The sequence below is a fragment of the Brucella tritici genome (assembly GCF_008932295.1).
Taxonomy (GTDB): domain Bacteria; phylum Pseudomonadota; class Alphaproteobacteria; order Rhizobiales; family Rhizobiaceae; genus Brucella; species Brucella tritici.
On the sequence record NZ_WBWA01000004.1, the window covers coordinates 1 to 113699 of the forward strand.

Consider the following 113699-nt stretch of genomic DNA (forward strand, 5'->3'; position numbering starts at 1 on the left):
TCGATCGCTGTAGTTCTGCTCGAATGGCGTGCGTGGTCTTGGCGCTGCCGTGGAGAATTTGGCCCATAGCTCCCTCCGCTGTGTCGGTGACAATTCTACACCATCACATGCTGGGACCAAACACCTAATCAAAGACCGGTCAGCGCGAGTTGCTGTTCGTTATAACGCTTGCCTGCGATCAGGTCGGGTGCGGATACCTCATCCAGACGCTGGAGATCTTGTTCTGTCAGCACGATGTCCACGGCTTTCACGTTGTCTTCCAGATGATGGATCTTGCGGACGCCGGGGATCGGCACGATGAAATCGCCCCGGCTCAGCACCCATGCCAGCGCCAGTTGCGCGGGCGTGACCTGCTTTTCCTGTGCGATCTCGACGATGCGATCCACCTGCCGGTTGTTGGCTTCCAGATTGCCCGGCTGGAAACGCGGCAGGGTCTTGCGGAAATCGTCTTCGGCAAGGTCTGACTGTGAGCGCAATGTGCCGGTCAGCATACCGCGCCCAAGCGGGCTATAGGGAACGAAACCGATGCCGAGTTCACGGCAGACCGGCAGCACATTGTCTTCCGGATCGCGTGCCCATAGCGAATACTCGCTTTGCAGCGCGGCGATGGGGTGGACCGCATGCGCGCGGCGCAAGGTGGCGCTACCCGCTTCCGAAAGACCGATGGCGCGTATCTTTCCCTCATCAACCAGGTCTTTCAAGGTGCCAACCACATCTTCGATCGGCACGGATGGATCGACGCGGTGCTGGTAGAACAGATCGATCACATCAATGCCGAGCCGTTTCAGGGAGGCCTCGGCTACGTCGCGAATATGTTCAGGGCGGCTATCGACACCCTTCATCTGGCCGTCTTCGATCTTGAAGCCGAACTTCGTTGCAATCGTCACCCGGTCACGGAAAGACTTGAGTGCCTTGCCGACGAGTTTCTCGTTCTCGAACGGACCATAGACTTCTGCCGTATCGAAAAATGTCACGCCAAGATCGACGGCGCGATGCAGCGTGCGGATCGCATCCTGTTCATCCTGTCCACCATAAGCATAGGTCATTCCCATGCAGCCGAAACCAAGGGCAGAAACGCTCAGTTGCTGGCCGAGTTTGCGCTGTTGCATTGTAGTTCCTTTCGAATGATTGATTGAAAGTACTGAAAATTGTGCGGGAAAATCGGGAGGAGATTCCGGCTGGATGCGCCTTGGCAGTGGCTGCGTTCCGACCGAGGACCATGTCGCAAATAATAAAACGGGGCGGTAAGTTCGATAATACCGATTTATTTTCACGGCTTGTTCTGTAATTTGTAACAATGAATCGAAGCCAACTGTCACAGCTTGCCGTTCTTGCCGCCGTTGCAGCGCATGGAAGTTTCCGTGGCGCAGCACGCGAACTGGCGATTGCGCCCTCGGCCGTCAGCCACGCAGTGGCAACACTGGAGGACAGTCTGGGCGTGCGTCTTCTTGCACGCACAACACGCAGCGTCGCCCCGACGGAGGCCGGGCGGCAATTGCTGGAGAGGCTGGCACCGGCGCTTGAGGAGATCAATGCGGCTTTGGGTGCCGCCGTCGATTCGCGGGATCGACCGTCGGGGGTGCTGCGCATCACAGCGCCCTATGTGGCGGCGCAACTTGTCATCGCTCCGCGTCTGGGCGAATTCGCCAGAGCTTATCCCGACATTACACTTGATCTGCGGGTGGAAAATGGCTTCACCGATATCGTGGCGGCTGGCTTCGACGCAGGCGTGCGTCTCGGTGAGAGCCTCGAAGCGGATATGATTGCAACGCGGTTGACCGGCAATGTGCGTGCAGCAATCGTTGCAGCACCTGTTTATCTTGAGAACCGTTTGGTCCCCGTCGAACCGCGCGATCTTTTGCAGCACGCATGTATTCGCCATCGCTTTCCGAGCGGACAAACCTATCGCTGGGAATTCGAAAAGGCAGGCGAGGTGCAGGAAATTGCAATTGAAGGGCCTTTGATCGTCAACGATGACAGAGTTATTCTGGAAGCAGCTCTGAACGGCACCGGACTTGCTTATCTGTTCGAGGCCTATGTTCACGACGCTTTGGCGGAAAGGCATCTTGTTCGGGTTCTGGACGACTGGTGCCAGCCTTTCGCGGGGCTTTATCTCTATTATCCGAGCCGCCGCCAGATGCGCCCGGCGTTGCGGGCATTCATCGACTTTTATCGCCATGGAAGCGGTCAATGAAATCAGTGTCGAACCATTTGCGTCATGCCGGTCTGCCGCTCGCACAGCAGCGGGATATCTTTTCACAGATGATTCTGGAAAGCCCGCTGTTGACGGATGCGCTGCATCGGTTGCATGAACTGGCCGGGGAAGCGTCTGATTTCTGGCTCGTCTCAGGCGCGCTCTATAACACCATCTGGAACCGGCTGACCGGGAGGCCGGTCCTGCACGGGATCAAGGATCTCGATATTATCTATTTCGACGGCAGCGATCTTTCCTGGGAGGCAGAGGACGCGGTTATCACCCGCGGGGCTGGCGTCTTCCTCGACTTCCCGCTTCCGGTGCAGGTTCGCAATCAGGCGCGGGTGCATCTGTGGTTCGAAAAACGCTTCGGACAGCCCTATGCGCCGCTTCGCTCTGCGACCGAATCGATAGAACGTTATTCGACGATTGCCCATTGCGTGGGCGCGCGGCTGGCAAAAGACGGCGAAGCGACGGAGGATGGGCTGCTCATTCACGCTCCTTTCGGCTTCGATGATATTTTTTCATTTCGCATTCGTCCCAATCGTGCCATCGATAACCGCGAAACGCACGAGATCAAGGCAGCCCGCGCGCTCAAATTCTGGCCGGAACTGCGAGTTCAGGACTGGGAAACGCCGCAATGAGCCTGGATTTTTGCTTTGAATAAAAGAGGGAACAACATGTTTCGTTGGGGTATCCTTTCAACAGCCAAGATTGGCGTCACGCAGGTGATTCCAGCGCTTTGCGCATCCGAAAATGGCGTTGTTCATGCCATTGCAAGCCGCGACCTGTCGCGTGCGCGCTCCGTCGCCGACCGTTTCGGCGCGCCGCTGGCATTCGGTTCCTATGAAGAGCTTCTGGCAAGCGATGCCATTGATGGCGTCTATATACCGCTGCCGACCTCACAGCACATAGAATGGAGCCTTAAGGCGGCTGAAGCGGGCAAGCATGTCCTGTGCGAAAAGCCGATTGCACTCAAGGCCGACGATATCGACCAGCTCATCGCCGCACGTGACAAGCACAATGTCACTATCGCTGAAGCCTTCATGGTCTATTACCATCCGCAGTGGATCAAGCTGCAGGAACTTCTGGCCGAAGGCGCTATTGGCAGGCTCCGCCATGTGCAGGGTGCTTTTTCCTATTTCAATGTCGATCCGGGCAATATGCGCAACCAGCCGGAACTGGGCGGTGGCGCCCTGCCGGATATTGGCGTCTACCCGACCGTGGTGACACGCATGGTCACCGGTCTGGAGCCGGTATCGGTTCAGGCATCGGTGGAATACGATCCGGCTTTCGCTACCGACCGTTATGCCAATGTTTCGGCCCGATTCGACGGATTTGACCTGACCTTTTATGTCGCGACTCAGCTTGGCGCTCGGCAGACGATGGTTTTCCATGGCGACAAGGGGTTCATTGAAGTCTACGCGCCATTCAATACCGGCAAATATGGTCATGGCAGCATCGCACTTTTCGATGCTGGCCATACCAAGGCAACGGAATGGTCGTTCGGTGACGCCAATCATTATCAGCTTCAGGCGGAAAGCTTTGTGCGTGCCGCGCGCGGCGACAGGGATGCACGGCTTTTCTCGCTTGAAAACTCGAAGGCGAACCAGAAATTCATCGATGCGATCTACCGTGCGGCAAAAGACGGCGGGTCGGCTATGGTATGATGGCCCGCGCGCACTATCTTGTGCAGCTGCGGCCCCTATTTCGTACGTCGATAGGTCCCTGTCAGTGTTTCCGGGTGCTGAATCTGCCCCAGCTTGGCTGTTGTGACTTGCAGTAAAAAACCGCGTTTCTTATATACGCCTCGCACAGGGCATTGATGTGTGTCTGGAAACCGGTCTGGTTTTCGGACAAGCATCGTGAAAAGCGCATTGTGAAACCGATAGGAACCGCCCATGGAACGCTCGGTAGAGGTCTTGGCGGTTTGCTGAATGGAGAGAAATATGGCTAAAGTTATTGGTATCGATCTGGGAACGACCAACTCCTGCGTATCCGTCATGGACGGCAAAAGCGCGAAGGTCATCGAAAATGCCGAAGGTGCGCGTACGACCCCTTCGATCGTTGCATTCACCGATAGTGACGAACGTCTCATCGGCCAGCCTGCAAAGCGTCAGGCCGTCACCAATCCGGAAGGTACCATTTTTGCGGTCAAGCGCCTGATCGGCCGCCGCTTTGACGACCCGATGGTTACCAAGGACAAGGACCTGGTTCCGTACCAGATCGTCAAGGGCGACAATGGCGACGCCTGGGTTGAAGTCCACGGCAAGAAATATTCCCCGTCGCAGGTTTCTGCGATGATCCTTCAGAAGATGAAGGAAACCGCTGAGTCTTATCTCGGCGAAACGGTCACGCAGGCGGTTATCACCGTTCCGGCCTACTTCAACGACGCTCAGCGCCAGGCAACCAAGGATGCCGGCAAGATCGCCGGTCTCGAAGTGCTGCGTATCATCAACGAGCCGACTGCTGCTGCGCTCGCTTACGGTCTGGACAAGAACGATGGCAAGACCATCGCTGTTTATGACCTTGGCGGCGGCACTTTCGACGTCTCGGTTCTTGAAATCGGTGACGGCGTCTTTGAAGTGAAGTCGACCAACGGCGACACCTTCCTCGGCGGTGAAGACTTTGACATGCGTCTGGTCGAATACCTCGTCTCCGAGTTCAAGAAGGAAAGCGGCATCGACCTCAAGAACGACAAGCTCGCTCTGCAGCGCCTCAAGGAAGCTGCCGAAAAGGCCAAGATCGAACTGTCGTCCTCGCAGCAGACCGAAGTCAACCTGCCGTTCATCACGGCTGACCAGACCGGTCCGAAGCACCTTGCCATCAAGCTGTCGCGCGCCAAGTTCGAAAGCCTGGTCGACGATCTCGTCCAGCGCACCATCGAACCTTGCAAGGCAGCGCTGAAGGATGCCGGCCTCAAGGCTGGCGAAATCGACGAAGTTATTCTGGTCGGCGGCATGACCCGCATGCCGAAGATTCAGGAAGTCGTGAAGGCCTTCTTCGGCAAGGAGCCGCACAAGGGCGTCAATCCGGATGAAGTCGTCGCCATGGGCGCGGCGATTCAGGCAGGCGTTCTGCAGGGCGACGTCAAGGACGTTCTGCTGCTCGACGTAACCCCGCTTTCGCTGGGTATCGAAACGCTGGGCGGCGTGTTCACGCGTCTGATCGAACGCAACACCACGATCCCGACCAAGAAGTCGCAGACTTTCTCCACCGCCGAAGACAATCAGTCGGCCGTGACGATCCGCGTCTTCCAGGGCGAGCGTGAAATGGCTGCCGACAACAAGATGCTCGGCCAGTTCGACCTCGTCGGCATTCCGCCCGCACCGCGTGGCGTGCCGCAGATCGAAGTGACTTTCGACATCGACGCCAACGGTATCGTCAACGTGACGGCCAAGGACAAGGGCACCGGCAAGGAACACCAGATCCGCATTCAGGCATCCGGTGGTCTGAGCGATGCCGACATCGAAAAGATGGTCAAGGACGCCGAGGCGAATGCCGAAGCCGACAAGAAGCGTCGTGATGCGGTTGAAGCCAAGAACCAGGGCGAAAGCCTCGTTCATTCGACCGAAAAGTCGCTGAGCGAATATGGCGACAAGGTTTCGGCTGACGACAAGAAGGCCATTGAGGACGCTCTTGCAAGCCTCAAGACCTCGCTTGAAGGCGACGATGCCGAGGACATCAAGGCCAAGACGCAGACGCTCGCCGAAGCTTCCATGAAGCTTGGTCAGGCCATGTACGAAGCTGCTCAGGCCGCTGAAACCGGTTCTGCCGGTGGTAGCGAAGAAGCTGCTTCGAACGACGATGTTGTCGACGCCGATTACGAAGAAGTCGACGACGACAAGAAGAAGTCGTAATTTTAGGCTCAATACGCTCAAGCCCGGGGTTCTGCCCCGGGCTTTTGCCAATTTTTGAGATGTTCATATTCGCAGGTTTTGTATAAGCCTGCATATTGGCCGGTGTCGGTGAAAAAAGCCGATGGAAGTATCGGGCATATCCGCCTCCATTTGAAAAATCGCTCTGGCCTGCATACATCTTGAAAAGCATGAGACGGTTTCGGGCAAAGTGGGTATTGATGCTGAAACCCGGAGTGCCGCTCTGACGCATGGGTCGGAAGGCGCTTCGATAGATGAACAATTGGAAACGCTGGCCCCTGACAAGTTTGAACGCTTTGGGGCGTGTCGCACGAATCTGGGGACCGGTTTCGGGATACGATGTCCGTGAAAGCAAAAGGCGCGTTCCTGTCGCCGGGATAACGAACTGATGAAGATCGACTACTACGAAGCTCTGGGTGTTGAAAGAACAGCAGACGACAAGACGCTGAAAACAGCCTTTCGCAAACTCGCCATGGAATATCATCCGGATCGCAATCCGGATAATCCGGAAGCTGAGCGCAAGTTCAAGGAAATCGGCGAGGCTTACGAAACGCTGAAGGACCCGCAGAAGCGTGCCGCCTATGACCGGTTCGGCCACGCAGCCTTTGAAAATGGCGGCATGGGTGGTGGTTTCGGTAACGGCTTTGGCGGTGCCGGTGGTTTTGCCGATATCTTCGAAGACATTTTTGGCGAGATGATGGGTGGCGGTCGCCGCCGCTCCAGTGGCGGACGCGAACGCGGCGCTGATCTTCGCTACAATATGGAAGTGACGCTGGAAGAAGCCTATGCGGGCAAGACCGCGCAGATCCGCGTTCCGACGTCCATCACCTGCGACGAATGCTCCGGCTCCGGCGCAAAGGCGGGTTCCCAGCCGACCACCTGTACCATGTGTTCCGGTTCGGGCCGCGTTCGCGCTGCCCAGGGCTTCTTCTCGGTGGAGCGCACCTGCCCGACCTGTAACGGTCGCGGACAGATGATCAAGGACCCTTGCGGCAAGTGCCATGGTCAGGGCCGCGTCACGCAGGAACGTTCGCTGTCGGTCAATATTCCGGCAGGCATCGAGGATGGCACCCGTATCCGTCTTTCCGGTGAAGGCGAGGCCGGTATGCGCGGCGGCCCGTCGGGCGATCTTTACATTTTTCTTTCGGTCAAGCCGCACGAGTTTTTCCAGCGCGACGGCTCCGACCTTTACTGCAAGGTGCCGATCTCGATGACGACGGCAGCCCTTGGTGGCCAGTTCGAAGTCTCGACGCTCGATGGCACGCAGACACGGGTAAAGGTTCCGGACGGCACGCAGAATGGCAAGCAGTTCCGCCTCAAGGGCAAGGGCATGCCGGTTCTGCGTCAGGCCGCGGTAGGCGATCTTTATATCCAGATCGACATTGAGACACCGCAGAACCTGTCCAAACGCCAGCGTGAACTGCTGGAAGAGTTTGAAAAACTTTCCTCGCAGGAGAATAGCCCGAAATCAGCGGGGTTCTTCTCAAGGATGAAGGAATTCTTCGAAGGTATCGGAGAATAATAAAGGGAGCCGAAAGGCTCCCTTTTTTGTTCTTTTCCTTATTCACGCCTTGCTTAGGGAATTCAAAGCGGCATAAACTTGTCCAATAACGACAATGGGAGCAGCGAGAATGGCAGGACAGCTCGGCAGGAAACTGGCCGCTAAGTTCGATGAGGAGATCCGTTTTTTCAAGGGATGGATAGACGGGCCGAAAGCGGTCGGCGCTATTTTGCCGACGAGTTCCATTACAGCACGCCGTATGGCCAGCGTCATCGATACCGGCTCCGGCCTTCCGGTTCTGGAACTTGGACCGGGCACGGGCGTCATTACCAAGGCGATCCTGAAACTGGGCGTAAAACCTGCCGACCTCTATTCCATCGAATATTCGCAGGATTTCGTGGATCACCTGAATACGATCTTTCCAGAGGTCAATATCATTCAGGGCGATGCATTCGACCTCGACAGCGCTTTGGGTGAGAAGAAGGACCAGAAATTCGATTGCATCATCTCCGCCGTGCCGATGCTCAATTTCCCGATGGAGGGGCGCATCCAGCTCGTGGAAAGCCTGCTTTCACGCATTCCACGCGGGCGGCCTTTGATGCAGATCACCTATGGTCCCTTGCCGCCGGTTCCGGCCGGTCGCGGCAATTATATCGTCCAGCACTATGATTTCGTGGTGCGCAATGTGCCACCAGCTCAGCTTTGGGTTTATCGCAGCCCTTTGGTCTAGTGGTCTGATTCCGACATTTGCGTCCCTCTGATACAGGCGCCGAACGAATGTCGGAATCGCAAAGACCACTCGTAACTTTATGTATCTAGTGGATTTTTCAAATTTGACGTTTGAAACAACATCTCATTCAGTCGGGATTCAAACGTCAAATTCAATCCACTAGTTTTGCACGAGGCTTTTCATGACTGCACGTATTCTCGTCTTCGCGGGTTCGGTTCGTATCGGTGCTTTTTCCGGCCATATGGCAGATGCCGCCGAGAAGGAACTACGGGCGCAGGGTGCTGAAGTCACGCGCATCACGCTTGCCGACTATCCGCTGCCGATCATGGATCAGAATCTGGAAAACGAACATGGCGTTCCCGAGAACGCCATGCGACTCGGTCGCCTGTTTGCGGAACAGGACGGTCTGATGATCTGCTCGCCGGAATATAATGCATCGATTCCGCCGCTTCTGAAAAACACCATCGATTGGGTCAGCCGTATTTCAAGGGATGGAGACAAGCCGTTCAGACCCTATGCCGGTCTGACAGTCGGCCTCTGTTCCAGCTCCGACGGCATGTTCGCCGGTATGCGCGGACTTTATCATTTGCGTGCTGTTCTGATGAATGTCGGCGTGCAGATCGTCACCGAGCAATGTTCGGTCGGTCACGCATCGGTGGCGTTCAATGACGATGGAACGCTGAAAGAAGAACGCAGCGCCAGAATGCTTTCTGCTGTCTGCCGCAGCCTCATCGCACGGGTGGAAGAAGCAAAAAGCTGATTCCGTCTCTTTCGTAACGGGTCCTGTTGTGCGAAGAGAATAAAAATCACCACGGAGACTCTCATGACGACGACAGATTTGCGCGATCAAGCGCCCGGGGAAGCATCCGGGCGCCTGATCGTGGGCCTCGACGTGCCGACCATTGCCGAAGCGGAAAAGGTGGTCGAAGAGTTGGGCGATGCCGTTTCCTTCTACAAGATCGGCTATCAGCTGGTTTTTGCAGGTGGTCTCGACTTCGCAAAGAGCCTCGTGGCGGCGAAGAAGAAAGTCTTCCTCGACATGAAGTTGCTCGATATCGACAACACCATTGCCAAGGGTGTTGAGAATGTTGCGAAGATGGGTGTGTCCATGCTCACGCTTCATGCCTATCCGAAAGCGATGCGGGCAGCGGTGGAAGCCGCCAGAGGATCGGACCTCTGCCTCCTGGGCGTGACGGTTCTAACCTCAATGGACAATGCCGATCTGCGGGAAGCCGGATATTCCGACAATGCGGAAATGCTGGTGCTGAAACGAGCCCGTCAGGCGCGTGAGGCTGGTATGGGCGGCATTGTTGCTTCCGCGGTCGAAGCGGCAGCCATCCGTCAGGCGGTCGGCCCGGACATGGCCATCGTCACGCCGGGCATTCGTCCCGCCGGTTCGGAAAAGGGCGACCAGAAACGGGTCATGACCCCAGCGGATGCCTTGAAAGCCGGAGCTAGCCATCTGGTCGTCGCCCGCCCAATTGTCGGCGCAGTTGATCGTAAGGCAGCAGCCCTTGCCATTCTCGATGAAATGCGTTCCGTTCTATCAAATAGCTAGTGGAGGAAACAGCATGACCAAAGCCTACTGGATTGCCCGCGTGGATGTTCGTGATCCCGAGCGATACAAGGATTATGTTTCGACCGCAAAACCTGCGTTCGAGCGTTATGGTGCAAATTTCATTGCGCGTGGCGGCAAGACAGACGCAGTCGAGGGACAGGGTCGTGCCCGCAATGTGATCATCGAATTCGAGACCATGCAGCACGCGCTCGATTGCTACAATTCGCCCGAATATCAGGCGGCGAAGGCGATCCGCCAGACGGTTGCGGATGGTGAAATCGTCATCGTTGAAGGTATCTAGAGCATGTCTCCCGAAAGTGGGAACCGGTTTCGGGAGACATGCGTAAAAACAAACAGATAGAGCATTTGCAATGATTCAATCAAAACAGGAAATGCTCTAAAATCAAAGGGCCCGCAGGGGGCCCTTTTTATTTACTGTTTAGAGCCTGACCGGCGGATCATGCCGTCCGGCAAGCGTCAGATCGAGCAGCAGCACTTTTCCGGCATGGGGATCGGCAAGACGGGCCTCTTCGTCGAGACCTTCATTGGCGCTGGTCACGATCATCACCGTGGCATCCGGTCCGACGAAGGCGGGGCATGATGGCTGGCGGACCGGCAGCGAAATCGAGCGGATCAGTCGGCCTTGCGGTGAATAGGCATTAATCGAACTGCCCCCCCAGCAGGCATTCCACAGCGTACCTTCCGCATCAACAACCGAGCCATCGACACCGCCGTCTTCGACGCGGTGATGGAAGACGCTTTTGTCGGATATCGGCAATCCGGTTTCGGGGTCCGTGTCGACACGCCAGATAATATTGCGATCAGTATCGGCGAAATAGGCGACCTTGCCATCAGGAGAAAAGCAGATCGAATTGGTGATCGTGATGCCGGAAAACAGCTTTTTCACCTGGCCTTCGCGATACCACCAGATCGACCCAGCATCGGTTTCGGCTTTTTTACCCATCGTGCCGATCCAGAACGATCCCGATGGATGCACGCGCGCATCATTGGAGCGGGTGACTTCATTCTCGGCTTCAAGTGGATGATGAAGGGTCAATCGCCCATTGGCGCGCTCGCGAATGAACAGCCCGTGTTCGCTGACGATCAACTGCCGGTCGCGATCGATGACGGCAAGGGCGCTGGCCTTCATGCCCAGCGCATGGACGTTGATTTTACCGTTTTCCCAGTTCTTCTCGATCAGTTTCTGGCCGAGTATATCGAACCACCAGACATTTCCGCTCAAGGGGTCATAGCCGGGGCCTTCGCCCAGTTCTGCTACATGGTCGGCAAACAGGGTAGTTTTAACGACGGTCACTTTTTCCTCCCGAGACGCCCGAAGCGATTGCATCCAGCATAATCAACAGATGAAAGCTGATCCAGTTCAACTTCAAGCATTGTAAGTACACAACCAACGCCCGAGGACGGATTGAGAGAAAGGACTATGTTGCCTGGTCATTCCGTTTTAGATTTCCCGCAACTTCGAATCGCGAGGAAATCATGGCTCTCAAAGTCGCGGTCCAGATGGACCATATCAGCACGGTGAACATTGCAGGCGACACCACATTCGCCCTTTCGCTCGAGGCGCAGAAGCGCGGTCATGAGCTTTACCATTATACGCCGGACCGGCTTTCGATGCGTGACGGCGTCGTTTCCGCCCGCTTGGAAAAGATGGAAGTGCGCGACGTCAAGGGCGATCACTATACGCTGGGCGAGCCGATTCGCCGTGACCTGTCGGAAATGGATGTGGTGCTTCTGCGTCAGGACCCGCCCTTCGACATGAACTACATTACCACAACCCATTTTCTGGAGCGGATTCACCCGAAGACACTGGTGGTCAATGATCCGGCCTGGGTGCGCAACAGTCCCGAAAAAATCTTCGTGACAGAGTTTCCTGACCTGATGCCGGAAACACTCATCACCAAGGACCCGCAGGAAGTCATGGATTTCCGTCGCGAGTTCGGCGACATCATTTTGAAGCCGCTTTACGGTAATGGCGGCGCGGGCGTCTTCCATCTGGCCGATGGTGACCGTAACCTGACCTCGCTTCTGGAAATGTTCGGCCAGCTCTTCAAGGAGCCGTTCATTGCGCAGCGCTATCTGAAAGACGTGCGCGCTGGTGACAAGCGCATCATTCTAATCGATGGCGAACCCGTCGGCGCGATTAATCGTGTGCCGTCGGAAACCGATGCCCGTTCCAACATGCATGTTGGTGGGCGTGCCGAACAGAGCAAGCTTACGCCGCGGGAACGCGAGATTTGCGAACGTATTGGCCCATCGTTGAAAGAGCGTGGCTTCATCCTGGTTGGCATCGATGTGATCGGCGATTACATGACCGAAATCAACGTTACCTCTCCGACTGGTATCCGCGAAATCCAGCGTTTCGACGGGACCAACATTGCGGCTTTGTTCTGGGATGCGGTCGAAGCCAAGCGGTAGGAGCAGACCGAAATTTGTTCTCTTAACGTTCTTGAACTTGCCGCTCGTCCGTGCTTAACTCTATAAGTTGTATTTGAGTTTTTACTCACTTAAGAGATGTATTGCGTGGCGAGCGGGGGCATATGGTCGCGCGGGTTGGAACGGTTGCTTTTCAAGGCATAGAAGCTGTGCCTGTTGATGTGCAGGTGATGGTTGCGCCGGGCAAGATGGGCATGTCCATCGTCGGCCTGCCAGACAAGGCCGTGGCGGAGAGCCGTGAGCGGGTGCAGGCGGCATTGCACGCCTCGGGCCTTTCCATGCCGACCAAGCGGGTGACGGTCAATCTGGCGCCTGCCGACCTGCCGAAAGAAGGATCGCATTACGATTTGCCCATTGCTGTTGGGCTTATGGCGGCAATCGGCGCCATTCCAGCGGATGCGATCCAGTCCTATCTCGTTCTGGGTGAACTATCGCTCGATGGTTCGATAACGCCAGTGGCAGGCGTCCTGCCTGCTGCAATCGGTGCGAACCGGGACGAGAAGGGGCTCATCTGCCCTTATGCTTGTGGGCCAGAGGCAGCCTGGGCGGGCGCCGACATCGATATCTTGGCTCCGCGCAGTCTGATCGCCCTTGCCAACCATTTTCGCGGCACGCAGGTTTTGACTCGGCCGGAACCATCCATGCGGATTTCCGGTGAAGAGGAACTCGACCTTGCCGATATCAAGGGACAGGAAACCGCCAAGCGAGCGCTCGAAATCGCCGCAGCTGGCAATCACAATCTGCTGCTCGTTGGACCGCCGGGATCAGGCAAATCCATGCTTGCTCAGCGATTGCCATCCATTCTGCCTCGCCTTTCTCCGCGCGAATTGCTGGACGTATCAATGATCGCCTCTATTGCGGGTGAGCTTTCGGGTGGAAAACTGTCAGATCGCCGTCCGTTCCGGGCGCCGCATCATTCGGCCTCGATGGCGGCAATGGTCGGCGGTGGACTGCGTGCGCGTCCCGGCGAGGTCTCACTTGCACACAACGGCGTACTGTTTCTGGACGAGTTTCCGGAATTCTCGCCACAGGTACTGGATTCTCTGCGCCAGCCGCTAGAAACCGGCGAATGTCTCATTGCTCGTGTCAATCACCGAACCAGCTATCCCGCGCGCTTTCAGCTGATCGCGGCCATGAACCCCTGCCGGTGCGGCATGGCGGGTGAACCGGGGCATGTCTGTGCTCGCGGGCCGCGTTGCCAGGCCGATTATCAAGCCCGGATTTCAGGCCCGCTTCTTGATCGTATAGACTTGCGGGTAGATATGCCGGCCGTCTCCGCTTTCGATCTCATCAAACCATCCCGGTCGGAAACGAGCGAAACGGTTGCGCAACGCGTCGCACGTGCCCGCGCGATCCAGACCCAGCGTTATTCAGCCCTCGGTCTGGAACCGTCCATGACCAATGCCTATTGTTCGGCGAAACTTATAGAGGAAGTCGCTGAGCCGGATGCGGCAGGCCTCAAGCTCTTGCGCGACGCGAGCGAACAGATGCGGTTTTCCGCCCGCGCTTATCATCGCATTCTGAAAGTTGCCCGCACGCTGGCCGATCTGGACGCCAGCGACAAGGTCGGTCGCATCCATCTGGCCAGCGCCATATCCTATCGCATGGGCGCGGAAAGGCTGGTTTCCGCAGCCTGAACTTCTTCTACGACGTCATGTCCTCAAGCGTTTTCATCCGATCACGCGATTGCACGCGAATCTCGCCATTGTTGAGAAAGAGGCATGTATCAAACAAAGCGAGATCAAGCGGATTGGGAAGCCGGACATCCTTGATCCCCGGACACTGCTTTGTTGCTGGATCAAAGGAACGGTCGATTTGCGATATACACAGAATGGTGAGCCTTCGCTCGGAAGCAAATGATCTGAGTGCCGCAATCTGGGTCGACAGGTCAGGTTTGTCTCGTTTCTGATCCAAAATCTGCAGATAATCGATGACCACGACGGTTCCGGCCGGAGCAGCATCGAGTTTGGCTATCATATAGTCGGCGCAGATGGCATCCGAGCAGTCGAAATGAAACAGATGCCTGAAGTTACTCTGGTCGACACCGAGGGCCTTGAAGCGTCCGTCGATCTCTCTCTCCGTGTATTCAAGTGAAAAGAATAGGCCGCAATTGCCGTCTCGCATGGCCTCGACGAGAATATCGAGGCTCAACAAGGTCTTTCCGTTGCTGGGTCTGGCACCAATCAGAACCATGTCGTTGGACTTGAGATAGCCGTAAATTTCTCGAGCAGAAACGGGAGCGGATACCTTGTTGACGAGCAGACTCCAGCTTCTGTAACCCTCTTGCGCGGCGATGCGATCAAGTGCTGCATGAAATGGAATATCAGCATCATTTGCCAAACGCTTGGCGCGCCGCTTCAGGTGATAGATAGGGGATGATAACCGCATCGATAAACCTCCTGTGACGAGCTGTTGCTGCAGTCCCTCCTTGTGCATGTGCCCGAACAGTTGGTTCGATGATTTGTCCTTCCTGCATGAAAAATGCTTTCCCGAACGGAGGGGGGAGGCTTGGAAGAAGCCAGAATCAAAGCATAGCGCAAATAGTGAGCTTGAGGAACTGCCATATGATTTCGACGATATCTTCGAATGACATTTCAGCGTGGCGCTATCGGCTTCCAGTGATGAAGGACAGCATTGTCCTCGCTTGAATAACACCAGTAATGCCCCTGAAAGGGCTGGTCATACTGACGGCTGATCGGAAGTCCGGCAAGAAAGCAGAGAAGCAACGTACCGGCGCCACCATGGCCGACGATAGCCATATCGCCAGAGGTGCCAGACCGCCTCACTGCTTCGAAGCCTTCCACAATGCGCTGCTGTACGTCAACGGCCCGCTCCCACCCGCGAATGCTTGTTTCGGGTGCTGAAAAGAATCTGTCGGCGATAATCTCGTGCTGTCCGGCGGGCAGGAAGCCGGTGGCGCTTCGGTCGATTTCGTCGAAGCGATTGTCGGTCAACGGGTTGACTCTTAAAGCACCCGCCAGAATTTCAGCCGCTTCAATTGCCTTTGTTTCCATGCTGGACCAGATCGATGTGATCGATTGCAGTTCCGGCTGGCTGGCAAAGGAACGCATCCGTTCAATGCCATGTTCAGAGAGGCTCCACGATGGAACGGGCTTTGCGGGATCGATCACGACTTCCGGATGTGAAATGAAATAGATTTTTGTCATGCGTTGCCGCCAATAGTCGTGTGTTTATAAACGACAGGGCGTGTTTAGCGCCCTGTTGCCAGCCCATCGGTTTATATTCCGAATGTTACAAGACCATTCTCGTCGATGGCCCAGGCCGGGTTCCAGGCAATTTCCCAGGCGTGATCGTCGGGATCGGCGACATAGCCGCGAAAACCGCCATGGCTCGGAGCGTCAGCGGCGCGAACCAGTTTACCGCCAGCCTCGATCAGCCGGTCCATCATGGGCGTGACATCCGATTTCAGTTTCACGTTATGTGCAAGGGAAAATGCGCCGGGCTGCAGAAGGCCTCTGCGGTTCATGTCGATTTCGAGCGAAGCTTTCATGAAGGTTCCGAGTACGAAACCGTTCATCTGATAGAAGATGATTTCTTCATTCTCGAAAACCGGCACCCAGCCGAAGCCCTCGGCGTAAAAACGACGTGAGCGCTCAAGATCGGCGATACCAAGCGTAATGACGGAGATTTGCTGTTTCATAACCAAGACCTTTTGTTCTCAAATGCGCCATTGCATCAGAGTGAAAGGTCAAGGGACTCGACGCATCTGCCGAAATGAAAGCAATCGCGAAGGCCAGGACCCGCTTTGCAACGGGGATCGGGCTAACCGCACCGACCTCTCCTTTTTAGACCCGGAATGAATAGCACATTCCGGGACATTTTCAAAAACAAACGGGGAGGTCTCGATGTCAGCGTACGGAGCCTACGAGGAGATTGTCCGGGCCCTCGATGGTGACCCAGCGACCGGTATCGTTCGCTGCCTGACGCTTCAGATAGGTATAGTCGGTCTCGTTCCAGCGCATGACTTCATCGGTCAGGTTGTCGAGCACGAAGTCGCCGCGATCCGTGCGAACCGTGAGGACCGCGTGCCCCTCGCCGTCCGGCTTGCGAACGACGGTGATCAGAAGATCGGTGATCGGAATGCCAGCCTTCTGCAATTCGCGCTGTTTCAGCAGAACGTAGTCTTCGCAGTCGCCAACGGTCGTCGGGTAAGCCCAGTATTCCTCGACGCCGTAGATTTCCATATCGGTCATCGGCTTGATGCGCTCATTGACCGAAAGATTGATTTCGATGATGCGCTGCCAGTTTGAATGGTTGAGTTGCAGTGCGCGGGTGTCACGGCTCGTGATACCGCATTCCTTTGCTTCGCGCTTACAGAATTCATAATGTCCGATCGGCTGCGAGGTCAGCTTGCCGGTCTGCATGAAGTCACCGGAGGCGGCTTGCGCACCAAAGCTTGCCATCAGCAGCGAAGCTGCGAAACCGGCGGCTGCCATAATCTTTGTGGTCGAGCGAACAACGCAAAACATACTCAACGCCCTTTGGCTCTCGCCAGTTACTCATTTATTAACGAAACGTTAATGTCTGAAATACTCTGGAGTCAATTCGGTTCGCCTCGGGACGGTCTGACTTCTTAATTAATGGTTAATGCGGGTGGTTCCGGAAAATACAATTTTTGATTGAGTTTTGCAGCTATGCGGAACCAATCGGGCGGTGAAAATCCCTCATAATTTTGCCACGGTCCGGGCGCTTGTCTTTTGCTTCGAATAAGCCAATTGTTGGTGTTCGACCGGGTCGTAACGATCCCTTTGCAAAGGCCAAAAGATGACAGGCGCAACCACGCGCAAGGCCACGGCAGACGACATAGATGCGCTCCTGCGCATCGAAGAGCGCTGTTTCGAGACAGACCGGATTTCCCGCCGTTCATTTCGCGCCCTTATTGCGCGACCGACCGCAGAAACCATTGTTGCAACGATGGGCGGCACAGTCATCGGCTATGCGATGATCCTGTTTCGTCATGGCACCGCGCTTGCTCGGCTTTATTCGATAGCCGTCGACCCGGAGGCCAAGGTCAAAGGCGTTGGCTCTCTCCTGTTGCAGGCGGCGGAAACGGCAGCCTACGACCACGATCGCCCGTTGCTGCGGCTGGAGGTACGCGAGGACAACGAACGCGCCATTGCGCTCTACAAGCGGCACGGTTACCGCCCCATCGGACGCTATCTCGACTATTATGCTGACCATTCGGATGCGCTGCGTTTTGAGAAGACGGTTCGCGGTGACATTTCGCCCGTCACAGCTTTTCCATATTACGAGCAAACGACCGATTTTACCTGCGGTGCAGCCTGCCTGATGATGGTGCTTGCCCGGCACAATCAAGAGACGCGGCTTGATCCCGTGTTGGAAGTCCGCCTTTGGCGCGATGCGACCACTATCTATATGATGTCGGGGCCGGGCGGATGTGAGCCGTTCGGGCTTGCAGTTGCTGCACATGAACGCGGTCTCAAAGCTTCGATCATCGTGTCCATCGAGGACATGCTTTTCCTGCAATCGGTGCGTTCGGAAGAAAAACGCAAGGTCATGCAACTGGCGCAGACCGATTTTCGCCAGCGCACGGAAGCTTATGCTATTCCGGTGGACTATCGTGGTTTCACCCTGCACGACATTCTGGCTGCCTTGCGCCGTGGGGCGGCAGTGATCGTGCTGGTCAGCGGTTATCATATGTTCGGCAAGAAAGTGCCGCACTGGGTCCTCGCCCATGGTGAAGACGGGCGGCATATTCTCATTCACGACCCCTGGGTGGAGGAAGAGCTCGGCGAAACCATTGCCGATGCTGCAAATGTCCCTGTTCCTTTTCACATTTTCGACCGCATCGCCCGGTTCGGCAGTGATGGACTCAGGGCAGCCGTTATTCTGGAAAAAAGGACGGACTGATGACGATCTGCGTCATTCTGGTAGGGCGCCTCTCGGATATCGATAACGGGGCCACGCCACACAAGGTCATGACCACGCGCGACTATCTCGCGCATCCCGCGCTCTTCAACGGACAGCTGCGCCCACGCATCATCAACCTGTCGCGCTCCTACGCTTATCAAAGCCGTGGCTATTACGCTTCGCTTCTGGCTGAAGCGCGAGGGCATCGCATCATCCCTTCCGTGGAAACGATGATCGATCTGTCGGAACGGCGGCTTTATGAAAACGCTATTCCGGAACTGGAAGACATGCTGAACAAGGCGCTCGGCAAGCATCCGGAAAAAGCACCGGAAACGATCCATGTGCATTTTGGCCTTGCCGATAATCCCGAGTTTGAACGGTTTGGACGGCTGCTGTTCGACTGGTTTCGTGCGCCGTCGCTGGAAGTCACGATCAAACCCGGTGAATGGGCACGCATCCAGAAGATCGGCTTTGCGAATATCACCAAGTTTACCAAAGTGCAGAAGGAACGCTTCGAGGACGCGCTTGATCGCTACACCCAGCGTGAGTGGCGCGCCGCACGCCCAAAGGTTCCGGCTCGCTATTCCTTCGCGGCTCTGTGCGATCCGAAGGAGGCCATGCCGCCGTCTACCGTCTCGACGCTGAAGCATTGGGCGAGAATTGCGGCCCGGCTTGGGGTGGAAGTCGAGCCAATCGGCAAGCGCGATCTGCCGCGGCTTGCCAATTTTGACGCATTATTCATCCGCGAGACGACATCAATCTCCAATCACACCTACCGTTTCGCCCGGCGGGCGCAGCAGGAAAACATGCCGGTGATTGATGATCCGATTTCCATGATCCGTTGCACTAACAAGGTCTATCTGCACGAACTGATGCAGGCGAACGACGTGGCGGTTCCGCCGACGGTGATGATTGCAGGTGAGGAGGACCTGGAGCGCGCTGCCGATGTGCTCAGCTTTCCGATGGTGATCAAGATACCGGATTCGTCATTTTCGCGCGGTGTGAAGAAGGTGAAGGATTTTGCCGAACTGAAAGCGCTTGCCACTTTATGGCTGGAGGATAGCGATCTCCTGCTGGCGCAAAAATACATGCCGACGAAGTTCGACTGGCGGGTCGGCGTTCTCGATGGCAAGCCGCTTTTCATCTGTCAGTACATGATGGCCAAGAACCATTGGCAGATCGTCAAGCACGATACGGGCGGCAAGCCCCTGGAAGGCGGGTTTCGTTCCTACGCGCTGGGCGATGCGCCGCCATCGGTTCTGGAAACCGGGCTGCGCGCGGCACGCTGCATTGGCGACGGACTTTATGGCGTCGATCTCAAGGAAACGGACGACGGCGTGGTGGTGATCGAGGTCAACGACAATCCCAATCTTGAACACGGGATCGAGGATGCCGCCGAAAAGGACGAGGTCTGGATCAAGTTGACCCGCTGGTTCACCGACCGGCTGGACCGGAAATAGGCATGTCGCCCAAAAGTGGGAACCGGTCTTGGGGTAAGGACATGCCGCAAACAATTCGATGGAGCATTTCCAACGATCGAACTTGGACCGGAAATGCTCCATATCCCGCAGTCGGGCGAAGCTTCGCCGAAATCAAAGCGGCGTAAAGCAGACCTTGGTGTGTCCTGCGCCGATGAAGCCGAGTCGGCCTGCGGCACCTTTCGACAGGTCCAGAACGCGTCCCTTGATGAACGGGCCGCGATCATTGATGCGCACGACGAGCGACTTGCCGTTTCTTTGATTGGTAACCTTGACCTTGCTGCCAAGGGGCAGGGTGCGGTGCGCTGCGGTCAGGCCGGATGGGTTCATACGTTCACCCGAAGCCGTACGGGAAGTGAGGGCGTACCAGGAGGCACCGCCGCATTGCTGTGCTGAAGCCTCGATTGCGGTGGCCGCGAGAAGACCGGTTGCCGCAACGGCAAGCATAGCCATACGGGTCTTGAAAGTCATGCCAGATCCACTAGTTGTTAACGGGGTGTCCCACAGTTGTCGCTGAGAAAGACAATTGCGAACTGGAATCTAAATGTGGCGCTGACGTGGTTCGAATGAGAACATTATGCGATAATTGAATCTATATCGCACCCGGAAAATCATCCTATACTGAACGTTGTTTACTTAAAAGCATAAACAAAACCAAGGAATATTAGGAAAGATTTGGCGATGTTGCTGTAAAGCTGTTTACGATTCGTTAGGAATCTGCGGCAAGCCTTTGCCATGCCTTGTTTTCGCGTACCGATTGCAAGAAAAGCTGCTTGCCCGATTCCAGATTGAACGAGCCCGGTTTGCAATTTTTATTTGTAGGGCAAGTTTTCAGTCTCAGCGGCAAAGTTGACGAAATAAGGCATTTCGGGGGCAAAATTGCAATTTATGACTGTGTTTTACAATTCCTTACCAGTCCCAAAAAGTTATCCACAGGGGCGGAAAGGCCGTGGGATGACGTTTCTTTGACCGTCGAGAGCCTGCACGAGGACGCTAGAATCCTGCTATAAACATCCAGATCAGATGATGGAAAACCATGCAGGACCACCCCGAAAAAGACAGAACCGAGGCCGTGTCGCCAGCAATTTCAGCGAGCAAACGGATACTCTATCTTTGCCTCGGCTTTCTCATGCTTGGGCTTGGCATTATTGGCGCTTTCCTGCCGGTCATGCCGACTACGATCTTCGTCATTTTTGCCGCGTGGTTCTTTGCACGATCATCCCCGAAGCTCGAAGCGCGTTTGCTTGCCGATCAGCGTTTCGGTCCACTCGTTATCAAATGGCGTGATCGCGGAGCCATTCCGCCGCGCGCGAAGCTTTATGCCTGTATCGGCATGACGGTTGGCTATGGCTTGTTCTGGTGGGGAGCGAAGCCTGGCTGGCTGCTGGCAACAGCAGTAACGATCTTCATGCTCGGGTCCGCAGCTTACGTGCTTTCGCGTCCAAGCGAATAACAGCTTCAATCACGCCAGCGATCACGGTAAGAGTGGCTGATTAGAGCATTTCCAGCAAAAGTGCGAAGCGGTTTTGCGTAGGATAATGCGTAAAAACAAAGAGATAGGTCGGTTCTACGATTCCGTTTTAACTGGAACCGCTCTAAAATGGGGAGCCGCCAATGTCCTTGCCTGCCGTCAATCCGTTGATCAATCTCCTTTCCGCGCCGCCCATCCCGGCTGTCCAGTCCTGGGCGCGGGACTATGACGGGTCGCATGGCGCGCTTATCGACCTGTCTCAGGCCGTTCCCGGTTACCCTCCGCATCCCGATATGCTGCGCTTTCTGGGTGAGGCGGCGGGATCGGTAGCTTCCGCCGGTTACGGTCCGATCGAGGGTGAAAAGGTTTTGCGCGGGGCTTATGCAGCGCATGTCGGTCAGCTTTATCGCGCGCAGATCGATGCCGCCAACATCCATATCACATCCGGTTGTAATCAGGCCTTTATCGCCGCCATCATGTGTGTGGCGCAAAGCGGCGATACGGTGCTGACCACCGATCCGTTCTATTTTAATCATCGTTCATCGCTGGACATGCTCGGCATCGCTTCTGGCTCAGTGCCTTGCCATGCCCGGAATAGTTTCATCCCTAGCGTGGAGGACGTGCGCGCTGCGCTTCGTCCGGGTATCACGGCGCTGGCACTTGTTTCCCCGAACAACCCAACCGGGGCGATTTATCCGGCGGGGCTGTTGTCGGAAATCTATGCTTTGTGCCGCGACAATGGGACATGGCTTATTCTCGACGAGACTTATCGTGATTTTCTGGCCGATGCCAATGAGCCCCCGCATCGGCTTTTTGACGAGGCGGACTGGCCGTCGCATCTGATCCAGCTTTACAGCTTTTCAAAATCGTTCTGCATACCGGGACACCGGCTTGGCGCAATTGTTGCGGGCCAGGCGATGGTCGAGAACGTCGCAAAAGTCATGGACAATCTGCAGATATGCGCAAGCCGTGCGCCGCAGATTGCTGTCGCACGCGCTATCGAACCTTTGAGCGGCTGGCGTGATGATAATCGCGGCGAGATTGCAAGGCGCGCCTCTGCATTGCGGTCAGTCATGGCCAATATCGAAGGCTGGCATGTGGAGGCGGTCGGAGCCTATTTCGCTTTCGTTCGTCATCCCTATCCGGATGTCTCGTCCGTCGAGGTTGCCGAGCGCCTTGCGAAGTCGCTCGGCATCATCACTTTGCCGGGCCGGTTCTTCGGTGAAGGACGGGAAGCCTTCCTGCGCTTTGCCTTCGCCAATGTCGATGTTTCCGGCATCAAGGCTCTCGGTGCGCGTTTGCCGCATTTTTAGAGCCTGAAATCTTTGCCGGTTCACAGATCGGCAAAACCCCACAAAATCAATGGCAAGCGGCTCTGATACAAACCTGTAACAATAGTGTCATATGAATGTAATATAGAGCGCGTAGAGGGCTAACGACGCCACATCGTCATATGTCTTTTACAACAGGAGCCGCAGCTCATGAACAAGATGATTTCTTCGACCGCAGCGCTTGCCATCGCTGCCGTTATGTCGGTTTCCGCCGCTCAGGCGCGCGATCAGATTCAGGTTGCCGGTTCCTCGACCGTTCTGCCTTATGCGAAGATCGTCGCCGAGACCTTCGGTGAAACCTTCCCGAACTTCAAGACGCCGGTTGTTGAATCGGGCGGCTCGGGCGCAGGCATCAAGGAATTCTGCAAGGGCGTCGGCGAAAACACCATCGACATCGCCAATGCATCGCGCGCCATGAAGGACTCGGAACTGAAGTCGTGCATCGACGCTGGCGTCAAGGACGTTCAGGAAGTGCGCTTCGGCTATGACGGCATCGTTTTCGCAACCGACGCAAAGGGTCCGGATTGGAAGCTGAAGCCGGAAGATGTCTACAAGGCTCTGGCCGCCAAGCTGGTCGTAGACGGCAAACTGGTCGACAATCCAAACACCAAGTGGAACCAGGTCAATCCGAACCTTCCGGATTGGGACATCGCCGCCTACATTCCGGGCGAAAAGCACGGTACCCGTGAAGTTTTCGAAGAAAAGGTTCTTGCTGACGGCTGCAAGCACTCCGGCGCTCTGGACGAAATCAAGAAGGCCGGTCTCGACGACAAGGCTGCCGCTTCGGCCTGTATCGCAGTTCGCAAGGACGGCAAGGCTGTCGACATCGACGGTGACTATGCTGAAACTCTCGCTCGTATCGACTCGAACAAGACCGGCGTTGGCGTTTTCGGCCTTTATTTCTACGAAAACAACGCTGATAAGCTGAAGGTCGCCACTGTCAACGACATCACCCCTTCGGCTGCAACCGTCGCCTCGGGCGAATATCCAGTGTCGCGCCCGCTGTTCTTCTACGTGAAGAAGGCTCACCTCGGCGTCATCCCGGGCCTGAAGGAATATGTTGAGTTCTTCCTGAACGACCAGATGATCGGTCCTGACGGCCCGCTCGCCGAATACGGCCTCGTTCCCGCTCCGGATGCAGAACGTGAAGCACAGCGTGCTGCCTTCTCCGAAGGCAAGACGATGGCTGCGAAGTAAGTTTTGATCTGTGGAACGCGGGGATGATGAATCTCCGCATTCTCTCCTTTCGCGCTTTTGCATTAAGACAGGCGCATCCGCGTGGAACGGCATGGGTGGAAGCTGTACCTCAAAACCGTCCGCATTCATCAGGGCAACCGGGGAAATTGAATGTCCTTCTTTCTGGTTCTCGTCAGTATCGTTGCAATCGGGCTGATCGGATTCTTCATAGGCCGCCAGCGTGCCGTTGCACTGGACAAGGCGCAGTCTGCTTCCGCAAAAGCCTCGCCGACCGAGAAAATGCATTCCCGCCCGCATTATCATGGCTGGTGGGTTTTCCTCGTTTCCGCATTGCCTGCGGTTCTGTTTCTCGCTGTATGGGCTGTCGGAACGTCGGTCTATCTCGATCACAGTGCCACCGCCCGTTTGCCGGACGCCATTGAGGGCGGTTCTTTCACCAATCGCAGCTTGCAGCTTGGCATGGTGCGCGGTCTGGCCAACGGGCTTGACCGGCTGACGCCTGCTGAACTGGAAAGCTTCCCGGCAAATTATCAGGATGCTCGCGCTGTTCTTGCATCCAAGGGTGTGGCGCTCGCGACCGAAGGCCAGGATTACATGGTGCCGATCGCGCTGTACCTGAAAAAGACTACCGCGCTGACGCACACCATCGGTTCCGCTGTTTCTCTGGTGATCGCCATTGCAGGCCTGATCTTCGGCCTTTCCACGATCAGCCGCCGTATGCGCGCGCGCAACAATGTTGAGCGTATCGTTCTCTGGGGGCTGATCGCCGCATCCGGTATCGCCATTCTGACGACTGTCGGCATCATCTGTTCGATGCTGTTCCAGACCATCAGCTTCTTCCAGTCCGTTTCGCCGTGGGATTTCTTCTTCGGCACTGTCTGGGACCCGCGCTTTGCCGCAGCCGGCTCGGGTGGTGAAACAGGCCAGTTCGGTCTCATCCCGCTTCTGGCAGGTACGCTCTATATCGCGCTTGTGGCCATGCTGTTCGCCGTTCCGGTGGGGCTGTTCTCGGCAATCTATATGGCGGAATATGCTTCGCCCCGAGTGCGCACGGTTGTAAAGCCGGTCCTCGAGCTTCTGGCCGGCATCCCCAGCATCGTCTACGGTTTTTTCGCCCTTGTGACTGTCGGACCATTCCTGCGCGATCTTTCGATTGCCATTGCAGGCGGGCAGGGTTTCATCATGGCGCAGAGCGTTCTGACCGCCGGTCTTGTCATGGGCGTGATGCTGATCCCCTTCGTGTCCTCGCTTTCGGACGACATCATCACTGCCGTGCCACGGACCTTGCGCGACGGTTCGCTCGGTCTCGGAGCAACCCGTTCTGAAACCATCAAGCGCGTGGTCCTTCCGGCTGCTTTGCCGGGTATTGTCGGCGCGCTTCTGATGACCGCATCCCGCGCGATCGGCGAAACCATGATCGTGGTTCTGGCCGCAGGTGTCGCGGCGCGCATCAATATCAATCCATTCGAGGCGATGACCACCATCACGGTGAAGATCGTCAACCAGCTCACCGGCGACCTTGAGTTCAACTCGCCGCAAACGCTGGTGGCCTTTGCACTCGGCATCACGCTTTTCGTCCTGACGCTGATCATGAACATCTTTGCGTTGCACATCGTGCGCAAGTACCGGGAGCAGTACGAATAATGACCGATACGACCTTCAACGCCCAGGGCGCCACGGTACAGCCGACACGTCGCGATATCGGACTGAAACGCCGCTACGCTGCCGAACGCCGCTTCCGCTATTACGGTATTGCTGCGATTGCCATCGGCGTGTTCTTCCTGTGCGCACTCCTCTTCTCGGTCTTCTCCAAGGGCTATACAGCCTTCTGGCAGACAACGCTTTATCTGCCGGTCAAGCTTGAAGAGAGCGTGATCGATCCGGGCAACAAGCGCGCGACCGATCCGAATGTGCTGATCACGGCCAACTATCCGTTGCTGGTGCGCAATGCGCTGGCTGAAAAGCTGGGTGTTGCCACGACAGACCGTCCGGCGATGCGCGATCTTGGCCGCTTCTATTCGGACGGCGTGCGTATTCAGTTGCGTAAGCTTGTGATGGACAATCCATCGCTCATCGGCACGACGCAGACCGTTCCGGTTCTGGCAGGCGCCGACATCGATTCCGCTTTCAAGGGGCAGATCGACCTTTCCGTGCCAGAGACGAACCGCAAGGTTTCGGACCGTCAGATTGGCTGGATGAAGACGCTTTCGGAAGAGGGCGTCATGAAGGAGGCCTTTAATACTGGTCTCTTCACCTTCGGCGCTTCCAGCCGCCCGGAAACATCCGGTCTTGGCGTTGCGCTGGTCGGCTCTCTCTACATGATGCTGATCGTTCTCGGCTTGTCGCTGCCTATCGGTGTCGCCGCTTCGATCTATCTGGAAGAGTTCGCCAAGAAGAACCGGTTCACGGACATGATTGAGGTGAACATCAATAATCTGGCGGCCGTGCCATCCATCGTGTTCGGTTTGCTCGGGCTTGCAGTCTTCATCAACTTCTTCGGCCTGCCACGTTCTGCGTCGCTGGTCGGTGGTCTGGTGCTGACACTGATGACGCTTCCCACCATCATCATTGCAACGCGCGCCGCCCTTCGCGCTGTGCCGCCTTCCATCCGCGCCGCGGCTCTTGGTCTCGGCGCGTCGAAAACGCAGATGGTGTTCCACCATGTCCTGCCGCTCGCCGCACCCGGCATCCTGACCGGCACGATCATCGGTCTTGCCCACGCGCTTGGTGAAACCGCACCGCTCCTGCTGATCGGCATGGTGGCTTTCGTCGCTGACGTACCGTCGACGCCGATGGACCCGTCGACTGCTCTTCCGGTGCAGATCTATATGTGGGCAAATGAAGCAGAACGCGCCTTTGTGGAACGCACGTCAGGCGCTATCATTGTCCTGCTTCTGTTCCTTGCCGTGATGAATATTGCAGCAATCATTCTGCGCCGCCGCTTCGAGCGCCGCTGGTAAAACGGGAGTCGAAAGCTATGAATCTGATGACTGAACGATCTCTCGAGAAAGCCGTAGGAGAAAAAATGAACGCCAACGCCAATTCCATAAAGATGCGCGGCGACAAGGTCTGCGTATTTTATGGCGAGAAGCAGGCGCTGTTCGACGTCGATCTGGATATCCAGGAAAAGATGGTCACGGCGCTGATCGGCCCTTCCGGTTGCGGCAAGTCCACTTTCCTGCGTTCGCTCAATCGCATGAACGACACGATAGAAGGCTGCAAGGTTGGCGGCAAGATCACGCTCGACAATGAGGACATCTACGATCCGAAGATCGATGTCGTCGAACTGCGCGCCCGCGTTGGCATGGTGTTTCAGAAACCGAACCCGTTTCCGAAGTCGATCTATGAAAATGTCGCCTACGGTCCGCGCATTCATGGTCTCGCCCGTACCAAGACAGATCTGGAGGAAATCGTCGTGACGAGCCTGCAGAAAGCAAGCTTGTTCGAGGAAGTGAAGGACCGTCTGCACGATGCGGGCACGGGCCTTTCCGGCGGCCAGCAGCAGCGCCTTTGCATCGCACGCGCGATTGCGGTGAGCCCGGAAGTCATCCTCATGGACGAACCGTGTTCAGCACTTGACCCGATTGCAACCGCGAAGGTTGAAGAGCTGATCGACGAACTGCGCCAGAACTATACGATCGTGATCGTCACGCACTCCATGCAGCAGGCCGCGCGCGTTTCGCAACGCACTGCCATGTTTCACCTCGGCAATCTGGTCGAAGTGGGTGACACGGAAACCATGTTCACCGCGCCTACCGAAAAGCGCACGCAGGACTACATCACCGGACGCTTTGGCTGATCCGGAACTGCGCTTCAACAGATAGACAGTGCGGCTTCCCCGCAATTTATATTACGAGGTCTACTATGCCGTCTCAGCATACCGTTCGCTCCTACGATGAGGAATTGAAGTTTCTCTCCCATAAGATCGCCGAAATGGGCGGACATGCGGAACGTATGGTCGAGCAGTCGGTCGCCGCTATCGTCAATGCGGACAATGCGCTCGCACAGCGCGTCATCTCGGACGATCTTATCCTCGATGCCAGCGAGCGCGAGATTGACGACAAGGCTGTGATGATTATCGCCAAGCGTCAGCCCATGGCTGTGGACCTGCGCGAGATCATCGGCTCGATCCGTATTTCAGCCGATCTGGAGCGCGTGGGCGATCTGGGCAAGAATATTGCCAAGCGCGTTGCCGCCGTTTCGGAATCGCGTCAGCCGGTAAAGCTTTATCGCGGGCTCGAAACACTGGCGGAACTGGCACTGACCCAGCTCAAGGACGTTCTCGACGCCTATGCGTCGCGCTCGGTACAGCAGATCAACGTCGTTCGCGACCGCGACGACGAGATCGACGCCATGTACACGTCGCTGTTCCGCGAACTCTTGACTTACATGATGGAAGACCCGCGCAATATCTCCGCCTGCACGCATCTTTTGTTCTGCGCGAAGAACATCGAGCGCATTGGCGATCATGCGACCAATATTGCGGAGACCGTCTATTACATTGTGACCGGCCTGCAAATGCCGGCCGAACGACCGAAGGAAGACCTGAGCCACGGTATTGTCGTGGATGAGGCACGTAAACCCTGAACTACAGCCAGCCGAACCTTGGTCCGGCGGGTGAGAATGAGTGAATAGCGCGGCGGCACGCGGTCGATTGGGGGGATTTTATCCACCGCCCGCCGAATTTGGATAGGGAAATACTGGATGTCACAGGCACCCAAAATCGCTGTGGTAGAAGACGAAGAGGCGCTGAGCGTTCTTCTTCGCTATAATCTTGAGGCAGAGGGCTACCAGGTCGATACAATGCTGCGCGGCGACGAGGCCGAAATCGCCTTGCGCGAGAACGTACCGGATCTGCTCATCCTGGACTGGATGTTGCCGGGCGTATCGGGCATCGAGCTCTGCCGCCGCTTGCGTCAATGGTCGGAAACGGAACGCCTGCCCATCATCATGCTGACGGCACGTGGCGAGGAGAGCGAACGTGTCCGCGGCCTCAGCGTCGGTGCGGACGATTATGTCGTGAAGCCATTTTCGACGCCGGAACTGCTGGCGCGCGTCAAAGCCATGCTGCGCCGGTCCAATCCGAGCATTCTTTCGCATGTGCTGAAAGTGGGCGATCTGGTTCTCGATCGCCAGCAGCATCGCGTTTATCGCAAGGAAAAGGAAGTTCGTCTTGGACCGACGGAATTCCGCCTGCTCGAATATTTCATGATGTCGCCTGGTCGTGTTTTCTCGCGCAGCCAGCTTCTGGATGGCGTTTGGGGACCGGACATTTATGTCGATGATCGCACGGTGGACGTCCATGTCGGGCGGTTACGCAAAGCGATCAATGTCGGTCGGGCCCTCGATCCCATTCGCACCGTTCGGGGTGCCGGTTATTCTTTCGGGTGACGGACGCCGTTATCTGAGACTTCAAGAACTGGACTTGTCCGACCCGCCGAGGTTTCCTTGGCGGGTCGTTTTTGTTTCCGGCCAAGCTTTGCACGATGCAGATCGCACTCACCCGATTCGCATTGCAACGACACGAAACAGGCGTCAGAAGCCTCATCTCACGCGATGTTACAAATATGTTGCGAAAGTTGACGAAGAGCAACGGAACCCGCCTCGAAACAGAAATTCCGCAGATCATTTGAAACACCACAAATGTGTATTCAAAAAATGTGCAAGCAAAAGCGAATTAAGGCAGGGATATGGCGTGTATTACGAGACTTTGAATCTCATTAAATCAATATCTTATCTGAATTCGCCACTCTTGTTAATAAATTGTTAATATATTTAAAGGGCTTGTAGGGATATTCGCACTCTCGATTCGGAATTGCTTTTGGACATTTTAGTCGCCTCCAGCATTGTTGGGATTTGACCCGTCGCCTTTTTTTGGCCTAAAAATTCCAAAACCTTGAATACGATTGAGCGACAGTAGGACGTGTGATTTTGATCTTCGTCCTCTTTGACTTGCACCGCAGTCAGACGTTCGCGCGCATCGTTCCAGATGTGTTCGCCTGAATGGATGACTGGATCAGTTAAGGGTCCTAACATGAGACTGAGCCATTGACGCGCGCCGCGAAGTGGAAATTACCCGTTCTTATCGGGCTGGTGGTTGCGCCTTTCGTGGTGACCGGTTGCACGACGACCGGAACCTCGGGAAAAGCCAATTCGGAAAAGACGGCGGCAAGCCACGTCAAGTCCGTCAATGGCGTAAAGACCTACACCTACACCACACGGGACAAGAATTGTCTTGAGCGTGCGATGTTCTTCGAATCCAACCGTTCAAGTTCCGATGGTCTTCTGGCTGTTGGCACTGTCGTTATGAACCGTCTTGCGTCAGGACGTTATCCGGATACGATTTGCGGTGTTGTTGGTCAGAAGAACCAGTTTGCACCCGGTGTTCTCACCCGCCAGATGAATTCCAAGGCGCTGCCCGACGTTCAGGCTGCAGCCGATGCAGTCTTGAAGGGCGAGCGTCATCCAAAACTCAAGAACGCCATGTTCTTCCACACGGCGGGTCTGAAATTCCCTTACAACAACATGCATTACGTGCTCGTAGCCGGTGGAAATTCCTTCTACGAGAAGCGCAATCGTGATGGCTCGCTGCAAAATCCGGTTCCGCAGGAGCCGTACAATCTGGCTATGGCCTATTCGCCGCAATCACCGTCTCTTCCGCAGGATCCGTCTTATGACGTTACACTGCCGCAGACCGGTCCGGTTCCGGGAACGGAGCCAACCGTTCAGGTGGCGCTCGCAGAAGCTGTAAAGGCTCAAAGCGTAGAGCAGAGTGTCGGTGCTGGTCCGCAGGCTCGTAGCGACCGCTTGGCACGTCACCGCGGAGCAGTATCTCAGCAGGAACCACATATGCAGGTGGCCTCCTACCAGCCGCAATTCGATACGACGGCTCCGCAACCGACATCGCTCGGCTATGCTCCGGCAAGCCAGAAGCAGGCTGATGCCATTGGCGCGCTTCTTCTGTCGCAGGATCGTCCCGAAGCGCCGCTGTAAGAAGCGCTTTTATAATCTGATAATCTGCAACGCCGGTCTGGTTCAATCCGACCGGCGTTTTGATTTCCTGGCTGGTTGTCGTCGCTTTCCGGCGAAAGTCTCAGCGGTAGATCGGGCGATAGATCACCATCGGGGTGTCGTAGAAATCGACCTGATTCTGCCAGGCACGCCTGTCAGCTCTGCGATCGAGGTCCAGTCGCATCAGGCAGTTGGCAAAAGCGTCGGTATTGGCCTTGAAGCCATAGCTGCGGCAGGTCTGTTCGTCGGCGGCACGGCGTTGTTCCGGCGTCATGGTCACACAGCCCGCCAGAAGACCGGTAACGCCCAGCAAAATAAGCATTTTCTTATTCATTACTGTCTGCTTTCTTCCGCACTGACCGCAGATTTACTATAACGCAAAGGCAGGAAAAAAGGTGGTGAAATTATGCCGTCTGATAAACTGTCGGTGATTCCACATCCAAAGAGGTCTTCCACCCATGGCTCATGAACAGCTGAACCCAGTCATCGATCCGATGAAACTCGAACGTCTTGCGGAAGTCGCCGTTCGCGTTGGTCTGCAATTGCGCGAGGGGCAGGATCTTGTCATTACCGCGCCGGTCGTGGCTTTGCCGCTGGTTCGCCTTATCGCCAAGCACGCCTACAAGGCGGGGGCCGGATTGGTAACGCCGTTCTTTGCGGATGACGAAATGGCGCTTGCCCGTTACGAGAACGCATCCGATGCGAGTTTCGATCGCGCGGCAAGCTGGCTTTATGAAGGGATGGCAAAAGCCTATTCGGATGGCGCTGCCCGTCTGGCCATCGCTGCCGACAATCCGATGCTTCTCTCCAACCAGGACCCGGCCAAGGTTTCACGCGCCAACCGGGCCAATTCGAAAGCCTATCAGCCGGCACTCGAAAAGATTGCTGGTTTCGACATCAACTGGAACATCGTTTCCTATCCCAATCCGGCCTGGGCAAAGCTCATGTTTCCAAATGAGCCGGCGGACACCGCCACTCGCAAGCTGGCCGATGCGATCTTCGCGGCTTCGCGCGTCGATGTCGACGATCCGGTCGGTGCCTGGGCGGCGCACAACGCGGCGCTTCGCACCCGCACCCGTTTCCTGAATGGCAAGGCGTATAGTGCCCTGCATTTCAAAGGCCCGAACACCGATCTGACGGTCGGGCTTGCCGACGGTCATGAATGGCACGGCGGCGCGTCTACGGCGAAGAATGGGATCACCTGCAATCCGAACATTCCAACGGAAGAAGTGTTCACTACACCGCATGCATTGCGTGTCGAAGGCTATGTGACGAGTACCAAGCCTCTGTCGCATCAGGGCACATTGATCGAGAATATTGCGGTTCGCTTTGAAGGCGGACGAATTGTCGAGGCGAAGGCAAGCCGCGGTGAAGAAGTGCTCAACAAGGTGCTGGATACAGATGAAGGTGCCCGTCATCTGGGTGAAGTGGCGCTGGTTCCGCATTCATCGCCGATATCGCAGAGTGGGCTTTTGTTCTACAACACCCTGTTTGACGAGAATGCCGCAAGCCACATCGCACTCGGCCAGTGCTATTCCAAGTGCTTTATCGACGGCGCAAATCTGACGCCGGAACAGATCAAGGCGCAGGGTGGCAATTCGAGCCTTATCCATATCGACTGGATGATCGGCTCCGGCCAGATCGACGTTGATGGCATCAACGCGGACGGAACCCGCGAGCCGGTGATGCGCAGTGGCGAATGGGCCAACTGATTGTCGCGAAATAGAAAAGGCCGGGAAATTCCCGGCCTTTTCATTGCATCTGCGAGGTCAGTTCTTTTCCTGAACATGGGCCTCAAGGAACCACAATGCCTTGTCGAGACTGCGGGACGCGGCGGTAAAAATATCCGCCGTATCGTCATCACCTGCATCATCTGCATCCTTGATCGACTTGCGCACAAGATTGGCGACGTCGCCATAACGCTCGATCAGTGCAAGCAGATGATCGTGAACGGCATAGATGTCGGTCGGATAAGGCTTGAGCTTGCTTTCCTTGGCCACGACCTGCGTGGTGCCATAGGCCGTCCCGCCGATCTGTACGGCGCGCTCGGCAATCGTGTCGACATGTTCGTCAAGATCGTCGCGGAAGCCATCAAGCATTTCATGAACGGCGATAAACTGCGGTCCCTTAAGGTTCCAGTGTGCCTGCTTGGTGATGAGGGCAAGATCGATTGTCGCGGCGAGGTTTTCATTCAGCAGCGCGATCATTGTCGTCTTCGTATTGGAAGGAAGATCGTTGCGGGTTGCATGCATCGACTTCTTGGACATTTTATCCTCATATCCTTTTGTTCGATCCGGCATGGAGCGGCTGGGAGATGTCGCTCATAATCACGGGCAGCTATTCCAAACGCAAACGAACCCGCCAGATCCTTATGAGGTTCGATTGCCGGGTGGGCCTTGTCGCCGTCAGGACAACATAAAAATATTCCCGCACCCGATGACGAAATGCATATCGCCGGTTTTTGTTCCAAGGGAATGCTTAAAAACGGACTTGATCCAGCCTTTGGACAAGACTTGGCTTGTCGCGACGCAAAATCTGATTTACCCGATTGCGCATGAAGATACTTGCGCTTGATACTGCCGCTTCGTGGTGTTCCGTTGCCGTCTACAATTCCGACGGCGATATCGTGCTTGCCGATGTTAGCGAAAACATCGGCAAGGGACATGCGGAAGTATTGATGGACTATGTCGAACGTGCTGTGAGAGAGGCGAAACTATCGCTCCGCGATATGGATCGGGTAGCGGTCAATATCGGGCCGGGGTCGTTTACCGGCGTCCGTATCGGTGTCTCGGCGGCACGCGGTTTTGCACTGGCGCTCGACGTTCCTGCCATCGGTATCACCGCCTTCGAAGCGCTGGCCGCAGAAACACAGTCTCTGTCGCCGCAAAAGCCAGTCCTGGTTCTTCTCGATGCGCATCGCGGCGAGATTTATGCGCAATCATTCGATGCGAAAGGCTTGCCGAGTGCGAAGCCACTGGTTCTGTCGCGAGAGGAAGCGGAGGCTCTTGCCGTTTCCCAGGCAGCAAGTACGGTTCTTGCAGGCTCCGCGGCCCCTGCGATCAATGAAGTGATCGGCAGTCGCTTCACACTTGGCCCGGTTGAGCCGACAGCGAAAATTGGCATCTATGCGCGTCTGGCGAATTCGCGCCAGCCTGGCGATGCGCCGAAGCCGCTTTACATGCGTGGGCCGGATGCGAAGCCGCAGGTCGGTTTTGCGCTGCCGCGCAAGGCCACCGGAGAATAGCCGATGATGGGCTTGCCGTTTGGGCGTTTCGGTCGCAGACAAATCTCGGTGGAGTCGCTTGGCGTACAGGACAGTCATGCGATCCAGCGTATTCATGCAGTTGCTTTCCATCACGGTTGGAGTTCCGACGATTTCAGGTCGCTGATTGCGCAGGATACAGTTTTCGGTTTTGTTGCCCGTGCGGAAGGCAAGCCGAACGATGCCTGTGGCTTTGTGCTGGCCCGTCTGGTGGCAGGTGAGGCGGAAATCCTGACCATTGCCGTCGCGCGTGATGTGCAGCGCCAGGGCGTCGGGCGCGCGCTGATGGATGCCGTGTTACGCCATCTCTATCAGGAGCGCGCTGAAACGCTTTTTCTGGAAGTGGATGAGGCCAATGTTGCCGCACAGGCACTTTATCGCCGTCTCGGTTTCCAGAAGGTTGGTGACCGTCCCGCTTACTATGAAACAGCGAATGGGCGTTCGGCCGCGTTGATATTGCGTCGCGACCTGAGCCGTGCTCCGGCGGGGCCACGATGATCGGAGCAATCCGCATCTTTCTCGTCGTCGCGGCGATGGTCGCATTGAGTCTGTCGCTTATTCCAGTTCAGTATCTGTTGCTTAAGCTGAAGAACAACTGGAAGGGCCGCCTGCCGACCTTTTTCCATCGTATTGCCGCACGTTTGTTCGGCTTTCGCATCAAGACCGTCGGCCAGATGCACGAGGGCCGGCCTCTGCTACTTGTCGCCAACCATACCTCGTGGAGCGATATCATCGTTCTGTCGACGGTCGGTCAAGTCTCCTTCATCGCCAAGTCGGAAGTCAGGAAGTGGCCTGTTTTCGGCATGTTTGCCGTTTTGCAGCGCACTGTTTTCGTTGAGCGTGAGCGCCGGGGCAAGACGGGTGAACAGACATCCGAAATCGCAAGGCGTCTGGCAACGGACGATGCTATGGTGCTGTTCGCTGAAGGCACGACCTCGGATGGTAATCGCGTTCTGCCGTTCAAGACGGCGCTTTTCGGTGCTGCGCACGCTGCGATCAAGGAAGCGAATGTACCCGAAGTCGTGGTTCAACCGGTTGCGATCGCCTATACAGGGGTTCATGGCATGGCCATGGGCCGGTATTTCCGCCCGATTGCCTCCTGGCCGGGCGACGTCGAGCTGATGCCGCACCTGAAAGGTATCTTGCGCGAAGGCGCCATCGACGTTGAAGTGCGTTTCGGCGAGCCGGTCGTCGTAACGTCCAAGACAGATCGCAAGGCGCTGGCGCGTACGATGGAAAACAGGGTGCGTGCGCTTTTGCAAAGCGCGTTGCTGGGGCGCGAGATTCCCGAAGAGTGACAACTGCTCGATCGGGCGTTTAGCCAAGTGTTCAGCCAGTTGTTCAGAATGTCACCTTTCAAATTGGTGACAAAAGCTGTAGATAGCCGCGCATGAGCGACAATATTACCGATCTCGAGCCCACGGCAGAGCGCCCCAATGTGCGTAAGGTTTTCGTAAAAACCTATGGCTGCCAGATGAACGTCTACGATAGCCAGCGCATGGCCGACAGCCTTGCAGCGGAAGGCTATGTTGCGACTGATACGCCGGACGATGCCGATCTGGTTCTGCTCAATACCTGCCACATTCGCGAAAAAGCGTCGGAAAAGCTCTATTCCGCGCTTGGCCGTCTGCGCAAGATGAAGGATGCGCGTGAAGCGAATGGCAAGGAACTGACCATCGGTGTTGCGGGCTGCGTGGCGCAGGCAGAGGGACAGGAAATCCTGCGCCGTGCGCCGAATGTCGATCTCGTCATCGGCCCGCAGACCTATCATCGCCTGCCCAATGCTCTTGCGCGCGTTCGTGGCGGCGAAAAGGTGGTTGAGACCGAATACGCTCTCGAAGACAAATTCGAACATCTGCCGTCGCCCAAGCGCGAGGAAACCCGCAAACGCGGTGTTTCTGCTTTCCTTACTGTGCAGGAAGGTTGCGACAAGTTCTGCACCTTCTGCGTGGTTCCCTATACGCGCGGCTCGGAAGTTTCGCGCAGCGTGAAGCAGATCGTGGCCGAGGCCGAGCGCCTTGCCGATAGCGGCGTGCGCGAACTGACCTTGCTCGGCCAGAACGTCAATGCCTGGCACGGCGCTGGTGACGATGGTCGCGAATGGGGCTTGGGCGAACTTCTGTTTCGCCTGGCGCGCATTCCGGGCATTGCCCGTCTTCGTTATACGACCAGCCATCCGCGCGACATGGACGACAGCCTGATTGCCGCCCACCGCGACCTGCGCCAGCTGATGCCTTATCTGCATCTGCCGGTACAATCCGGCTCGGACCGTATTCTCAAGGCGATGAACCGTCGTCACAAGGCCGATGAATATGTGCGTCTGATCGAGCGTATTCGCGAAGTGAGGCCGGATCTGGCGCTGTCGGGCGATTTTATCGTAGGCTTTCCCGGCGAAACCGATCAGGACTTCGAAGACACGATGCAGCTGGTGCGCACGGTCAATTACGCGCAGGCCTATTCGTTCAAATATTCGCCACGTCCCGGCACACCGGGTGCCGATCTACCCGATCACGTGGAAGAAGCGGTGAAGGATGAGCGTCTCCAGCGTCTCCAGGCGCTTCTGTCAGAACAGCAATATGCGTTTCAGGATTCCATGATCGGTCGCGAGATGGATGTGCTGCTCGAAAAGCCGGGCCGTATTGCTGGCCAGATGGTTGGCCGCTCGCCTTGGCTCCTGCCTGTCATCATCGATGACAACAATGACCAGGTCGGCGACATCATTCATGTGAAAATCACGTCCACAGGGACCAATAGCCTTATTGCGCAAAAACTGGCCTGAAGGCATGATGATGTCGAGGCAGAAAATTTCGGCACTTTGAGTCGCTTGCCGGTAATCCTGTCGAGACTGTGATTGCAATACGTGAACGGTTTGCGTTCACGCATAATCTGGTCTGAAAAGCCTGCAACTTTTCAGGATTGTGCTTTAAGGAGATACGGTTGAGCGCTACGGAAAAGCTGAAGTCTGCCAAGCCAACCAATCAAACGCAAAAAAGCCCGACGACCGGGGCCTCGGATATGGCCCACATCGTGCTCACCTTCGACAATAACCGTCTTGCCATCGCGCTTTACGGTCAGTTCGATGAAAATCTGGCCCGTATCGAACAGAAGCTTGGCGTGGATGTCCGCTCCAAGGGGAACCAGCTTTCGATCCGGGGTGAACCGACCGCGACCGAGCAGGCGCGGCGTGCACTGGATCATCTTTATGAAACCTTGCAGAAGGGTCATGAACTGACGACGTCGGATGTCGACGGCGCCTTGCGCATGGCAATCGCTGCCGATGACCAGTTGACGCTACCGACCATGGAAAACAAGGGCAAGCTTTCCGCAGCCCAGATTTCCACGCGCAAGAAGACCATCTTTGCCCGCACACCGACGCAGGATGCCTATATGCGCGCGCTCGACCGGTCGGAGCTGGTGTTCGGCGTCGGCCCCGCCGGAACCGGCAAGACCTATCTTGCCGTCGCCCATGCGGCGATGCTGCTGGAACGCGGTCTGGTGGAGCGCATCATTCTGTCGCGTCCGGCTGTCGAGGCGGGCGAACGACTGGGCTTCCTGCCAGGCGATATGAAGGAAAAGGTCGATCCTTATCTGCGCCCGCTTTACGATGCGCTTTACGACATGATGCCTGCCGAAAAGGTTGAGCGTGCGATTACGGCAGGTGTGATCGAAATCGCGCCGCTTGCCTTCATGCGTGGGCGTACCCTCGCGCATTCTGCGGTCATTCTCGATGAGGCGCAGAACACGACATCCATGCAGATGAAGATGTTCCTGACCCGTCTCGGCGAGGGATCACGCATGATGGTCAATGGCGACCCGAGCCAGATCGATCTTCCGCCGGGCCAGAAGTCAGGCCTCGTGGAAGCGCTTCGTGTGCTGGACGAGGTCGAGGGCGTTATCAAGGTGCGCTTTACGGAGAAAGACGTTGTACGTCATCCGCTGGTGGCGGCAATCGTCGGCGCTTACGACCGCGACGGCAAGCAGCACGCGCGTTCGGAATGATCTTGCAATTGCCTATTGGAATCACGATCTAAAAGATGCTGTCTGTCTTTTCGAGCTGCCCCCCGAAAATGGGAACCGCTCTTGGCAGACAGCTTTCTTGTAACTGAAAGGATGATGCGGCTAGCCAGCACGGAGAGCCGCCGCAGAACGTGCCAAATAACGCGATCCATATCGATATCATGGTTGAAGCTGGCAACTGGCCGGATGAGACCGCCCTTGAAGGGCTCGTCAGAAAGTCGGTCGAGGCCGCCTGGGCTAATCTTGGGCTGAAAAGCGCGACAAGCGAGCTCAGTGTCGTCTTCACCGACGATGCCTCGATCCAGACCCTGAATGCGGAATGGCGCGGCAAGGACAAGCCGACGAATGTGCTGTCATTTCCGGCTTTTCCGGTCAAGGCAGGGGCGCAGCCGGGGCCGATGCTGGGCGACATCATCATCGCGCGGGAGACTGTCGAGCGCGAGGCCCGTGAAGAGGACAAGCCGCTCGAAAACCATCTCGCTCACCTCGTCGTGCATGGTTTTTTGCACCTTTTGGGTTACGATCACGAAACCGATGCGGAAGCGGATGTGATGGAGGGGCGCGAGCGTGAAATCCTTCATGCTCTTGCCATCCCCGACCCTTATGCTGTATCCGAATAAGACCCTAACAACGATTGACCATGGCTGATCAAACATCGCACCCCCCGTCCGCTGGCGAGAATCGCAGCGAGACTCAAGACGCCGAAGGGCAAAGTACGCAACGGCCTGTAGTGGCCGAGAAGCGTTCCCTTTTGTCTAATATTTTCCCGTTCATGCGCTCGCGCCAATCATCTTCGCTGCGCGAAGATCTGGCCGATGCCCTTTCCAGCACGGCAAGCGAGCAGGATTCCGCATTCTCGCCTGAAGAAAAGGCGATGCTGCACAACATCCTTCGCCTGCGCGAAATCCGCGTCGAAGATGTGATGATCCCGCGCGCCGATGTCGAGGCAGTGGAAATTTCTACGCCTCTCTGGGAGGTGCTGGAGCTTTTCGAAAAATCCGGCCATTCGCGTATGCCAGTCTATGCCGAAACGCTGGATGATCCGCGCGGCATGATCCATATCCGTGATGTTCTCAATTACATCACCAAGCAGGCCCGTCAGAAAACCACGCGCCGTAGCAGTGCGCGCAGCAAGGCGACGGCCGAAGACAAAGCCGCCAAATTCGACATGGGCCGTATCGATCTTACCAAGACGATCGGTGAACTCAATCTCATGCGCAAGGTCCTGTTCGTGCCACCATCCATGATGGCAAGCGGCTTGATGGCACGCATGCAGGCGACCCATATCCAGATGGCGCTGGTCATCGATGAATATGGCGGTACCGACGGTCTGGTTTCGCTGGAAGACATCGTTGAAATGGTTGTCGGCGATATCGAAGACGAGCATGACGACGAAGAAATCATGATCGCTGAAGAAGCCGACGGCGTTTTCGTTGTCGATGCGCGCGCCGATCTTGAAGAGCTGGCCGCAAAAATCGGCCCGTCTTTTGAAGTCGGCGAGCATGGCGAGGACGTCGACACGGTTGGCGGTCTCATCTTCTCGGTTCTCGGGCGAATTCCAGTTCGCGGCGAAGTCGTGCAGGCAATTCCGGGCTATGAATTCCATGTTCTGGAAGTCGACCCGCGCCGGGTGAAGAAAGTGCGCATTGTGCCGCTTTCCGCGGCTGACCGCCGCCGCCAGCAACGCGCGGTCATATCTCCTAAGCCGGGAGAGCAGCCCGCAGAAGTCGAAGCCGCAACTGACGACCCCAAAGAGGCCTGATGATCGAAAGGCTGGCGGGGAAAATCATTCTTTCGAGCGGCTGGCGTCGTGCGCTGGCCGCTTTTCTGAGTGGTGCCTTCGCCACGCTGACCCAGTCGCCATTTGATGTTTTCGTCGCGGGTTTCGTTTCCTTCCCCATTTTGGTCTGGTTGATTGACGGAGCCATTGCGAAAGCGAATGCCGGGCCGGTGCGCCGTCTCCTCCCAGCCGCCATGGTTGGCTGGTGGTTCGGTTTCGGTTACTTCGTTTCCGGACTGTGGTGGATCGGCACGGCGCTGCTGGTTGATGCGGACCAGTTTGCATGGGCCCTGCCTCTTGCAGTTCTGGGCCTGCCTGCGTTCTTGGCGTTGTTTTATGCATTTGCAACCATGGTTGCACGCATCTTCTGGTCGGATGGTTTGGGGCGCATCTTCGCGCTGGCTTTCGGTTTTGCGCTGGCAGAATGGCTGCGCCTTTTCCTGTTCACCGGTTTTCCGTGGAACGCCATCGGCTATGCCATCATGCCGACCCCGCTGCTGATGCAGTCGGTTGCCGTGCTCGGCCTGATCGGAATGAGCGCATTGGCCGTCTTTGTCTTTGCCGCGCCGGCTCTGCTGATTGGCGGACGGTTTGCAAGGACGGGCATTGTCTTCGCCCTGATGCTTATCGCCGGTCACGTTGGCTTCGGTGCCTGGACGCTTTCAAGGGCGCCAGCAATCGATGAGGAAAAAGGCTCGCCTGCAGTTCGAATCGTGCAGCCGTCCATCGCTCAGACCATGAAATGGGATAATGCGGAGCGCCGGTCGATATTCGACAAGCTGGTGTCGTTGACCGACGAAGCACCTGCCGAAGGCAAGCCGAAACCCGATGTAGTCATCTGGCCGGAAACAGCAGTTCCTTATATTCTCACATCAACACCCGAGGCTCTGTCACGTATCGGCGAGGTTTTGCAGGACGGGCAGATGCTGCTCACCGGTGCCGTTCGAGAAGAAAAAGCAGCTGGTAGCGGTGAACCGCGCTACTATAATTCAATTTACACAATTGATGATCGCGGCGTCATAGTTGACGCCGCTGACAAGGTGCACCTTGTTCCCTTCGGCGAATATCTTCCCTATGAGAATTTCCTGCGCAGGCTCGGACTTCAGGAAGTGGTGGAAATGCCGGGCGGGTTTACCGCCGGTACGACGCGCCGAGCGTTGAACGTGAAAGACGGCAAGACCTTCCTGCCGCTGATCTGCTACGAAGCCATTTTTCCGGATGAGCTTGGATATTCGGGCCAAAGAGCCAGAGCCATCATCAATGTGACAAATGACGCGTGGTATGGTGATACACCCGGCCCGTATCAGCATTTCCGACAGGCCCAGGTGCGTGCCGTGGAACAGGGGCTCCCCCTCATTCGTGCAGCTAATAATGGTCTTTCAGCTGTCGTTGATGCTTATGGTCGAATCACTGACGGCCTCGCGCATGACGCTGTAGGGGTAATTGACGCTTACCTACCGTCATCTCGTGCACCATTTTGGGGCACGCCACCCGGCTCACGACAATCTCTGGTAGCGCTGTTAACCTTACTCGTGTTGAGCGTGGCTTTCCGACTGCCAATCGGCAGGCGTTTTCATTGACAGACTAATATTGATACGTTGTTATGGCGCAGCGGCGACGGTTTTTGCGGAAAAATCGTCAGACTACCTCCCAAAACTTATTGTTATCGCTGTTCAGATGAACAGAGCATGAATGAAAGCTCGCAGCTGCGAGGAGTGACAGTTGTATGATTGAGAATAAAAAGAAGCCCAATCCAATTGACGTGCATGTCGGCAGCCGCATCCGTCTCCGCCGTAACATGCTGGGCCTCAGTCAGGAAAAGCTTGGCGAAAGCCTCGGAATTACGTTTCAGCAAATCCAGAAATACGAGAAAGGCACCAACCGCGTCGGTGCAAGCCGCCTTCAGGCGATTTCGGCTATTCTGAATGTCCCGGTTTCCTTCTTTTTCGAAGATGCACCGGGTTCCTCGAACCAGGCCGGTTTTGCAGAAGACAATGAAGCGACCTATGTGGTCGATTTCCTGAATTCCAATGAAGGTGTTCAGTTGACCCGCGCCTTCACGAAAATTTCAGATCCGAAAGTGCGTCGCAAGATCATCGATCTCGTGAAGTCGCTCGCTGCGGACGCTGACTGAATTTCATATCCCGGAAAAGCCGCAAGTGCGGGACATAGCCGTGTCCCGCCGGATTTTTACGAATTTCAGCGCCTAAGTTGGCAGGAACTGCTGCCTGGAACGAAATTTCCCGTCGAGGCGCTGTCGCAACAAGAATATGCATTGACGGTTTAATCCTAACTTCGCTAACACATTACCGTGCCCGGAACGCTGGAACCTGTTCCGGGCGCTACTGTGTTTCCAAGGCGGAGATATTCTCCGTTGGATTTTCAAGAGGGGTTACCCGTGTCGCGCAGTTCTTATCTCTTCACCAGCGAATCTGTGTCCGAAGGACATCCGGACAAGGTTTGCGACCGCATCTCCGATGAAATCGTGGACATGATCTACAAGGAAGCGCGTCGTACTGGCGTCGATCCGTGGTCTGTCCGTGTTGCCTGCGAAACGCTTGCCACCACCAATCGCGTGGTCATTGCCGGCGAAGTGCGTGTGCCGGATACGTTCCTGAAGAAGAATAAGGATGGCACTGTCGCCCACGATGCTGCCGGGCATCCGCTGATCAATCCTTCCCGTTTCCGTTCGGCGGCCCGCAAGGCGATCCGGGAAATCGGTTACGAACAGAACGGCTTCAACTGGAAGACCGTAAAGATCGACGTGCTTCTGCATCCGCAGTCTGCTGATATCGCACAAGGCGTGGATAACGCCGCTGACCGTCAGGGCGAAGAGGGTGCAGGTGATCAGGGCATCATGTTCGGTTATGCCTGCCGCGAAACCCCGGATCTCATGCCGGCGCCGATCTATTATTCGCACAAGATTCTCGAAAAGCTCTCCGAAGCCCGCCACAAGGGTGAGGGTGACGCAGGCAAGCTCGGGCCTGACGCCAAGAGCCAGGTCACTGTGCGCTACGAGAATGGCGAGGCCGCTGAGGTGACGCAGATCGTACTTTCCACGCAGCATCTGGATGCAAGCTGGGATTCGAAGAAGGTGCGTTCTGTTGTCGAGCCCTATATCCGCGAAGCGCTCGGCGAATTGCCGATTGCAGCTACCTGCAACTGGTACATCAACCCGACCGGCAAGTTCGTCATCGGCGGTCCGGACGGTGATGCCGGTCTGACTGGCCGCAAGATCATCGTGGACACCTATGGCGGTGCCGCTCCGCACGGTGGTGGTGCATTCTCGGGCAAGGACACGACCAAGGTTGACCGCTCCGCCGCTTATGCAGCGCGCTATCTCGCCAAGAATGTCGTTGCCGCCGGTCTTGCCGACCGCTGCACGATCCAGCTTTCCTATGCCATCGGCGTGGCCCAGCCGCTATCGGTTTATGTCGATCTGCATGGCACAGGCAAGGTGGCCGAATCTGCAGTCGAAGAAGCACTCCGCGAGGTCATGGACCTCTCGCCGACCGGCATCCGCAAGCATCTTGACCTCAACAAGCCGATCTATGCCAAGACCTCGTCTTATGGTCATTTCGGTCGCAAGCCGGGCCGTGACGGTTCCTTCTCCTGGGAGAAGACGGACCTCACCAAGGCGCTGAAAGCAGCAGTGGCGTAACTTTTCCGGCGAAAAGTTGCATCGCAAGCCGCTTGGCGCTATGTGTCCCGACGATTTTCGAGGGGCGCGGTCTTGGATCGCGCTCTTTTATTATTTGAACCTGATATGATGCCGATGGATAAAAAATGACCGAAGAATCTCATCCTCTGCGCGGTGCCGGAAATTTCTTCGGCCGTCGCCACGGCAAGCCCTTGCGCAACCATCAGAAGAACCTGTTCGAGGATCTTCTGCCGCGCCTGAAGATCGATGTCGAAAAGTCCGCGCCGCAGGATTTGCGCACGCTCTTTGAAGCAAAGGTCGATGCTGTGCGTCTGGAAATCGGTTTTGGTGGCGGCGAGCATCTGCACCATGAGACGGGCCGTTATCCGCAGACGGGTTTCATTGGCGTTGAGCCTTTCGTCAACGGCATGGCCAAGATGCTAGCGGCATTGGATGGCGAACCGCGATCAAATTTGCGTCTCTACGACGAAGATGCAACGGCGGTTTTGGACTGGCTGCCGGACGCCTCTTTGTCGGGTATCGATCTCTTCTATCCCGATCCATGGCACAAGCGTCGCCACTGGAAACGCCGTTTCGTCAGCGATGCCAATCTCGACCGCTTCGCTCGAATTCTGAAGCCCGGTGGGAAATTCCGATTTGCATCGGACATCGAACATTATGTCAACTGGACGCTCCAGCATTGTCGCCGCCATCCCGCATTCGACTGGCAGGCGGAAGGCCCATCCGACTGGAACGACGCTTATGAGGGCTGGCCTGGCACGCGCTATGAGGCAAAGGCTTTTCGTGAAGGGCGACGTGCCGCCTATCTGACGTTCATTCGCCGTTGAAGCTACTAACAGCGAAGGGAATGAATCGAACGTCAGAAGCGGTCTTGAAAAAATCCGCTTCCGCTGGTATATAAATCTCAAATTCTTGGTCGTTTGAACAAGAGTGGGTCCACCCGGTCCCGCTCTTTTTTGTTACTTACGGCTAACTTGAAGAGGCTTTCCAGCCTTTTGAAAGGTTTTTAGGTTGACGGAACAGGTTCAGGCAAACGAAGCAGAAGTGCTCGCAACAGGCGCGGATGAGCGCATCATTCGCGAGACGGGTATTGATGCGAAAGTGGCTTCCATCATCGAGCCCGTCATCAATACGCTGGGCTTCCGGCTGGTGCGCGTGCGCCTCTCGGGATTGAACGGCCAGACCCTGCAGATCATGGCCGAACGTCCTGATGGCACGATGACCGTCGATGATTGCGAACTGGTCAGCCGCACAGTCGCGCCGGTGCTTGATGTGGAAGATCCCATTAGTGGAAAATATCATCTGGAGATTTCGTCTCCGGGTATTGATCGTCCGTTGGTCCGTAAGTCGGATTTTGCCGATTGGGCCGGTCATATTGCAAAGGTGGAAACCTCCATCGTGCACGAAGGCCGCAAGAAATTCCGCGGTCGCATCGTTCTGGGCGATACGGAATCAGTCGTGATTGAAAGCGACCAGATTTCCTACGGCAGCGAACCTGTCGTGCGCATTCCATTCGATCTGATTTCTGATGCACGCCTCGTGCTGACTGATGACCTGATCCGCGATGCGTTGCGTAAGGACAAGGCCCTGCGCGAAGGCCGCATTCCCGGTGACGACCTCGGTAGCGAAGAAGTGGGCGAGCCGTCCGGTGAAGTCGCATCGGGCGAAGCTGAAGATAAAGAATAAGTTTCTGGCGTCCGGCATCTAGAGGAGCCGGGTGCGACACCAAGGAGAGTCCAATGGCAGTCAGTGCTAACAGGCTGGAACTTCTGCAGATCGCCGATGCGGTCGCACGCGAGAAGTCGATCGACCGCGAGATCGTTCTTGCGGCCATGGCCGATGCGATCCAGAAGGCGGCGCGTTCGCGTTACGGCCAGGAAAGCAACATCCGCGCGGACATCAATGCGAAGTCCGGCGAGATCAAGCTACAGCGCCTGCTCGAAGTCGTCGAACATGTCGAGGATTACGCGACGCAGATTTCGCTCTTCACCGCGCGCGATCGCAATCCGGATGCACAGGTTGGCGACTTCATCGCCGATCAGCTGCCGCCGATGGATTTCGGCCGTATTGCTGCCCAGTCTGCAAAGCAGGTCATCGTGCAGAAAGTGCGCGAAGCCGAGCGTGACCGCCAGTATGACGAATACAAGGATCGCGTTGGGGAAATCGTCAACGGCACCGTCAAGCGCGTCGAATACGGCAATGTGATCGTCGATCTCGGCCGTGGCGAAGCTATCGTGCGTCGCGATGAACTGATCCCGCGTGAAGCATTCCGTTATGGCGACCGCATCCGCGCCTATGTCTATGACGTGCGTCGCGAACAGCGCGGCCCGCAGATTTTCCTGTCGCGTACCCATCCGTCCTTCATGGCGAAGCTCTTCACCATGGAAGTGCCGGAAATCTACGACGGCATCATCGAAATCAAGTCGGTTGCCCGTGATCCGGGTTCCCGCGCCAAGATTGCGGTCGTGTCTCGGGATGCCTCCATCGATCCGGTCGGCGCCTGTGTGGGTATGCGCGGCTCCCGCGTTCAGGCTGTTGTGGGCGAACTGCAGGGTGAAAAGATCGACATCATTCCATGGTCGCCGGACGCTGCTTCCTTCATCGTCAACGCGCTTCAGCCTGCTGAAGTTGCCAAGGTTGTTCTCGATGAAGATGCCGAACGTATTGAAGTTGTCGTGCCGAATGACCAACTATCACTTGCAATCGGTCGTCGCGGTCAGAACGTGCGCCTTGCTTCACAGCTCACCGGCTGGGACATAGACATCCTGACGGAAGACGAAGAATCCGAACGTCGCCAGAAGGAATTCACCGAGCGTTCGACGCTCTTCATGGATGCCCTCAACGTTGACGAGATGGTTGGTCAGGTTCTGGCCTCCGAAGGTTTCGCATCCGTTGAAGAACTGGCCTATGTCGAACCGGGCGAAATCGCGTCCATCGATGGCTTCGATGAGGATACGGCTGGCGAAATCCAGGAACGTGCTCGCGAATATCTGGATCGCATCGAGAGCGAACAGGATGATCGCCGCAAGGAACTGGGCGTCGAAGACGAGCTGCGTGAGCTGCCGGGCATCACCACGGCAATGCTGGTGGCGGTCGGCGAAGACGGCGTGAAGACGATTGAAGACTTTGCCGGATATGCCGTTGACGATCTGGTCGGCTGGCGTGAACGCAAGGACGGAGAAACCGTCGCTCATAGCGGCATCCTCTCTTCTTTCGACGTTTCGCGCGTCGATGCGGAACAGATGGTCCTGACCGCACGTTTGAAGGCAGGATGGATCACGGAAGAAGAACTGGCGTCGGCTCAGGAAGAAGAAGCCGAAGTTGGTGAAGAGGAAGCCGCTTCCTAAGAAGCGGTCGGAATAAAAAGAGCCGCATGGCTTCTTACGTCTGGTGCAATTCGGGCGTAAGCTGTGCGGCTCTTGCAATTCATCCCTGAAAAATGGTCGTCATTCATTCGAATTGATTGGCCAGTTCAGGTTTCGGACATGTTCCGGGTTGTGGTGGGGCTTATGCTCTGGTACAGCGCCCGCGTTACGTCCGATGTGCGGGCAGACCGCAATTTGGCAAGACTGGAGTTCGCGTGGAGCAGGATATGAATGACAGAACCTGTATCGTCACGCGCGAAAGCGGTTCTGCCGATGATCTGATCCGTTTCGTGGCCGGTCCCGACGGTTCCGTGGTGCCGGACTTGAAAAGGAATCTGCCAGGCAGGGGATGTTGGGTTAAAGCCGAGCGTCGCCTGGTGGATGAAGCGGTCAAGCGCAAGCTTTTTGCGCGGGCGCTGAAGGACGGTGTGACGCCGCAGGCGGATCTTGGCGCACTGGTGGACCAGTTGCTGACGAAATCTGCTCTCGGTAGCCTCGCTCTGGCTCGCAAGGCCGGGGCTGTGGTGTCGGGCTCGACCAAGGTGGATCAGGCGATCCGCACCGGGACAGCCGCCATGGTGTTGCACGCAAAGGAAGCCGCCGCCGATGGCGTGCGCAAGCTCGATCAGGCTCGCCGCGCCGTGGTGCAACTGGATGGTCCGGAAATCCCTTCTTTCACTCTTTTTACGGGGGAAGAAATGGATTTGGCATTTGGGGGCGGAAATGTGATACATGCAGCCGTACTTGAAGGAAAGGCGGCAGCCGGGTTCGTAAAGCGGGCGCTTATGTTGCATCGCTATCGCGGTGAAAGCGCATCGAACCCGGATTAGAGCGCAACTCTGGAGGGGCTTGGCAGGTCCTGGATCGGATTGCGCGTTGAGGCGGATGACTGGAGCTTTATCCAACATGACCCGGTCGCGTTGGATAATGCTCGAGTAGAGCGGCCGGAGCCGCGAAGGAAACGGAAACGTAATGAGCGATAAAACGAACGACGACAAGACGCTGAGCGTTAATACGAAGAAGACGCTGACCATGAAGCGGCCAGGCGTCGAGCAGAGCACCGTGCGCCAGAATTTCAGCCACGGCCGCACGAAGGCTGTCGTCGTTGAAACGAAAAAGCGCAAATTCTCGCGGCCTGATGAGAAGCCGGAAGTCGAGGCAGCGGCCCCAAGGCCTGCAGCGCCGGCGCCCGCTGCGCCTGCGCCTGCGGCATCTGCCCCTGCACCGGCTCAGGCCGCGCAGCCTGCACAAGCTGCACCGGCTCAGGCTGCACCTGCACAGGCCGCGCCAGCAGTGCGTGCGCCAACTCCTGCAGCTCCGGCACCGAAGCCAGCAACACCCGCTGCTCCGGTCACGAAACCGCACGTCGCACAGCAGCGCCCGACGCAACAGCGTCCCGGTGGCCAGCAGGCACAGCGTCCGCGCCCATCCGACCGCTCCGGCATGGTGCTGAACACGCTGTCGCGCTCCGAAATGGATGCACGTCGCCGCGCGCTCGAAGAAGCACAGGTTCGTGAAGTTGAAGAACGCGCTCGCGCTGTCGAGGAAGCCAAGCGTCGCGCTGAGGAAGATGCTCGCCGCGCCAAGGAACGTGAAGAATCTGCGCGTCGTCAGGCGGAAGAGGAAGCTCGTCTCAAGGCCGAGGCCGATGCTCGCCGCAAGGCTGAGGAAGAAGCTGCCAAGCGTATGCCGCAGCCTGAAGCCCGTACCGAGCGTCGCGATGATGCACGCCCGGCTCCGCAGGGCAATCGCCCGCAGCAGGCCGGTCGTCCTCAGGGCAATCGTCCGCCGCAAGGTGGCCGTCCGCAGCAGGGCGGTCCTCGCCCGGCTGCACCAAGCCTGGCCGATGCTGCCCCGATCCCGGGCAAGCCGCTTCCGCAGAGCCAGCTCCGCAAGACTGTGGCATCCGACGATGATGACCGTCGTGGCGGCGGTCAAACCGCTGCCCGCCGTGGTGCGCCAGCCAAGCCGGAAGTTCGTGCGCCGAAGGTGGTCAAGACGGAAGATGATCGCCGTCGTGGCAAGCTGACGATCTCCAGCAATCTGGAAGACGAAGGTCGTTCGCGTTCGCTGTCGGCAATGCGCCGCCGTCAGGAAAAGTTCAAGCGTTCGCAGATGCAGGAAACCCGCGAAAAGATTTCGCGTGAGGTGACCATTCCTGAGACCATCACGCTTCAGGAACTTGCGCAGCGTATGACCGAACGTTCGGTTGATATCATCAAGTACCTGATGAAGCAGGGCCAGATGATGAAGCCAGGCGACGTGATTGATGCCGATATGGCGCAGTTGATCGCTGAAGAGTTCGGCCACACCGTCAAGCGCGTCGCAGAATCGGACGTTGAAGAAGGTATCTTCGGTGTAGCCGATAACGAAGCCGCGCTGGTTTCCCGTCCTCCGGTCGTGACCATCATGGGTCACGTTGATCACGGCAAGACCTCGCTGCTCGATGCAATCCGTCATGCGAATGTCGTGTCGGGCGAAGCCGGTGGCATCACCCAGCATATCGGTGCCTATCAGGTCGAACAGAACGGCCAGAAGATCACCTTCATCGATACGCCGGGCCACGCTGCCTTTACCGCAATGCGTGCCCGTGGTGCGCAGGCAACCGATATTGCCATTCTCGTGGTGGCTGCCGACGACAGCGTGATGCCGCAGACGATTGAATCGATCAACCATGCCAAGGCGGCAGGCGTTCCGATCATCGTGGCGATCAACAAGATCGACAAGCCGGCTGCAGATCCGCAGAAGGTTCGTACTGCTCTGTTGCAGCACGATGTCTTTGTGGAATCGATGGGCGGCGAAGTTCTCGACGTCGAAGTGTCGGCCAAGAACAAGCTCAACCTCGACAAATTGCTTGAAGCAATTCTGTTGCAGGCTGAAATTCTTGATCTCAAGTCAGATCCGACGCGTACGGCTGAAGGCGTTGTCGTCGAAGCCCAGCTTGATCGTGGCCGTGGTTCGGTTGCAACCGTTCTGGTTCAGACCGGTACGCTGCATCCGGGTGACATCCTCGTCGCCGGTAGCGAATGGGGTCGTGTGCGCGCGCTGGTCAATGACCGTGGCGAGCATGTCAAGGAAGCCGGTCCGGCAATGCCGGTCGAAATCCTCGGCCTCCAGGGAACGCCGCAGGCGGGTGACCGTTTCGCAGTGGTTGCCAACGAAGCCAAGGCACGCGAAATCGCCGAATACCGCCAGCGTCTGGCACGCGACAAGGCTGTCGCTCGCCAGTCGGGTGCACGCGGTTCGCTCGAGCAGATGATGAACCAGCTTCAGGTGTCGGGCACGAAGGAATTCCCGCTCGTCATCAAGGGCGACGTGCAGGGCTCTATCGAAGCTATCACCAATGCACTGGACAAGCTTGGCACCGACGAAGTTCGTGCCCGCATCGTCCATTCGGGTGCAGGCGGTATCACGGAAAGCGACGTTTCGCTGGCCGAGGCTTCCAACGCGGCCATCATCGGCTTCAACGTCCGCGCCAACAAGCAGGCACGCGACGCAGCCGATCAGCAGGGCATCGAAATTCGCTATTACAACATCATCTATGATCTGATCGATGACGTTAAGGCAGCGATGTCGGGCCTCCTGTCGCCGGAACGCCGCGAAACCTTCCTCGGCAATGCGGAGATTCTCGAAGTCTTCAACATCACCAAGGTCGGCAAGGTTGCCGGTTGCCGTGTCACCGAAGGCAAGGTCGAGCGCGGTGCAGGCGTTCGCCTTATCCGCGACAACGTGGTTATCCACGAAGGCAAGCTCAAGACGCTCAAGCGCTTCAAGGACGAAGTGTCGGAAGTTCCGGCCGGTCAGGAATGCGGTATGGCGTTCGAGAACTACGACGATATTCGCGCAGGTGATGTCATCGAAGCCTTCCGCGTCGAACACGTTTCGCGCACGCTTTAATAGCTTTGAGCCGGACCGTCCCGAATTGGGCGGTCCGGCTTTTTATTGCCCGGTTCCGAGGGTCTGACTCCCATCTGAATTGTGGTAAGTTACGCCCATAATTTTCAAGTCATGCGGTCGGACAGCCGAAAGAGCTGGTCGCCTGTTTATGGCTGTTTATCGAGGATTTAACTATGGCACGTTCTCCCGACCCCAAGGGCTCAGGTGGTCTCTCCCAGCGCCAGCTTCGCGTCGGCGAGCAGGTGCGTCACGCATTGGCGCAGGTGCTTCAGCGCGGCGAAATCCGCGACGATCTTATCGCCCGCACCGTAATTTCCGTTTCGGAAGTGCGCATGTCGCCCGACCTCAAGATTGCGACCTGCTTTATCACCCCGCTCGGTGATGCCGATACGCAGGCGGTTATCAAGGCGCTCGCTGCAAATGCGAAGTTCATTCGCGGTCGCATGGCGCCGAGCCTCAGCCAGATGAAATACATGCCGGAATTCCGCTTCCGGGCCGATACGAGCTTTGACAATTTTTCCAAGATCGATGCGCTTCTCCGCTCGCCGGAAGTCGCCCGCGATCTTGGGCATGACGATGAAGAAGACGCGGAGGCAGACAAAGCTTCCCGCAATGGAGACGAATAAAGCATGGCAAGACGAGGCAAGAAAAAAGGTCGTTCGATATCCGGCTGGGTTATTTTCGATAAGCCGAAAGGGATGGGATCGACCGAGGCGGTCTCGAAGATCAAGTGGCTGTTCAATGCCGAAAAAGCCGGACATGCCGGTACACTTGATCCGCTTGCTTCCGGCATGTTGCCCATAGCGCTGGGTGAAGCCACAAAGACCGTGCCTTATGTCATGGATGGAACCAAGATCTACCGTTTCACGGTAAGCTGGGGCGAGGAACGCTCCACGGACGATCTGGAAGGCCAGCCGACCAAGACCTCGGACAAGCGGCCCTCGCGCGCTGAGGTCGAGGCATTGCTGCCGAATTATACCGGTGTCATTTCCCAGGTCCCGCCGCAGTTCTCCGCCATCAAGATTGATGGCGAGCGGGCTTACGATCTTGCGCGCGAAGGCGAGACAGTCGAGATTCCATCCCGCGAAGTCGAGATTGACCGCCTGGAAATCGTTGGCACTCCGGATGCCGACCGCACCGAATTCGAGGTCGAATGCTCCAAGGGTACCTATGTGCGCTCGCTCGCGCGCGATATGGGCCGGGACCTCGGCTGCTACGGCCATATTTCGGAACTGCGCCGCATTGAAGTTGCACCGTTTACGGAGGAAGACGCCGTAACGCTGGCTGAACTCGAACAGGCTTGGCCACCACTTCCTCCCAAGGATGAAGACGGCAATATTGTCGAGCCCGCTCCGCGTCGCGACTTTTCGGCGATTGACGCGTTGGTCATCGATACGGGGGCGGCACTTGACTGCCTGCCGCAGGTGCCGCTTACGGACGATCAGGCGCAGCGCGTGCGTCTTGGCAATCCGGTGATCTTGCGCGGACGTGATGCTCCTCTGGAAGCGGATGAAGCCTGTGTTACGGCACGCGGAAAACTGCTTGCCATCGGCTATATCGAGCACGGACAATTCAAACCGAAGCGCGTTTTCACAACGGGCTGACGTTTCGTCAGAAGATCGCGATAAGGCGGCAAATTGAATTGAGACTGGCGTTCCCGCCAATTTTGCACTATATGCCCCTCATCGATCATGCGTAAAAGCATGTCAGATCGTGTAAATGGCCCGCGCTGGACGACATCCCGGCCCGGGCGTCTGGTTTTCCTCTCATCTAGAAAGGTGTTACGATGTCGATTACTGCTGAGCGCAAGCAAGCACTTATCAAGGAATACGCCACCAAGGAAGGCGACACCGGTTCTCCTGAAGTACAGGTTGCCGTTCTTTCCGAGCGTATCGCCAACCTCACCGAACACTTCAAGGGCCACAAGAATGACAATCATTCGCGTCGCGGCCTTCTGAAGCTGGTTTCGCAGCGTCGTCGCCTTCTTGATTATGTCAAGGGCATCGACCAGGCACGTTACCAGGCGCTGATCAGCCGTCTCGGCCTGCGCCGCTAACGGTAAAATCGGGCGACGTTTCAAAACGTCGCCCGTTTGATTTATTCGGCATTTTGTCGTGCGGATAGCCGCTGACAGATCAAAATGCGACACTTGAGCATGTCTCCCAAAAGTGGGAACCGTTTTTGGGGCGAAGACATGCGAAAAACCAACAGATAGAATGGAAGCGCGAACGTATGTGAGCGCATCCCGCTCTATCGGGCGAATGCCCACTGGCATGAAACGGCGCACCGGGTGCATTCCGTCATGCCGATGACGAGCCAAAAGGCTCATGACCTGGACCAGTCATGGGGCAGGATTGCAGGCAGTTCGTGTCAGAGGATGTTCGGGAATGAATGTTCTGACACTAACGAACTTCCCGTTGTCTTGCCCGTGGCCCGTCCGCCAACCGAGGCGATGCCTTCAGGCGCTTTTGCGCGGTATCACCACATGAGGACAAGATATGTTCAATACCCATAAAGTAGAAATCGAATGGGGCGGTCGTCCGCTTACGCTCGAAACCGGCAAGATTGCCCGTCAGGCCGACGGTGCAGTTCTCGCAACCTATGGCGAAACCGTCGTTCTGGCGACTGTCGTTTCTGCCAAGGAGCCGAAGCCGGGCCAGGATTTCTTTCCGCTGACCGTCAACTATCAGGAAAAGACCTATGCCGCTGGCAAGATCCCTGGTGGCTACTTCAAGCGTGAAGGCCGTCCGAGCGAAAACGAAACGCTCGTCTCGCGCCTGATCGACCGTCCGATCCGCCCGCTCTTCGTCGATGGCTACAAGAACGACACGCAGGTTGTCATCACCGTCGTCCAGCACGATCTGGAAAATGATCCTGACGTCCTGTCCATGGTTGCCGCTTCTGCAGCACTCACCATTTCGGGCGTGCCTTTCATGGGCCCGATCGGCGGCGCGCGCGTCGGCTACATCAACGGCGAATATGTCCTGAACCCGAATATCGATGAAATGCCGGAATCGAAGCTCGATTTGGTTGTTGCCGGTACGTCGGAAGCCGTGCTGATGGTTGAATCCGAAGCGCAGGAACTCTCTGAAGAAGTCATGCTCGGCGCCGTTGTTTTCGGCCAGAAGGGCTTCCAGCCGGTCATCGATGCGATCATCAAGCTCGCTGAAGTTGCTGCCAAGGAACCGCGCGACTTCCAGCCGGAAGACCTGTCGGATCTCGAAGCAAAGATGCTTGCCGTTGTCGAAAGCGACCTGCGCGACGCCTACAAGATCACCGAAAAGCAGGCCCGTTACGCTGCCGTCGATGCCGCCAAGGCAAAGGCGAAGGCTCACTTCTTCCCGGAAGGTGATGAAGAGCCGGAATTCTCCGCTGAAAAGTTTGCAACCGTTTTCAAGCATCTGCAGGCCAAGATTGTTCGCTGGAACATTCTCGACACCGGCAGCCGCATCGACGGTCGTGATCTTTCGACCGTTCGCTCGATCGTTTCGGAAGTCGGTCTTCTGCCACGCACTCACGGCTCGGCACTGTTCACCCGCGGTGAAACGCAGGCGATCGTTGTTGCCACGCTCGGCACCGGCGAAGACGAACAGATGATCGACGCCCTGACCGGCACCTACAAGCAGCCTTTCATGCTGCACTACAACTTCCCGCCATACTCCGTTGGTGAAACCGGCCGTATGGGTTCGCCAGGCCGTCGTGAAATCGGCCACGGCAAGCTTGCATGGCGCGCTATCCATCCGATGCTGCCTGCCGCCGAGCAGTTCCCGTACACGATCCGCGCGGTCTCCGAGATCACGGAATCCAACGGTTCGTCCTCGATGGCTACCGTTTGCGGTACCTCGCTCGCTCTCATGGATGCAGGCGTTCCGCTCGCACGTCCGGTCGCCGGTATCGCCATGGGCCTGATCAAGGAAGGCGAGCGCTTCGCCGTTCTGTCCGACATCCTCGGTGATGAAGATCACCTCGGCGACATGGACTTCAAGGTTGCCGGTACGGAAAACGGCATCACCTCGCTGCAGATGGACATCAAGATCGACGGCATCACCGAAGAGATCATGAAGGTCGCTCTGGAACAGGCCAAGGGCGGTCGCGTCCACATTCTCGGCGAAATGGCGAAGGCTCTTTCGACCTCGCGTGAAGAACTCGGCGAATTCGCTCCGCGTATCGAAGTAATGAACATCCCGACCGACAAGATCCGTGATGTTATCGGTTCTGGCGGCAAGGTTATTCGCGAAATCGTGGAAAAGACCGGCGCCAAGATCAACATCGAAGACGATGGTACGGTGAAGATCGCTTCGTCGAACGGCAAGGAAATCGAAGCCGCCAAGAAGTGGATTCACTCGATTGTTGCCGAGCCGGAAGTCGGCGAAATCTACGAAGGTACGGTCGTCAAGACCGCTGACTTCGGCGCTTTCGTGAATTTCTTCGGTCCGCGCGATGGTCTGGTTCATATTTCGCAGCTCGCCGCCGACCGCGTTGCCAAGACCACCGATGTGGTCAAGGAAGGCCAGAAGGTCTGGGTCAAGCTCATGGGCTTTGACGAACGTGGCAAGGTTCGCCTGTCGATGAAAGTTGTCGATCAGGAAACCGGCAAGGAAGTAGTTGCTGAAAAAAAGGCAGAAGCCGACGCTGAATAAGCGTTTCAGCTACTGTAAATCAATCGAAAGCGCGCTCTTGTGGCGCGCTTTTTTGTTGCATGGGAATCAATTCAAGACCATGGATGAGCCATGATTACACCGGCACAACAGACACTCTTTCTCCCCTTCTATCAGGGCATTCTGGATATGCCCGAAGAGGGGCAATCCTTTCTAGCTTGCGGTCTTTCTGCGGACCGGCATCTTGAAGACGAGTGGAAGCAGGCGCTGACCTTCCTGCAACCCTGGCGCCCCGACTGGCTGGCGCTGGAGAAGGAGGGCTTCAAGGCCGTTCCGAGATTAGCGTCTGACGTGGGCGAGGAGCGGCGTTTTTCCGGCGGGCTACTTCTGCTCGGAAAACATCGCGGACGCAACGAGGCGTGGTTTGCGGAGCTTTTGGCGCGTGTTGAACCGGGTGGATGGATTGCGGTGTCCGGCGACAAAAAGCTCGGCATCGACAGTTTTCGCAAATGGGTCGGCAATCTTGCCGAGATCAGCGACCGCATGTCGAAGAACCATGCCGTAGTGTTCTGGCTGAGGAGGCCCGCCGATCTTACCGATGACTTCATTGCGGCGCTGAAACCGCTTGCAACCGATATTGATGACGTATTCCGGACCGAACCTGGTATGTTCTCGCACGGTGTCATCGACAAGGGCTCGGCATTGCTGGTGCCGCATATGGAAAAGATTGTCTTCGGCAATGTTGCCGATCTTGGTGCTGGCTGGGGTTATCTCGCTGCGCAATGCCTGAAATTTGCGGATCGCATCAAATCAATCGATCTCTATGAAGCCGATTATGAGGCAATTGAAGCCGCGCGCGGCAATCTTGAGCGGCTGGCCGCGTCGGTGCCGATCAGTTTCAACTGGTTCGATGTGACGAGTGAAAAGATGGCGGGCATCTACGACACCGTGATTATGAACCCACCGTTCCACGAAGGACGGGTGACGGATGTTTCGCTCGGTCAGGCGTTCATTGCCGCTGCCGCGTCTCGTCTTAAACCGGGCGGACGTTTGCTGATGGTCGCAAACCGTCAGTTGCCTTATGAGACGACGCTCAAAGGGCTGTTCAAGAATGTAACGCTTCTTGAAGAGGCAAATGGCTTCAAGATATTTGATGCAAAGAAGTAAATAAAAAGGCCGCCTGGAAGGCGGCCTTTTTATAATATGGTTTGGCTTATTCGCCGCGTTCCGCGTCCGAGCTTTTCAGCTCTTCAAGCGTTGGCATCGAAACGATGTTGTAGCCGGAATCCACATAATGGACTTCACCGGTAACACCGCTCGAAAGATCGGACAGCAAATAGACTGCCGATTTGCCGACATCATCAATGTCGACGGTGCGACGCAGCGGCGAGTTACGGCGCTGGTAGCTGAAGATTGCGCGTGCATCGCCAATACCGGCACCGGCCAGCGTGCGTACCGGTCCTGCCGAAATGGCGTTGACGCGGATGCCCTGCGGGCCGTAGTCGGCGGCAAGATAACGAACCATGGCTTCAAGCGCGGCCTTGGCAACGCCCATGACGTTGTAGTTCGGGATAGTGCGCGTCGAACCGCCATAGGTCAGCGTCAGGATTGAGCCGCCGTCCTTCATGAGCTTTTCAGCACGCTGTGCCATTTCCGTGAAGGAGTAGGCGGAAATCACCATGGTGCGGCTGAAATTTTCGCGCGTGGTGACGTCTGCGTAGCGACCCTTCAGTTCGGTCTTGTCGGAGAAGCCGATGGCGTGAACGATGAAATCGAGCTTGCCCCACTTCTTTTCGACTTCGGCAAAAACCGCATCGACTGACTCGATATCTTCCACATCGCAAGGCAGTACGAAATCAGAGCCAACCTGTTCGGCGAGCGGCTTTACGCGCTTGCCGAGTGCATCACCTTGATAGGTAAAGGCCAGTTCGGCGCCCTGTGCGGCGAGTTGCTTTGAAATTCCCCAAGCGAGTGAGTGATTATTCGCGACCCCCATGATGAGGCCGCGTTTGCCTTTCATCAAACCTTCCATATTTTCCCTCTCCCTCAGCCCTGGTAGCGCTGGAAAACCAGCGTTGCATTGGTGCCACCAAATCCGAAGGAGTTGGAGAGCACGGTGTTGAGCTGAGCGTTGTCAATGCGCTTGCGAACGATAGGCATATCCGCGAAGGCAGGGTCCAGTTCTTCGATATGTGCGCTTTCGCAAATGAAATTGTTGTGCATCATCAGAAGCGAATAGATCGCTTCCTGCACGCCGGTTGCACCGAGCGAATGGCCGGTCAGCGATTTGGTCGCAGCGATCGGCGGGCAGGCGTCACCCGAGCCGAAGACCTGACGGATAGCTTCGATTTCCGGCGCATCGCCAGCAGGCGTCGAGGTTGCGTGCGGGTTGATGTAGTCGATCTTGCCCTTGACGGTCGACAGCGCCATCTTCATGCAGCGGATCGCGCCTTCGCCTGACGGAGCGACCATGTCGTAGCCGTCGGAGGTTGCGCCATAGCCAACGATTTCGCCGTAAATCTTGGCGCCGCGGGCCAGCGCGGTTTCGAGGTCTTCCAGCACCAGAACACCGGCGCCGCCTGCGATCACGAAGCCGTCGCGGTTCTTGTCATAGGCGCGGGATGCCGTGGATGGCGTATCGTTATATTTCGACGACATGGCACCCATGGCGTCGAACAGGACCGAAAGCGTCCAGTCTAGATCTTCGCAGCCGCCCGCAAACATGCGGTCCTGCTTGCCATACTGAATCATTTCGAACGCATTGCCGATGCAATGGTTGGACGTCGCACAGGCCGAGGAGATCGAATAGTTGATGCCCTTGATCTTGAAGAAGGTCGCCAGCGTCGCGGAAGCCGTTGAACTCATGGCTTTTGGCACGGCAAATGGGCCGACGCGCTTCGGGCCTTTTTCGCGGGTGATGTCGGCAGAATCGACAATGGTGCGGGTTGAAGGACCACCGGAGCCCATAATGATGCCGGTGCGGTCGTTGGAGACCTCCTCGTCGGAAAGTCCCGCATCCGCAATGGCCTGATCCATCGCAATATGGTTCCAGGCCGTGCCACGGCCATGGAAGCGCATCGCACGACGATCAACCAGTGCTTCGACGTCGATATTCGGAGCGCCGTGCACCTGACAACGGAAGCCAAGCTCGGCATATTCCTCAGCGCGGGAGATGCCGGACTTTGCTTCACGCAGCGAAGCCGTGACCTCTTCGGTGTTGTTACCAATCGAGGATACGATCCCCATACCCGTTACGACCACACGCCGCATCGCGTTCTCCTTTACACCTGATCCGTGAGCGACGTGTCCGTCATGCGGACTGCCGCCTGTTCGCGGTTACATAGGTGCGATCTTCGCATGTTTTGAGCGCGGCCGCATGAAAACTGTTCACTTTTTTGCAGTCGCGCTCGTGGATGATGATGATTGAGGTGCCTTACTGGCCCTCGCTGTCCTTCGACAGGCCGACGCGCAGGTCAGACGCCCGGTAGATGGTTTCGCCATCGGCTTTCAGCCAGCCATCAGCCGTGCCCAGCACGAGGCGGCCACGCATGACGCGCTTGAAATCGATGCCGTATTCGAGAAGCTTGGTATGCGGACGCACCATGCCCTTGAACTTCACTTCACCGGTGGAAAGCGCCATGCCGCGGCCCGGCTCTCCGAGCCAGCCGAGGAAGAAACCGGTCAGCTGCCACATGCCGTCGAGGCCAAGGCAGCCCGGCATGATCGGATTGCCCATGAAATGGCACGGGAAATACCAGTCGTCGGGGCGGACATCATATTCGGCGCGGATATAGCCCTTGTCGAACTCACCGCCGGTTTCGGAAATATCTGTGATGCGATGGACCATCAGCATCGGAGGCAGGGGAAGCTGAGCATTGCCGGGGCCGAACATCTCGCCGCGTGCGCAGGCCAGGAGCTCTTCATACCCATAGCTTGATTTCTGTTCTGCCATTACGCCTCCCTTGAGGTTCATTCTGTATCGACCGGCAATCCGGCCCGGTTGTGGGTTTCACCGGAACATCCCTACCACAGACTGTTTCCGGCAGTAAAATCATGCATTGGGTTTATCTGGGGTTTTATCCGAAAAACCGGCCAATTCCCAAGGCTATTGATACTTATTTCGCAACGGCATATATCAATGTCAGTATGCAATGGGCAACAGCCCGTTTGACGATTGATGATTTTGCAACAAGCTTGTGACGGAACCAACGGTGAATATGCAGTCTTCACATACCCACTCGACGGTCTCGATGGAAGAGCAGCTCCGCCGCGCGGGCCTGCGTCCGACGCGGCAGCGCGTTGCGCTTGCGAGCCTGATCTTCGCCCAGGGTGATCGCCATCTGTCTGCGGAAGACCTGCACGAAGAGGCCGTCATGGCCGATGTGCCGGTGTCTCTGGCGACGGTTTACAACACGCTCCACCAGTTCACGGAAGCCGGTATGCTGCGTATTATCGCGGTTGAGGGCTCTAAGACCTATTTCGATACGAATATCTCGGACCACCAGCATTTCTTCCTCGAAGGGGAAAATGTTGTGTTCGATATTCCACATGGCGAAAGGGGCCAGCCCACGGTTGCCAACATGCCGGATGCTCCGCATGGTATGGAAATCGTCAATGTGGATATCATCGTCCGCCTGCGCCGCAAGGGCCAATAAACGGGACCAGTAGCGAGCCTCCCCTTTCAGTCGGGAATAAAAGAAAGCGGCCATGGCCGCTTTTTTGTTGCCTATTGGACCATAAGGGGCTGAAAAGGGACGAAGTTCTGCAATCCTGGCTGGCTAGCCTCCCAAGCCCAGCCGGGCTTATTTCAAGGAGATATCATGCGTAAGCTATTTGTTGCCGCGGCCATTCTTGCCCTGTTTACCGCTGGCAGCGCCTTTGCAAAGACCGTCCGGATCGGAGTGACGCCGGGGCCGCACGCCCAGATCATGGAAAAGGTGAAGGAAGTCGCCGGAAAGAACGGTCTTGAAATCGATATTCAGGAATTCTCGGATTATGTCATTCCTAACATGGCGCTTGCGGATGGCGCACTGGAAGCCAACTCCTTCCAGCACAAGCCCTATCTCGACAATCAGGTGGCTGATCGTGGCTTCGATATTGTGAGCGTTGCGGAGACTGTCAATTTTCCGATGGGGTTGTATTCGAAGAAGCTGAAGAACATTTCGGAGCTGGCCGACGGTGCGACGATTGCAATCCCCAATGATCCGACCAATGGCGGTCGCGCTTTGCTGGTGCTTGCCGAAAACGGGATTATCAAAATCGACCCGACCAAGGGATTGAAGATCAGCGCCATCGATATCGTGGAAAATCCGAAGAACTTGAAATTCGTTGAACTCGATGCGGCACAGCTTCCGCGTTCGATGGAAGACGTCGATGCTGCCGTCATCAACACCAATTATGCGATGGAAGCTGGCCTGAACCCGGCAACCGATCCGCTGGTGCGGGAAGGCGAGAAAGCGCCTTACGTTAATATTCTCGTCGTTCGCACCGCCGACAAGGATGCCGATTGGGTGAAAACTCTGATTTCATCCTACCACAGCGATGAAGTGAAGGAGTTCATCGCCACGACGTTCAAGGGATCGGTGGCGCCTGCCTGGTGATATTCCGAAGTGAAAGCGGGGCGATTTTCGCTCCGCTTGGGCGAAGTCAGTCGAAGGCTTCGCCTGGATATACGCCCCACAGATCCGATTGCTTGATCCAGCCGCGGACGCCGCCCATATCCACCCGGCACCATTGACCGGTGCATTCGCGCACCGTTCCAACCACGCCGGGCTCGATTTCGGCAGCAAGTCCCGATGTATCGCTTGCATCGCGGCGCATATTGATCATCGAACCCTGATCATTCTTGAGCCAGGGCGCCGTGATAGCGGTTCGCTTGCCGGAAAGCAGCGACTGATAGACCCAGCCTTCCGTGCCATCCGCATCGCGGATACGGCGCCAGTTGTCATATTCCTGGATGATCTCGACGGGCAGTCCGGCCTTCATGAAAAGCCATGAAACGGCATAATCACGTCCCGGTCCGATGCGCAGATTGACGCGCGCGGGTTTAAGGCTGACGAAACGCGGCACGGGAAGCCCGCTTGCGCCGACAGTGGTGCCTGCAGGCTCTACAGCCTGTGCGGCATGTCTGTTCGAAGCGCCAAGCGGCGCCAGAATGAGGAAAAATGCCAGAAAGCCAAGCGTGGCTATCCAAAAGCGTTGCGAAAGTACTCTGTACAAACTGCGACCTCTCGCCGTCCTGTCACGGCAGAACGGTAGTAGCTTCGGCAGTTTACGGGGGCTGCGAGGCGACGTTTCCGTCCTGTTTTCAGATCGTGAATCCATATGTGTACAACAGATGGAGATGCGACCTAATCATTTGATTTTAAATGCATCTTTTTAGAAAGTCGTTGCAGACTTTCCAAGAGACACCTGAAGTTTCCGGTTTTTCTTTGTCTTTGCCGCTTCGCCTTGATAGAGATGTTCAGCCGAAGCAATATCCCATATTGCACCGCCTTGGTTAAGGAGGTCTCAACATGAAGCTTCGGTTAACGCATTTTCGGGAAAAGTGGGAGTCGGTTTTCCGCTGGAAATGTGCAGGAAATTTCTTGGAGCGTGCCCTGCCAGTTGATTACAATACGGGCAGTTCCAGGGGCTTTGCTCAACGATGGGGTGGAGATGTCGAACAAGAAGAAACCGCTGGTCGTTCTTACGCGAAAACTGCCGGACCCAGTGGAAACCCGAATGCGGGAACTGTTTGATGCGCGTCTGAACATAGACGACCACCGCATGAATCAGCCGGAAATTATTGCTGCGATGAAGGAAGCGGACGTTCTGGTGCCTTGCATCACGGACGTCATCGATGCAGCAGCGATTGAACAGGCTGGCCCCAATCTCAAGCTGATCGCAAATTTCGGCAATGGCGTGGACAATATCGATGTCGCCGCAGCCGCAAAGCGCGGAATCACCGTTACCAATACGCCGAATGTCCTGACCGAGGACACTGCCGACATGACCCTGGCGCTGCTCCTGTCGGTGCCAAGACGCCTGGTTGAAGGTGCCAATGTGCTGGGCGAGCGCCATGGGCAATGGCCGGGATGGTCGCCGACCTGGATGCTCGGACGGCGCATCTGGGGCAAACGCCTCGGGATTGTCGGCATGGGACGCATCGGTACGGCGGTCGCCCGCCGCGCCAAGGCTTTCGGACTTTCCATTCACTATCACAACCGCAAGCGCGTCAATCCGCAGGTCGAGGAAGAGCTGGAGGCGACCTATTGGGATAGTCTCGACCAGATGCTGGCCCGGATGGATATCATCTCGGTCAACTGCCCTTCGACGCCTGCCACATTCCATCTGCTGTCCGCACGCCGCATCGCGCTGATGCAGCCGACAGCCTATATGGTCAACACGGCACGCGGCCAGATCATCGATGAGAATGCGCTGATCGAGCTGATCGAGCAGGGCAAGCTTGCCGGCGCGGGGCTGGACGTGTTCGAGAACGAACCGGCGGTTAATCCCCGCCTGCTGGCGCTTGCCGAAAAAGGCAAGGTTGTCCTGCTGCCGCATATGGGTTCGGCCACCATGGAAGGCCGCATCGATATGGGCGACAAGGTCATCATCAACATCAAGGCTTTTGTCGACGGACACCGCCCGCCTGATCGCGTATTACCGAACCGGGTTTAACTTTTCCGGCTCGCGGTTTTCATTCCTTCGGCGTTTTTACCGTCAATGAAACGCAGCACCGTATGCGCATAAAGACGCGGATTCTCGACCGGGACGCCATGCCCGGCATCGGGCAGAATGATCAATTCAGCACCCGGTATCTGGCTGGCGATGAATTCCGTATGTTCGCGCGTGATGGCCGTATCGCGGTCACCAATCACAATCGCCGTGCGCACCCGGATATCGGACAAATCCTCATCCGTATAGTTTGGTTCATTTGCCCAAAGCGCATGAATTTCCTTGTCGATGCTCTCATAGTGGCGCAGTTCCGGTATCGGCTTTCCTTCGGCGCGGGCCTCAGCATAACCGGAATTGCCGTCGGGCGTGACATTTGCCGCCTGCGCAAACAGGCTTTTCAGCCGTTCGGGGTAGCGCATGGCGATGTCGAGGCCGATAATGCCGCCATCGCTCCAGCCGACGAGATCGACCTTGCCGATGTGCAGAAAGTCGAGCAGCGCCACATAATCATCGGCCATCAATCCATAGGTGATGGGATCATCGGTGCGGGTGGAGCGCCCCTGTCCACGGCTATCGGCAACGATTACGGTGTGGTGGCGCGCAAGGATCGGAAGCTGCGCATCCCACACATGCTGGTCGGACAGGCCGCCGGGAATGAGCAGGATCGGCGGTCCCTTGCCGATGATCCGGTAGTACATTTCAATGCCGTTGACTTCGGCAAAGGCGGCAGGGGACGCGGGAATGGTCATGCGCGCAATTCTCTCAGTCGAAACGGGGGAAGGAAAAGACAAAGCAAAGCCGATCAGCAAAGCGGCTATCGTCAGTGTCGTCTTTCCCTTCATGGATTCCCGATCTCATTTTCAGGGTCTGCGGATAAGCGTCGGCAGATCGTATAGATAGGCAATTCGCTTGATGGCATCCTGTAGCGGCTCCAGCGTGACCGTCATCGTATGACCGCTCGCATGGATCAGCATGTCGGGGGAAGCGCAGATCGCGACATGGCCTTTCCAGAAGACGAGATCGCCGCGCTTCAGATTGGAATAGGTTGCATCGGGTTCGGTGATTTCGCCGAGCGTATTCTGTTGCATGTCGGAATCGCGCAGAACAGTGCGGCCTGCCACCCACATGCACAATTGCACAAGACCGGAACAGTCGATGCCGAAGCCCGATGTGCCGCCCCACAGATAAGGCGTATGAAGCAGGGTTTCGGCGACCGCCACATAGTCCGTCGCATGATCGCCAATCGGCGCAAGGTGGCTTGCAATCAGCGCCTCGCCGCTTTCCAGAAGCGCATATTTCGTTCCGCGCGTTTCTGCTGCGCCGACGATGCGCACGCGTGAGCCGAGCGATAGGGCCTTTGTGTGCGGAAAGCGGAGATCGGAGCCGGGATAAACGAAGGTGCGTGGCACGATGACCAGATGTGTTTCGGTTCCGGCGGGCTGCTCCAGCGCGGCAGAGGAGACGTAACCCGTATAGCCGTCGCGTTCTGCCTGCACCCACGACCAACCGTCCATTTCCTCAAAGACACGGAGGTGATCGCCGAAAATCATTTGTGTCTGCGGACCGCTATCCATACGTGGTTCGGCGCGCAGATCGACAACGGATGCGGAAACCTGCATCGCCGTTCCGGCGGTAAAACGCGCCGCTTCCACCCGACCGGTCAGCCGTTCATCGGCGAGGTCGGGGCGATAAGCGTTGAGGCGGCGGTCGAGCATGGTCAAAGTGGTAACTCCCTGGCTTTGGCGATCACCAGATCGCCCAGTCTTTCAACATATAACGCACCGGCGACCGTCCTCTTTATTAGCACGTTTCGCCGGTCTTTTTCATCACGATGCCGGGAGACGAGTTCAAGCGCGCCCATCGTGTCGAGCGCGCGGGTAATCACCGGCTTGGTAACGTTCAGTTTTGCTGCGAGTCCCCGCACGGTATGCGGCGGGGGCTCCAAATAGATGGTCAGGAGAATGGCTGCCTGTCGCGTGGTGAGATCGGGCATCTCATCACGCACCTGTTCCAGCGACAGGGTTCTCAGCAATGTCAGCGCCTGCAACGGCTTCAGCTCAATTGGCATCCGGCTCCACCAAAAAGGGGATTGTTTCGGAACCGTTTTATTCAATCTGCTTTCGGTGTTTCAGGCAAGTGGATTCAGCGCGCCGGGTAACGCTCCTTCAAAAACTGGTAAAGAGCGCGAATGGCTTGAGCTTCGCCGCCGACCGGAGAGGCGGGCTTTTCGACCGGAACCCAGCCAAAAATGTCGAAATGCGCCCAGCTTTGAGCCTTTTCGACAAATTTGCTGAGGAAGAGCGCAGCCGTCACCGAGCCAGCAAAGCCGTCGGTGGTGACATTGTTGATATCGGCGATCCGTGAGGACAGTTTTTGCGCATAAGGCTTCCAAAGCGGCATGCGCCATAGCGGGTCTGCGGTGGCATCCGCGCTTTGCGCAATCGAAGCGGCAAGTCCGTCATCATGCGTGTAGAATGGTGGCAGGTCGGGGCCGAGCGCGACACGAGCAGCCCCTGTCAGCGTCGCCATGTCGATCAGAAGTGCAGGTTCTTCTTCATCGGCAAGCGCAAGTGCGTCGGCAAGAACCAGCCGGCCTTCCGCATCGGTATTGCCGATTTCGACGGTAAGGCCCTTGCGGCTTTGCAAGACGTCGCCCGGACGGAAAGCATTACCGGCAATCGAATTTTCCACCGCTGGTATCAGCACGCGCAGTCGCACCGGCAATTGCGCATCCATAATCATGGAGGCGAGGCCCAGCACATTGGCGGCTCCACCCATATCCTTCTTCATCAGGAGCATGCCGCTTGCCGGTTTGATGTCGAGACCGCCGGTGTCGAAGCAGACGCCTTTGCCCACCAGCGTGATTTTCGGGTCGCTTGCCTTGCCCCAGCTAAGATCGATCAGGCGTGGCGCAATAGCACCAGCGCGACCGACCGCATGGATCATCGGAAAATTCTTCTCCAGAAGCGCATCGCCTTCGGTAACGGAAATTTCGGCCTTGTATCTCTTTGCCAGTTCACGAGCGGCATTTTCGAGTGCATCCGGCCCCATATCGTTGGTCGGTGTGTTGATGAGATCGCGCACCAGTGTGACCGCATCGGCGATGCGGCGGATTTCCGCTTCGTCCACACTATCGGGCAGGGCGATACGGATCGCCTTGCCGTTTGCCTTGCGATAACGCGTAAAACTATAGCCGCCCATCAGGAAACCCAGAACGGCAAGCGCAGCCTCGTCTATCGCGCCGTCAATGTGCCAGTCTCCTTCCGGAAGATTGCGCGCAAGCTTTCCGGCCAGAAGTTGCGACTGGCTGCCCTTTTCCTGGTCCCCGGTTCCAAAAAATGCACCCGATATCGATCCGCCTGAACCGGGAAGGGTGAGGACACGTCCGGCTTCACCGTCAAAGCCATTGGCCTTCGCCCATGCAATTGCATCGGCGGGAAGGCCGGAGATTTCCAGCCCGCCTTTCGGAGTAAACCAGATCGGGCGGCTTTGTTCGGATTTTCGGGAAAGAAGTTCGACAGACATGATGCTCTTTCTGACCAGTAAGCGATGTCCGGCAAAAGCGCTGGGATTTTGTCGGAAGTTCATAAAAACAAACAGATAGCGTATCCCGAAAAGTCTGAAACGGTTTTCGGATGAGATGCGCGCCAAACAAACAGATAGCGCGATTATTGCCGTGCCGAAACAGAAACCGCAATCACCTTATTAACCAATCATTAGGGTTAACAGATTATTGATTTAGCAGGAATTGGGCTTGAGGGTGACTAAAGCATGTTGGATGCGCGACACGCTTTAGCAGGAGAGGCGGGATGCTGAACATCGTTCGAAAAGACGCTATCGCAATACGTCTTGGCTTCGCCTGCATTCTTTCGGCACTTGTACTTTCCGGTTGTACATCGGTCGACCGGACCACGACCGGTTCGGTACGCCGCGCGGCAACGGTCGCCACTTTCGATCACATGAACGACGCGCAGCTTGCAGCCATGGCCGGACGGCTCGGCGCCCAATACGAACGCAATCCGAAGGATCGCCAGACAGCGCTCAACTATGCCAATGTGCTGGCGCGCCTTGGCCGCAACGATCAGGCGCTGGCCGTCATGCGGGCGTTGGCGATTGTGTATCCGAAGGATCAGGCCGTTCTTGCCGCCTATGGCAAGGCGCTCGCCGGCGCCGGCCAGTTCGACGGTGCGCTCGATGCCATTCGCCGTGCACAGAACCCCGCTTATCCCGACTGGAAACTGGTTTCCGCGGAAGGTGCCATTCTCGACCAGATGGGCCGGAAGGAAGAAGCGCGCGCGACCTATCAAAAGGCGTTGCAACTTCAGCCGAATGAACCGTCGATCATCTCCAATATGGGAATGTCCTATCTTCTGGCCGGTGATGCACGGACAGCAGAGACCTATTTCAAACAGGCCGCCGCCGCGCCTGGTGCAGACAGCCGGGTGCGCCAGAATCTTGCCCTTTCGGTCGGCTTGCAGGGGCGCTTTCAGGAAGCTGAGGCGATTGCCGCGCGCGAGATTTCTCCGCAACAGGCCAAGGCCAATACGGATTATCTTCGTTCCATGCTGGCCCAGCAGAACTCCTGGAACATGCTCAAGGACAAGCCGAAGGGCTGAGGCCTCTCTTAATTTTCGTGTCTGAATGAACGGTTGTCAGTTACCGCCGAATAATCCGCCTTGCGCCGAAATCTGGATGAAGGCCGGGCCGAGAATGACGATGAAGAGTACCGGCAGAAAGAAAACGATCATCGGCACAGTGAGTTTCGGCGGCAAGGCCGCAGCCTTCTTTTCGGCTTCCAGCAAGCGCAGGTCGCGGCTTTCCTGAGAAAGCGTGCGCAGCGCCTGTGCCACGGGAGTACCGTAACGCTCCGCTTGAATAAGCGCCTGCGTTACGGATTTCACCGGCTCCAGACCCGTGCGATTGGCGAGATTATCATAGGCCTGACGGCGTTCCGGCAGGAATGAAAGCTCGGCATTGGTCAGCATCAATTCTTCGGCAAGCTCCACGGACTGAATGCCGATTTCATCGGCCACCCGGCGAAAGGCCGCTTCGGTGGACATGCCCGATTCAACACAGATCAGCATCAGGTCGAGCGCATCCGGCCATGCGCGGCGAATGGATTGTTTGCGCTTGGTTGCCTTGTTTGAAACATAGAGATTGGGCGCATAGAAGCCAGCATAGCCAGCGAAAATGCAGACAAGCAAGCGAACGAAGAAAGACTGATCGGCAAGTACGCCGAGCACAAAAATATAGACGGCGGCGATCAACATGGCGCCGAAGGGCAGTACAAAGCGCAGAAACAGAAAGATGTTGAGCGGGTTTTGCCCTCGGAAACCTGCCTGTCTGAGCGAAGCAATTGTCTTTTCGTCGGCAAGTGCTCGCTTGAGATCAAGCTTTTCGACGAATTCGCGAATGCCCTGCTTTTGCTGATGGCGCAGGCTGTTGCGGCGGTCGCTTTCCGCTGCAAGACGGGCACGCTCGCGCGAGCGAATGGCTTCGCGCTCGGTTGCGACGGATTTCATGCGCGATTTGAGCGCGCTGCCGCTCAGAACCGGCATGAGGATCGTTACTACGGTTGCAAAAACCGCAACCGTAATCAAAGCGCCGATCAGAAACTGCGGATCGGTCAGTTTTTGCGTGAGGAGAGAAAACATATCCGGTGCCTCACATATCGAAGTTGATCATGTTCTTCATGATGAAGATGCCGGTCAGCATCAAAACGGCTGCAATGCCCAGAAGCATATGGCCGGTCGAAGACGTGAAAAGCAGCGTCATATATTGCGGGCTCGTCAGATAGACGAGAATCGTAACGATGAAGGGCAGGGCACCGATAATTGCAGCCGAAGCCTTGGCTTCCATGGAAAGAGCGTTGACCTTGGCTTTCATCTTCTTCCGGTCGCGCAGGACTTTTGAAAGATTGTTGAGCGCTTCCGAGAGATTGCCGCCAGCCTGTGCCTGTATCTGGATGACGATAGCGAAGAAGTTGGTTTCTGCGCAGGGCATGGAATCGGGCATCTTGCCCACCGCTTCGGGGATTGAAAGCCCGATCTGCTGCGCCTCGACAACCTTCTTGAACTCGCTCTTGACTGGTTCCACCGCCTCGCTGGCAATCAGCCGCAAGCCGTCATTGAGCGGCAGGCCTGCCCGGGTTGCTCGCACGATGACATCAAGCGCGTTGGGAAACTCCTCGAGAAATTTCTTCAGTCTTCGCTTGCGCTTTTGCAGTACGAACCAGCGCGGCAGGCCGAAGAAACCGGCAATGGCGATACCCGGCAGGAAAAGCAGCGGCGCGCCGAAAATCAGCGCGATGAATGTGACAAGGAATGCGGCCACGCCGGAATAGATGTAGAATTTCTGCAAGGTGAGATTTAATCCCGCCTGTGCAAGAAGAATGCGCAGCGGCGGATATTTCTGGTTTTTTTCGCGTTGCTTCTGCCGCGCTTCCAGATCCTTGATGTTATCCTGCAACTGTTTGCGGCGCTTCAGGATATCAGCGTTTTTGTCGCGCTCGCTGCGTGTTATCGCTCGTTCCGAGCCGCTATTGCATACGGTTTCAAAGCGCCGTGCCGCATGATCCTTCTTGCCAAGCTTTTCGTAAGAAAGCGCATAGGACAAAGCCGCACAGGCGACGACGGCAAGCACGATGAACATCACAATGCTGGCGCCGGATCCCATCATGCGTCTGCCCTTTCCATGCTGTCGAGCACGGATGCAAGGCGGCTATCCTCGTTGTAGTAGCGCGCGCGCTCCCAAAAGGCAGGGCGACCGATGCCGGTCGAGCCATGGCTACCGAGAATGCGACCGGAAGCATCTTCGCCCTTGATATCGTAGAGAACGAGGTCCTGGGTGGTGATGACATCACCTTCCAGTCCTACCACTTCGGTGATGTGAGTGATGCGTCGTGAGCCGTCGCGCAGACGGGCGGCCTGAATGATGATGTCAACCGACCCGACGATGATCTCGCGCACGGTTTTTTGCGGAAGCACATAGCCGCCCATGGCAATCATGGCTTCCATACGGTTGAGGCATTCACGCGGGCTGTTGGAATGGATCGTGCCCATCGACCCATCGTGACCGGTGTTCATGGCTTGCAGGAGATCGAACACTTCGGGACCACGCACTTCGCCGACGATGATGCGTTCAGGCCGCATGCGCAGGCAGTTCTTCACCAGATCGCGCATGGTGACCTCGCCTTCACCTTCCAGATTGGGCGGGCGGGTTTCCAGGCGCACCACATGCGGCTGCTGCAATTGCAGTTCAGCCGAGTCTTCGCAGGTGATGATGCGCTCGTGCGTGTCGATATAGCGTGTCAGACAGTTCAAAAGCGTGGTCTTGCCCGAACCGGTGCCACCTGAAATGATGACATTGCAGCGCACGCGGCTGATGATCTGTAGCAGTTCCGCCCCGGCATTCGATATGGCACCGAATCGCACGAGCTGATCGAGCGTCAGCTTGTCCTTGCGAAATTTGCGGATGGTCAGGGTCGGACCGTCGAGCGACAGCGGCGGCGCGATGACGTTGACGCGCGAACCGTCTGGCAGGCGCGCATCGCAGATCGGGCTTGATTCGTCGACGCGGCGCCCGACCTGACTCACGATACGCTGGCAGATGTTCAGAAGCTGCTGGTTATCGCGAAAACGAATGCCGGTTTCCTGCAACAGGCCGTCCACTTCGATATAGGTCCGGCGCGAACCATTGACCATGATATCGGCAATGTCGTCGCGGGAAAGAAGCGGCTCCAGCGGGCCGTAACCCAGAACGTCGTTGCAGATATCGTCGAGCAGTTCTTCCTGCTCGGCAATCGACATGACCAAGTTTTTGATGGCGATAATGTCGTTGACGATGTCGCGGATTTCCTCACGCGCGGCATCCGGCGCCATGCGGGAAAGCTGTGACAGGTCGATCGTGTCGATCAGTGCCGAGAAGACCTGCGATTTGGTGTCGTAATAGCTCTCGGTTTTCTCGCGCCCCTGCGTACCGGTCTGGGCGGCGGATTTTGCCGGAGTGCTTGTTACAGCAGCCTGCATGCGGGATGGTTGCATTGTTGGCTGGGGCGATGCGGACATTGCGGCAGGCATGGCAGGTTTCGGCGCAGCCGGTCGCATTCCGCTTTCCGGCTTGTTTCCCGTATCATTGCCTCTTCTGCCAAACATGATTTCCTGCCGTTACTTTGTCTTGCGTGCAAACTTGCCGAGAAGGCTCGAAATGCCGGTTTTCTTGCGCGGCTGCACATCGGCCCTGCCGGTCACAACATGCGCAATATGACTGATGGCTTCGGCAATCGGGCTTTCCGGATTGGTTTCTGCGATCATCCGGCCATTATTGGCTGCATTGCCGAAAAGCTGCGGATCGAAGTCGATGGTTGCGATAGGGTCGATGCCGAGAGGCTCGGAAAAATCGGCGAGCGCGATTTCCGGTCGTTTGGGAATGCCCATCTGGTTCAGGATGAGATGCGGCTTCACATCGTTGGGGCGCAGTTGCGCCAGCGTGTCGAGAAGGTTTTTCGTGTTACGCAGATTGGCGAGATCGGGTGTCGCAACGATCACCACCTCATCAGCGCGCATCAATGTGGTCCGCGTCCATCCGTTCCAGCCATGTGCCACATCCAGCACGATCAGCGGAGAATTGCGCTGGGCAACATCAATCAGTTCGGCAAAGGCGTCCTCGCCGAAATCGAATGTCCGCTCCAGGCTCGAAGGCGCAGCAAGGATTGAAAGATGGTCGCCATATTGAACCAGCAATCGATCGAGATAAACCTCATCAATGCGCTCTGGTGAGAAGACGGCATCGGCAATGCCAAGCGTCGGGTCCTGATCGAAATTGATATTCGCTGTGCCGAAGGGCAGGTCCATGTCCGCCAGCACGACGTCGTGCCGGAACAGGTCGGAGATCGACCAGGCGACATTGTGTGCGATTGTTGAAGCGCCGACACCGCCTTTTGCACCGATGAAGGCTATGGAACGGCCCAACGGTTCCGCACCGGGATCGAGAAAGATCGAGGACACAATGGCCAGAATGTCGGCCAGCGAAACAGGCGCGACGATATATTCCGAAACGCCGCGCCGCAGCAATTCGCGATAAAGCCAGACCTCGTTGGAATGACCGATGACCATAACTTTTGAACCGGGATCACAGACCTCGGACAATTGCTGCAGTTCTTCAAGCAGCACATTGGGTTCGGAAGCCGATTCGACAATGATCAGATTGGGCGTGGAGGCGGTCTGATAGAACTCGATTGCCGCCGCAACGCCACCCATCATGACCTTGAGATGCGTCTTTGCCATGCGCCGGTCGCCGCCTGCGCGCTCAATCGGAATGGCGACGCTTTCGTTCACACAAAAGGCCTGGATTGAAATGCGCGGAATGGGGCGCACATTTTCAAGCATGATCGGTGCGCGGCCCGTCTCTACGCCCTGTTCTTCTTCCATCGGTTCGAACGCGAAATTGCTCATAGCGTCCTCTTAATAATTGGCCTGTTCACTGCGAGATTCGCGCCAATTGACCGTCCGCGCCGGCGACATCTTCACATAGCCCTGATCGCCGTTGAGACGTTCCGTGGTGCGGTCCGAATCGATAGGCGACATGGCGCGTGGTCCCAGAAGATCAGCCGGATTGGCTACCTGAGCGGCAAGATTGTTCTGCGACGCGCAGCCAAAATTGGCGTAGTGCTTGTTTTCAGGCGTGCTGGCGAGATCGTCCGGCCAGCGACCGCACGGTGTCGTTCCAGCTGTCATCGCATAATAGCTGATACGGATGGGGGCCGCTGCTTCCGGGTTGTCTACGGGATAGTTTTCGATGGCGATATTGTTCGCCTTGATACCGCTGCGCCGCAGTGTTGCCGACACCTCTGTGCTCAGCCGATAGGCTGCGGCCTGATTGGATGCACCCGATGGCACGAGAACATAGAGCATGCCGGAACCGCTGCGCCGATAATTGGCGATGGCACCCTGAACGATGCCGCGTTGCATCGGGCTCAGCTTCTGGTCAGCCTGTGCGACCGGAATATCGGTGACCTGTTCCCGCTCGGCAATCGTGATCGGATGGTTTGTGCGGTAATCGTCCGGCAGTGCACCCACAGTGACGTGCTGGCGGTTCGCGCAACCCGCGAGAAGGGCCAGCGACAGGGCGACAAGCGCTGGTCGGGCGGAAATCCTGCAAAAGCCTCTGACTGAATATGTCATGATCTGTCCCCGCTCACTTGTAGATATAACCGACGACGCCGTTGTAGCGACCGGGCGGCAGTTTGGTTTCCATCGTGCCGTAAACGCGATTGACCTTGCCAAGGATGTATCCCGCACCATCGCTGGCCGGGTTGAGATTGTCGTCAGGCCGCGCAAGCTGCTGGCGGGCAACAGGGCGCGCCAGATAAGGCGTCACGATCACCACCAGTTCGGATTCATTGCGGATGAAATCCTTGCTGCGGAACAGTGCGCCGAGGACCGGAATCTTGGTCAGGCCCGGAAAGCCTGAAACCGACTGACGCACTTCATCGCGGATCAGCCCGCCGATCATCATGGAACCGCCGGATGGAAGCTCAACCGTCGTGTCAGCGACGCGCTTGCGCAGCGACAGAACACTGGCGCCCACGCCGTCCATCTTGTTGGTCGTGCCGGCACCTTCGGTCGTCGGTTCCGAGACGGAGGTTCTGATTTTCAGGCTGATGCGTCCCGGCCCCAGCACGGTCGGCATGAATTCGAGACCGATACCGTAATTGATTTTGGCCAATTGATTGGTGCGTTTTCCGTCATCGTCATAGGTGACGCTGTTGATGACATTATATTCGCCGCCGACATTGAAAGCTGCTTTTTCGCCGGAGATTGCCGTCAGCGTCGGCTCGGCGAGTGTCTTCATCACGCCTGCCGATTCCATCGCCCGCAGATAGGCGGAAAAATTGCTCGTCGCGAGGCCGAATCCGGTATCGGATAGGTTGTTGCCGATAGCTCCGGCAATACTCTCGGAAATTCCACCATAGGAAATGCCGTTCGAAACACCGCCGCCGCTCATATTAACGCCAAGCTGCTTCATGACGGAGCGGCTGACCTCGGCGACGGTGACTTTCAGCGTCACCTGATCCTCGCCGACGATAGTCAGCATATTGACAATGGCGCTTTTTCGGCGGTTTTCGTCCGGATTGTTGATGGCGACGCCGCCGCCGTCGGTCGGGGCCGAGGCCGTGGTTGAATACTGACCAGTTGTTGCTTCGCCACCGGAAACGAAAAGACCGGCAAGTTTTGCAGCCTGTGCCGAATCCTGCGGGGTCTGCACCGTTCCGGTCAGCACCACATTGTCGTTGATGAGTTCGACGCGAATATCGGAACCGGGGATGAGGCGCTTCAGCTGAGACGAAATCCCGCTCACGTCCCGCTCGATTTCGACATCGATGGATGCGACCTGTTCGCCGTTCGGACCGAAAACGAAAATATTGGTCTGTCCGACCTGCTTGCCGAAAAGATAGATGCGCCGCGACGTGCGGGTCACCGCATCGGCGATTGTCGGGTTGGAGACGAGAACGTCATAGGCATCCTGCGGAAGATCGAGAACGACAGACTTGTTGAGGCCAAGTTTGATCGTCTGCGAACGCTGCTGGCTGCCGACCTTGACAACGCCGGCTGCCGCCATAGCGGACATATCGGTGAGTTGCAGTGAAAAGGCGGCAAGCGCGCTGGCAAAAAGCGCGATTTTTGCGGAATGCGGGCGCACGCGTTTTATCTTTCTCATGAGCGCGGTCCTATTTCTATGACGCTGCCGGACTTGATGATCTTGACCGTACCGTTGCGGGTCGGCGAGGAAACCAGATAGTCGGCCTGCTTGATATCCTTGTCCTCGACATCCTGTGTCGAGCGAAGCGCCAGCGTCAGGCGGTCAGCCATCTGCTGGGCGACGGTGATGATTTCGGCCTGTTCCGGCGTGACTTCGAGCGTGGCGGTCTGGCCGACCATGACCTTGCGGCCCTGTTCGTCTTCCTGAATGGCTTGATCAATGGCCAGAACACGTACGTTCTGCAGCACGGTTTCCGTGGTGAAAGGTGTCAGCGATTTATCGCCATTGTCCGGCTTGCGGCGGGTCATGATGACATCGACGAAATCATTGGGAAGAATGAAACCGCCTGCCGAACTTTCGGCATTGATCTGCGTCGCGACGGCGCGCATGCCGGGCGGCAGGATCGACGACATGAAGCTCTGCCCCGGACCGATGAGCTTGGTCTTGCGGATCGGTTCACCAGTAAAAAACTGCAACCGCACGGTCGCGCCGCTCAATTGATTGATGGCATCGGGTTCGCTCGCGCGGGTGATATAGCCATCGCTAAGTGCTTCCGCAGGCCAGGGCTGCCAGCGCATCTGCGATGTCAGTTCTGCGCCGACGCCAAGATTCTCCGTGGCAACCAGCACGTCTTCCAGTTTCATCTGCGGTGTTTCGGGTGCGACGACAACGGGGGCAGGCGGTGGCGCGGAGAGGTTCATGGCAATATAGCCAGCTCCACCAGCCGCAAGAACGGCCACTCCTAAAATGAGCAGTCGAGCTGATTTCATGATGTGCCCCGCGCAAATCCCCACGTCTCGATGACGTGTTCCGAAATTGCACTGGGAATCGTGTAATTATGGTTAATATAATCTTATTCGAATGAAGAAAGATTGGGAGTACACGCGAGCGTTGCGCATAAAAGCGCTTAAAGTACCCCTGGCAAATAGGCTTTCATCGTTTCTCCGACCGGCGACAGCGGAAATGTCCAGAGACCGGCAGCGCCGAGGGCGATACCATAGGGAATGCCGACATCCTTACGGGCGAGCGTTCCCATGAAGGCATAGCGATCTGCCAGAAGCGGACGGGGGATCATCCTGTAGAGGATGATCGTGAGTGTCAGCACGCCGCCCAGGATTGAAACCATCACAAGATAATCCATCAGGCTGACATTGGGACCGAACCACAGGGCCGTCGCCGCAATGAGCTTGGCGTCACCGCCACCCATGGCGCGAAGGCAGAAGAGCGAAAAAGTGACAATGAGCGCGATGCCACCGACCGCCAGATGCCAGCCGTAATCGGAAAGCGAGATGCCGCAAAGCGGTGCGAGCAGGATGAAACCGAGTGTCAGGCCGATGGAAACGCGGTTACGGATGGTCATCGACATCAGGTCGGTGATCATGGCCGTCACCATTGCCAGAGCGAAGATTACCGTCATGGCTGCTGCTGTCATTGCCGATGCCCCCGCGTCGCCTGTCATCCTATCATTTGGCCACCGTTTGCACGGAACGGCATTCTGTCGATTAGCGGTTGGTCGCCTGTTCGAACTGTGTGGTTGTGTCGTTGAACTTTTCGCCGACATTTCCGGCCACAAGCGCGACGCCGCTGATAATCATTATCGAAACAAGCGTGCCGATCAGCGCATATTCGATTGCTGTCGAACCGGCCCTGTTCTTCATGAAACGCGTCATCAATGTCGGCATCGCATGCTCCTCGCTGTTCCGGTCGCGCTGGTTTTTGAAATGCGCTTTAAATTCGGATGTGCTCAAGCATAGGAGAGAGGAATTGTGGCCCTCTTAACAATCAGGGTTAATGAAGTGTTTCGGCGCTTTCCGGGGGGCGGCAACCGCGCGATTGGTTAATCTTTGGCGAATTGCGGGCGTGGCATGCAAGGAAGGGTAGCGACTTAATTCTTCCTTCACCAATCCTGTTCATTCTTTACTCATTATATTGATGGGGCTTCATGAGCTTGGCCCATTATATCAGCGGGGGAATGTCGCGTGGCGCGTCGTTTGTTTTCTTTGGGTGGCTTCGGCACGATGCCTGCCATGGGCATTGCGTTCACGGCAGTTTTTGCCGCCGCACCCGCGTTTGCGGAAGAATATATTGCCCTTGAAACCAGCCAGGCGCGCATTTTGCGGCTGGCGCGTCCTGCTGACAGCGTGGTGATCGGGAACCCGTCGATTGCCGATGCGGTTGTTCAGGATGCACAGACCATCGTTCTGACCGGCAAGGATTTCGGCGTCACCAATATTGTCGTCATGGATAAACAGGGCGAACCGATCCTCGACCGTGAACTGGTTGTTTCCCGCAATACACGCGGAACGACGCGGATTTATCGTCAGGCTGACGTGCAAACGCTTTCCTGCACGCCCTATTGTGAAAAAGCCTCGACCAAGAACGGTTTTGACGACAAATAGCGATAATCGCGCGTGAGCCATTGCTTCCGTTAATACTCTTTCAGGTTGTCCTGTTGTAACGATACGCCCCATCGAATTCAGAAAGAATTGGGTGGGGTATGACATTGGAGCTTTTGGCGCGTCACCTTGCGCGGGTAGGCGTAAGCCTGCGCCGTTTCGTCCGTGCACAAAATGGCGTGGCGGCGGTGGAATTTGCGTTGCTCATCTTTCCATTCCTGCTCATCGTCTTTGCGACGATTGAGGTCGGTATGAGTTTTACTGCGCGTCAGGTCATATCCAACGCGACGGAGACGGTGGCGCGCAGATTGCAGACGGGCCAGATCAGGGGGACTGCGATAAGCGAAGAAGCCCTGCGCAAAGAACTCTGCCAGCAGATCCAGTTCATGGTCGCGTCCGGCTGTCCCAATCTTTCGTTCAACCTTGGAACCTATGAAGGGTTCGGCAGGGTTCCAACGGACAAGATTCTCGATGACGAGGGCAAGCTCACGCGGACAGGCATTACCGGGACGAGCGGGACATCAACGATCAACCAGCTCAATGTGGTGTATGCCTGGCCGGTGCTGACGAACATCCTTTATCTGATCGAAAGTCCACATGCTGCGGGCGGCACCATGCCGCTTTTTGCGACGCTTACCTGGCAGAATGAACCCTTCCCGAACTAGAACAACCGACGTGCTCCCCGAAAAGCGTTTCTAACTTTTCGAGATGCACTCCAGAGCGATCAATTGTCATGCGTAACTATCTTCGGAAATTTCTGAGTGACCGGCGCGGCCTGGGAGCGGTTGAATTCGCACTCATCGCGCCCCTTCTGCTTCTGATTTATCTTGGCTCCGCCGATCTTGCCGACGGGTTCGATACGAACAAGAAAGTGTCGCGATCGGCGAGCAGTCTCGCCGATCTGGTTGCTCGCCAATTGTCGGTCACGAAGAATGATCTAGACGACATGTTCAATATCGGTCGCGCTTCGCTTCTGCCCTATGGCCGAAGCGACCCGAAGATAAGGATCACCGCACTCAGGATCGACGGCACGGAGAAGGCAGGCAACCTGACGCCGAAGGTCGATTGGTCCTATGCCAATATCGCGGATTTTGCGGCGAAGAAGGATGCTGTCGGCAATCTTCCGGCAAGTCTCGTGGGTGAAGGCTCCTATTTCATCAGGGTCGATGTCGAACTTGACTACAAGCCGCTCAATGCATGGCTCTCGACGAGCATTCCGATGAGCGAAACCTATTATCTGGCGCCGCGCTATACGAACACGATCCCCTGCACCAATTGCTGAACGTCTTGGCATTGCCGACAAAACTGAACATATAAGGACAAAGCCAATGCATGGCTCATGTTCAGGATCAGTTTTCAATGCCCGAATTACCAGAGGTCGAAACGGTTCGCCGTGGTCTGCAGCCCGTCATGGAGGGCGCGACCGTCAGTCAAGTCGAACAGCGCCGGCCGGACCTGCGCTTTCCCTTTCCCGAACGTTTTGTCGAACGGCTTTCCGGCCGGCGCATTTCGGCGCTTGGACGCCGCGCGAAATATCTCACGATCCATCTCGATGACGGCCTTTCCGTCATCAGCCATCTTGGCATGTCGGGTTCGTTTCGCATTGAAACCGATGACGGCGGCGACACGCCGGGCGAATTCCACCATGAGCGCTCCAAGCTGAGTGCACATGACCATGTCGTGTTTCACCTCCTGCGCGCCGACGGCGCTCCTGCCCGCATCGTCTACAACGATCCGCGTCGCTTCGGCTTCATGCTCTTTGCGGAAGAAGGCACGCTCGACAGTCATCCGCTGCTGGCAAGCCTCGGCATAGAACCGACAGGCAATCTGCTCTCGGGCGCCATTCTGGCAGAGCTCTTCAAGGGACGTCGGACGCCGCTCAAGGCGGCGCTGCTCGATCAGCGGCTGATAGCCGGTCTCGGCAATATCTATGTTTGTGAGGCACTCTGGCGCAGCCACCTGTCGCCCATGCTTGCCGCCGGGTCCGTTGCACAGGACACCGCAATCATGGAGCAACTGGCTTCCGATATCCGTACCGTGATCGCAGAAGCCATTGCCGCAGGCGGTTCAACCCTCAAGGACTATATTCAGGCAGACGGCGCGCTTGGTTATTTCCAGCACTCCTTCTCCGTCTATGGGCGCGAGGGCGAGCCTTGCAGAAATCCCGCCTGCAACGGCATTGTGGAACGGGCGATACAGTCGGGACGTTCGACTTTTTTCTGTGCCTCCTGCCAGCATTGAGGCCTTGAAAAAGAAGTGATGTCGGTCCACTTTGCCGGCCAATCGGTGAAAGCGCATCCCGAAAAGTGTGAAACGGTTTTCGGCCAGGATGCGCGGTTCAAACCAAAAAGACAGAGCATTTTCCGTGATTCAGGAAAAACAGGAAATGCTTGATCTGCCTGAAGGAGGAGTTCAAATCCATGGCCTATGAAACGATCATCGTCGAGACACGCGGCGGCGTCGGCCTCATCCGCCTCAACCGCCCGCAGGCGCTGAATGCGCTGAACCGCAAGGTTCTCGATGAGTTGACCGAAGCTCTCGGCGCTTTCGATACGGACGGTAAGATCGGCGCTATTGTCCTGACCGGTTCCGAAAAGGCTTTCGCTGCCGGTGCCGACATCAAGGAAATGCAGCCGATCGATTTCGTGGACGCCTATCTTCAGGACATGTTCGCTGACTGGCAGAAAGTGGACCGTGTCCGCAAGCCGATTATCGCGGCGGTATCAGGCTATGCGCTCGGCGGCGGCTGCGAACTTGCCATGATGTGCGATTTCATCATTGCAGGCAGCAACGCGAAATTCGGCCAGCCGGAAATCACGCTCGGCGTCATGCCCGGCATGGGCGGCTCGCAGCGTCTCACGCGCTATGTCGGCAAGTCCAAGGCGATGGATATGTGCCTGACCGGACGCATGATGGATGCGGCGGAAGCCGAACGTAGCGGTCTCGTCTCGCGCGTTGTCGCGCCGGAAGAGCTTCTGGACGAAGCGCTGAAGGCCGCCGAACGCATTGCATCCTTCTCCCGTCCTTCCGTGCTGATGGTCAAGGAAGCGGTCAACCGCACCTATGAAATGACGCTGAGCGAAGGGCTTCGCTTCGAGCGGCGTCAGTTCCATTCCCTGTTCGCGACGGAAGACCAGAAGGAAGGCATGGCAGCCTTCATCGACAAGCGTACACCGTCGTTCAAGAATCGCTGATTGATCGGCTGGCGGTCCAGTGACCGCCCCGACAAGAGCTTGCCGGAAGCCTTCAAGTCGCTTTTGACGGGCTTTCGGGCCGGGTTTGCGGCTTTTTGATCGAGCTTTGGGGCAGAATCCACGTTGACGCCGCGCCAAAGCTGATCTATAAGCCCGCCCACGGATCGGTGGCCCCAGGGAACCTCAAGGGATTTTCTCGGCTGCCCTAGAGGTTTTGTGCCCGGCGGTTTTTGCCCCTGGCTAGCTGACAGAAAAAAGAGAGGCATTTATGGCCAATACTCCTTCGGCCAAGAAGGCAGTGCGCAAGATCGCTGCCCGCACCGAAATCAACAAGTCCCGCCGTTCGCGCGTTCGTACCTTCGTGCGCAAGCTGGAAGACGCTCTGCTGAGCGGCGACAAGCAGGCTGCAGAAGTCGCATTCAAGGCTGCTGAGCCTGAACTGATGCGCGCTGCTTCCAAGGGCGTGATGCACAAGAATACCGCTTCGCGTAAGGTGTCTCGCCTTGCCCAGCGCGTTAAGGCTCTGAACGCCTAAGCATTCATCCATTCTTATGGATCGTTTTCGAAACCCGGCTCATTGTTAGCCGGGTTTTCTTTTTTGAACGTTTTTCGGAAAACCCACGTTCTTTCACTCCACCCTGAATTGTAGAGTTATTTCAATGCCTAGCTGGAATATTTCAGAGGGCGGTCAATCTTGCGCGAGGTGATTTAATTAGTGTTTTCAATTGGTTGTGAATTGTTGTCCACTGTTATCCACAGGCTGGTTTAGGGACTCGGAAGGGTGTTTGAGTCAAGGAATATTTTTAAATTTATTTTCTGACAGAACATATCAGGATCACTTAAAAATTGCCCCATGAAAACGCATTGAATCCAAAGGTGTTATTTCGCTGGCGTCCGATTCCCTACTCTTGTCGAGTCTGCCTGCAAGAGCTTTCAGCAAAAAAATGTGGTTTTCTTAGGCTTGCCCTTTGCAGCGAGGCTTCGCTAAAGTCAGGGCATAAGAGGGGTGGGCCACCGGCCCGGAGTTAGCATTAAATAGCGAGTTTGTTGGCGTGGGCGTCATAGCCCGCGGATGTTATATTCTGGTCGTAAGGTCCTGTTCCTCATGGTTGTTTGCTTACCGTTCATTAACCGGAATGCCGTTTTAGGCATGTCCCCGACAATTGAATGGTTGTGGCGGATTTCTTTCCGGGCAATCAGCCTCCGGTAAAAGTGTTGTGAGTCGTAAAAAGGTCGCCGGGAAGGAGTATCCGGGTGTGGGTCCTGATGGGACCGTTTGAGTTTGTGTTTGGCCCAGAGCTGTAGAGCCGGGCTTTGTGAGTGAGTACCTGCCGCACCAGACGGATGATAAATCTGCGGTTCGGACAGGAAAAAATGACAAGCGCCAAAAAACGGCGCGTACGAATGTGAAGGCAGGCGAGACGATGGCAATGATGACCGGCAAATCGACGGCAACGATGGGTGATGATGCACATGCGAACCGTATCCATGGATCTTCTGCTACCGGAAATGACAAGAGCCTGGTCGAGTTGAGCGGCAATGCAGGTGATGAGGTTTTCGAGCGCCTTACGGCAAAGCTGAAAGCCCGCGTCGGCACCGAGATTTATTCCAGCTGGTTCGGTCGTCTGAAGCTCGATGACATCTCTAAGAGCATTGTCCGCCTGTCGGTTCCGACTGCGTTTCTGCGCTCCTGGATCAACAATCACTATTCCGAACTGCTGACCGAGTTGTGGCAGGAAGAAAACCCGCAGATTCTGAAAGTTGAAGTCGTGGTTCGTGGCGTAAGCCGTGTGGTACGCAGCGCCGCTCCCGCTGAAACCTGCGAAGCCGCTGAAGCCAAGCCCGCCGTCGCTCCGCGCGAAAAGATGGTGTTCCCGCTCGGACAGTCCTTCGGCGGTCAGTCGCTGGGTGATAAGCGCGGTTCTGCTGTGGTTGCAGAATCAGCAGCGGCTTCGGGCTCGGTCCTGGGTTCTCCGCTCGACCCGCGCTATACGTTCGACAGCTTCGTCGATGGCGCATCGAATCGCGTAGCGCTTGCTGCGGCCCGCACCATTGCAGAGGCCGGTTCCAGCGCAGTCCGTTTCAATCCGCTGTTCATCCATGCTTCCGTAGGTCTCGGCAAGACGCACCTTCTGCAGGCAATTGCCGCCGCCGCGCTCCAGCGTCAGGAAAAGGCCCGTGTTGTCTATCTGACGGCTGAATATTTCATGTGGCGCTTCGCCACTGCCATCCGCGACAACAATGCGCTGTCCTTCAAGGAGCAGCTGCGCGATATCGACCTTCTCGTCATCGACGACATGCAGTTCCTGCAGGGCAAGTCGATCCAGCACGAGTTCTGCCATCTGCTGAACACGCTGCTCGATAGCGCCAAGCAGGTGGTGGTTGCTGCCGACCGTGCGCCTTCCGAACTGGAATCGCTCGATGTGCGCGTTCGTTCGCGTCTTCAGGGTGGCGTTGCGCTGGAAGTAGCGGCTCCTGACTACGACATGCGGGTCGAGATGCTGCGCCGTCGCCTGGCCGCCGCACAGGCAGAAGATTCGAGCCTCAACATTGGCGAAGAGATTCTCTCTCACGTTGCCCGCACCGTCACCGGATCGGGCCGCGAACTGGAAGGTGCTTTCAACCAGCTTCTGTTCCGCCAGTCTTTCGAGCCGAACATCTCCATCGACCGCGTCGATGAACTGCTTGGTCATCTGACCCGCGTTGGCGAACCGAAGCGTATCCGCATCGAGGAAATCCAGCGCATCGTGGCGCGTCATTACAACGTCTCGAAGCAGGACCTGCTGTCGAACCGCCGCACGCGCACCATCGTCAAGCCGCGTCAGGTGGCAATGTATCTCGCCAAGATGATGACGCCGCGTTCCCTGCCGGAAATCGGTCGCCGCTTCGGCGGACGCGATCACACCACGGTTCTTCATGCCGTGCGCAAGATTGAGGATCTGGTTGGCGCCGACACCAAGCTGGCCCAGGAACTTGAGCTTCTGAAGCGCCTTATCAACGATCAGGCGGCCTGATAGTCATAGCTTCCCCGTTATCAACGGCGGTTATCAACAAAAAGCCCGGGCCCTGTCGCTTTCCGACATGGCGCGGGCTTGCTTTTCTCCTTAAAAATCTGCCACTTTAACGGACCTTCTGGCGCCCCGGCGCCTTATCGACAGGGGCCGCCTGCCTGCCCGTCAGATGCAGTTGCCCTGTCCCAGCGAGCGAGTGCGTTTGAACATGCGTGTTACCCTAGAGCGATCGAACCTTCTCAAATCTCTCAACCACGTCCATCGCGTCGTGGAGCGCCGCAACACGATACCGATTTTGTCGAACGTGCTTTTGCAGGCTGAGGGCGCAAGCCTCGCGCTCAAGGCGACCGACCTTGATCTCGAGGTCAACGAAGCGACAGCCGCCATGGTGGAACAGGCAGGTGCCACGACGGTTCCGGCACATCTTCTCTATGATATTGTCCGCAAGCTGCCGGATGGCGCTGAAGTCATGCTGTCCACCAACCCGGATGGCGGTTCCATGTCGGTTATTTCCGGCAAGTCGTCTTTCCGCCTGCAGTGCCTGCCGCAGTCCGATTTCCCGGAACTGACCGCTGGTGCCTTCACTCATTCCTTCCGGATCGAGGCGCAGGCGCTGAAGCGTCTCATCGACCGCACGCAATTTGCGATTTCGACGGAAGAAACCCGTTATTACCTCAATGGCATTTTCTTCCACGCCATCGAAAGCGACGGCGCCCTGAAGCTGCGTGCTGTCGCGACCGACGGTCACCGTCTGGCGCGCGCCGAGCTGGAAGCGCCGTCCGGCACGGAGGGCATGCCGGGCATCATCATCCCGCGCAAGACGGTTGCCGAATTGCAGAAGCTGGTCGATGTGCCGGATGTGGTCGTTACAGTTGAACTGTCGGACGCCAAGATTCGATTCACTGTTGGATCGGTCGTCCTCACCTCGAAGCTGATCGACGGAACCTTCCCGGATTACCAGCGCGTGATTCCGTCCGGCAATGACAAGAAGCTCACCATCGGACGCCAGGAATTTGCGGCCTCCGTGGATCGTGTCTCGACCATTTCGAGCGAACGTGGCCGCGCGGTAAAACTTTCGATCGCCGATGGCCAACTGACACTCACCGTCAACAATCCTGATTCCGGCAGCGCAACCGATGAGCTCGCGGCGGATTACGATGCTGATCCGCTCGATATCGGATTCAACTCGAAATATCTGCTCGACATTACGAGCCAGCTTTCGGGTTCGGATGCGGTCTTCATGCTCGCCGACGCCGGTTCGCCGACACTGGTGCGTGACACCGGCGATGAAGATGTGTTGTACGTCCTGATGCCGATGCGTGTTTAAAGAACAGAAAAGTGAATACGCCTGAGCCTAATCAAAGCCGCCCGGAACGTGTTTCGATCCGGCGGCTCAAACTTTTGAATTTCCGCAATTATGCGGAACTGTCACTGCCACTTGGCCCCGGCCATGTCGTGCTGACTGGTGAGAATGGCTCCGGCAAGACCAATCTGATCGAAGCGATTTCCTTTCTGTCGCCGGGACGCGGCCTGCGCCGTGCTGCCTATGACGATGTTGCCCGCACCAACTCGTTCGACGGTTTTGCCATTCATGCGGCGCTCGACTGTATGATTTATGGCGAAGCAGAAGTCGGCACCGGAACCGCTGGTGGTGGCGAGGGTGGCCGCAAGGTACGTATCAACGGGATTGCCGCTTCCGGCGACGATATGCTCGACTATGCGCGTATCCTCTGGGTGGTGCCGTCTATGGATGGGCTTTTCACCGGAGGCGCTTCTGATCGCCGGCGGTTTCTCGACCGTATGGTGCTTGCCATCGATACTGCCCACGGCAAGCGCGTGCTCGATTATGAAAAGGCGATGCGCAGTCGCAACCGCTTGCTGAACGATGGCAACAATGACGATCAATGGCTGGATGCGATTGAAAGCCAGATGGCGGAACTGGGCACTGCCATTGCTGCTGCGCGCGCCGAAGCCATGCGCCTGATCGCGGCGATGATCGAACGGCTGCCTGCCGAGGGACCGTTTCCCAAGGCTGATTGTTTTCTGGAGGGGGCGCTGGAGCAGAGAATCAATGTCGAGGCAGCGCTCGATCTTGAAGAGGATTTCCGCCGTACACTGCGCGATGGTCGCGCGCGGGACCGGGCGGCGGGCCGCACGCTCGACGGCCCGCATCGCACCGATCTGATCGTCCAGCATCGCCCCAAGGCCATGCCAGCCGCGCTCTGTTCCACGGGCGAGCAAAAGGCGCTTTTGATCGGTCTCGTGCTTGCCCATGCCCGACTGACGGCAGAGCTTTCCGGTATGGCTCCGATTCTCCTGCTCGATGAAATCGCAGCACATCTCGATACGGGCCGCCGCGCCGCGCTCTTCGGCATCCTTGATGAGCTTGGCGGACAGGCCTTCATGACCGGTACGGATCGCGCGCTTTTCGAAGCGCTCGAAGGGGAAGCGCAGTTCTTCAACGTCTCTGCCGGTCACCTTACAAGACTGTCTGACGCCTGATTCGAGAATCGGTTCCAATTTGGCATCGTGCCGTGAGGCAAAATATCCGCTGACAGCGCCTTGGGAGAGGCATATGTTTGGGGTATGAATGCACCATCCAGACCATTTTCGTCCGAAGAACTTGAACGCTATGCGCGCCATATCGTGCTGCCGGAAATCGGCGGTCCGGGCCAGCAGAAGCTGAAGGCCGCGCGTGTGCTGATCGTCGGCGCAGGCGGGCTTGGCGCGCCTGTGCTCCAATATCTGGCGGCTGCCGGTATCGGCACGCTCGGCATAGTCGATGACGACACTGTTTCGCTATCGAACCTGCAACGGCAGGTCATTCATGATACGGAAAGTGTGGGCCAGCCAAAGGTGGAAAGCGCGCTTGCCACCATTGCCCGCATCAATCCGCATGTGATGGTCGAAGGACACCAGCTTCGCCTTGATGCCGGTAACGTAGAAGCGTTGATCGGCAATTATGACGTTCTGGTGGATGGCTCGGACAATTTCACTACGCGCTATGTTCTGGCCGATGCTGCTGCCAGGGTGGGAAGACCGCTCGTGACGGGTGCCATGGGCCGCTTCGATGGCACGGTCACCGTGCTGATGCCCTATACGACCGGGCCGGATGGCACGCAGAACCCATCTTATCGCGATCTCTTTCCAGAAGCGCCGCCACCTGGAACAGTGCCGACCTGCGCCGAAGCCGGTGTGCTGGGCGTCCTGCCGGGTGTGATCGGCAGCCTGCAGGCGATGGAAGTCATTAAGCTCATCACCGGTATCGGCGAGCCACTGGTTGGTCGTCTGCTGCTCTACAATGCCTTGAATGTCCGCTTCGAAACCATTCGTTATAAGGCGCGCAAACCGAAATGACGGCTCTGCGTGTCGAGGCTATTGGCGAGAATTTCGGGCAGTGGGAAGAACTGCTCGGCATGATCCGCGACAGCTTCGCCTATATGGACGGCGTGATCGATCCGCCCTCATCAGCAGGCTTGCAGACGGCGGAAAATCTGCGGCAGAAGGCACAGGAAGAAACCGGTTTTGCAGCCTTTCTTGATGACAGACTTGTCGGCTGTGTCTTCCTACGGGAAAAGGCCCACGGCTTTTATCTCGGTAAGCTTGCCGTCGCACCCGCCTTTGAGGGAAGAGGCATCGGGCGATTGCTGATACAAAAGGCGGAAGATGTTGCGGTTGCAAAAGGCAAGCCATCGATTGAGTTGCAGGTGCGTATCGAGCTTACGCGCAATCGGGCGGTGTTTGAGAAGCTCGGATATCGCAAGATCGCGGAGACTGCGCATCCGGGCTATAGCCGCCCCACATCCATAACCATGCGCAAGGAGATCACGCGTGGCACTGACATTAACGCATGAAGAACGGTCGATAGCCGCAGGCGATCAGGGGGAGGGCGCTGCGATGGCAATGCGCATCGTGGCCGATACCGCGAGGCTGATGGGTGCGCCGCGTCTGATCCCTGTTGCATCCGCTCATATTGACGGCGCGCTTTATCACGGTGACAGCGGAACGCTTTTTGCTGAAAAACTGGTTGAGGGCGGCGCAAAGGTCAAAGTCCGCTCGACGCTCAATGTCGGCTCTATAGATCTGACGGGCTGTTCGCGTAATCTTTTGCCGGCTCAAGAGGCTGAAATGGCCAGGCGCATGATGCGAGCCTATATCAGGCTCGGCTGCGAACCGACCTGGACCTGTGCGCCCTATCAGGCTGGACACAGGCCAGCAAAGGGCACTGATGTCGCCTGGGGTGAATCCAATGCGGTCGTGTTCTGTAATTCGGTTCTCGGCGCGCGTACCAATCGCTATGGCGACTTTCTCGATATTGCCTGTGCGATTGCTGGCCGCGCGCCGGATTATGGTCTGCATCGCAGCGAAAACCGCCGCGCCACGGTGGTGATCGATATTTCGGCACTCGACCCGGCGTTTCTGTCTTCGGAAGTCGCATGGCCTATTCTCGGCAATCTGTTCGGTCGCAGCGTTGGCACGAATATCGGTGTCGTTGCGGGCAGTCCGATCCATCCCGATGAAGACGATCTCAAGGCTTTCGGCGCGGCATCGGCATCGGTCGGCGCAGTCGGTCTGTTCCATATTGCAGGTGTGACGCCCGAAGCGCCCGATCTTGAAACGGCTTTGCAGCACCAGAAGCCGGAAGGCGTCATCCGCGTCACGCGAGAAATGATCGAGGCGACGCGCAAGCGGCTTTCGACAGTCGAGCAGGTCGATCATATCGATGCGGTTGCCATTGGCAGTCCGCATCTTTCGATAGCCGAATTCGACCGTCTGGAGCGCGCGATAGCGGAACGCAAGCTCGCGGTGCCGCTTTATGCCTGCACGGGCCGTCACGCACTGGTTGAACTGGAGAAAGACGGGCGCAGGCAGGTGCTTGAAAAAGCAGGCGTCGTGATCGTCGCCGACACATGCGTGGTCGTTACACCAATTTTGCCAGCTAAGAATGATGCCGTTCTTATGACAAACTCCGGCAAGTTCGCGCATTATGCACCCGGTAATACCGGTTATGGCGTGCTCTACGGCTCGCTAGAAGAGTGCGTGGAAAGCGCTGTCGCAGGCAGGCCGGTTTTCGGGAGACAGGCGGCATGAGCATCGGGAAAAGTTCCATACTCGTTGCAGGCAAAGGGGCGGATGCCGAGGCGCTGGTTCTTTCTGCGCCGATCAGCTTCTGGGGTGGCGTCGATCCGAAGAGCGGGCGGATTGCTGACGTGCGCCATCCGGAACATGGGCAGAGCATTGCCGGGCGCGTTCTATGCCTGCCTGGGACCATCGGGTCGTCATCGGCTGCGGCCGTTCTTCTGGAGCTGGTCCATAGCGGTCATGCGCCTGCGGCCATTGTCCTGCACGAACCGGATGCGATCCTGCTCCTTGGCCTCATCGTGGCCCGTGAAATGGGGCATGACGTGCCTATCGCCATTGAACTTGATCGCGAGGCGCTAAAGCAGCTCGCCGGCCATCGGGTGACGGTCAGCGAGGACGGAGCAATTGGGATCGCTGCTTAATACTGCGTGTTGCGGTCGACGATGTGTTCCAGCGTCCCGTCCCGCTCGAAGGCTTCGATCTGCCGGATGATCTGCGGCACAAGGGCGGTTGCAGATGAGCTTGCTGCCGCGTGCGGAGTGATCGTCACGCGCGGGTGATCCCAGAGAGGGCTGCTGGTTGGCAACGGTTCCTGAGTGAACACGTCGAGCGAAGCTGCCGAAAGAAGCCCGCGATCGAGCGCGGCCAGAATATCGGCCTCGTTCTGCAGACCGCCGCGTCCGGCATTAATCAGCACCGGCGCGCCGAGCGGCCCGTCGCTCTTCAGTTGCGCGAACATCGACATGGAGAGGATGCCCTTTGTGTCGGGCGTCAGCGGCAGCAGACAGACGAAGATGTCGGCAGTCCTGAGGAATTTCCCAAAGCCGTCCTTGCCGTGATAGGTCTGCACGCCATCGATCTCTTGCAGACGACGGCTCCAGCCGGTGACATTGAAGCCGAGCAACTTCAGCTTTTCAGCCGCATCGCGCCCGAGCACACCGAGGCCCATGATGCCGACCGTGACTTCATGAGCCGCAGGCTGGCGGCGATCCTCATGCCAGACATGATTCTGCTGCTGCTTGCGATAGCGCTGTCCGAGACGGTGATGGTCCAGCACCTGCCAGACGACATATTCCGTCATGCGCATGGTAAGATCGTCGGAGATGATGCGCACCAGCGGCACATCGGGAATCCGGTCATCGCGGAAGACGTGATCGACGCCTGCGCCCAGCGAGAAGATAACCTTCAGATTGGGCAGGTTCTCAAGCGAGCCAGGCTTCTGCTTCCAGACGAGAGCATATTTGATGGAAGGATCGTTTTCCGTGCGATCCGTCACCACCGGGCGGTCCGGCGCATGATCCCGAAACGTCTTCAGCCAGATTTCCGGGTCCCAGTCGGTGATCGCCAGAAGGATATTGCCCTTATCATTGTTTGTCATTGCTTCGTTCCTCCCTCTGTTGCTTCCATGCGGAAGGCTGCCGCCATCAACGCCTTGGTATAGTCGGTCTGCGGGTGGGCGAAGACATCCTTCGCCGCGCCATATTCGACGGCCTTGCCGTTACGCATCACCAGCACGTCATTTGCCAGCGCCCGCACCACTTTCAGGTCGTGGCTTATGAAAAGATAGGCGAGATCATGCTTCTTCTGCAATGCGCGTAACAGATCGACTACCTGTGCCTGCACGCTCATATCGAGCGCGGAGGTCGGTTCGTCCAGCATGACGAATTTCGGGTTCAGCACCATGGCACGTGCAATGGCGACGCGCTGGCGCTGGCCGCCGGAAAATTCGTGCGGATAGCGGAAGCGGGTTTCGGGGTCGAGGTTCACTTCCTGCAGCGCTGCCACGACACGCGCATCGCGATCATCGGCGGAGAGCTTCGGCTCATGCACCAGCAAGCCTTCGGCAATGATATCTGCAATGGTCATGCGCGGAGAAAGCGAGCCGAACGGATCCTGAAACACGATCTGCATCTCGCGGCGCAGCGGGCGCATATCCTTGAAGCTGAACTTGGCAATATCGCGCCCGTTGAACCTGATCTCGCCCCTGGATGAAATCATGCGCGACAATGCGAGGCCAAGCGTCGTCTTGCCGGAACCTGATTCGCCGACGACGCCGAGCGTCTGTCCGGCACGCAGGTTCACGTCGATGCCATCCACTGCTTTCACATGATCGACGGTCTTGCGCATGAACCCCTTCTTGATCGGGAACCAGACGCGGATATCCTTGCCTTCCATCACCGTTTTTGCTGCCGGATCGGCGGCAGGCGGCTCGCCCTTCGGTTCAGCCGCAAGCAGGTGCTTGGTGTAAGGATGCTGCGGGTTTTCAAAAATCTCTTTGGTCGGCCCGGCCTCGACGATCTTGCCCTTGCTCATCACGCAGACCTTGTCGGCGATCTTGCGCACGATACCGAGGTCGTGGGTGATGAAGAGCATCGACATGCCCTGCGCGGCTTTAAGCTCGGCAAGCAGCTTCAAGATCTGCGCCTGCACGGTGACATCGAGCGCCGTGGTCGGCTCGTCGGCAATCAGCAGCTTCGGCTTGTTGGCAAGCGCCATGGCGATCATGACGCGCTGGCGCTGTCCGCCGGAAAGCTGGTGCGGGAAGGCCGACAGGCGCTTTTCCGGTTCGCGAATGCCGACTTCGTTCAGAAGTTCCAGCGTCCGCGCCCGTGCAGCCTGCTCCCCCATGCCTTGGTGCATTTTCAGGATTTCACCGATCTGCCGCTCCACACTGTGCAGCGGATTGAGCGATGTCATCGGCTCCTGAAAGATCATCGTGATGTCATTGCCGCGCACACGGCGCAGTTCCGGCTCCGAGGCCTTCATCAAATCCTTGCCATTGAAAAGAATTTCTCCGGAAGGGTGACTGGCGGATGGATAGGGCAGCAGCTTCAGGACAGACAAGGCCGAGACGGATTTTCCTGATCCCGATTCGCCGACAAGGGCTACCGTTTCACCTTCGGCAATGTCGAAGGATACACGGTCCACGGAAATGCGTTCCTCGCCATTCTGGCGGAACGCGACCGACAGATCGCGGACGGATAGCAGGATTTTGTTCCCTGATTCGATCATAGACCCGCTCATTGGCCCACTCATTGAAATGCCTTTCGCGGATCGAAGGCGTCGCGTGTTGCCTCACCGATGAAGATCAGAAGCGACAGCATCAGCGAGATGACCACGAAGCCGGTAATGCCGAGCCACGGCGCCTGCAGGTTGTTCTTGCCCTGTGCGAGAAGTTCGCCCAGCGAAGCCGAGCCGGGCGGCAGCCCGAAACCGAGGAAGTCGAGCGAGGTCAGCGTGGTGATCGAACCATTCAGGATGAAAGGCAGGAAGGTCAAGGTCGCGACCATGGCATTGGGCAGGAGATGCCGCCACATGATGGTGCCGTTCTTCACGCCGAGCGCTCGCGCCGCATTCACATATTCGAAGTTTCGGGCCCGCAAAAATTCCGCGCGCACGACGCCGACGAAAGCCACCCATGAGAACAGAAGCATGATGCCCAGAAGCACCCAGAAGCCGGGCGGCAATATCGCCGCGATAATCAGCAACAGGTAGAGAACCGGGATCGAGGACCAGATTTCGATGAAGCGCTGGAACAGAAGATCGACCCAGCCGCCGAAATAACCCTGAACTGCACCAGCCGTCACGCCGATAATGGCAGAGAAGAAGGTGAGAATCAGGCCGAACAGCACCGAAATGCGAAAGCCGTAGAGTGCGCGTGCAAAAACGTCGCGCGCCTGATCGTCGGTGCCGAGCAGATTGAAATTGCCAAAGCGGCAATTGGGATCGCTCACGCCCTGCGGATAGCGCTGGCAGCGTTCTTCCGCCGAATAGAGCCAGAACGGCTTCGACGGCGCTGCTTCCGGTATCTCGTTGTTCACGGTGTTGTAGGAATAGCGGATCGGCGGCCAGATGGCCCAGCCATTATTGTTGATCTCGTCCTGTATCACCGGGTCGCGATAATCGGTAACGGCATAAAAGCCGCCGAATTTCTCTTCCGGATAATCGACGAAAACCGGCATCAGCAGCTCGCCCTTGTAGGAAACGAGGATGGGCCGGTCATTTGCGATGAACTCGGAGCAAAGCGCTGCGATGAGCAGGAACAGGAAAATCCACAGCGACCAGTAACCGCGCTTGTTGGCCTTGAAGTTCTGCCAGCGCCGCTTGTTGAGTGGCGACAGAAACGGACGTTTTACCGGCTTTGCGGTTGGGGTGAGGGGGGTGTCGGTCATCACACGTCCCTCCGGTCAAAGTCGATGCGCGGATCGATCCACGTATAGGTGAGATCGGACAAAAGGCCGACCAGAAGGCCGATCAGCGAGAAGATGAAGAGATTGGCGAAGACCACGGGATAATCACGGTTGATGACCGACTGGTAGCCCAGCAGTCCAAGTCCGTCGAGCGAGAAGATGGTTTCGATCAGAAGCGAGCCGGTGAAGAAGGCTGAGATGAAAGCGCCCGGAAAACCGGCGATCACGATCAGCATCGCATTGCGGAAGACGTGACGATAGAGAACCTGATTCTCGGTCAGTCCCTTGGCGCGCGCCGTGGTTACATATTGCTTGCGGATTTCTTCCAGAAACGAATTCTTGGTCAGCAAGGTCGTGGTGGCGAAGGCGGAAAGCACGAGTGCAGTCACCGGCAGCACCATATGCCACAGATAGTCGCCGATCTTGCCCCAGAACGACATTTGCGCGAAATCGGGCGAGGTGAGGCCGCGCAGCGGGAACCAGTCGAAGAACGAGCCGCCCGCAAACAGTACGATCAGCAGGATTGCAAACAGGAAGCTTGGAATGGCGTAGCCGACGATGATGACCGCGCTGGTCCAGGTGTCGAAGCGTGAACCGTCCTTGATTGCCTTGCGAATGCCGAGTGGAATCGAGATCATGTAGGACAGAAAAGTCAGCCAAAGCCCGAGCGAGATCGAAACCGGCATCTTTTCTTTGATGAGGTCGATCACGCTGATATCGCGGAAATAGCTGCGTCCGAAATCGAAGCGCATATAGTTCCACAACATCTGGCCGAAGCGTTCCAGTGGCGGCTTGTCGAAGCCAAACTGCTTTTCCAGATCAGCGATGAATTGCGGGTCCAGCCCCTGCGCGCCGCGATATTTGGAATTGACCGAGCCGCTGTCGACAGCGCTTTGGCCGAAATCGCCACCACCGCCCGAAAGGCGGTCGAGAGCGTCGCCACCCTGGCCGGAAAGCTGCGCAATCACGCGCTCGACTGGACCACCGGGGGCGAACTGAACCACAGCGAAGGAAATAGCCATGATGCCGAGTATCGTCGGGATCATCAGAAGCAGACGGCGGAGAATATAAGCGCCCATCAGTCCGGCCTTCTCTTCGTGTCTGATCCAAAAGCCACCATGCTGGGCTGCAAATGGCAATTTCTGCGCTTCTGGCGCTCGCGTACCTTTAAGTACGCTGCGCTCCGGTTCCCGAAATCACCATTTTCGCCGCAGCCTGCCGTTTTTTGATTCAGACACTTGGGACTTAGCAACAGCTTTTGCCTCTTTTATTCACGATAACGATTTGATCCACCACAGCGTCTCGACGGGAAAGCCGTAATCGGGCTTCGGCTCCTTGAAACCGAACCGGTCCCAATAGGCCGCGAGATGATTCGCTGTCGTCCAATTTGGAATCCAGTCGCGCCGGATACGCAAGTACCGATCAAGCACCCGCATCGTGGCGACGAGTTCTTCGCGCGTCGAAACCTTGCCGATATCCGCAATCAGCGCATCAATCAACGGATCTTCCGTGCCGGGAAGATTATAGCTGCCCGGCACCTTGGCCGATTCGGAGCCGAACATGCCGGCAAGCGATTCCTGTGTCGGTGTCGGGCTGAACTGCAGCGCCATACCCACCATGTCGAACTGGAAATCCTGTATCCGCGACTGATACTGGCTTGCATCGACAAGCTGCAGGCTGGCGTCGATACCGATGGCGCGCAGCTTCTGAACATAAGGATTGTAGACCCGCGTGAAGGTTTCGGAATTGGAGAGTATCTCCAGCGCGAACTTCGATCCGTCCTTGTCGTGGAACTGACCGTTCTTGCGCTCGAAACCGACCGCCTCCAACAGCTTGATAGCCTGCGCAAACTGCGCACGGTCGCGGCCTGTCCCGTCCGATACAGGCATGAGTATAGCTTCGCCGAAGACAGCGTCCGGAAGCTTGCCGCGATAGCGTTCCAGCACTTTCAGCTCATCAGGTGTGGGCAGGCCACTTGCCTGAAAATCCGACCCGTTGAAACTGGATTGCGAGCGGGCATAAACTTTGTAGAAGAGATGCTCGTTAGTCCATTCGAAGTCGAAGCAGAGCGCAATTGCGTCACGCACGCGCGGATCGCGGAACCGCTCGCGGCGCTGGTTCAGCGCCCATGCCTGCATCAGCGGGCGCTTTTCTCGCGAAAAGGTGCGCTTGATGACCTTTCCCTGCTGGATGGCCGGGAAATCATAGGCTGTTGCCCAGTTCTTGGAGACGCTCTCCTCGCGGTAATCGATACTGCCTTTCTTGAAGGCTTCGAATTGCGGCTGGCGGTCACGGAAAAACTCGATGCGAATGCGGTCGAAATGGTTGAACCCCTTCTGCACCGGAAGGTCTTTCGCCCAATAATCCTCGACGCGGTCATATTCGATGAACTGACCGGCGGCGAAGTTGCCGACCTTGTAGGCGCCGGAGCCCAGCACAGGCTCCATGGTCGTGGCTTCGAAATCGCGATCCTTGAACCAGCTCTCCGACAGGATCGGCACTGTCACGGCATCGAGGATGGCGTTCGGTCCGCGCCCTTCGACGAAGCGCATACGCACTTCTCGTCTGCCGGTTGCCTCCACCTTTTCCATTCCAGCCAGCGACTGGCGCAGCGTTGGATGGCCTTTCTGCTTGATGGTTGTATAGGTGAACAGCACGTCTTTCGCCTCGATCGGCGAGCCGTCGTGAAAACGCGCTTCCTTGCGAAGCTTGAAAGTGCAACTGCGGCGGTCTTTCGAAAGCGTCGCACTTTCCGCGATCAGGCCGTATACGGAATCCGGCTCATCCAGCGCCGAAGCCATCAGCGTATCGAAGGTCAGCTCCATGCGCGGCGGCGCATCACCCTTGAACGTGAAGGTATTGAGCGTGTTGAACGTGTCGGTATTCTGGTTCCAGACCCAGCTCGACGGCGCGAAATTGAACGTGCCGCCCTTCGGTGCTTCGGGACTGGCATAGTCGAAATGCGGAAAATCGGGACCGTATTTCAGGTCACCGAAAGCGGAAAGCCCGTGCAGCACCTCGCCTGTGGGGATGTCTGCAAAGGCCTTTGGCGGCAGGAAGGCCGCAACGGCTGCACTTCCCGAAAGCCCCAGAAAATAGCGGCGGTTCATGCGAAGAATCGTCATTCTCGCCCGGCCCTCACTCGCTACCGGTTTTGAGCTTGGCTTCCTTCGCGGGGTCTATCCACCAGGAGAAAGGGTCGATGCCACTATAGTCCGGCTGCTTTTCAGGCATTCCAAATTTATTCCAATAGGCCACTTTGATCTTGTCATCATACCATTGCGGGATGACGTAATAGCTCCACAAAAGCGCCCGGTCGAGCGCGTGGGTCGAGGCGACAAGCTCGTCCCGATCCTTGGCATAGATGACGCGGTCGATCAGCTTGTCGATGGCCGGGTTCTTGATACCGGCATAGTTGCGACTGCCTTTGAAATCGGCAGCTTTGGAGCCCCACATGTCACGCTGCTCATTGCCGGGTGAGGCGGTTTGCGCGATGATTGAGGTGATGACATCATAGTCGAAATCGTTGACACGTGCCTGATATTGCGCCGCGTCAACGATACGCACAGTCGCATTGATGCCGATCTTGCGCAGGCTTGCGGCAAATGGATTGTAAATGCGCTCGTCCGTCGGGTCCTTGCCGAGAAATTCGATGGTGAACGGATTGCCCTTGGCATCGACGAGCTTATTGCCCTGCAATGTCCAGCCCGCTTCCGAGAAGAGCTTCAGCGAAGTGCGCAGGTTTTCGCGGGTGGCCTGCGGCGTGTCATAGACCGGCAGCTTGAATTCCTTGGTCAGTGCATCGGCGGGGAGTGCGTCCTTCACCGTTTCCAGGATGGCCTGTTCCGCCGGTGTCGGCGGGCCGCTCAGTTCCAGTTCATTGCCTGCGAAATAGCTGTTGATGCGCTTGTACTGGTTGAAGAACAGCAGGCGGTTCATCGATTCGAAGTCGAAGGCGTAGGTTAGCGCCTGACGCACTTTGGGGTCTTTGAACTTGTCGCGGCGCGTGTTCAGGAAATAGCCCTGCATACGTCCGACGGCGTGATAGGGGAACGAAGCCTTTACGACATCGCCGCGCTGCACGGCTGGGAAATTATACTGTTCAGCCCAGCGCTGGGCGCGATTCTCGTTCCGGTAGTCGTACTGTCCGCCTTTCTTGAAGGCTTCCCAGGTCGCATCCTCGTTGAAATAATATTCGTAGCGCAGGCGGTCGAAGTTGTTGCGCCCGACATTGACGCCCAGATCCTTGCCCCAATAGTCGTCGACGCGCGCCCAGGTGATGGAGCGTCCTGGCGTCATGCTGTCGATCTTGTAGGCCGCAGAGCCGAGCGGGATTTCAAGCGTCGGACGGGTAATATCGCGCTGCCTGCCCTGCGCATCCTTGCCTTCCCACCAATGCTTGGGCAGAACGGCAAGCTGCCCCAGAATCTGCGGCAGTTCGCGGTTGCCCTTCTGGCTGAAGGTGAATTTCACCTCATGTTCGCCAGTCTTTTCCGCTTTCTCCACGTCGCCATAATATTTGTTGTACATCGGCGACTGCTTCTTCAGCACATCGAACGACCAGATCACGTCATCGACGGTGATCGGCTGCCCGTCATGCCATTTCGCTTTGGGATTGAGCTTGAATTTCACCCAGGAGAAATCGTCGGGATATTGCAGGGCTTCGGCGATGAGCGGGTATTGGGTCGATCCCTGATCGACCGAATCCGTCATCAGCGTGTCGTAGAGCATCCCGCCGCCGAAGTCGGACAGGCCAGCGGCAGCAACACCCTGCACCACGAACGGATTGAGGCTGTCGAAGGTACCGACGGCGACCATGTTCAGCGTACCGCCTTTCGGCGCATCGGGGTTCACATAGTCATAATGTTTGAAATCGGCTGGATATTTGGGCTCGCCGAGCAGGCTGGAGGAATATCGCCACTGGGGTTCCGCGTCATTTGCGCGCCCCATTGAAACCGTGCTCGCAAGCATGGCCACCGCGAACGCACCCGCCCAAAAAGCTCTCATCCAGCCTCTCCGTTCCTGTTTCGGATATATTGGGATGAAGTCTTATGGGTTTTTGCGGAGGAAGAAAGGCATGCGGGCAAGAAATTTGTTGCAGGCAAGAAAAAAGCCCGGCGAACCGGGCTTTGATCGTCATTCCGTCTTGTCGGCTTAATTCGCCGGTGCCGGTTCTGCTGGCTTCTGTTCGCCGCCTGCCGGTGCGCTTGACGGTGCGCCTTCCGCGGGCTTTTCGCCTTCGGCTGGCTTTGCATCACCGCCAGCAGCAGGTGCTGCATCAGCGGTTGGCAGCGGAGCCGGATTGTCGGACAGCGTGCGCAGATAAGCGATCAGATCGGCGCGCTCATTGTCCTTCTTGTCACCAGCAAAGCCCATGGCGGTGCCTTTGATGAAGCCCTTCGGCGAGGTCAGGAACTTGTTGAGATGTTCAAAATCCCACTTGTTGCCGCCAGCGCCGAATTCCTTCATGGCAGCCGAATAGCCGAAACCTTCAACGGAGGCAGCCGGACGGTTCACGACATCCCACAGATGCGGACCGACCTTGTTGGCGCCACCCTTTTCACCGGTATGGCATGCAGCGCAACGCTTGAAGACGGTTTCACCGCGTGCCGGATCGGCAGACTGCAGCAACGTCGCAATGGAAACTTCTTCCTTGGCCGGTGCAGCGCCCCCTTCACCGGTCGAGGCTTCCGCCGCTTCGATGATAAAGCCCGGCTTTTCAGGCGCAGGCGAGTGAAACAGCGAATCGGACAGGATGCCTGTCGTCATGACAACGAAAACCGTTGCCAGAAAAGCCATGATAAACTTGTTAGTCCGGGTTGAATTCATCGCCGGTCAGCGCTCCCTCTACCAAAACGCTCTCCCCGAGAACGCTCTCCTAGCCGGCATGCAAGCCTTTAATAAAGGTCGCAATTCTCTCCCCGGCATCGGGCGGAAACTAGGTCTTTTACCAGGGCGATGCAACACCTATAAGGGTGACTGGACCCGTGACTTTTTGACACTTTTGATGCATTTCCAGTGCTGGCAAAGCGCGTTACAAGACGTCCGCGACCTATCGATCTCAAGAGGCGATGATGCTTCAGACATTAAAGACACTCACTCTTATCCCTGCGCGCATGGCATCCACGCGGCTGCCCAACAAGCCGCTCGCCGATATTTGCGGCAAGCCGATGATCGTCCATGTGGCCGATCGTGCAGCGGCTGCAAAGCTGGGCCGGACCGTGGTTGCAACCGACAGCGACGAGATTTTTGCAATCGTCACCGCGCATGGCCATGAAGCCATCATGACGCGCGAGGATCATGAATCCGGCTCCGACCGCATTTATGAAGCGCTGTTGAAAGTCGATCCGGCGGGAGAAATCGACGCCGTGGTCAATGTTCAGGGCGATCTGCCGACCATCGATCCCGATATCATCCGCCGCGCACTCCTCCCGCTCGAAGACGGACCTGCCGACATTGCGACGCTTGGCGTCGAAATCGAGGAAGAATCGGAAAAGACCAATCCAGGTGTGGTGAAGATCGTCGGTTCCCCGCTTGCCGGTAACAGCCGCCTGCGTGCGCTTTATTTCACCCGCGCAACCGCGCCCTATGGCGAAGGCCCGCTCTATCACCATATAGGCCTTTACGCCTATCGCCGCTCAGCGCTGGAACGCTTTGTGAAGCTTGGCCCATCTCCTCTGGAGAAGCGTGAAAAACTCGAACAATTGCGGGCTCTCGAAGCCGGAATGCGCATCGATGTGGAGCTTGTGAAGACGGTGCCTCTCGGCGTCGACACGCAAGCCGATCTTGACCGCGCGCGTCTTCTTGTAGCACAGGGTATCTAACGGCCACCGATGAGTGGCATTTAAGAAAGCATGGTACGATGAAAACCAACAGGATTTCCTTTCAGGGTGAAGCGGGCGCAAATTCCGATACGGCGTGCCGCAACATGTTTCCCGATATGGAGCCTTTGCCGTGCCCGACTTTTGAGGATGCCTTCAACGCGGTTGAAACCGGCGCTGCCGATCTCGCCATGATCCCCATCGAGAACACGCTGGCCGGTCGCGTCGCCGATATTCACTATCTGCTGCCGCTCGCCGACATGCACATCATTGGCGAATATTTCCTGCCGATCCATTTCCAGCTGATGGTGCTTCCGGGCGTCAAGCGCGAGGAAATCAAGACGGTGCACAGCCATGTCCATGCGCTCGGCCAGTGCCGGAACGTCATTCGCCAGAACGGCTGGAAGGGCGTCATCGCGGGCGATACGGCGGGAGCCGCCCGTCTCGTCGCCGATATGAAGGATCGCTCCATGGCGGCATTGGCGCCAAGCCTTGCTGCCGAGCTCTACGGTCTCGATATTCTGGAAGAAAATGTCGAGGATGCGGAAGACAATGTGACCCGCTTCGTGGTTCTGTCCAAGAGCAAGCAGTGGGCGCCGCGTCCCGAAAATGGCGAGCGCATTGTGACGACTTTTGTCTTTCGCGTGCGCAACGTCCCGGCTGCGCTCTACAAGGCGCTGGGCGGTTTTGCCACCAATGGCATCAACATGACGAAGCTCGAAAGCTATCAGATCGGCGGGCGTTTCATCGCCACGCAGTTCTATGCTGATGTCGAAGGACATCCGGAGGACCACAATCTCCAGCTCGCGCTGGAAGAACTGCGCTTCTTCACCAAGGAAGTGCGCATTCTCGGCGTCTATCAGGGCAGCGATATTCGCGGCACGCAGTTGCTCGCTGCGGAGTAATTTAGAGAATATCGGGCGGAATCAGTTTTCCGCCCAGGCCTTTATCAAATGGGTTGCAATGGCGCCGGATGGCGGCACCCGCAACCCATTTTCATGTGTGCCTTCCAGCATTGTCCGCACCTCGGCCTTCGAGAACCATCGACCGTCTTCCAGCTCCGAGCGGTCGATAGTGAAGTCGTCGCTCAAAACCTCGGCATGACAGCCGATCATCAGCGAGTAGGGAAACGGCCAGGGCTGGCTCGCATGATAGGCAACGCGACCGATGGAGAGCCCCATTTCCTCCACACTTTCACGGCGCACGGCGGCCTCGATTGTTTCGCCGTGCTCGATAAATCCTGCAAGGCAGGAATAGGAGCCGGGCGCGAAATGGGGCCCGCGTGCCAGAATGCATTTTTCGCCGCGTAACGGCAGCATGATCGCCACCGGATCGGTTCGCGGGAAATGTTCCGCACCGCAGTTGGGGCATTGCCGCTTGGCACCGCCAGCGCGCATATCGGTTTTTGTGCCACAACGCCCGCAGAAACGGTAATTGGCATGCCATGCGGTCAGCGCTGCGGCCTGCGCCAGCGCGCCGAGCAGGTCGGCGGATACCAGCCCTTCCGTATAGATGCTGCGATAATCCTGCAGGCGGAAAGGTGCTGCCATCGTCTCGGGGTCGAGCGGTGTTGTCAAAGCGACAAGCGGCACGCCGTCCTGAAGACCGAGAAAAATCGGTTCGTGAAGATCAGGCGCAAAGTTCTTCGCCTCGCCAAGTGCAAACAAGGCCCTCGGGGCTTTTTCATCGGCATAGTCGAGAAGCAGCCTGTTGCTGCCAAGCAGCATGATTCGCGTTTCGGGTAGTTCCAGCGCCGTGAAGGCAGAATCATCCCGTCGCTTTTCGGATTGGCGGTCGATCCTGTTGCCGGAAAATCCGACAGATCGGCTCGGTTCGATTTCCGGCAGGTCATAGAGACGGAAAGTCATATCTATCTCGGAATTGTTGGGGGGATGAAAGCGCATCCCGAAAAGTGTGAAACGGTTTTCGGAAAAGATGCGCGTGAAAGCAAATTAAAGCGCCGCGCGAATGTCGGCGATCAACTGCTGTGCGTCTTTTTCGTCATAGGTTTCGCGGGTTCCGAAACCCCAGACAGGGCCAGGCCAGCCCGCGTCGCCTTCGTTGCGGGCGATAACATGCAGATGTAGCTGCCGAACAATATTGCCGAGCGCACCCGTATTGATCTTCTCACAGCCCGTCACGGTCTTGAGCGCCTGCGCAACGATGCCGGTCTCGAAGGTCAGCATGGTCTGGTCGAGCGGCGTCATATCGTGAATTTCAGTGAGATCAGGACGGCGCGGCACCAGGATCAGCCATGGCCAGCGCCGGTCGTTCATCAACCGAAGCTCGCACAGGCCGAGCTTGGCGACAGAAAAAGTGTCGGCATGAAGCCGTTTATCGAGTTCGAATTGTTCCATAGGCCGACATTTACCAGCTTTTTTCGTCCAGTGCTTGCTTTTTGCGTGGCGCCCTCCTTGCTTTTTGCTTCACAATTGACGATATGCAGCGTGGGAGGTTGGTGGTGGACGAGCCACTCGCCAACCGGGTCAGGTCCGGAAGGAAGCAGCCCTAACGAGCCACGGCACGGGTCATCGTGCCAGCCTCCCACCCTTTCTCACGATGCCGACGACTGTTGATGGGTTGCCTCTTTGGTTGACGCCGCTCATGCGTCCGGTCCAAACTGGCGACTGAGAAAAAAGCGGAACAGGAAGAACGGAAGGGTCGCTATGGACACAAAATCCGCCGATGGCGCCTATCGCGTTCTCGCCCGCAAATATCGCCCCCAGAATTTCAACGACCTTATCGGCCAGGAGCCGATGGTTCGTACGCTCAAGAACGCGTTCGAGACGGGCCGCATCGCGCAGGCCTGGATGCTTACCGGCGTTCGCGGGGTCGGCAAGACGACCACGGCGCGCATTCTGGCGCGCGCTCTCAATTACAAGACAGATACGATCGACCAGCCGACTATCGATCTTTCCGTGCAGGGCGAAAACTGCCAGGCGATCATGGAAGGCCGTCATGTCGATGTGATCGAGATGGACGCCGCCTCGCATACGGGCATCGATGACATCCGCGAGATCATCGAGCAGGTGCGCTACCGCCCGGTTTCTGCGCGTTATAAAGTCTATATCATCGACGAAGTGCACATGCTCTCCAATCAGGCTTTCAACGGCCTGTTGAAGACGCTGGAAGAGCCGCCACCGCACGTCAAATTCATTTTTGCCACCACCGAAATCCGAAAAGTTCCGATCACGGTCCTGTCACGTTGCCAGCGCTTCGACCTGCGCCGCATCGAATCGGGCACGCTGGCGCAGCATCTGCGCCGCATCGCGGAAGCGGAACAGATCGCGGTGGATGACACGTCGCTCGCCATGATCGCACGCGCAGGCGAAGGCTCGGCACGCGATTCGCTGTCGATTTTCGATCAGGCCATCGCGCATGGCGCAGGCACCGTTACGGCGGAAGCCGTGCGCTCCATGCTGGGCCTTGCGGACCGTGCCCGTATCATCGACCTCTTCGAGATGCTGATGCGCGGCGATGTGGCCGGCGCACTGACGGAATTTCGCGCGCAATATGATGTCGGTGCCGACCCGTCGGTTGTTCTGACCGATCTTGCCGATTTCAACCATCTGGTGACACGCCTGCGTTTCACGCCGGATGTGGCAGAAGATGCGTCCCTGTCGGAAGACGAGCGCGTGCGCGGTCGTGAATTCGCGCAGAAACTTTCCGTCCGTGTGCTGTCGCGCACCTGGCAGATGTTGCTCAAGGGCATTGCGGAAGTCGATACGGCGACGAGGCCGGTTCAGGCCGCAGAAATGCTTTTGATCCGGCTTGCCCATGCAGCCGATCTGCCGACGCTGGATGAAGCGATCCGTGGTCTCGACAATGGCTCCGTTTCGGCGCCGCGTCCGCAGCTGGGCAATCCGCGGCCGAATGGCGGCGGTAGTCAGCCTGAAGCGCGTTTTGCCACCGATACGGTTGGATCGTCTTCGATGGGCCCCGTCTCCGGTGGACCGGCAACGGCCATGCGTATCGTGGAAACACCACCGCAGCCGGTTCAGCCGTCTGCCGCGCCGCAGCCAATCGTCGAGAATACGCCGCAGCCTTCGGTGCCGGTCAACAGCCTGCACGATGTCGTCGCACTCGCCGACAAGCACCGTGACATGCAGTTCAAGATTCTGGTCAAGAGCTGTGTGCGCCTTGCATCCATTGCACCCGGACGGCTGGAAATCGGCCTGACCGACGACGCGCCAAAATCTTTGCCGAGCGACATTTCGCAGCGCCTCCTGAACTGGACCGGCATTCGCTGGGTGGTGACCGTCGCGCGTGATGTGGCGGGGCAGACCATTTCGGAGGCGGAAACGGAACGTCGCGACAATCTGGTGACCGACGCCCGTGCTGATCCCGATGTCGCCGCTATTCTCGCGGCCTTTCCGGGCGCAAAGATCACCGACGTGCGCATTGCCGTGCCGGAACAGAATGACGACGAGGACATTGACCTCGATGCCGTGGCGGAAATCCCCGGCGCACCGTCTGAAGACGACTGATTTACGGAATGATGGAGTGAACCCATGCGTGACATGATGGGCATGATGAAGCAGGCGAAGGAATTGCAGGCCAAGATGAAGGCCATGCAGGACGAGATCGCCACCATGGAAGCCTCGGCGTCATCGGGCGGCGGGCTGGTGACGATCACGCTTTCCGGCAAGGGCACCCTGTCGGCGCTGAAGATCGACCCGTCGCTGATGAAGGAAGAAGAGGTTGAAATCCTCGAGGACCTGATCATCGCGGCGCATAACGACGCCAAGGCCAAGCTTGAAGCGGCTATGGCCGAGAAGACGCAGTCGCTCACCGCCGGTCTGCCGATCCCTCCGGGGTTCAAACTGCCGTTCTAAGGCAGTAGGGGAATAAGGGAATAGGGGAGTATGTTTGGTCGGCTGACTGCCGCCATGCCGTATATCCCCTGATTCCCGTTCCCTACTCCCTTATTTCCCTATTCCCTTACTCCCTTAAGCAAATGTCCAAACGAATAGCCGGTCCTGAAATCGAACGTCTCATCCAGCTTCTGGCCCGCGTGCCGGGGCTTGGACCGCGTTCGGCCCGTCGTGCGGCTCTGCACCTCATCAAGAAGAAGGAAGCGCTTCTGGTGCCGCTTGGCGGCGCTATGCAGGAGGCTGCCGAAAAGGTGCGCATCTGTTCGTGCTGCGGCAATGTCGATACGTCCGATCCGTGCACGATCTGCACCGATGGGCGGCGCGATCCCACCACCCTCATCGTGGTGGAGGATGTTTCCGATCTTTGGGCATTGGAACGGGCAGGCACGATGAATGTGCGCTATCATGTTCTTGGCGGTCGCCTGTCGCCGCTCGACGGCATCGGCCCGGACGATCTCAACATCAAAGGTCTGGTGGAACGGGTTGCCACCGGGGAGATCAAGGAAGTGATTCTCGCGGTCAACGCCACCGTTGAAGGCCAGACCACGGCGCATTACATTACCGACCAGTTATCCAGCTTCGATGTGCGTGTCACGCGGCTCGCCCACGGTGTTCCGGTCGGCGGTGAACTCGATTATCTGGATGAAGGCACGCTTGCTGCCGCCTTGCGGGCACGAACCACGCTTTAGATTTGATGGAGAAACACATGGCTGCAAGCCGTTGGAAGCATGCTTTGAAAACTGCTCTGGGTCTTGCCGTCATTGTTGCCATTTCTCCCGCCATCGCCGCGCCGTCGAAGGCCCAGATTGAAAGCCAGTATCGCAACTGGCTGGAAAAGGACCTTTGGCCGGAAGCGAAGGCGGCAGGTGTATCCCGCGCCGTGTTCGATCAGGCTTTTGCCGGTGTCTCGATCAACTGGAAGCTGCCGGACCTTGTCATTCCCGGCGAGAAGCCCACGACTCCGAAAGAGCAGAAACAGGCGGAATTCGGAGCGCCCGGCAAATATTTCAATGCCAAGACGATGGGTGCAGTCACAAGCGGCGGCAAGGCGCGCTATGGCCAATATGCCGATCTCCTGAAACGCATCGAACAGAAATACGGTGTTCCGGGGCCGATCCTGCTTGCCGTATGGGGCCGCGAATCCGGCTTCGGCACGGTGAAGATTCCCTACAATGCCTATGAAGTTCTTGGCACTAAGGCTTTTATGGCTACCCGCAAGGACATGTTCCGGAAGGAACTGATTGCTGCGCTCGAAATCGCTTCCAAGGGCTATATCGACGAAGCTGCTATGAAAAGCTCATGGGCGGGCGCGCTCGGCCAGCCGCAATTCATGCCGACTTCCTATCTGAAGCACGCGGTCGATTTCGACGGTGACGGCAAGCGCGACATCTGGAATTCTGTGCCGGATACGCTTGCTTCCATCGCCAATTATCTGAAACTTCATGACTGGCAGAAGGGGCGCGACTGGGGCTTTGAAGTAAACGTTCCGCAGAACGTCTCCTGTTCGCTGGAAGGGCCGGATCAGGGCAAGACGATTGCCGAATGGGCGAAGCTCGGCATTACGCGGGCGAATGGCAAGCCATTTCCGGCCAATGAAATGAAGGGCGAGGGCTTCCTGCTCATGCCTGCCGGCCGCTATGGCCCGGCTTTTGTCGTGAGCCCGAATTTCTACGTGCTCAAGGATTATAATATGAGCGATCTCTATGCGCTCTTCATCGGCCATGTCGGCGACCGTATCGCTTATGGTGCAGGCGATTTCAGTCGCGCATGGGGCGACGTCGGCTCCATGTATCGTTCCGATATCGGCGCAATGCAGAAACGCATGCAGGCGCTGGGCTATGATGTCGGCAAACCTGATGGCTTGCCCGGCTTCAAGACCCGTCGCTCCATCGGCCTGTGGCAGGCGAAGAACGGCATGGCGTCAACCTGTTTTCCGCAGCCGGAATTGTTGCGTCAGATTCGCTGATCCGCGCCGCTTAACAAACTGGCGAAAGCCTGTAGCGCTTTTGTCCTGTAGCGGTCATTGTGCTGCAGCATGAGAAACTGGCGTTGCGGGAGCGCAAAGTCCGCCTTCATGAGCGTTCCGGCGGCCAGATGCGGAGCGGCGACAAGTTCCGATATGGCCGTCACATAGTCACCAGAGCGCACAGCCGAACAGATTGCCTCGTTCGAGGGTAGTTCAAGCGCCACATGCAGCCGCGCCGGATTATAGCCTGAAGCGCGCATGGCATCCTCGAAAACGCTGCGCGTTCCCGATCCCTGCTCGCGCAAGATCCATTTTCCCTCGAAAAGCCGGTCCCAGGTGAGCTTGCCTCCCGTGCCCCAGTCATGATCGGGGCGCGCCACCAGAATAAGCTGGTCGCTTGCAACCTTGCTGATCGATAGGGACGGCGCTTGTACAGCGCCTTCCACCAGACCGATATCGGCAACACCTTCCTCTGTCGCCTCGGTAACGCTTTCGGTGTTTCCAAGCGTCAGCCGCATATCGATCAGCGGATAAGCGGCGTGAAACCGTGCCAGAAAGGACGGCAGCCAATAGCTGGCGATGGTCTGGCTGGCATGAATGGCGAGAATGCCCCGTTTGCCGCCACCAAGTTCCGACAGCATTCGCTCGGCAGAACGCGCGCGCGAGAGTGTGGCGCGCGCCTCGTCCAGAAACATACGTCCATCACCGGTTAGTTCGATCCGCCGCCCGATACGATTGAAGAGCGTGGCCCCGTAGCGATCTTCCATCGTGCGGATAGCCGAACTGACCGCAGAAGGCGTCAGATGCAGGGCTTCCGAGGCTCGCGTAAGGTGCTCACGCTCGGCGACTTCAATGAAAATTCGTAGCTGTTCCAGTGTCATAGCATCTATCGTTCGATTTTATCGAATGAAATATGCCATATAATGAAATGGATTGAACAGGGAAAATCAGGCATTGGATGAGAAAATAATTCTCATACGAGCATTTCCAGCAAAAGTGCGAAGCGGTTTTGCGTAGGACAATGCGAAAGAAACCAGCATTTCCAGCAAAAGTGCGAAGCGGTTTTGCGCAGGACAATGCGAAAAAGCTAACAATCAGATTTGAAATGCCGAAAATGACCTACTCCAAAATCCAGAACATCCTCCCAGGACTTGGCTTGAGCGTTGCCGTCGCAATTGCGGCGATTGGACTTGAAAGAGTCGAGGAACATTATGCAGGGCGCGCCTGGCTCGAAGCGCTGGTGATTGCCATTCTCCTTGGCACGGTCGTGCGGACGTTCCTGCGTCCCGGCAAGCAGTTCAACAAGGGCATCGGCTTTTCCGCCAAGCTTCTTCTGGAAATTGCAGTGGTGCTGCTCGGTGCATCGATCAGCGCCAGTGCTGTGGTGGCTGCGGGGTCGGGGCTCATCTTCGGCATTGCGGGTGTGGTGGTGATTGCTATCACGCTCAGCTACGGGATCGGACGCCTGTTGAAGCTGCCGCATCGCATGGCGGTTCTGGTGGCCTGCGGTAACTCCATTTGCGGCAATTCCGCCATCGCTGCCACCGCGCCGGTTATCGGTGCGGGAAGCGAGGACGTGGCGGCTTCCATTGCCTTCACTGCTATTCTCGGCGTGGTCGTCGTGCTGCTTCTGCCGTTGCTGGTGCCGCTTCTGGGGCTTTCGCACACGCAATATGGCGTGCTGGCGGGCCTGACCGTCTATGCGGTGCCACAGGTTCTGGCTGCCACTGCTCCGGTCGCGACGATCAGTGTCCAGCTTGGCACGCTGGTAAAGCTCGTGCGCGTGCTGATGCTCGGACCGGTCATTCTCGCGCTGGCGCTTCTTGCCGGAAACAAGGACGCAAACGCCAAGCCTGGCTTCTTCCAGCTCGTGCCATGGTTCATCCTCGGCTTCCTTGGCATGATGGCGCTGCATTCGCTGCACCTGATACCGGAATCGATCCTGCCCGGCATTCAATATGCCTCGACCATTCTTACCATCATTTCGATGGCAGCCCTTGGCCTTGGCGTCGATATCCGCTCGGTGGCGTCAGCAGGCGGTCGCGTCACGCTGACTGCGATACTTTCGCTCTTGGCTCTGGGCACCATCAGCCTTGGCCTGATCCATATGCTCAGCGTCGCATAGCTCGATCGGACAATCAAAAGGCTTTAGTGAAATGTGTGAAAGGCCGGGATGGTGACATCCCGGCCTTTCTTCTGCGAGCATTGCGCTTCGATTTGCGTTGGCGCCGTTCTCTATGACGTGGTGCTGCAAGATCGTTTACTCGCCAATGTGCGTGTCCCCATTCAATAAAGAAAAAGCCCGCCGAGAGGCGGGCTTTTCCATGTTCAGTCGAAGAGGGAAAGATTAGTTCTTTTCCTGCTTCTTCAGAGCGGCACCGAGGATGTCGCCGAGCGAAGCGCCGGAGTCGGACGAACCGTACTGAGCGACAGCTTCCTTTTCTTCGGCGATTTCGAGCGCCTTGATCGAGACCTGCAGCTTGCGGGTCTTCTTGTCGAAAGCGATGACGCGAGCGTCAACCTTCTGACCGACCGTGAAGCGTTCCGGACGCTGTTCGTCGCGGTCACGCGACAGATCCGAGCGCTTGATGAAGCTGTCGAGGTCGTGATCGACCAGACGAACTTCAAGGCCGCCATCGGTTACTGCGGTGACTTCAACTGTTACAACGGCGTTCTTGCGCAGATCGCCGGAAGCTGCTGCTTCACCGACCTTGTCGCCGGAAAGCTGCTTGATGCCGAGCGAGATGCGTTCCTTCTCGATGTCAACGTCGAGAACGACAGCCTTAACGACTTCACCCTTGTTGTACTCTTCGATGACCTGTTCGCCCGGACGGTTCCAGTCGAGGTCGGAGAGGTGAACCATGCCGTCAACGTCGCCGTCGAGGCCAATGAACAGGCCGAATTCGGTCTTGTTCTTGACTTCGCCTTCAACAACGGTACCGACAGGGTACTTCTGGGCAAAGGTCGTCCACGGATTGTCGAGGGTCTGCTTGAGGCCGAGCGAGATACGGCGCTTGACCGGATCAACTTCGAGCACAACGACTTCGACTTCCTGCGTGGTGGACAGAATCTTGCCCGGATGGACATTCTTCTTGGTCCACGACATTTCGGAAACGTGGATGAGGCCTTCGATGCCCGGCTCGATTTCCACGAATGCACCGTAGTCGGTGATGTTCGTGACGGTGCCGGTGATCTTTTTGCCGATCGGGTACTTCGCGCCGATACCATCCCAAGGATCGCTCTCGAGCTGCTTCATGCCGAGCGAGATACGATGGGTTTCCTGGTTGATGCGGATGATCTGCACCTTGACCGTCTGGCCGATGGTGAGGATTTCCGACGGATGGTTGACGCGGCGCCATGCCATGTCGGTCACGTGCAGGAGACCGTCGATGCCGCCGAGGTCAACGAACGCACCGTAATCGGTGATGTTCTTGACGACGCCTTCAACGACCTGACCTTCTTCAAGGTTCTGGACGATTTCCGAACGCTGTTCCGCACGGCTTTCTTCAAGAACGGTACGACGCGAGACAACGATGTTGCCGCGACGCTTGTCCATCTTGAGGATTTCGAACGGTTGCGGGACGTGCATGAGCGGGGTGACGTCGCGGATCGGACGGATGTCGACCTGCGAACGCGGCAGGAAGGCAACAGCGCCGTCGAGGTCGACGGTGAAACCGCCCTTGACCTGATTGAAGATGACGCCATCGACGCGCTCGCCATTGGCGAACTTCTGCTCGAGCTTGACCCAGCTTTCTTCACGGCGTGCTTTTTCGCGCGACAGGACAGCTTCGCCCAGAGCGTTTTCGATGCGCTCGACGTAAACTTCCACTTCGTCGCCCGGCTTCAGCGTGCCGTCTTTGCCCTTTGCGCCGAATTCCTTCAGCGGCACGCGGCCTTCGACCTTCAGACCGGCGTCGATGATCGCCATGTCCTTTTCAATGGCTACGATGCGGCCCTTGACGACATAACCTTCAGCGAGGTCGTTCGTTGCAAAGGATTCCGCCAGCAGCGACTCGAAGTCTGCGAGGGATGGATTGAATTCTGACATGAATACTCCTGGTGCATCCGGAAAATTCATCGGATGCGGCGCCGGGGGTTAGTGTTGCGTTATGCCCGACCTCGGCCCCGTCTTTGCAGACAACCGGCGCATGGAACGCGAAGTCAGGCTTTTCAGTATGAGTGCAGCCTATATAGGTCCGAACTCAGGATAATCCAGCTTTTCGAGGCACAATGAGATCCGAAAAGCTTAAAAACTTGTCGGTTTCATCCCCGATGCTGCGCCAAAGCGTGATCAATCAGCTTTTTTGCGGCTAGAAATGCCGCTTCTATACTCATTTCGCTCGTATCTAGCAAGTGCGCGTCTTCAGCAGGTTTGAGCGGAGAATCGATGCGGTTCGTGTCGCGTTCGTCGCGCTTCCTGAGGTCAGCCAGGATTTCCGCGAAATCCGCCTTCTCGCCGCGCGCCACGATCTCCTCATAGCGACGCTCGGCGCGTACTTCCGGCGAGGCGGTGACGAACAGCTTTATGGCCGCATCGGGACAGACGACAGTGCCGATATCGCGCCCGTCAAGGACGCTTGAGGGCAGGGCGTTGGCGAAGTTGCGTTGCGCTTCGACGAGCGCGCGCCGGACCTTCGGCATGACCGCAACCTTCGACGCAGCCTCACCGATTGCATGAGCGGAAAGCACCGCCTTGTCCATCTCGCGCAGATCGAGGTTCAGCGCGACGTCAGCCGCCACCGCCTCATCGTCGAGCGGCAGCCCCTTGTCGATCAGCGCCTTGGCGACGGCGCGATAGGTCAGCCCCGTATCCAGATGCGGCATGCCGTAATGAATGGCAATGCGCCGGGCAAGGGTTCCCTTGCCCGAGGCAGCCGGTCCGTCGATAGCGACGATGAACGGCGTCATCGCGCGTCGCTCTGTTCGATCTTGGCGCCCAGTCCCGGCATCATATCCATGAATTCGGGGAAGGACGTGGCGATCATGGTGCTGTCGTCAACCGTCACCGGCTTTTCCGATGCAAGGCCCATGACGAGGAAGCTCATCGCGATACGGTGATCGAGATGGGTTGCGACCGTACCGCCACCCAGTCCCCTGCCGTCGGGGCGACCGCGGACCGTCAGCGACATCTCGCCTTCGGTGCAATCGACGCCATTGGCTTCAAGGCCGCGCGCAACGGCTGCCAGACGATCCGATTCCTTGACGCGCAGCTCGTCCAGACCGTCCATCACGGTTTCGCCTTCCGCGAAGGCGGCGGCAATCGCCAGAACCGGATATTCGTCGATCATCGACGGGGCGCGTTCCGGCGGAACGACGACGCCCTTGAGCTTCGATGCCTTCACGCGAAGATCAGCGACATCCTCGCCGCCAGCAAGACGGGCATTGAGCACTTCTATATTGGCGCCCATTTCCTGCAGCGTCAGGATCAGGCCGGTACGGGTCGGGTTCATCAGCACGTTGTGGATGGTAACATCCGAACCTTCGACCAGAAGCGCGGCAACAAGCGGGAAGGCCGTCGAGGACGGATCACCCGGCACGTCGATGGTCTGGCCGATAAGCTTGCCCTGGCCGGTGATGCGAATGTGGCGCACGCCATCCTTGTCGGTTTCAACCGAAAGATCGGCGCCAAAGCCCTGCAACATCTTTTCCGTATGGTCGCGGGTCATGACCGGCTCGATGACGGTGGTGACGCCCGGCGTGTTGAGACCGGCGAGCAGCACGGCGGACTTTACCTGCGCGGATGCCATCGGTACGCGGTAGGTGATCGGATTGGCCGTCCTGGGGCCGATCAGCGTCAGCGGCATGCGGTCGCCGTCGGCAGCTTCCACCTGAACGCCCATTTCGCGCAACGGGTTTAGCACGCGGCCCATCGGGCGCTTGGAAAGCGAGGCGTCGCCGATAAAGGAGGTTTTCATGTCATAGGTGCCGACAAGGCCCATGGTGAGGCGCGCACCGGTTCCGGCATTGCCGAAATCAAGCGCTGCTTCGGGCTGCAACAGGCAACCGTTGCCGACGCCATTGATGATCCAGACATCGCCATCCTTGCGGATTTTCGCGCCCATGGCCTGCATGGCGCGACCGGTATTGATGACGTCTTCGCCTTCCAGAAGGCCGGTGATGCGGGTTTCACCCGATGCAAGACCGCCAAACATGAAGGAGCGATGCGAGATGGATTTGTCACCCGGAATGCGGATTTCGCCCGTGAGTGCCTCCGAGCGGCGGGCGGTTGCTGGTTTCGGGGATGCAGAATGGGACATGGATTGTTCACAGTCACATTTTTGGCGCGGACACGCGCCGGGATTGAGAGATAAGCGGGGCTTCCCTAGCATAGTAATATTGTGCGGTCATCCGTGAATACGCGGCGCGGACGACACCCATAATCAGGAGGGAGAGCCAAGAGTCTGCGCATCCCTTTGCGTTTCGCTTTGACAAACGCGCCAAATTGCGTTTATGCACCGGACAACAATATAAACGTGCTCAAGACTTGCCCCTTGCTATATGGCCCCATGAACAGCATGGTGAAGGGCTATATGCTTCAAGGCAGGCATTCCGGCGCGATTTTATGAATTTGTGTCCCCGTGTGAATTAACGAGGCTAGACGTGGCAAAAGCTGAACTTGGTACCAAGCGTATCGACCCGGAAACGGGCAAGAAATTTTACGATCTCAATCGCGACCCGATCGTTTCGCCTTACACTGGCATTTCCTATCCGCGCTCCTATTTCGACTCCACGCTTGAAAGCCGCGTTGTCGAAGAGGAAACCGAAGAGGAAGAACTGGATACCGCGCTCGAAAAGCCGGAATTCGTCTCGCTCGAGGATGCCGACGACGAAACCAAGGGCAGCGGCGACGATCTGCCGGATATGGACGACGACGATGTCGACCTCGGCGACGACGATGACGACACCTTCCTCGAAGAAGAGGAAGACGAGGACGACGACATGTCGGGCATTCTCGGCGGTGGCGTCGGCGGCGAAGACGAAGAAGGCTGATCTGTTACACAGATCAAGACCTGATGCTTTTACGAGGCGACCTTCGGGTCGCCTCGTTGCGTTTTGAGCGCATCCCGGATGGGGGCGTCGGCGTGATCTGTGAATTATTTTTGGCAGATGTGAAAAGAGTTGCGATTTAGCTCTTGATCTTCTGGCGAACGCCATTTAATAAGCCGCCACACCGGGCAGCAAGTCCTGCCTGATGTGCCTCGAAAGAGGTCTGATGGGGCCATAGCTCAGCTGGGAGAGCGCCTGCATGGCATGCAGGAGGTCAGCGGTTCGATCCCGCTTGGCTCCACCAAATTTCCCTTACCATAAAGCCTGAACATACAGCAAATCGGTCGGCGCAATAGCTGTCGTTGGACAAAGCCTGTTTGCGCGCTATGTCGCTTTCCATGACAGAAATGATCTTGGCGACATTCGACTGGGTTCCCAAAATGCCACGCGGCTTCGTCCGCGATCTTCGCGTGCGCTGGGCGCT

At 57.2% G+C, this 113699-nt stretch carries 108 protein-coding genes, 1 tRNA gene and 1 other RNA gene (1 of these 110 running past the window's edge); 71 read left to right on the top strand and 39 right to left on the bottom strand.

Annotated features, from left to right (window positions below; all coding sequences use genetic code 11):
* Positions 1 to 128: 128 nt before the first annotated feature.
* Positions 129 to 1109: an aldo/keto reductase gene (locus F9K91_RS05790; protein WP_151677406.1), complete on the bottom strand. Its 981-nt coding sequence runs from the start codon at positions 1107 to 1109 to the stop codon at positions 129 to 131.
* Positions 1110 to 1297: 188 nt separating this feature from the next.
* Between F9K91_RS05790 and F9K91_RS05795 the strand changes: the two genes are divergently transcribed.
* From F9K91_RS05795 to F9K91_RS05835, 9 genes are all read left to right on the top strand, one after another.
* Positions 1298 to 2194 carry a LysR family transcriptional regulator gene (locus tag F9K91_RS05795; RefSeq protein WP_151677407.1) on the top strand — a complete coding sequence of 299 codons (897 nt, stop codon included), beginning with the start codon at positions 1298 to 1300 and terminating at the stop codon, positions 2192 to 2194.
* Entirely contained in the window at positions 2191 to 2838 is a 648-nt protein-coding gene (locus F9K91_RS05800; RefSeq protein WP_151677408.1) for a nucleotidyltransferase family protein, read from the top strand. The genes F9K91_RS05795 and F9K91_RS05800 overlap by 4 nt, the downstream gene beginning before the upstream one ends.
* Positions 2839 to 2874: 36 nt before the next feature.
* On the top strand, positions 2875 to 3864 hold the full coding sequence (locus tag F9K91_RS05805) for a Gfo/Idh/MocA family protein (RefSeq protein WP_151677409.1): 990 nt from the start codon (positions 2875 to 2877) through the stop codon (positions 3862 to 3864).
* 279 nt (positions 3865 to 4143) lie between these two features.
* Positions 4144 to 6054 (top strand): molecular chaperone DnaK, encoded by a 1911-nt coding sequence (gene dnaK, locus F9K91_RS05810; protein ID WP_151677410.1) that lies wholly within the window; start codon positions 4144 to 4146, stop codon positions 6052 to 6054.
* Between the two features lie 406 nt (positions 6055 to 6460).
* The gene (gene dnaJ / locus F9K91_RS05815; RefSeq protein ID WP_167522183.1) at positions 6461 to 7594 is read left to right on the top strand and encodes a molecular chaperone DnaJ; all 1134 of its coding nucleotides are present in this window, start codon (positions 6461 to 6463) and stop codon (positions 7592 to 7594) included.
* Between the two features lie 109 nt (positions 7595 to 7703).
* On the top strand, positions 7704 to 8303 hold the full coding sequence (gene pmtA, locus F9K91_RS05820; protein WP_061344645.1) for a phospholipid N-methyltransferase PmtA: 600 nt from the start codon (positions 7704 to 7706) through the stop codon (positions 8301 to 8303).
* Positions 8304 to 8484: 181 nt separating this feature from the next.
* Complete coding sequence (locus F9K91_RS05825; RefSeq protein WP_151555263.1) at positions 8485 to 9063, top strand: NADPH-dependent FMN reductase; 579 nt, start codon at positions 8485 to 8487, stop codon at positions 9061 to 9063.
* Positions 9064 to 9126: 63 nt separating this feature from the next.
* Positions 9127 to 9861: an orotidine-5'-phosphate decarboxylase gene (pyrF, locus tag F9K91_RS05830; protein WP_151677411.1), complete on the top strand. Its 735-nt coding sequence runs from the start codon at positions 9127 to 9129 to the stop codon at positions 9859 to 9861.
* A 13-nt stretch (positions 9862 to 9874) separates the two neighbouring features.
* A complete protein-coding gene (locus F9K91_RS05835; protein ID WP_109987055.1) occupies positions 9875 to 10162 on the top strand; it encodes a DUF1330 domain-containing protein in 288 nt (95 codons plus the stop codon).
* A 138-nt stretch (positions 10163 to 10300) separates the two neighbouring features.
* Here the strand turns inward: F9K91_RS05835 and F9K91_RS05840 are convergent, their stop codons facing one another.
* Positions 10301 to 11176 carry an SMP-30/gluconolactonase/LRE family protein gene (locus tag F9K91_RS05840; RefSeq protein WP_151677412.1) on the bottom strand — a complete coding sequence of 292 codons (876 nt, stop codon included), beginning with the start codon at positions 11174 to 11176 and terminating at the stop codon, positions 10301 to 10303.
* Between the two features lie 182 nt (positions 11177 to 11358).
* Here F9K91_RS05840 and gshB point away from each other — a divergent pair, with 182 nt between their 5' ends.
* Positions 11359 to 12297: a glutathione synthase gene (gene gshB, locus F9K91_RS05845; protein ID WP_151677413.1), complete on the top strand. Its 939-nt coding sequence runs from the start codon at positions 11359 to 11361 to the stop codon at positions 12295 to 12297.
* A 122-nt stretch (positions 12298 to 12419) separates the two neighbouring features.
* A complete protein-coding gene (locus F9K91_RS05850; RefSeq protein WP_151677505.1) occupies positions 12420 to 13952 on the top strand; it encodes a YifB family Mg chelatase-like AAA ATPase in 1533 nt (510 codons plus the stop codon).
* 7 nt (positions 13953 to 13959) lie between these two features.
* Here F9K91_RS05850 and F9K91_RS05855 read toward each other — a convergent pair whose 3' ends face one another.
* The 4 genes from F9K91_RS05855 to F9K91_RS05870 all read right to left on the bottom strand — a co-directional run bounded on the left by F9K91_RS05855 (position 13960) and on the right by F9K91_RS05870 (position 16805).
* Entirely contained in the window at positions 13960 to 14703 is a 744-nt protein-coding gene (locus F9K91_RS05855) for a DNA helicase (protein WP_151677414.1), read from the bottom strand.
* Positions 14704 to 14909: 206 nt separating this feature from the next.
* Positions 14910 to 15482 (bottom strand): histidine phosphatase family protein, encoded by a 573-nt coding sequence (locus F9K91_RS05860; protein WP_151677415.1) that lies wholly within the window; start codon positions 15480 to 15482, stop codon positions 14910 to 14912.
* A gap of 71 nt (positions 15483 to 15553) precedes the next feature.
* Positions 15554 to 15976 carry a VOC family protein gene (locus tag F9K91_RS05865; RefSeq protein WP_151555269.1) on the bottom strand — a complete coding sequence of 141 codons (423 nt, stop codon included), beginning with the start codon at positions 15974 to 15976 and terminating at the stop codon, positions 15554 to 15556.
* Positions 15977 to 16184: 208 nt separating this feature from the next.
* Entirely contained in the window at positions 16185 to 16805 is a 621-nt protein-coding gene (locus F9K91_RS05870) for a transglutaminase-like cysteine peptidase (protein ID WP_061344654.1), read from the bottom strand.
* Between the two features lie 295 nt (positions 16806 to 17100).
* On the opposite strand from F9K91_RS05870, the gene F9K91_RS05875 reads away from it, so the two are divergent.
* Positions 17101 to 18207 (top strand): peptidase C39 family protein, encoded by a 1107-nt coding sequence (locus tag F9K91_RS05875; RefSeq protein ID WP_151650904.1) that lies wholly within the window; start codon positions 17101 to 17103, stop codon positions 18205 to 18207.
* The gene (locus tag F9K91_RS05880) at positions 18207 to 19667 is read left to right on the top strand and encodes a RimK family protein (RefSeq protein ID WP_151677416.1); all 1461 of its coding nucleotides are present in this window, start codon (positions 18207 to 18209) and stop codon (positions 19665 to 19667) included. The genes F9K91_RS05875 and F9K91_RS05880 overlap by 1 nt, the downstream gene beginning before the upstream one ends.
* Positions 19668 to 19799: 132 nt before the next feature.
* Here the strand turns inward: F9K91_RS05880 and F9K91_RS05885 are convergent, their stop codons facing one another.
* Entirely contained in the window at positions 19800 to 20156 is a 357-nt protein-coding gene (locus F9K91_RS05885; RefSeq protein WP_006468123.1) for a septal ring lytic transglycosylase RlpA family protein, read from the bottom strand.
* Between the two features lie 565 nt (positions 20157 to 20721).
* On the opposite strand from F9K91_RS05885, the gene F9K91_RS05895 reads away from it, so the two are divergent.
* The 9 genes from F9K91_RS05895 (at position 20722) to F9K91_RS05935 (ending at position 30677) form a co-directional block, all read left to right on the top strand.
* The gene (locus F9K91_RS05895) at positions 20722 to 21138 is read left to right on the top strand and encodes a YbaN family protein (RefSeq protein ID WP_151555272.1); all 417 of its coding nucleotides are present in this window, start codon (positions 20722 to 20724) and stop codon (positions 21136 to 21138) included.
* Positions 21139 to 21305: 167 nt separating this feature from the next.
* Entirely contained in the window at positions 21306 to 22469 is a 1164-nt protein-coding gene (locus tag F9K91_RS05900) for an aminotransferase (RefSeq protein ID WP_167522185.1), read from the top strand.
* Between the two features lie 168 nt (positions 22470 to 22637).
* Entirely contained in the window at positions 22638 to 23684 is a 1047-nt protein-coding gene (locus F9K91_RS05905; protein ID WP_151555274.1) for a PstS family phosphate ABC transporter substrate-binding protein, read from the top strand.
* A gap of 150 nt (positions 23685 to 23834) precedes the next feature.
* On the top strand, positions 23835 to 25328 hold the full coding sequence (gene pstC, locus F9K91_RS05910; RefSeq protein WP_151677418.1) for a phosphate ABC transporter permease subunit PstC: 1494 nt from the start codon (positions 23835 to 23837) through the stop codon (positions 25326 to 25328).
* The gene (gene pstA / locus F9K91_RS05915; RefSeq protein WP_061344661.1) at positions 25328 to 26644 is read left to right on the top strand and encodes a phosphate ABC transporter permease PstA; all 1317 of its coding nucleotides are present in this window, start codon (positions 25328 to 25330) and stop codon (positions 26642 to 26644) included. The genes pstC and pstA overlap by 1 nt, the downstream gene beginning before the upstream one ends.
* Before the next feature lie 65 nt (positions 26645 to 26709).
* A complete protein-coding gene (gene pstB / locus F9K91_RS05920) occupies positions 26710 to 27483 on the top strand; it encodes a phosphate ABC transporter ATP-binding protein PstB (RefSeq protein WP_235813450.1) in 774 nt (257 codons plus the stop codon).
* A 65-nt stretch (positions 27484 to 27548) separates the two neighbouring features.
* A complete protein-coding gene (gene phoU, locus F9K91_RS05925; protein WP_010657755.1) occupies positions 27549 to 28271 on the top strand; it encodes a phosphate signaling complex protein PhoU in 723 nt (240 codons plus the stop codon).
* 117 nt (positions 28272 to 28388) lie between these two features.
* On the top strand, positions 28389 to 29075 hold the full coding sequence (phoB, locus tag F9K91_RS05930) for a phosphate regulon transcriptional regulator PhoB (RefSeq protein ID WP_061344663.1): 687 nt from the start codon (positions 28389 to 28391) through the stop codon (positions 29073 to 29075).
* 657 nt (positions 29076 to 29732) lie between these two features.
* The gene (locus F9K91_RS05935; RefSeq protein WP_151555276.1) at positions 29733 to 30677 is read left to right on the top strand and encodes a cell wall hydrolase; all 945 of its coding nucleotides are present in this window, start codon (positions 29733 to 29735) and stop codon (positions 30675 to 30677) included.
* A 100-nt stretch (positions 30678 to 30777) separates the two neighbouring features.
* Here the strand turns inward: F9K91_RS05935 and F9K91_RS05940 are convergent, their stop codons facing one another.
* On the bottom strand, positions 30778 to 31029 hold the full coding sequence (locus tag F9K91_RS05940; protein ID WP_151677419.1) for a hypothetical protein: 252 nt from the start codon (positions 31027 to 31029) through the stop codon (positions 30778 to 30780).
* Between the two features lie 124 nt (positions 31030 to 31153).
* Here F9K91_RS05940 and F9K91_RS05945 point away from each other — a divergent pair, with 124 nt between their 5' ends.
* On the top strand, positions 31154 to 32407 hold the full coding sequence (locus F9K91_RS05945) for an aminopeptidase (RefSeq protein WP_151555278.1): 1254 nt from the start codon (positions 31154 to 31156) through the stop codon (positions 32405 to 32407).
* Between the two features lie 57 nt (positions 32408 to 32464).
* Here the strand turns inward: F9K91_RS05945 and dps are convergent, their stop codons facing one another.
* Positions 32465 to 32962, bottom strand: a complete 498-nt coding sequence (dps, locus tag F9K91_RS05950; protein WP_061344667.1) for a DNA starvation/stationary phase protection protein Dps — start codon at positions 32960 to 32962, stop codon at positions 32465 to 32467.
* 287 nt (positions 32963 to 33249) lie between these two features.
* Here dps and tsaB point away from each other — a divergent pair, with 287 nt between their 5' ends.
* The 20 genes from tsaB (at position 33250) to F9K91_RS06050 (ending at position 56442) form a co-directional block, all read left to right on the top strand.
* Positions 33250 to 33939, top strand: coding sequence for a tRNA (adenosine(37)-N6)-threonylcarbamoyltransferase complex dimerization subunit type 1 TsaB (tsaB, locus tag F9K91_RS05955; RefSeq protein ID WP_151677420.1), 690 nt, complete (start codon positions 33250 to 33252; stop codon positions 33937 to 33939).
* A gap of 3 nt (positions 33940 to 33942) precedes the next feature.
* Complete coding sequence (gene rimI, locus F9K91_RS05960; protein ID WP_151677421.1) at positions 33943 to 34455, top strand: ribosomal protein S18-alanine N-acetyltransferase; 513 nt, start codon at positions 33943 to 33945, stop codon at positions 34453 to 34455.
* Positions 34452 to 35255, top strand: coding sequence for a lyso-ornithine lipid O-acyltransferase (olsA, locus tag F9K91_RS05965; protein WP_151555281.1), 804 nt, complete (start codon positions 34452 to 34454; stop codon positions 35253 to 35255). The genes rimI and olsA overlap by 4 nt, the downstream gene beginning before the upstream one ends.
* Before the next feature lie 92 nt (positions 35256 to 35347).
* A complete protein-coding gene (miaB, locus tag F9K91_RS05970; RefSeq protein WP_151645678.1) occupies positions 35348 to 36736 on the top strand; it encodes a tRNA (N6-isopentenyl adenosine(37)-C2)-methylthiotransferase MiaB in 1389 nt (462 codons plus the stop codon).
* A 158-nt stretch (positions 36737 to 36894) separates the two neighbouring features.
* The gene (locus F9K91_RS05975) at positions 36895 to 37956 is read left to right on the top strand and encodes a PhoH family protein (protein WP_192799222.1); all 1062 of its coding nucleotides are present in this window, start codon (positions 36895 to 36897) and stop codon (positions 37954 to 37956) included.
* A 149-nt stretch (positions 37957 to 38105) separates the two neighbouring features.
* Entirely contained in the window at positions 38106 to 38594 is a 489-nt protein-coding gene (gene ybeY, locus F9K91_RS05980) for an rRNA maturation RNase YbeY (RefSeq protein ID WP_151555284.1), read from the top strand.
* A 20-nt stretch (positions 38595 to 38614) separates the two neighbouring features.
* Entirely contained in the window at positions 38615 to 39736 is a 1122-nt protein-coding gene (locus tag F9K91_RS05985) for a hemolysin family protein (RefSeq protein ID WP_151677422.1), read from the top strand.
* On the top strand, positions 39736 to 41334 hold the full coding sequence (lnt, locus tag F9K91_RS05990; RefSeq protein ID WP_151677423.1) for an apolipoprotein N-acyltransferase: 1599 nt from the start codon (positions 39736 to 39738) through the stop codon (positions 41332 to 41334). Before F9K91_RS05985 ends, lnt begins: the two co-directional genes overlap by 1 nt.
* A 146-nt stretch (positions 41335 to 41480) precedes the next feature.
* Complete coding sequence (locus tag F9K91_RS05995) at positions 41481 to 41888, top strand: helix-turn-helix domain-containing protein (protein WP_010657769.1); 408 nt, start codon at positions 41481 to 41483, stop codon at positions 41886 to 41888.
* Between the two features lie 264 nt (positions 41889 to 42152).
* Positions 42153 to 43415 carry a methionine adenosyltransferase gene (gene metK, locus F9K91_RS06000; protein WP_151555287.1) on the top strand — a complete coding sequence of 421 codons (1263 nt, stop codon included), beginning with the start codon at positions 42153 to 42155 and terminating at the stop codon, positions 43413 to 43415.
* A gap of 125 nt (positions 43416 to 43540) precedes the next feature.
* Positions 43541 to 44242 carry a tRNA (guanine(46)-N(7))-methyltransferase TrmB gene (trmB, locus tag F9K91_RS06005; protein ID WP_151677424.1) on the top strand — a complete coding sequence of 234 codons (702 nt, stop codon included), beginning with the start codon at positions 43541 to 43543 and terminating at the stop codon, positions 44240 to 44242.
* Positions 44243 to 44426: 184 nt separating this feature from the next.
* Positions 44427 to 45101: a ribosome maturation factor RimP gene (gene rimP / locus F9K91_RS06010; protein WP_151555289.1), complete on the top strand. Its 675-nt coding sequence runs from the start codon at positions 44427 to 44429 to the stop codon at positions 45099 to 45101.
* Between the two features lie 53 nt (positions 45102 to 45154).
* Positions 45155 to 46762 (top strand): transcription termination factor NusA, encoded by a 1608-nt coding sequence (nusA, locus tag F9K91_RS06015; RefSeq protein ID WP_151555290.1) that lies wholly within the window; start codon positions 45155 to 45157, stop codon positions 46760 to 46762.
* A 233-nt stretch (positions 46763 to 46995) separates the two neighbouring features.
* On the top strand, positions 46996 to 47610 hold the full coding sequence (locus F9K91_RS06020) for an RNA-binding protein (RefSeq protein WP_268891666.1): 615 nt from the start codon (positions 46996 to 46998) through the stop codon (positions 47608 to 47610).
* A gap of 142 nt (positions 47611 to 47752) precedes the next feature.
* A complete protein-coding gene (gene infB, locus F9K91_RS06025) occupies positions 47753 to 50677 on the top strand; it encodes a translation initiation factor IF-2 (RefSeq protein WP_151677426.1) in 2925 nt (974 codons plus the stop codon).
* A 173-nt stretch (positions 50678 to 50850) separates the two neighbouring features.
* Positions 50851 to 51303 carry a 30S ribosome-binding factor RbfA gene (gene rbfA / locus F9K91_RS06030; protein ID WP_151555292.1) on the top strand — a complete coding sequence of 151 codons (453 nt, stop codon included), beginning with the start codon at positions 50851 to 50853 and terminating at the stop codon, positions 51301 to 51303.
* Between the two features lie 3 nt (positions 51304 to 51306).
* Positions 51307 to 52281: a tRNA pseudouridine(55) synthase TruB gene (truB, locus tag F9K91_RS06035; protein WP_151677427.1), complete on the top strand. Its 975-nt coding sequence runs from the start codon at positions 51307 to 51309 to the stop codon at positions 52279 to 52281.
* A 182-nt stretch (positions 52282 to 52463) separates the two neighbouring features.
* Entirely contained in the window at positions 52464 to 52733 is a 270-nt protein-coding gene (rpsO, locus tag F9K91_RS06040) for a 30S ribosomal protein S15 (RefSeq protein WP_061344682.1), read from the top strand.
* A 442-nt stretch (positions 52734 to 53175) separates the two neighbouring features.
* Positions 53176 to 55317, top strand: a complete 2142-nt coding sequence (pnp, locus tag F9K91_RS06045; protein WP_151677428.1) for a polyribonucleotide nucleotidyltransferase — start codon at positions 53176 to 53178, stop codon at positions 55315 to 55317.
* A gap of 90 nt (positions 55318 to 55407) precedes the next feature.
* Complete coding sequence (locus F9K91_RS06050; RefSeq protein ID WP_151555294.1) at positions 55408 to 56442, top strand: class I SAM-dependent methyltransferase; 1035 nt, start codon at positions 55408 to 55410, stop codon at positions 56440 to 56442.
* Between the two features lie 46 nt (positions 56443 to 56488).
* On the opposite strand, the gene fabI is transcribed toward F9K91_RS06050, so the two are convergent.
* From fabI to fabA, 3 genes are all read right to left on the bottom strand, one after another.
* Entirely contained in the window at positions 56489 to 57307 is an 819-nt protein-coding gene (gene fabI / locus F9K91_RS06055) for an enoyl-ACP reductase FabI (protein ID WP_010657782.1), read from the bottom strand.
* Positions 57308 to 57321: 14 nt separating this feature from the next.
* Entirely contained in the window at positions 57322 to 58545 is a 1224-nt protein-coding gene (gene fabB / locus F9K91_RS06060; RefSeq protein ID WP_061344685.1) for a beta-ketoacyl-ACP synthase I, read from the bottom strand.
* A gap of 163 nt (positions 58546 to 58708) precedes the next feature.
* Positions 58709 to 59227: a 3-hydroxyacyl-[acyl-carrier-protein] dehydratase FabA gene (fabA, locus tag F9K91_RS06065; protein WP_010657784.1), complete on the bottom strand. Its 519-nt coding sequence runs from the start codon at positions 59225 to 59227 to the stop codon at positions 58709 to 58711.
* Between the two features lie 265 nt (positions 59228 to 59492).
* On the opposite strand from fabA, the gene irrA reads away from it, so the two are divergent.
* Positions 59493 to 59930, top strand: a complete 438-nt coding sequence (gene irrA, locus F9K91_RS06070) for an iron response transcriptional regulator IrrA (RefSeq protein WP_061345208.1) — start codon at positions 59493 to 59495, stop codon at positions 59928 to 59930.
* Positions 59931 to 60095: 165 nt separating this feature from the next.
* Entirely contained in the window at positions 60096 to 60875 is a 780-nt protein-coding gene (locus tag F9K91_RS06075) for a MetQ/NlpA family ABC transporter substrate-binding protein (protein WP_151677429.1), read from the top strand.
* Positions 60876 to 60921: 46 nt separating this feature from the next.
* On the opposite strand, the gene F9K91_RS06080 is transcribed toward F9K91_RS06075, so the two are convergent.
* Positions 60922 to 61494 carry an SH3 domain-containing protein gene (locus tag F9K91_RS06080; RefSeq protein WP_061344688.1) on the bottom strand — a complete coding sequence of 191 codons (573 nt, stop codon included), beginning with the start codon at positions 61492 to 61494 and terminating at the stop codon, positions 60922 to 60924.
* Between the two features lie 438 nt (positions 61495 to 61932).
* Here F9K91_RS06080 and F9K91_RS06090 point away from each other — a divergent pair, with 438 nt between their 5' ends.
* Positions 61933 to 62937 carry a 2-hydroxyacid dehydrogenase gene (locus tag F9K91_RS06090; RefSeq protein WP_061344689.1) on the top strand — a complete coding sequence of 335 codons (1005 nt, stop codon included), beginning with the start codon at positions 61933 to 61935 and terminating at the stop codon, positions 62935 to 62937.
* Here the strand turns inward: F9K91_RS06090 and F9K91_RS06095 are convergent.
* The 4 genes from F9K91_RS06095 to F9K91_RS06110 all read right to left on the bottom strand — a co-directional run bounded on the left by F9K91_RS06095 (position 62934) and on the right by F9K91_RS06110 (position 66459).
* Positions 62934 to 63776 (bottom strand): alpha/beta fold hydrolase, encoded by an 843-nt coding sequence (locus F9K91_RS06095; RefSeq protein WP_151555296.1) that lies wholly within the window; start codon positions 63774 to 63776, stop codon positions 62934 to 62936. The two genes, F9K91_RS06090 and F9K91_RS06095, sit on opposite strands and share 4 nt — an antisense overlap.
* 18 nt (positions 63777 to 63794) lie before the next feature.
* Positions 63795 to 64649, bottom strand: coding sequence for a C40 family peptidase (locus tag F9K91_RS06100; protein WP_208852682.1), 855 nt, complete (start codon positions 64647 to 64649; stop codon positions 63795 to 63797).
* A gap of 2 nt (positions 64650 to 64651) precedes the next feature.
* On the bottom strand, positions 64652 to 65002 hold the full coding sequence (locus F9K91_RS06105) for a MarR family transcriptional regulator (protein ID WP_061344692.1): 351 nt from the start codon (positions 65000 to 65002) through the stop codon (positions 64652 to 64654).
* Between the two features lie 74 nt (positions 65003 to 65076).
* A complete protein-coding gene (locus F9K91_RS06110; protein WP_151650911.1) occupies positions 65077 to 66459 on the bottom strand; it encodes a leucyl aminopeptidase family protein in 1383 nt (460 codons plus the stop codon).
* A gap of 284 nt (positions 66460 to 66743) precedes the next feature.
* On the opposite strand from F9K91_RS06110, the gene F9K91_RS06115 reads away from it, so the two are divergent.
* Positions 66744 to 67550, top strand: coding sequence for a tetratricopeptide repeat protein (locus F9K91_RS06115; protein ID WP_061344693.1), 807 nt, complete (start codon positions 66744 to 66746; stop codon positions 67548 to 67550).
* Between the two features lie 36 nt (positions 67551 to 67586).
* Here F9K91_RS06115 and F9K91_RS06120 read toward each other — a convergent pair whose 3' ends face one another.
* From F9K91_RS06120 to F9K91_RS06160, 9 genes are all read right to left on the bottom strand, one after another.
* Positions 67587 to 68588, bottom strand: a complete 1002-nt coding sequence (locus F9K91_RS06120; RefSeq protein WP_151555301.1) for a type II secretion system F family protein — start codon at positions 68586 to 68588, stop codon at positions 67587 to 67589.
* Positions 68589 to 68598: 10 nt separating this feature from the next.
* Positions 68599 to 69612, bottom strand: a complete 1014-nt coding sequence (locus F9K91_RS06125) for a type II secretion system F family protein (protein ID WP_151677431.1) — start codon at positions 69610 to 69612, stop codon at positions 68599 to 68601.
* Positions 69609 to 71087, bottom strand: coding sequence for a CpaF family protein (locus tag F9K91_RS06130; protein ID WP_151650914.1), 1479 nt, complete (start codon positions 71085 to 71087; stop codon positions 69609 to 69611). The genes F9K91_RS06125 and F9K91_RS06130 overlap by 4 nt, the downstream gene beginning before the upstream one ends.
* A 12-nt stretch (positions 71088 to 71099) precedes the next feature.
* A complete protein-coding gene (locus F9K91_RS06135) occupies positions 71100 to 72386 on the bottom strand; it encodes an AAA family ATPase (protein ID WP_151677432.1) in 1287 nt (428 codons plus the stop codon).
* Positions 72387 to 72395: 9 nt separating this feature from the next.
* Complete coding sequence (locus tag F9K91_RS06140) at positions 72396 to 73115, bottom strand: CpaD family pilus assembly protein (RefSeq protein WP_151555305.1); 720 nt, start codon at positions 73113 to 73115, stop codon at positions 72396 to 72398.
* Between the two features lie 13 nt (positions 73116 to 73128).
* Positions 73129 to 74652, bottom strand: coding sequence for a type II and III secretion system protein family protein (locus tag F9K91_RS06145; protein ID WP_151555306.1), 1524 nt, complete (start codon positions 74650 to 74652; stop codon positions 73129 to 73131).
* Positions 74649 to 75464 carry a Flp pilus assembly protein CpaB gene (gene cpaB, locus F9K91_RS06150; RefSeq protein WP_151555307.1) on the bottom strand — a complete coding sequence of 272 codons (816 nt, stop codon included), beginning with the start codon at positions 75462 to 75464 and terminating at the stop codon, positions 74649 to 74651. The genes F9K91_RS06145 and cpaB overlap by 4 nt, the downstream gene beginning before the upstream one ends.
* 137 nt (positions 75465 to 75601) lie before the next feature.
* Positions 75602 to 76126: an A24 family peptidase gene (locus tag F9K91_RS06155; protein ID WP_235912797.1), complete on the bottom strand. Its 525-nt coding sequence runs from the start codon at positions 76124 to 76126 to the stop codon at positions 75602 to 75604.
* A 70-nt stretch (positions 76127 to 76196) separates the two neighbouring features.
* Positions 76197 to 76376, bottom strand: coding sequence for a Flp family type IVb pilin (locus tag F9K91_RS06160; RefSeq protein WP_061344702.1), 180 nt, complete (start codon positions 76374 to 76376; stop codon positions 76197 to 76199).
* Between the two features lie 297 nt (positions 76377 to 76673).
* Between F9K91_RS06160 and F9K91_RS06165 the strand changes: the two genes are divergently transcribed.
* From F9K91_RS06165 to F9K91_RS06225, 13 genes are all read left to right on the top strand, one after another.
* On the top strand, positions 76674 to 77093 hold the full coding sequence (locus tag F9K91_RS06165; RefSeq protein WP_151650919.1) for a pilus assembly protein N-terminal domain-containing protein: 420 nt from the start codon (positions 76674 to 76676) through the stop codon (positions 77091 to 77093).
* A gap of 98 nt (positions 77094 to 77191) precedes the next feature.
* The gene (locus tag F9K91_RS06170) at positions 77192 to 77755 is read left to right on the top strand and encodes a TadE/TadG family type IV pilus assembly protein (RefSeq protein WP_151677434.1); all 564 of its coding nucleotides are present in this window, start codon (positions 77192 to 77194) and stop codon (positions 77753 to 77755) included.
* Between the two features lie 68 nt (positions 77756 to 77823).
* Positions 77824 to 78372: a TadE/TadG family type IV pilus assembly protein gene (locus F9K91_RS06175; RefSeq protein ID WP_151677435.1), complete on the top strand. Its 549-nt coding sequence runs from the start codon at positions 77824 to 77826 to the stop codon at positions 78370 to 78372.
* 77 nt (positions 78373 to 78449) lie between these two features.
* Positions 78450 to 79331, top strand: coding sequence for a bifunctional DNA-formamidopyrimidine glycosylase/DNA-(apurinic or apyrimidinic site) lyase (mutM, locus tag F9K91_RS06180; RefSeq protein WP_151677436.1), 882 nt, complete (start codon positions 78450 to 78452; stop codon positions 79329 to 79331).
* Between the two features lie 179 nt (positions 79332 to 79510).
* Positions 79511 to 80284, top strand: a complete 774-nt coding sequence (locus F9K91_RS06185) for an enoyl-CoA hydratase (RefSeq protein ID WP_010657808.1) — start codon at positions 79511 to 79513, stop codon at positions 80282 to 80284.
* A gap of 268 nt (positions 80285 to 80552) precedes the next feature.
* On the top strand, positions 80553 to 80819 hold the full coding sequence (gene rpsT / locus F9K91_RS06190) for a 30S ribosomal protein S20 (RefSeq protein WP_010657809.1): 267 nt from the start codon (positions 80553 to 80555) through the stop codon (positions 80817 to 80819).
* Between the two features lie 895 nt (positions 80820 to 81714).
* Positions 81715 to 83298 carry a chromosomal replication initiator protein DnaA gene (gene dnaA, locus F9K91_RS06195; RefSeq protein WP_151555319.1) on the top strand — a complete coding sequence of 528 codons (1584 nt, stop codon included), beginning with the start codon at positions 81715 to 81717 and terminating at the stop codon, positions 83296 to 83298.
* Between the two features lie 205 nt (positions 83299 to 83503).
* Positions 83504 to 84622 (top strand): DNA polymerase III subunit beta, encoded by a 1119-nt coding sequence (gene dnaN / locus F9K91_RS06200; RefSeq protein WP_061344706.1) that lies wholly within the window; start codon positions 83504 to 83506, stop codon positions 84620 to 84622.
* An 11-nt stretch (positions 84623 to 84633) separates the two neighbouring features.
* A complete protein-coding gene (gene recF / locus F9K91_RS06205; protein ID WP_151677437.1) occupies positions 84634 to 85797 on the top strand; it encodes a DNA replication/repair protein RecF in 1164 nt (387 codons plus the stop codon).
* Between the two features lie 84 nt (positions 85798 to 85881).
* On the top strand, positions 85882 to 86652 hold the full coding sequence (locus F9K91_RS06210; RefSeq protein WP_151677438.1) for a molybdopterin-synthase adenylyltransferase MoeB: 771 nt from the start codon (positions 85882 to 85884) through the stop codon (positions 86650 to 86652).
* The gene (locus F9K91_RS06215; RefSeq protein ID WP_151677439.1) at positions 86649 to 87149 is read left to right on the top strand and encodes a GNAT family N-acetyltransferase; all 501 of its coding nucleotides are present in this window, start codon (positions 86649 to 86651) and stop codon (positions 87147 to 87149) included. The genes F9K91_RS06210 and F9K91_RS06215 overlap by 4 nt, the downstream gene beginning before the upstream one ends.
* Positions 87127 to 88386: an aconitase X gene (locus F9K91_RS06220; RefSeq protein WP_208852680.1), complete on the top strand. Its 1260-nt coding sequence runs from the start codon at positions 87127 to 87129 to the stop codon at positions 88384 to 88386. The genes F9K91_RS06215 and F9K91_RS06220 overlap by 23 nt, the downstream gene beginning before the upstream one ends.
* Complete coding sequence (locus tag F9K91_RS06225; RefSeq protein WP_151677440.1) at positions 88383 to 88799, top strand: aconitase X swivel domain-containing protein; 417 nt, start codon at positions 88383 to 88385, stop codon at positions 88797 to 88799. Before F9K91_RS06220 ends, F9K91_RS06225 begins: the two co-directional genes overlap by 4 nt.
* Here the strand turns inward: F9K91_RS06225 and F9K91_RS06230 are convergent.
* From F9K91_RS06230 to F9K91_RS06260, 7 genes are all read right to left on the bottom strand, one after another.
* Positions 88796 to 89755 carry a 2-hydroxyacid dehydrogenase gene (locus F9K91_RS06230; protein WP_151557137.1) on the bottom strand — a complete coding sequence of 320 codons (960 nt, stop codon included), beginning with the start codon at positions 89753 to 89755 and terminating at the stop codon, positions 88796 to 88798. The two genes, F9K91_RS06225 and F9K91_RS06230, sit on opposite strands and share 4 nt — an antisense overlap.
* Positions 89752 to 91413 (bottom strand): ABC transporter ATP-binding protein, encoded by a 1662-nt coding sequence (locus F9K91_RS06235; RefSeq protein WP_151677441.1) that lies wholly within the window; start codon positions 91411 to 91413, stop codon positions 89752 to 89754. The genes F9K91_RS06230 and F9K91_RS06235 overlap by 4 nt, the downstream gene beginning before the upstream one ends.
* Positions 91410 to 92549, bottom strand: a complete 1140-nt coding sequence (locus F9K91_RS06240; RefSeq protein ID WP_151557132.1) for an ABC transporter permease — start codon at positions 92547 to 92549, stop codon at positions 91410 to 91412. Before F9K91_RS06240 ends, F9K91_RS06235 begins: the two co-directional genes overlap by 4 nt.
* Positions 92549 to 93646 (bottom strand): microcin C ABC transporter permease YejB, encoded by a 1098-nt coding sequence (locus F9K91_RS06245; protein ID WP_061345213.1) that lies wholly within the window; start codon positions 93644 to 93646, stop codon positions 92549 to 92551. The genes F9K91_RS06240 and F9K91_RS06245 overlap by 1 nt, the downstream gene beginning before the upstream one ends.
* A 192-nt stretch (positions 93647 to 93838) precedes the next feature.
* Positions 93839 to 95692: an extracellular solute-binding protein gene (locus F9K91_RS06250; protein ID WP_151677442.1), complete on the bottom strand. Its 1854-nt coding sequence runs from the start codon at positions 95690 to 95692 to the stop codon at positions 93839 to 93841.
* Positions 95693 to 95705: 13 nt separating this feature from the next.
* Positions 95706 to 97574 carry an extracellular solute-binding protein gene (locus tag F9K91_RS06255; protein ID WP_151677443.1) on the bottom strand — a complete coding sequence of 623 codons (1869 nt, stop codon included), beginning with the start codon at positions 97572 to 97574 and terminating at the stop codon, positions 95706 to 95708.
* 147 nt (positions 97575 to 97721) lie between these two features.
* The gene (locus tag F9K91_RS06260) at positions 97722 to 98396 is read right to left on the bottom strand and encodes a c-type cytochrome (protein WP_151557126.1); all 675 of its coding nucleotides are present in this window, start codon (positions 98394 to 98396) and stop codon (positions 97722 to 97724) included.
* Between the two features lie 245 nt (positions 98397 to 98641).
* Between F9K91_RS06260 and F9K91_RS06265 the strand changes: the two genes are divergently transcribed.
* Positions 98642 to 99391, top strand: coding sequence for a 3-deoxy-manno-octulosonate cytidylyltransferase (locus F9K91_RS06265; RefSeq protein WP_151557124.1), 750 nt, complete (start codon positions 98642 to 98644; stop codon positions 99389 to 99391).
* 38 nt (positions 99392 to 99429) lie between these two features.
* Positions 99430 to 100293, top strand: coding sequence for a prephenate dehydratase (locus F9K91_RS06270; protein WP_109987125.1), 864 nt, complete (start codon positions 99430 to 99432; stop codon positions 100291 to 100293).
* A gap of 21 nt (positions 100294 to 100314) precedes the next feature.
* Here the strand turns inward: F9K91_RS06270 and nudC are convergent, their stop codons facing one another.
* Both nudC and F9K91_RS06280 read right to left on the bottom strand, forming a co-directional pair.
* On the bottom strand, positions 100315 to 101256 hold the full coding sequence (gene nudC, locus F9K91_RS06275) for an NAD(+) diphosphatase (RefSeq protein WP_151677444.1): 942 nt from the start codon (positions 101254 to 101256) through the stop codon (positions 100315 to 100317).
* Positions 101257 to 101340: 84 nt separating this feature from the next.
* Positions 101341 to 101745: an HIT domain-containing protein gene (locus F9K91_RS06280; RefSeq protein WP_151677445.1), complete on the bottom strand. Its 405-nt coding sequence runs from the start codon at positions 101743 to 101745 to the stop codon at positions 101341 to 101343.
* Between the two features lie 93 nt (positions 101746 to 101838).
* Here F9K91_RS06280 and ffs point away from each other — a divergent pair.
* The 5 genes from ffs to F9K91_RS06305 all read left to right on the top strand — a co-directional run bounded on the left by ffs (position 101839) and on the right by F9K91_RS06305 (position 106228).
* An RNA gene (gene ffs, locus F9K91_RS06285) (signal recognition particle sRNA small type) lies at positions 101839 to 101936 on the top strand.
* A gap of 118 nt (positions 101937 to 102054) precedes the next feature.
* Positions 102055 to 103875, top strand: a complete 1821-nt coding sequence (locus tag F9K91_RS06290) for a DNA polymerase III subunit gamma/tau (protein ID WP_151677446.1) — start codon at positions 102055 to 102057, stop codon at positions 103873 to 103875.
* A gap of 24 nt (positions 103876 to 103899) precedes the next feature.
* The gene (locus F9K91_RS06295; protein WP_010657829.1) at positions 103900 to 104223 is read left to right on the top strand and encodes a YbaB/EbfC family nucleoid-associated protein; all 324 of its coding nucleotides are present in this window, start codon (positions 103900 to 103902) and stop codon (positions 104221 to 104223) included.
* 122 nt (positions 104224 to 104345) lie between these two features.
* Positions 104346 to 104951, top strand: a complete 606-nt coding sequence (gene recR, locus F9K91_RS06300; RefSeq protein WP_151677447.1) for a recombination mediator RecR — start codon at positions 104346 to 104348, stop codon at positions 104949 to 104951.
* Between the two features lie 17 nt (positions 104952 to 104968).
* Positions 104969 to 106228: a lytic murein transglycosylase gene (locus F9K91_RS06305; RefSeq protein ID WP_151677448.1), complete on the top strand. Its 1260-nt coding sequence runs from the start codon at positions 104969 to 104971 to the stop codon at positions 106226 to 106228.
* On the opposite strand, the gene F9K91_RS06310 is transcribed toward F9K91_RS06305, so the two are convergent.
* A complete protein-coding gene (locus F9K91_RS06310) occupies positions 106216 to 107109 on the bottom strand; it encodes a LysR family transcriptional regulator (protein ID WP_151557112.1) in 894 nt (297 codons plus the stop codon). The two genes, F9K91_RS06305 and F9K91_RS06310, sit on opposite strands and share 13 nt — an antisense overlap.
* Positions 107110 to 107333: 224 nt before the next feature.
* On the opposite strand from F9K91_RS06310, the gene F9K91_RS06315 reads away from it, so the two are divergent.
* Positions 107334 to 108353, top strand: coding sequence for a YeiH family protein (locus F9K91_RS06315; protein WP_208852681.1), 1020 nt, complete (start codon positions 107334 to 107336; stop codon positions 108351 to 108353).
* A gap of 222 nt (positions 108354 to 108575) precedes the next feature.
* Here the strand turns inward: F9K91_RS06315 and rpsA are convergent, their stop codons facing one another.
* The 3 genes from rpsA to aroA all read right to left on the bottom strand — a co-directional run bounded on the left by rpsA (position 108576) and on the right by aroA (position 112485).
* Positions 108576 to 110276: a 30S ribosomal protein S1 gene (gene rpsA, locus F9K91_RS06320; RefSeq protein ID WP_061344723.1), complete on the bottom strand. Its 1701-nt coding sequence runs from the start codon at positions 110274 to 110276 to the stop codon at positions 108576 to 108578.
* A 215-nt stretch (positions 110277 to 110491) separates the two neighbouring features.
* Positions 110492 to 111136, bottom strand: coding sequence for a (d)CMP kinase (cmk, locus tag F9K91_RS06325; protein WP_151557110.1), 645 nt, complete (start codon positions 111134 to 111136; stop codon positions 110492 to 110494).
* Positions 111133 to 112485, bottom strand: coding sequence for a 3-phosphoshikimate 1-carboxyvinyltransferase (aroA, locus tag F9K91_RS06330; protein WP_151677450.1), 1353 nt, complete (start codon positions 112483 to 112485; stop codon positions 111133 to 111135). The genes cmk and aroA overlap by 4 nt, the downstream gene beginning before the upstream one ends.
* Before the next feature lie 343 nt (positions 112486 to 112828).
* Between aroA and F9K91_RS06335 the strand changes: the two genes are divergently transcribed.
* The 3 genes from F9K91_RS06335 to F9K91_RS06345 all read left to right on the top strand — a co-directional run.
* Entirely contained in the window at positions 112829 to 113218 is a 390-nt protein-coding gene (locus F9K91_RS06335) for a TIGR02300 family protein (RefSeq protein ID WP_061344726.1), read from the top strand.
* A gap of 225 nt (positions 113219 to 113443) precedes the next feature.
* A tRNA-Ala gene (locus tag F9K91_RS06340) sits at positions 113444 to 113519 on the top strand.
* A gap of 94 nt (positions 113520 to 113613) precedes the next feature.
* Positions 113614 to 113699: the 5' end (the start) of a glutathione S-transferase family protein gene (locus tag F9K91_RS06345; RefSeq protein WP_151677451.1), read on the top strand. It continues 553 nt past the right edge of the window; only the first 86 of its 639 coding nucleotides appear in the window; it begins with the start codon at positions 113614 to 113616; its stop codon lies off the right edge, out of view.

Excerpts from the sequence above, each read along its gene's own strand:
- F9K91_RS05790 (WP_151677406.1), bottom strand. The coding sequence starts at position 1,109 with ATGCAACAGCGCAAACTCGGCCAGCAACTGAGCGTTTCTGCCCTTGGT.
- F9K91_RS05795 (WP_151677407.1), top strand. The coding sequence starts at position 1,298 with ATGAATCGAAGCCAACTGTCACAGCTTGCCGTTCTTGCCGCCGTTGCA.
- F9K91_RS05800 (WP_151677408.1), top strand. The coding sequence starts at position 2,191 with ATGAAATCAGTGTCGAACCATTTGCGTCATGCCGGTCTGCCGCTCGCA.
- F9K91_RS05805 (WP_151677409.1), top strand. The coding sequence starts at position 2,875 with ATGTTTCGTTGGGGTATCCTTTCAACAGCCAAGATTGGCGTCACGCAG.
- dnaK (WP_151677410.1), top strand. The coding sequence starts at position 4,144 with ATGGCTAAAGTTATTGGTATCGATCTGGGAACGACCAACTCCTGCGTA.
- dnaJ (WP_167522183.1), top strand. The coding sequence starts at position 6,461 with ATGAAGATCGACTACTACGAAGCTCTGGGTGTTGAAAGAACAGCAGAC.
- pmtA (WP_061344645.1), top strand. The coding sequence starts at position 7,704 with ATGGCAGGACAGCTCGGCAGGAAACTGGCCGCTAAGTTCGATGAGGAG.
- F9K91_RS05825 (WP_151555263.1), top strand. The coding sequence starts at position 8,485 with ATGACTGCACGTATTCTCGTCTTCGCGGGTTCGGTTCGTATCGGTGCT.
- pyrF (WP_151677411.1), top strand. The coding sequence starts at position 9,127 with ATGACGACGACAGATTTGCGCGATCAAGCGCCCGGGGAAGCATCCGGG.
- F9K91_RS05835 (WP_109987055.1), top strand. The coding sequence starts at position 9,875 with ATGACCAAAGCCTACTGGATTGCCCGCGTGGATGTTCGTGATCCCGAG.
- gshB (WP_151677413.1), top strand. The coding sequence starts at position 11,359 with ATGGCTCTCAAAGTCGCGGTCCAGATGGACCATATCAGCACGGTGAAC.
- F9K91_RS05850 (WP_151677505.1), top strand. The coding sequence starts at position 12,420 with ATGGTCGCGCGGGTTGGAACGGTTGCTTTTCAAGGCATAGAAGCTGTG.
- F9K91_RS05855 (WP_151677414.1), bottom strand. The coding sequence starts at position 14,703 with ATGCGGTTATCATCCCCTATCTATCACCTGAAGCGGCGCGCCAAGCGT.
- F9K91_RS05860 (WP_151677415.1), bottom strand. The coding sequence starts at position 15,482 with ATGACAAAAATCTATTTCATTTCACATCCGGAAGTCGTGATCGATCCC.
- F9K91_RS05865 (WP_151555269.1), bottom strand. The coding sequence starts at position 15,976 with ATGAAACAGCAAATCTCCGTCATTACGCTTGGTATCGCCGATCTTGAG.
- F9K91_RS05870 (WP_061344654.1), bottom strand. The coding sequence starts at position 16,805 with ATGTTTTGCGTTGTTCGCTCGACCACAAAGATTATGGCAGCCGCCGGT.
- F9K91_RS05875 (WP_151650904.1), top strand. The coding sequence starts at position 17,101 with ATGACAGGCGCAACCACGCGCAAGGCCACGGCAGACGACATAGATGCG.
- F9K91_RS05880 (WP_151677416.1), top strand. The coding sequence starts at position 18,207 with ATGACGATCTGCGTCATTCTGGTAGGGCGCCTCTCGGATATCGATAAC.
- F9K91_RS05885 (WP_006468123.1), bottom strand. The coding sequence starts at position 20,156 with ATGACTTTCAAGACCCGTATGGCTATGCTTGCCGTTGCGGCAACCGGT.
- F9K91_RS05895 (WP_151555272.1), top strand. The coding sequence starts at position 20,722 with ATGCAGGACCACCCCGAAAAAGACAGAACCGAGGCCGTGTCGCCAGCA.
- F9K91_RS05905 (WP_151555274.1), top strand. The coding sequence starts at position 22,638 with ATGAACAAGATGATTTCTTCGACCGCAGCGCTTGCCATCGCTGCCGTT.
- pstC (WP_151677418.1), top strand. The coding sequence starts at position 23,835 with ATGTCCTTCTTTCTGGTTCTCGTCAGTATCGTTGCAATCGGGCTGATC.
- pstA (WP_061344661.1), top strand. The coding sequence starts at position 25,328 with ATGACCGATACGACCTTCAACGCCCAGGGCGCCACGGTACAGCCGACA.
- pstB (WP_235813450.1), top strand. The coding sequence starts at position 26,710 with ATGAACGCCAACGCCAATTCCATAAAGATGCGCGGCGACAAGGTCTGC.
- phoU (WP_010657755.1), top strand. The coding sequence starts at position 27,549 with ATGCCGTCTCAGCATACCGTTCGCTCCTACGATGAGGAATTGAAGTTT.
- phoB (WP_061344663.1), top strand. The coding sequence starts at position 28,389 with ATGTCACAGGCACCCAAAATCGCTGTGGTAGAAGACGAAGAGGCGCTG.
- F9K91_RS05940 (WP_151677419.1), bottom strand. The coding sequence starts at position 31,029 with ATGAATAAGAAAATGCTTATTTTGCTGGGCGTTACCGGTCTTCTGGCG.
- F9K91_RS05945 (WP_151555278.1), top strand. The coding sequence starts at position 31,154 with ATGGCTCATGAACAGCTGAACCCAGTCATCGATCCGATGAAACTCGAA.
- dps (WP_061344667.1), bottom strand. The coding sequence starts at position 32,962 with ATGTCCAAGAAGTCGATGCATGCAACCCGCAACGATCTTCCTTCCAAT.
- tsaB (WP_151677420.1), top strand. The coding sequence starts at position 33,250 with ATGAAGATACTTGCGCTTGATACTGCCGCTTCGTGGTGTTCCGTTGCC.
- rimI (WP_151677421.1), top strand. The coding sequence starts at position 33,943 with ATGATGGGCTTGCCGTTTGGGCGTTTCGGTCGCAGACAAATCTCGGTG.
- olsA (WP_151555281.1), top strand. The coding sequence starts at position 34,452 with ATGATCGGAGCAATCCGCATCTTTCTCGTCGTCGCGGCGATGGTCGCA.
- miaB (WP_151645678.1), top strand. The coding sequence starts at position 35,348 with ATGAGCGACAATATTACCGATCTCGAGCCCACGGCAGAGCGCCCCAAT.
- F9K91_RS05985 (WP_151677422.1), top strand. The coding sequence starts at position 38,615 with ATGGCTGATCAAACATCGCACCCCCCGTCCGCTGGCGAGAATCGCAGC.
- lnt (WP_151677423.1), top strand. The coding sequence starts at position 39,736 with ATGATCGAAAGGCTGGCGGGGAAAATCATTCTTTCGAGCGGCTGGCGT.
- F9K91_RS05995 (WP_010657769.1), top strand. The coding sequence starts at position 41,481 with ATGATTGAGAATAAAAAGAAGCCCAATCCAATTGACGTGCATGTCGGC.
- trmB (WP_151677424.1), top strand. The coding sequence starts at position 43,541 with ATGACCGAAGAATCTCATCCTCTGCGCGGTGCCGGAAATTTCTTCGGC.
- nusA (WP_151555290.1), top strand. The coding sequence starts at position 45,155 with ATGGCAGTCAGTGCTAACAGGCTGGAACTTCTGCAGATCGCCGATGCG.
- infB (WP_151677426.1), top strand. The coding sequence starts at position 47,753 with ATGAGCGATAAAACGAACGACGACAAGACGCTGAGCGTTAATACGAAG.
- rbfA (WP_151555292.1), top strand. The coding sequence starts at position 50,851 with ATGGCACGTTCTCCCGACCCCAAGGGCTCAGGTGGTCTCTCCCAGCGC.
- truB (WP_151677427.1), top strand. The coding sequence starts at position 51,307 with ATGGCAAGACGAGGCAAGAAAAAAGGTCGTTCGATATCCGGCTGGGTT.
- rpsO (WP_061344682.1), top strand. The coding sequence starts at position 52,464 with ATGTCGATTACTGCTGAGCGCAAGCAAGCACTTATCAAGGAATACGCC.
- pnp (WP_151677428.1), top strand. The coding sequence starts at position 53,176 with ATGTTCAATACCCATAAAGTAGAAATCGAATGGGGCGGTCGTCCGCTT.
- F9K91_RS06050 (WP_151555294.1), top strand. The coding sequence starts at position 55,408 with ATGATTACACCGGCACAACAGACACTCTTTCTCCCCTTCTATCAGGGC.
- fabI (WP_010657782.1), bottom strand. The coding sequence starts at position 57,307 with ATGGAAGGTTTGATGAAAGGCAAACGCGGCCTCATCATGGGGGTCGCG.
- fabB (WP_061344685.1), bottom strand. The coding sequence starts at position 58,545 with ATGCGGCGTGTGGTCGTAACGGGTATGGGGATCGTATCCTCGATTGGT.
- fabA (WP_010657784.1), bottom strand. The coding sequence starts at position 59,227 with ATGGCAGAACAGAAATCAAGCTATGGGTATGAAGAGCTCCTGGCCTGC.
- irrA (WP_061345208.1), top strand. The coding sequence starts at position 59,493 with ATGCAGTCTTCACATACCCACTCGACGGTCTCGATGGAAGAGCAGCTC.
- F9K91_RS06075 (WP_151677429.1), top strand. The coding sequence starts at position 60,096 with ATGCGTAAGCTATTTGTTGCCGCGGCCATTCTTGCCCTGTTTACCGCT.
- F9K91_RS06090 (WP_061344689.1), top strand. The coding sequence starts at position 61,933 with ATGTCGAACAAGAAGAAACCGCTGGTCGTTCTTACGCGAAAACTGCCG.
- F9K91_RS06095 (WP_151555296.1), bottom strand. The coding sequence starts at position 63,776 with ATGAAGGGAAAGACGACACTGACGATAGCCGCTTTGCTGATCGGCTTT.
- F9K91_RS06100 (WP_208852682.1), bottom strand. The coding sequence starts at position 64,649 with ATGCTCGACCGCCGCCTCAACGCTTATCGCCCCGACCTCGCCGATGAA.
- F9K91_RS06105 (WP_061344692.1), bottom strand. The coding sequence starts at position 65,002 with ATGCCAATTGAGCTGAAGCCGTTGCAGGCGCTGACATTGCTGAGAACC.
- F9K91_RS06110 (WP_151650911.1), bottom strand. The coding sequence starts at position 66,459 with ATGTCTGTCGAACTTCTTTCCCGAAAATCCGAACAAAGCCGCCCGATC.
- F9K91_RS06115 (WP_061344693.1), top strand. The coding sequence starts at position 66,744 with ATGCTGAACATCGTTCGAAAAGACGCTATCGCAATACGTCTTGGCTTC.
- F9K91_RS06120 (WP_151555301.1), bottom strand. The coding sequence starts at position 68,588 with ATGTTTTCTCTCCTCACGCAAAAACTGACCGATCCGCAGTTTCTGATC.
- F9K91_RS06125 (WP_151677431.1), bottom strand. The coding sequence starts at position 69,612 with ATGATGGGATCCGGCGCCAGCATTGTGATGTTCATCGTGCTTGCCGTC.
- F9K91_RS06130 (WP_151650914.1), bottom strand. The coding sequence starts at position 71,087 with ATGTTTGGCAGAAGAGGCAATGATACGGGAAACAAGCCGGAAAGCGGA.
- F9K91_RS06135 (WP_151677432.1), bottom strand. The coding sequence starts at position 72,386 with ATGAGCAATTTCGCGTTCGAACCGATGGAAGAAGAACAGGGCGTAGAG.
- F9K91_RS06140 (WP_151555305.1), bottom strand. The coding sequence starts at position 73,115 with ATGACATATTCAGTCAGAGGCTTTTGCAGGATTTCCGCCCGACCAGCG.
- F9K91_RS06145 (WP_151555306.1), bottom strand. The coding sequence starts at position 74,652 with ATGAGAAAGATAAAACGCGTGCGCCCGCATTCCGCAAAAATCGCGCTT.
- cpaB (WP_151555307.1), bottom strand. The coding sequence starts at position 75,464 with ATGAAATCAGCTCGACTGCTCATTTTAGGAGTGGCCGTTCTTGCGGCT.
- F9K91_RS06155 (WP_235912797.1), bottom strand. The coding sequence starts at position 76,126 with ATGACAGCAGCAGCCATGACGGTAATCTTCGCTCTGGCAATGGTGACG.
- F9K91_RS06160 (WP_061344702.1), bottom strand. The coding sequence starts at position 76,376 with ATGCCGACATTGATGACGCGTTTCATGAAGAACAGGGCCGGTTCGACA.
- F9K91_RS06170 (WP_151677434.1), top strand. The coding sequence starts at position 77,192 with ATGACATTGGAGCTTTTGGCGCGTCACCTTGCGCGGGTAGGCGTAAGC.
- F9K91_RS06175 (WP_151677435.1), top strand. The coding sequence starts at position 77,824 with ATGCGTAACTATCTTCGGAAATTTCTGAGTGACCGGCGCGGCCTGGGA.
- mutM (WP_151677436.1), top strand. The coding sequence starts at position 78,450 with ATGCCCGAATTACCAGAGGTCGAAACGGTTCGCCGTGGTCTGCAGCCC.
- F9K91_RS06185 (WP_010657808.1), top strand. The coding sequence starts at position 79,511 with ATGGCCTATGAAACGATCATCGTCGAGACACGCGGCGGCGTCGGCCTC.
- rpsT (WP_010657809.1), top strand. The coding sequence starts at position 80,553 with ATGGCCAATACTCCTTCGGCCAAGAAGGCAGTGCGCAAGATCGCTGCC.
- dnaA (WP_151555319.1), top strand. The coding sequence starts at position 81,715 with ATGATGACCGGCAAATCGACGGCAACGATGGGTGATGATGCACATGCG.
- dnaN (WP_061344706.1), top strand. The coding sequence starts at position 83,504 with ATGCGTGTTACCCTAGAGCGATCGAACCTTCTCAAATCTCTCAACCAC.
- F9K91_RS06210 (WP_151677438.1), top strand. The coding sequence starts at position 85,882 with ATGAATGCACCATCCAGACCATTTTCGTCCGAAGAACTTGAACGCTAT.
- F9K91_RS06215 (WP_151677439.1), top strand. The coding sequence starts at position 86,649 with ATGACGGCTCTGCGTGTCGAGGCTATTGGCGAGAATTTCGGGCAGTGG.
- F9K91_RS06225 (WP_151677440.1), top strand. The coding sequence starts at position 88,383 with ATGAGCATCGGGAAAAGTTCCATACTCGTTGCAGGCAAAGGGGCGGAT.
- F9K91_RS06230 (WP_151557137.1), bottom strand. The coding sequence starts at position 89,755 with ATGACAAACAATGATAAGGGCAATATCCTTCTGGCGATCACCGACTGG.
- F9K91_RS06235 (WP_151677441.1), bottom strand. The coding sequence starts at position 91,413 with ATGAGTGGGCCAATGAGCGGGTCTATGATCGAATCAGGGAACAAAATC.
- F9K91_RS06240 (WP_151557132.1), bottom strand. The coding sequence starts at position 92,549 with ATGACCGACACCCCCCTCACCCCAACCGCAAAGCCGGTAAAACGTCCG.
- F9K91_RS06245 (WP_061345213.1), bottom strand. The coding sequence starts at position 93,646 with ATGGGCGCTTATATTCTCCGCCGTCTGCTTCTGATGATCCCGACGATA.
- F9K91_RS06250 (WP_151677442.1), bottom strand. The coding sequence starts at position 95,692 with ATGACGATTCTTCGCATGAACCGCCGCTATTTTCTGGGGCTTTCGGGA.
- F9K91_RS06255 (WP_151677443.1), bottom strand. The coding sequence starts at position 97,574 with ATGAGAGCTTTTTGGGCGGGTGCGTTCGCGGTGGCCATGCTTGCGAGC.
- F9K91_RS06260 (WP_151557126.1), bottom strand. The coding sequence starts at position 98,396 with ATGAATTCAACCCGGACTAACAAGTTTATCATGGCTTTTCTGGCAACG.
- F9K91_RS06265 (WP_151557124.1), top strand. The coding sequence starts at position 98,642 with ATGCTTCAGACATTAAAGACACTCACTCTTATCCCTGCGCGCATGGCA.
- F9K91_RS06270 (WP_109987125.1), top strand. The coding sequence starts at position 99,430 with ATGAAAACCAACAGGATTTCCTTTCAGGGTGAAGCGGGCGCAAATTCC.
- nudC (WP_151677444.1), bottom strand. The coding sequence starts at position 101,256 with ATGACTTTCCGTCTCTATGACCTGCCGGAAATCGAACCGAGCCGATCT.
- F9K91_RS06280 (WP_151677445.1), bottom strand. The coding sequence starts at position 101,745 with ATGGAACAATTCGAACTCGATAAACGGCTTCATGCCGACACTTTTTCT.
- F9K91_RS06290 (WP_151677446.1), top strand. The coding sequence starts at position 102,055 with ATGGACACAAAATCCGCCGATGGCGCCTATCGCGTTCTCGCCCGCAAA.
- F9K91_RS06295 (WP_010657829.1), top strand. The coding sequence starts at position 103,900 with ATGCGTGACATGATGGGCATGATGAAGCAGGCGAAGGAATTGCAGGCC.
- recR (WP_151677447.1), top strand. The coding sequence starts at position 104,346 with ATGTCCAAACGAATAGCCGGTCCTGAAATCGAACGTCTCATCCAGCTT.
- F9K91_RS06305 (WP_151677448.1), top strand. The coding sequence starts at position 104,969 with ATGGCTGCAAGCCGTTGGAAGCATGCTTTGAAAACTGCTCTGGGTCTT.
- F9K91_RS06310 (WP_151557112.1), bottom strand. The coding sequence starts at position 107,109 with ATGACACTGGAACAGCTACGAATTTTCATTGAAGTCGCCGAGCGTGAG.
- F9K91_RS06315 (WP_208852681.1), top strand. The coding sequence starts at position 107,334 with ATGCCGAAAATGACCTACTCCAAAATCCAGAACATCCTCCCAGGACTT.
- rpsA (WP_061344723.1), bottom strand. The coding sequence starts at position 110,276 with ATGTCAGAATTCAATCCATCCCTCGCAGACTTCGAGTCGCTGCTGGCG.
- cmk (WP_151557110.1), bottom strand. The coding sequence starts at position 111,136 with ATGACGCCGTTCATCGTCGCTATCGACGGACCGGCTGCCTCGGGCAAG.
- aroA (WP_151677450.1), bottom strand. The coding sequence starts at position 112,485 with ATGTCCCATTCTGCATCCCCGAAACCAGCAACCGCCCGCCGCTCGGAG.